General features: G+C 70.0%; 101 protein-coding genes and 1 tRNA gene (1 of these 102 running past the window's edge). 46 read left to right on the top strand and 56 right to left on the bottom strand.

Going from position 1 to position 112,373, the window contains the following annotated elements; translation table 11 throughout:
- From clpA to AC07NG_RS13770, 5 genes are all read right to left on the bottom strand, one after another.
- Positions 1–1,766, bottom strand: the 5' portion of a protein-coding gene (gene clpA, locus AC07NG_RS13790; protein WP_494594580.1) for an ATP-dependent Clp protease ATP-binding subunit ClpA. The gene continues 568 nt to the left of window position 1, outside the view; 1,766 of the gene's 2,334 nt are visible here — the first part of the coding sequence; the start codon lies at positions 1,764–1,766; its stop codon lies off the left edge, out of view.
- A gap of 11 nt (positions 1,767–1,777) precedes the next feature.
- Complete coding sequence (gene clpS, locus AC07NG_RS13785) at positions 1,778–2,107, bottom strand: ATP-dependent Clp protease adapter ClpS (protein ID WP_101715544.1); 330 nt, start codon at positions 2,105–2,107, stop codon at positions 1,778–1,780.
- Between the two features lie 384 nt (positions 2,108–2,491).
- Positions 2,492–3,286, bottom strand: a complete 795-nt coding sequence (locus tag AC07NG_RS13780) for a TrmH family RNA methyltransferase (RefSeq protein ID WP_494594578.1) — start codon at positions 3,284–3,286, stop codon at positions 2,492–2,494.
- A 5-nt stretch (positions 3,287–3,291) separates the two neighbouring features.
- Complete coding sequence (locus AC07NG_RS13775) at positions 3,292–4,203, bottom strand: RsmD family RNA methyltransferase (protein ID WP_110119028.1); 912 nt, start codon at positions 4,201–4,203, stop codon at positions 3,292–3,294.
- 17 nt (positions 4,204–4,220) lie between these two features.
- Positions 4,221–5,633 carry a glycosyltransferase gene (locus AC07NG_RS13770; RefSeq protein WP_494594577.1) on the bottom strand — a complete coding sequence of 471 codons (1,413 nt, stop codon included), beginning with the start codon at positions 5,631–5,633 and terminating at the stop codon, positions 4,221–4,223.
- 168 nt (positions 5,634–5,801) lie between these two features.
- On the opposite strand from AC07NG_RS13770, the gene AC07NG_RS13765 reads away from it, so the two are divergent.
- From AC07NG_RS13765 to AC07NG_RS13745, 5 genes are all read left to right on the top strand, one after another.
- On the top strand, positions 5,802–6,437 hold the full coding sequence (locus tag AC07NG_RS13765; RefSeq protein WP_487290777.1) for a TetR/AcrR family transcriptional regulator: 636 nt from the start codon (positions 5,802–5,804) through the stop codon (positions 6,435–6,437).
- 603 nt (positions 6,438–7,040) lie between these two features.
- Positions 7,041–8,429 carry an alginate export family protein gene (locus AC07NG_RS13760; RefSeq protein ID WP_494594576.1) on the top strand — a complete coding sequence of 463 codons (1,389 nt, stop codon included), beginning with the start codon at positions 7,041–7,043 and terminating at the stop codon, positions 8,427–8,429.
- 15 nt (positions 8,430–8,444) lie between these two features.
- Complete coding sequence (locus AC07NG_RS13755) at positions 8,445–9,746, top strand: CmpA/NrtA family ABC transporter substrate-binding protein (RefSeq protein ID WP_494594575.1); 1,302 nt, start codon at positions 8,445–8,447, stop codon at positions 9,744–9,746.
- A gap of 25 nt (positions 9,747–9,771) precedes the next feature.
- Positions 9,772–10,704, top strand: coding sequence for a nitrate ABC transporter permease (gene ntrB / locus AC07NG_RS13750; protein ID WP_487290780.1), 933 nt, complete (start codon positions 9,772–9,774; stop codon positions 10,702–10,704).
- Positions 10,705–10,718: 14 nt separating this feature from the next.
- A complete protein-coding gene (locus AC07NG_RS13745; protein WP_494594574.1) occupies positions 10,719–11,504 on the top strand; it encodes an ABC transporter ATP-binding protein in 786 nt (261 codons plus the stop codon).
- 14 nt (positions 11,505–11,518) lie between these two features.
- Here AC07NG_RS13745 and AC07NG_RS13740 read toward each other — a convergent pair whose 3' ends face one another.
- From AC07NG_RS13740 to AC07NG_RS13730, 3 genes are all read right to left on the bottom strand, one after another.
- The gene (locus AC07NG_RS13740; protein ID WP_110119035.1) at positions 11,519–12,160 is read right to left on the bottom strand and encodes a GntR family transcriptional regulator; all 642 of its coding nucleotides are present in this window, start codon (positions 12,158–12,160) and stop codon (positions 11,519–11,521) included.
- Between the two features lie 96 nt (positions 12,161–12,256).
- The gene (locus tag AC07NG_RS13735) at positions 12,257–13,255 is read right to left on the bottom strand and encodes a 4-hydroxyproline epimerase (protein ID WP_494594572.1); all 999 of its coding nucleotides are present in this window, start codon (positions 13,253–13,255) and stop codon (positions 12,257–12,259) included.
- A gap of 144 nt (positions 13,256–13,399) precedes the next feature.
- Positions 13,400–14,317: a dihydrodipicolinate synthase family protein gene (locus AC07NG_RS13730; RefSeq protein ID WP_487290783.1), complete on the bottom strand. Its 918-nt coding sequence runs from the start codon at positions 14,315–14,317 to the stop codon at positions 13,400–13,402.
- A 66-nt stretch (positions 14,318–14,383) separates the two neighbouring features.
- On the opposite strand from AC07NG_RS13730, the gene AC07NG_RS13725 reads away from it, so the two are divergent.
- From AC07NG_RS13725 to AC07NG_RS13715, 3 genes are all read left to right on the top strand, one after another.
- Positions 14,384–15,649: an NAD(P)/FAD-dependent oxidoreductase gene (locus tag AC07NG_RS13725; RefSeq protein ID WP_494594570.1), complete on the top strand. Its 1,266-nt coding sequence runs from the start codon at positions 14,384–14,386 to the stop codon at positions 15,647–15,649.
- Positions 15,646–16,854 carry a M24 family metallopeptidase gene (locus AC07NG_RS13720; protein ID WP_494594569.1) on the top strand — a complete coding sequence of 403 codons (1,209 nt, stop codon included), beginning with the start codon at positions 15,646–15,648 and terminating at the stop codon, positions 16,852–16,854. The genes AC07NG_RS13725 and AC07NG_RS13720 overlap by 4 nt, the downstream gene beginning before the upstream one ends.
- 86 nt (positions 16,855–16,940) lie before the next feature.
- Positions 16,941–18,383 carry an amino acid permease gene (locus tag AC07NG_RS13715; protein WP_487290786.1) on the top strand — a complete coding sequence of 481 codons (1,443 nt, stop codon included), beginning with the start codon at positions 16,941–16,943 and terminating at the stop codon, positions 18,381–18,383.
- Between the two features lie 3 nt (positions 18,384–18,386).
- On the opposite strand, the gene AC07NG_RS13710 is transcribed toward AC07NG_RS13715, so the two are convergent.
- Genes AC07NG_RS13710 through AC07NG_RS13660 form a run of 11 tightly spaced genes read right to left on the bottom strand, consistent with a single transcriptional unit; the run spans position 18,387 to position 27,949 of the window.
- Positions 18,387–18,977, bottom strand: a complete 591-nt coding sequence (locus tag AC07NG_RS13710; RefSeq protein WP_492857270.1) for a hypothetical protein — start codon at positions 18,975–18,977, stop codon at positions 18,387–18,389.
- 56 nt (positions 18,978–19,033) lie between these two features.
- Positions 19,034–19,675, bottom strand: a complete 642-nt coding sequence (locus tag AC07NG_RS13705) for a hypothetical protein (protein WP_487290788.1) — start codon at positions 19,673–19,675, stop codon at positions 19,034–19,036.
- 1 nt (position 19,676) lies between these two features.
- Positions 19,677–20,933 carry a hypothetical protein gene (locus AC07NG_RS13700; RefSeq protein WP_494594566.1) on the bottom strand — a complete coding sequence of 419 codons (1,257 nt, stop codon included), beginning with the start codon at positions 20,931–20,933 and terminating at the stop codon, positions 19,677–19,679.
- Positions 20,930–21,586, bottom strand: coding sequence for a hypothetical protein (locus AC07NG_RS13695; RefSeq protein WP_487290790.1), 657 nt, complete (start codon positions 21,584–21,586; stop codon positions 20,930–20,932). The genes AC07NG_RS13700 and AC07NG_RS13695 overlap by 4 nt, the downstream gene beginning before the upstream one ends.
- Positions 21,586–22,686, bottom strand: coding sequence for a hypothetical protein (locus AC07NG_RS13690; protein WP_494594564.1), 1,101 nt, complete (start codon positions 22,684–22,686; stop codon positions 21,586–21,588). The genes AC07NG_RS13695 and AC07NG_RS13690 overlap by 1 nt, the downstream gene beginning before the upstream one ends.
- The gene (locus AC07NG_RS13685; protein ID WP_487290792.1) at positions 22,683–23,240 is read right to left on the bottom strand and encodes a hypothetical protein; all 558 of its coding nucleotides are present in this window, start codon (positions 23,238–23,240) and stop codon (positions 22,683–22,685) included. Before AC07NG_RS13685 ends, AC07NG_RS13690 begins: the two co-directional genes overlap by 4 nt.
- A gap of 21 nt (positions 23,241–23,261) precedes the next feature.
- A complete protein-coding gene (locus AC07NG_RS13680; RefSeq protein ID WP_487290793.1) occupies positions 23,262–23,996 on the bottom strand; it encodes a hypothetical protein in 735 nt (244 codons plus the stop codon).
- 36 nt (positions 23,997–24,032) lie between these two features.
- A complete protein-coding gene (locus AC07NG_RS13675; RefSeq protein WP_110119696.1) occupies positions 24,033–24,497 on the bottom strand; it encodes a hypothetical protein in 465 nt (154 codons plus the stop codon).
- Entirely contained in the window at positions 24,494–26,269 is a 1,776-nt protein-coding gene (locus tag AC07NG_RS13670; RefSeq protein WP_492856782.1) for an OmpA family protein, read from the bottom strand. Before AC07NG_RS13670 ends, AC07NG_RS13675 begins: the two co-directional genes overlap by 4 nt.
- Positions 26,262–26,861, bottom strand: a complete 600-nt coding sequence (locus tag AC07NG_RS13665) for a hypothetical protein (protein WP_492856783.1) — start codon at positions 26,859–26,861, stop codon at positions 26,262–26,264. The genes AC07NG_RS13670 and AC07NG_RS13665 overlap by 8 nt, the downstream gene beginning before the upstream one ends.
- Positions 26,858–27,949 (bottom strand): hypothetical protein, encoded by a 1,092-nt coding sequence (locus AC07NG_RS13660; RefSeq protein WP_494594562.1) that lies wholly within the window; start codon positions 27,947–27,949, stop codon positions 26,858–26,860. The genes AC07NG_RS13665 and AC07NG_RS13660 overlap by 4 nt, the downstream gene beginning before the upstream one ends.
- A gap of 276 nt (positions 27,950–28,225) precedes the next feature.
- On the opposite strand from AC07NG_RS13660, the gene AC07NG_RS13655 reads away from it, so the two are divergent.
- The 4 genes from AC07NG_RS13655 to AC07NG_RS13640 all read left to right on the top strand — a co-directional run bounded on the left by AC07NG_RS13655 (position 28,226) and on the right by AC07NG_RS13640 (position 34,112).
- Entirely contained in the window at positions 28,226–28,729 is a 504-nt protein-coding gene (locus tag AC07NG_RS13655) for an RNA polymerase sigma factor (protein ID WP_110119698.1), read from the top strand.
- Positions 28,726–29,667, top strand: coding sequence for a FecR family protein (locus AC07NG_RS13650; RefSeq protein ID WP_494594561.1), 942 nt, complete (start codon positions 28,726–28,728; stop codon positions 29,665–29,667). Before AC07NG_RS13655 ends, AC07NG_RS13650 begins: the two co-directional genes overlap by 4 nt.
- A gap of 115 nt (positions 29,668–29,782) precedes the next feature.
- Complete coding sequence (locus AC07NG_RS13645) at positions 29,783–32,680, top strand: TonB-dependent receptor (protein ID WP_494594559.1); 2,898 nt, start codon at positions 29,783–29,785, stop codon at positions 32,678–32,680.
- Positions 32,681–32,852: 172 nt separating this feature from the next.
- Entirely contained in the window at positions 32,853–34,112 is a 1,260-nt protein-coding gene (locus tag AC07NG_RS13640; RefSeq protein WP_494594557.1) for a histidine-type phosphatase, read from the top strand.
- Positions 34,113–34,300: 188 nt separating this feature from the next.
- Here the strand turns inward: AC07NG_RS13640 and AC07NG_RS13635 are convergent, their stop codons facing one another.
- From AC07NG_RS13635 to AC07NG_RS13625, 3 genes are all read right to left on the bottom strand, one after another.
- On the bottom strand, positions 34,301–35,854 hold the full coding sequence (locus AC07NG_RS13635) for a DHA2 family efflux MFS transporter permease subunit (RefSeq protein ID WP_494594555.1): 1,554 nt from the start codon (positions 35,852–35,854) through the stop codon (positions 34,301–34,303).
- 83 nt (positions 35,855–35,937) lie between these two features.
- On the bottom strand, positions 35,938–37,098 hold the full coding sequence (locus tag AC07NG_RS13630) for an HlyD family secretion protein (protein WP_494594554.1): 1,161 nt from the start codon (positions 37,096–37,098) through the stop codon (positions 35,938–35,940).
- A 23-nt stretch (positions 37,099–37,121) separates the two neighbouring features.
- Entirely contained in the window at positions 37,122–38,552 is a 1,431-nt protein-coding gene (locus tag AC07NG_RS13625; RefSeq protein ID WP_494594553.1) for an efflux transporter outer membrane subunit, read from the bottom strand.
- Between the two features lie 137 nt (positions 38,553–38,689).
- Here AC07NG_RS13625 and AC07NG_RS13620 point away from each other — a divergent pair, with 137 nt between their 5' ends.
- The 3 genes from AC07NG_RS13620 (at position 38,690) to AC07NG_RS13610 (ending at position 40,380) form a co-directional block, all read left to right on the top strand.
- On the top strand, positions 38,690–39,304 hold the full coding sequence (locus AC07NG_RS13620; RefSeq protein ID WP_494594551.1) for a TetR/AcrR family transcriptional regulator: 615 nt from the start codon (positions 38,690–38,692) through the stop codon (positions 39,302–39,304).
- Between the two features lie 72 nt (positions 39,305–39,376).
- On the top strand, positions 39,377–39,865 hold the full coding sequence (locus tag AC07NG_RS13615) for a hypothetical protein (RefSeq protein ID WP_494594549.1): 489 nt from the start codon (positions 39,377–39,379) through the stop codon (positions 39,863–39,865).
- 50 nt (positions 39,866–39,915) lie between these two features.
- Positions 39,916–40,380 carry an SEL1-like repeat protein gene (locus tag AC07NG_RS13610; protein ID WP_494594547.1) on the top strand — a complete coding sequence of 155 codons (465 nt, stop codon included), beginning with the start codon at positions 39,916–39,918 and terminating at the stop codon, positions 40,378–40,380.
- Between the two features lie 157 nt (positions 40,381–40,537).
- On the opposite strand, the gene AC07NG_RS13605 is transcribed toward AC07NG_RS13610, so the two are convergent.
- From AC07NG_RS13605 to AC07NG_RS13585, 5 genes are all read right to left on the bottom strand, one after another.
- Entirely contained in the window at positions 40,538–41,176 is a 639-nt protein-coding gene (locus tag AC07NG_RS13605) for an isochorismatase family protein (RefSeq protein WP_494594546.1), read from the bottom strand.
- Positions 41,177–41,354: 178 nt separating this feature from the next.
- A complete protein-coding gene (locus AC07NG_RS13600) occupies positions 41,355–42,548 on the bottom strand; it encodes a CaiB/BaiF CoA transferase family protein (RefSeq protein ID WP_494594544.1) in 1,194 nt (397 codons plus the stop codon).
- Positions 42,549–42,560: 12 nt separating this feature from the next.
- Positions 42,561–44,444 carry a hydantoinase B/oxoprolinase family protein gene (locus tag AC07NG_RS13595; RefSeq protein ID WP_494594542.1) on the bottom strand — a complete coding sequence of 628 codons (1,884 nt, stop codon included), beginning with the start codon at positions 44,442–44,444 and terminating at the stop codon, positions 42,561–42,563.
- A gap of 3 nt (positions 44,445–44,447) precedes the next feature.
- Positions 44,448–46,505, bottom strand: coding sequence for a hydantoinase/oxoprolinase family protein (locus tag AC07NG_RS13590; RefSeq protein ID WP_494594540.1), 2,058 nt, complete (start codon positions 46,503–46,505; stop codon positions 44,448–44,450).
- A gap of 140 nt (positions 46,506–46,645) precedes the next feature.
- A complete protein-coding gene (locus AC07NG_RS13585) occupies positions 46,646–49,126 on the bottom strand; it encodes a TonB-dependent receptor (protein ID WP_494594538.1) in 2,481 nt (826 codons plus the stop codon).
- Between the two features lie 176 nt (positions 49,127–49,302).
- Between AC07NG_RS13585 and AC07NG_RS13580 the strand changes: the two genes are divergently transcribed.
- Positions 49,303–50,217, top strand: coding sequence for a hydroxymethylglutaryl-CoA lyase (locus tag AC07NG_RS13580; protein WP_494594536.1), 915 nt, complete (start codon positions 49,303–49,305; stop codon positions 50,215–50,217).
- Positions 50,218–50,383: 166 nt separating this feature from the next.
- On the opposite strand, the gene AC07NG_RS13575 is transcribed toward AC07NG_RS13580, so the two are convergent.
- The 5 genes from AC07NG_RS13575 to AC07NG_RS13555 all read right to left on the bottom strand — a co-directional run bounded on the left by AC07NG_RS13575 (position 50,384) and on the right by AC07NG_RS13555 (position 54,717).
- Positions 50,384–50,794 (bottom strand): DUF2141 domain-containing protein, encoded by a 411-nt coding sequence (locus AC07NG_RS13575; RefSeq protein ID WP_494594534.1) that lies wholly within the window; start codon positions 50,792–50,794, stop codon positions 50,384–50,386.
- A gap of 14 nt (positions 50,795–50,808) precedes the next feature.
- The gene (locus AC07NG_RS13570) at positions 50,809–51,984 is read right to left on the bottom strand and encodes an aromatic ring-hydroxylating dioxygenase subunit alpha (RefSeq protein ID WP_492856800.1); all 1,176 of its coding nucleotides are present in this window, start codon (positions 51,982–51,984) and stop codon (positions 50,809–50,811) included.
- On the bottom strand, positions 51,981–53,189 hold the full coding sequence (locus AC07NG_RS13565) for a serine hydrolase domain-containing protein (protein ID WP_494594532.1): 1,209 nt from the start codon (positions 53,187–53,189) through the stop codon (positions 51,981–51,983). Before AC07NG_RS13565 ends, AC07NG_RS13570 begins: the two co-directional genes overlap by 4 nt.
- A complete protein-coding gene (locus tag AC07NG_RS13560; protein WP_494594530.1) occupies positions 53,189–54,082 on the bottom strand; it encodes an SMP-30/gluconolactonase/LRE family protein in 894 nt (297 codons plus the stop codon). The genes AC07NG_RS13565 and AC07NG_RS13560 overlap by 1 nt, the downstream gene beginning before the upstream one ends.
- Positions 54,083–54,162: 80 nt before the next feature.
- Positions 54,163–54,717, bottom strand: coding sequence for a TetR/AcrR family transcriptional regulator (locus tag AC07NG_RS13555; RefSeq protein ID WP_158285832.1), 555 nt, complete (start codon positions 54,715–54,717; stop codon positions 54,163–54,165).
- A 264-nt stretch (positions 54,718–54,981) separates the two neighbouring features.
- Here AC07NG_RS13555 and AC07NG_RS13550 point away from each other — a divergent pair, with 264 nt between their 5' ends.
- Together AC07NG_RS13550 and AC07NG_RS13545 are read left to right on the top strand one after the other, a co-directional pair.
- Positions 54,982–57,630, top strand: a complete 2,649-nt coding sequence (locus AC07NG_RS13550) for a TonB-dependent receptor (protein ID WP_494594528.1) — start codon at positions 54,982–54,984, stop codon at positions 57,628–57,630.
- 88 nt (positions 57,631–57,718) lie between these two features.
- On the top strand, positions 57,719–59,032 hold the full coding sequence (locus AC07NG_RS13545; protein ID WP_494594526.1) for an MFS transporter: 1,314 nt from the start codon (positions 57,719–57,721) through the stop codon (positions 59,030–59,032).
- 129 nt (positions 59,033–59,161) lie between these two features.
- Here AC07NG_RS13545 and ku read toward each other — a convergent pair whose 3' ends face one another.
- From ku to AC07NG_RS13515, 6 genes are all read right to left on the bottom strand, one after another.
- The gene (gene ku / locus AC07NG_RS13540; protein ID WP_494594524.1) at positions 59,162–60,004 is read right to left on the bottom strand and encodes a non-homologous end joining protein Ku; all 843 of its coding nucleotides are present in this window, start codon (positions 60,002–60,004) and stop codon (positions 59,162–59,164) included.
- 1 nt (position 60,005) lies between these two features.
- Positions 60,006–61,472: an alpha,alpha-trehalose-phosphate synthase (UDP-forming) gene (locus AC07NG_RS13535; RefSeq protein WP_492856805.1), complete on the bottom strand. Its 1,467-nt coding sequence runs from the start codon at positions 61,470–61,472 to the stop codon at positions 60,006–60,008.
- Positions 61,469–62,263 carry a trehalose-phosphatase gene (gene otsB, locus AC07NG_RS13530; protein WP_494594521.1) on the bottom strand — a complete coding sequence of 265 codons (795 nt, stop codon included), beginning with the start codon at positions 62,261–62,263 and terminating at the stop codon, positions 61,469–61,471. The genes AC07NG_RS13535 and otsB overlap by 4 nt, the downstream gene beginning before the upstream one ends.
- Before the next feature lie 132 nt (positions 62,264–62,395).
- Positions 62,396–64,192 carry a glycoside hydrolase family 15 protein gene (locus tag AC07NG_RS13525; RefSeq protein ID WP_487290822.1) on the bottom strand — a complete coding sequence of 599 codons (1,797 nt, stop codon included), beginning with the start codon at positions 64,190–64,192 and terminating at the stop codon, positions 62,396–62,398.
- A gap of 49 nt (positions 64,193–64,241) precedes the next feature.
- Positions 64,242–66,395, bottom strand: coding sequence for an amylo-alpha-1,6-glucosidase (locus AC07NG_RS13520; protein WP_494594520.1), 2,154 nt, complete (start codon positions 66,393–66,395; stop codon positions 64,242–64,244).
- 137 nt (positions 66,396–66,532) lie between these two features.
- Positions 66,533–67,597 (bottom strand): glycosyltransferase family 4 protein, encoded by a 1,065-nt coding sequence (locus tag AC07NG_RS13515; RefSeq protein ID WP_492856808.1) that lies wholly within the window; start codon positions 67,595–67,597, stop codon positions 66,533–66,535.
- A 346-nt stretch (positions 67,598–67,943) separates the two neighbouring features.
- Here AC07NG_RS13515 and AC07NG_RS13510 point away from each other — a divergent pair, with 346 nt between their 5' ends.
- The 3 genes from AC07NG_RS13510 (at position 67,944) to AC07NG_RS13500 (ending at position 70,593) form a co-directional block, all read left to right on the top strand.
- The gene (locus AC07NG_RS13510) at positions 67,944–69,305 is read left to right on the top strand and encodes a L,D-transpeptidase family protein (protein WP_494594518.1); all 1,362 of its coding nucleotides are present in this window, start codon (positions 67,944–67,946) and stop codon (positions 69,303–69,305) included.
- Between the two features lie 232 nt (positions 69,306–69,537).
- Positions 69,538–70,218 carry a peptidoglycan L,D-endopeptidase MepK gene (mepK, locus tag AC07NG_RS13505; RefSeq protein WP_492856809.1) on the top strand — a complete coding sequence of 227 codons (681 nt, stop codon included), beginning with the start codon at positions 69,538–69,540 and terminating at the stop codon, positions 70,216–70,218.
- A 30-nt stretch (positions 70,219–70,248) separates the two neighbouring features.
- The gene (locus AC07NG_RS13500; protein ID WP_494594516.1) at positions 70,249–70,593 is read left to right on the top strand and encodes a hypothetical protein; all 345 of its coding nucleotides are present in this window, start codon (positions 70,249–70,251) and stop codon (positions 70,591–70,593) included.
- 170 nt (positions 70,594–70,763) lie between these two features.
- Here AC07NG_RS13500 and hfsH read toward each other — a convergent pair whose 3' ends face one another.
- From hfsH to hfsE, 4 genes are read right to left on the bottom strand one after another with little or no spacing between them, the layout of a single operon-like run.
- A complete protein-coding gene (gene hfsH / locus AC07NG_RS13495; RefSeq protein WP_494594515.1) occupies positions 70,764–71,546 on the bottom strand; it encodes an oligosaccharide deacetylase HfsH in 783 nt (260 codons plus the stop codon).
- The gene (hfsG, locus tag AC07NG_RS13490; protein WP_494594514.1) at positions 71,546–72,478 is read right to left on the bottom strand and encodes a polysaccharide biosynthesis protein HfsG; all 933 of its coding nucleotides are present in this window, start codon (positions 72,476–72,478) and stop codon (positions 71,546–71,548) included. The genes hfsH and hfsG overlap by 1 nt, the downstream gene beginning before the upstream one ends.
- Positions 72,475–73,914, bottom strand: a complete 1,440-nt coding sequence (gene hfsF, locus AC07NG_RS13485; RefSeq protein ID WP_494594513.1) for a polysaccharide biosynthesis protein HfsF — start codon at positions 73,912–73,914, stop codon at positions 72,475–72,477. Before hfsF ends, hfsG begins: the two co-directional genes overlap by 4 nt.
- Before the next feature lie 2 nt (positions 73,915–73,916).
- Entirely contained in the window at positions 73,917–75,377 is a 1,461-nt protein-coding gene (hfsE, locus tag AC07NG_RS13480) for a polysaccharide biosynthesis protein HfsE (RefSeq protein WP_494594512.1), read from the bottom strand.
- A gap of 140 nt (positions 75,378–75,517) precedes the next feature.
- Here hfsE and AC07NG_RS13475 point away from each other — a divergent pair.
- Positions 75,518–75,608: transfer RNA gene (locus AC07NG_RS13475), tRNA-Ser, on the top strand.
- Between the two features lie 48 nt (positions 75,609–75,656).
- Here the strand turns inward: AC07NG_RS13475 and AC07NG_RS13470 are convergent.
- The 3 genes from AC07NG_RS13470 to AC07NG_RS13460 form a co-directional block, all read right to left on the bottom strand.
- Positions 75,657–76,553 carry an ankyrin repeat domain-containing protein gene (locus AC07NG_RS13470; protein ID WP_494594510.1) on the bottom strand — a complete coding sequence of 299 codons (897 nt, stop codon included), beginning with the start codon at positions 76,551–76,553 and terminating at the stop codon, positions 75,657–75,659.
- A gap of 5 nt (positions 76,554–76,558) precedes the next feature.
- A complete protein-coding gene (locus AC07NG_RS13465) occupies positions 76,559–77,497 on the bottom strand; it encodes a Tle-like phospholipase domain-containing protein (protein ID WP_494594509.1) in 939 nt (312 codons plus the stop codon).
- A gap of 88 nt (positions 77,498–77,585) precedes the next feature.
- Positions 77,586–78,290, bottom strand: coding sequence for an ArsR/SmtB family transcription factor (locus AC07NG_RS13460; protein ID WP_494594507.1), 705 nt, complete (start codon positions 78,288–78,290; stop codon positions 77,586–77,588).
- Positions 78,291–78,362: 72 nt separating this feature from the next.
- Between AC07NG_RS13460 and AC07NG_RS13455 the strand changes: the two genes are divergently transcribed.
- Entirely contained in the window at positions 78,363–79,721 is a 1,359-nt protein-coding gene (locus AC07NG_RS13455) for an MFS transporter (RefSeq protein ID WP_494594506.1), read from the top strand.
- Positions 79,722–80,005: 284 nt separating this feature from the next.
- Here AC07NG_RS13455 and AC07NG_RS13450 read toward each other — a convergent pair whose 3' ends face one another.
- From AC07NG_RS13450 to AC07NG_RS13440, 3 genes are all read right to left on the bottom strand, one after another.
- Positions 80,006–80,935, bottom strand: a complete 930-nt coding sequence (locus AC07NG_RS13450; protein WP_494594504.1) for a hypothetical protein — start codon at positions 80,933–80,935, stop codon at positions 80,006–80,008.
- A 257-nt stretch (positions 80,936–81,192) separates the two neighbouring features.
- On the bottom strand, positions 81,193–81,513 hold the full coding sequence (locus AC07NG_RS13445; RefSeq protein WP_110119735.1) for an immunity protein YezG family protein: 321 nt from the start codon (positions 81,511–81,513) through the stop codon (positions 81,193–81,195).
- A 30-nt stretch (positions 81,514–81,543) separates the two neighbouring features.
- Positions 81,544–82,683: a DNA/RNA non-specific endonuclease gene (locus AC07NG_RS13440; protein ID WP_494594502.1), complete on the bottom strand. Its 1,140-nt coding sequence runs from the start codon at positions 82,681–82,683 to the stop codon at positions 81,544–81,546.
- 157 nt (positions 82,684–82,840) lie between these two features.
- Between AC07NG_RS13440 and AC07NG_RS13435 the strand changes: the two genes are divergently transcribed.
- The 3 genes from AC07NG_RS13435 (at position 82,841) to AC07NG_RS13425 (ending at position 85,914) form a co-directional block, all read left to right on the top strand.
- Positions 82,841–84,574, top strand: coding sequence for a LysM peptidoglycan-binding domain-containing protein (locus AC07NG_RS13435; protein ID WP_494594500.1), 1,734 nt, complete (start codon positions 82,841–82,843; stop codon positions 84,572–84,574).
- 225 nt (positions 84,575–84,799) lie between these two features.
- On the top strand, positions 84,800–85,402 hold the full coding sequence (locus AC07NG_RS13430; RefSeq protein ID WP_494594498.1) for a hypothetical protein: 603 nt from the start codon (positions 84,800–84,802) through the stop codon (positions 85,400–85,402).
- On the top strand, positions 85,399–85,914 hold the full coding sequence (locus AC07NG_RS13425) for a hypothetical protein (RefSeq protein ID WP_494594497.1): 516 nt from the start codon (positions 85,399–85,401) through the stop codon (positions 85,912–85,914). Before AC07NG_RS13430 ends, AC07NG_RS13425 begins: the two co-directional genes overlap by 4 nt.
- Before the next feature lie 185 nt (positions 85,915–86,099).
- Here the strand turns inward: AC07NG_RS13425 and AC07NG_RS13420 are convergent, their stop codons facing one another.
- The 5 genes from AC07NG_RS13420 to sctU all read right to left on the bottom strand — a co-directional run bounded on the left by AC07NG_RS13420 (position 86,100) and on the right by sctU (position 89,807).
- Complete coding sequence (locus tag AC07NG_RS13420) at positions 86,100–86,621, bottom strand: hypothetical protein (protein ID WP_494594495.1); 522 nt, start codon at positions 86,619–86,621, stop codon at positions 86,100–86,102.
- A 13-nt stretch (positions 86,622–86,634) separates the two neighbouring features.
- Positions 86,635–87,414 (bottom strand): DUF6683 family protein, encoded by a 780-nt coding sequence (locus AC07NG_RS13415; RefSeq protein WP_494594493.1) that lies wholly within the window; start codon positions 87,412–87,414, stop codon positions 86,635–86,637.
- A 95-nt stretch (positions 87,415–87,509) separates the two neighbouring features.
- Positions 87,510–88,205 carry a hypothetical protein gene (locus AC07NG_RS13410; RefSeq protein WP_492856824.1) on the bottom strand — a complete coding sequence of 232 codons (696 nt, stop codon included), beginning with the start codon at positions 88,203–88,205 and terminating at the stop codon, positions 87,510–87,512.
- Positions 88,206–88,296: 91 nt separating this feature from the next.
- Positions 88,297–88,668, bottom strand: a complete 372-nt coding sequence (locus AC07NG_RS13405) for a FliO/MopB family protein (RefSeq protein ID WP_110119740.1) — start codon at positions 88,666–88,668, stop codon at positions 88,297–88,299.
- Positions 88,669–88,682: 14 nt separating this feature from the next.
- Positions 88,683–89,807 carry a type III secretion system export apparatus subunit SctU gene (gene sctU, locus AC07NG_RS13400; protein WP_494594491.1) on the bottom strand — a complete coding sequence of 375 codons (1,125 nt, stop codon included), beginning with the start codon at positions 89,805–89,807 and terminating at the stop codon, positions 88,683–88,685.
- 438 nt (positions 89,808–90,245) lie between these two features.
- Between sctU and AC07NG_RS13395 the strand changes: the two genes are divergently transcribed.
- From AC07NG_RS13395 to AC07NG_RS13340, 12 genes are read left to right on the top strand one after another with little or no spacing between them, the layout of a single operon-like run.
- Complete coding sequence (locus AC07NG_RS13395; RefSeq protein WP_492856826.1) at positions 90,246–90,770, top strand: lytic transglycosylase domain-containing protein; 525 nt, start codon at positions 90,246–90,248, stop codon at positions 90,768–90,770.
- A gap of 10 nt (positions 90,771–90,780) precedes the next feature.
- Positions 90,781–92,793 (top strand): FHIPEP family type III secretion protein, encoded by a 2,013-nt coding sequence (locus AC07NG_RS13390; RefSeq protein WP_494594489.1) that lies wholly within the window; start codon positions 90,781–90,783, stop codon positions 92,791–92,793.
- Between the two features lie 13 nt (positions 92,794–92,806).
- Positions 92,807–94,711 (top strand): type III secretion system outer membrane ring subunit SctC, encoded by a 1,905-nt coding sequence (gene sctC, locus AC07NG_RS13385; protein ID WP_492856828.1) that lies wholly within the window; start codon positions 92,807–92,809, stop codon positions 94,709–94,711.
- Positions 94,712–94,715: 4 nt separating this feature from the next.
- Positions 94,716–95,894, top strand: a complete 1,179-nt coding sequence (locus AC07NG_RS13380) for a SctD/MshK family protein (RefSeq protein ID WP_494594488.1) — start codon at positions 94,716–94,718, stop codon at positions 95,892–95,894.
- Positions 95,895–95,936: 42 nt separating this feature from the next.
- Positions 95,937–96,242 carry a hypothetical protein gene (locus AC07NG_RS13375; protein WP_492856830.1) on the top strand — a complete coding sequence of 102 codons (306 nt, stop codon included), beginning with the start codon at positions 95,937–95,939 and terminating at the stop codon, positions 96,240–96,242.
- 27 nt (positions 96,243–96,269) lie between these two features.
- Positions 96,270–96,671: a hypothetical protein gene (locus AC07NG_RS13370; RefSeq protein WP_110119745.1), complete on the top strand. Its 402-nt coding sequence runs from the start codon at positions 96,270–96,272 to the stop codon at positions 96,669–96,671.
- An 11-nt stretch (positions 96,672–96,682) separates the two neighbouring features.
- A complete protein-coding gene (sctJ, locus tag AC07NG_RS13365; RefSeq protein ID WP_110119746.1) occupies positions 96,683–97,426 on the top strand; it encodes a type III secretion system inner membrane ring lipoprotein SctJ in 744 nt (247 codons plus the stop codon).
- Positions 97,423–97,992 (top strand): hypothetical protein, encoded by a 570-nt coding sequence (locus tag AC07NG_RS13360; protein WP_494594486.1) that lies wholly within the window; start codon positions 97,423–97,425, stop codon positions 97,990–97,992. Before sctJ ends, AC07NG_RS13360 begins: the two co-directional genes overlap by 4 nt.
- Positions 97,989–98,588, top strand: coding sequence for a FliH/SctL family protein (locus tag AC07NG_RS13355; RefSeq protein WP_494594484.1), 600 nt, complete (start codon positions 97,989–97,991; stop codon positions 98,586–98,588). The genes AC07NG_RS13360 and AC07NG_RS13355 overlap by 4 nt, the downstream gene beginning before the upstream one ends.
- Positions 98,585–99,907 carry a FliI/YscN family ATPase gene (locus tag AC07NG_RS13350; protein ID WP_494594483.1) on the top strand — a complete coding sequence of 441 codons (1,323 nt, stop codon included), beginning with the start codon at positions 98,585–98,587 and terminating at the stop codon, positions 99,905–99,907. The genes AC07NG_RS13355 and AC07NG_RS13350 overlap by 4 nt, the downstream gene beginning before the upstream one ends.
- Complete coding sequence (locus AC07NG_RS13345) at positions 99,904–100,383, top strand: hypothetical protein (RefSeq protein ID WP_494594482.1); 480 nt, start codon at positions 99,904–99,906, stop codon at positions 100,381–100,383. The genes AC07NG_RS13350 and AC07NG_RS13345 overlap by 4 nt, the downstream gene beginning before the upstream one ends.
- A complete protein-coding gene (locus AC07NG_RS13340) occupies positions 100,380–101,051 on the top strand; it encodes a hypothetical protein (protein ID WP_494594481.1) in 672 nt (223 codons plus the stop codon). Before AC07NG_RS13345 ends, AC07NG_RS13340 begins: the two co-directional genes overlap by 4 nt.
- A 182-nt stretch (positions 101,052–101,233) precedes the next feature.
- Here the strand turns inward: AC07NG_RS13340 and AC07NG_RS13335 are convergent, their stop codons facing one another.
- Both AC07NG_RS13335 and AC07NG_RS13330 read right to left on the bottom strand, forming a co-directional pair.
- Entirely contained in the window at positions 101,234–101,890 is a 657-nt protein-coding gene (locus AC07NG_RS13335; protein ID WP_494594479.1) for a hypothetical protein, read from the bottom strand.
- A 15-nt stretch (positions 101,891–101,905) separates the two neighbouring features.
- Positions 101,906–102,136, bottom strand: coding sequence for a hypothetical protein (locus tag AC07NG_RS13330; protein ID WP_494594478.1), 231 nt, complete (start codon positions 102,134–102,136; stop codon positions 101,906–101,908).
- 80 nt (positions 102,137–102,216) lie between these two features.
- On the opposite strand from AC07NG_RS13330, the gene AC07NG_RS13325 reads away from it, so the two are divergent.
- From AC07NG_RS13325 to AC07NG_RS13290, 8 genes are all read left to right on the top strand, one after another.
- Positions 102,217–103,278, top strand: a complete 1,062-nt coding sequence (locus AC07NG_RS13325; protein ID WP_494594476.1) for a sensor histidine kinase — start codon at positions 102,217–102,219, stop codon at positions 103,276–103,278.
- Positions 103,275–103,937: a response regulator transcription factor gene (locus AC07NG_RS13320; RefSeq protein ID WP_494594474.1), complete on the top strand. Its 663-nt coding sequence runs from the start codon at positions 103,275–103,277 to the stop codon at positions 103,935–103,937. The genes AC07NG_RS13325 and AC07NG_RS13320 overlap by 4 nt, the downstream gene beginning before the upstream one ends.
- On the top strand, positions 103,934–104,917 hold the full coding sequence (locus tag AC07NG_RS13315; protein ID WP_494594472.1) for a FliM/FliN family flagellar motor switch protein: 984 nt from the start codon (positions 103,934–103,936) through the stop codon (positions 104,915–104,917). Before AC07NG_RS13320 ends, AC07NG_RS13315 begins: the two co-directional genes overlap by 4 nt.
- 6 nt (positions 104,918–104,923) lie before the next feature.
- The gene (sctR, locus tag AC07NG_RS13310; RefSeq protein ID WP_110119752.1) at positions 104,924–105,586 is read left to right on the top strand and encodes a type III secretion system export apparatus subunit SctR; all 663 of its coding nucleotides are present in this window, start codon (positions 104,924–104,926) and stop codon (positions 105,584–105,586) included.
- 13 nt (positions 105,587–105,599) lie between these two features.
- Positions 105,600–105,872 (top strand): type III secretion system export apparatus subunit SctS, encoded by a 273-nt coding sequence (gene sctS / locus AC07NG_RS13305; RefSeq protein ID WP_110119753.1) that lies wholly within the window; start codon positions 105,600–105,602, stop codon positions 105,870–105,872.
- Positions 105,869–106,669 carry a type III secretion system export apparatus subunit SctT gene (gene sctT, locus AC07NG_RS13300; RefSeq protein ID WP_492856842.1) on the top strand — a complete coding sequence of 267 codons (801 nt, stop codon included), beginning with the start codon at positions 105,869–105,871 and terminating at the stop codon, positions 106,667–106,669. The genes sctS and sctT overlap by 4 nt, the downstream gene beginning before the upstream one ends.
- Before the next feature lie 283 nt (positions 106,670–106,952).
- A complete protein-coding gene (locus tag AC07NG_RS13295; protein ID WP_492856843.1) occupies positions 106,953–107,759 on the top strand; it encodes a DUF1521 domain-containing protein in 807 nt (268 codons plus the stop codon).
- Between the two features lie 145 nt (positions 107,760–107,904).
- Positions 107,905–109,374: an adenosine deaminase family protein gene (locus AC07NG_RS13290; RefSeq protein ID WP_494594469.1), complete on the top strand. Its 1,470-nt coding sequence runs from the start codon at positions 107,905–107,907 to the stop codon at positions 109,372–109,374.
- A 165-nt stretch (positions 109,375–109,539) separates the two neighbouring features.
- On the opposite strand, the gene AC07NG_RS13285 is transcribed toward AC07NG_RS13290, so the two are convergent.
- On the bottom strand, positions 109,540–112,026 hold the full coding sequence (locus AC07NG_RS13285; protein ID WP_494594467.1) for a glycosyl hydrolase 115 family protein: 2,487 nt from the start codon (positions 112,024–112,026) through the stop codon (positions 109,540–109,542).
- Positions 112,027–112,373: the final 347 nt, after the last annotated feature.

Raw genomic sequence — 112,373 nt, 5'->3', positions numbered from 1 at the left:
ATGACCTGCAGCAGGATGTTGTAGATGTCGCTGTGGGCCTTCTCGATCTCGTCGAGCAGGACGACCGCGTGCGGGTGCTGATCGACGGCGTCGGTCAGCTGGCCGCCCTGGTCGTAGCCGACATAGCCGGGAGGGGCGCCGATCAGGCGGCTCACGGTATGGCGCTCCATGTACTCCGACATGTCGAAGCGGATCATCTCGATGCCGAGCGTCGAGGCCAGCTGCTTGGCGGCTTCGGTCTTGCCGACGCCGGTGGGGCCGCTGAACAGATAGGAGCCGATCGGCTTGTTCGGATCGCGCAGGCCCGCTCGCGCCAGCTTCATGGCCGAGGACAGCTGCAGGATAGCCTCGTCCTGGCCGAACACGGCGCGCTTCAGGTCGGCCTCGAGTTCCTTGAGGGCCTCGGTGTCCGACTTGCTGACCGACTTCGGCGGGATGCGGGCGATCTTGGCCACGACGGCCTCGATCTCCTTGACGCCGATCATCTTCTTGCGACGGCTTTCCGGCAGCAGCATCTGGCCCGCGCCCGCCTCGTCGATCACGTCGATCGCCTTGTCGGGCAGCTTGCGGTCGGTGATGTACTTGGCCGACAGCTCCACCGCGACCTTCAGGGCCTCGGCGGTGTACTTCAGCTTGTGGAAGTCCTCGTAGTAGGTCTTCAGGCCCTTGAGGATCTTGATGGTGTCTTCCACCGTCGGCTCGTTGACGTCGATCTTCTGGAAGCGACGGACCAGGGCCCGATCCTTCTCGAAGTGCTGACGGAACTCCTTGTAGGTGGTCGAGCCCATGCAGCGCAGGGTGCCCGAGGCCAGGGCCGGCTTCAGCAGGTTGGAGGCGTCCATGGCCCCGCCGCTGGTGGCGCCGGCGCCGATGACGGTGTGGATCTCGTCGATGAACAGCACCGCGTTGGGGTGGTTCTCGAGTTCCTTGACCACCTGCTTGACGCGTTCCTCGAAGTCGCCGCGATAGCGGGTGCCGGCCAGCAGCGCGCCCATGTCGAGCGAGTAGATGGTCGCTTCCGCCAGGACTTCGGGGACCTGGTGGGTGATGATCTTGCGCGCCAGGCCTTCGGCGATGGCGGTCTTGCCGACGCCGGGGTCGCCGACGAGCAGCGGGTTGTTCTTGGTGCGGCGGCACAGGATCTGGATCGCGCGTTCCACTTCGTTCGCGCGGCCGATCAGCGGGTCGACCTTGCCCTGGCGGGCCTTTTCGTTGAGGTCGACGCAATAGGCCTCGAGGGCCTCGCCGCCGGTCTTGGTGTTGGGCTTTTCCTGGTCTTCCTCGACCGCGGTCGCGCCCTTGGCGGCCTTGGGCTCGGAAGCGCCGGCCTTCTTGGCGATGCCGTGGGCGATGAAGTTCACCGCGTCGTACCGCGTCATGTCCTGCTCCTGCAGGAAGTAGGCGGCGTGGCTCTCGCGTTCGGAGAAGATGGCGACCAGGACGTTGGCCCCGGTGACTTCCTCGCGGCCGGACGACTGGACGTGGATGACGGCGCGCTGGATGACGCGCTGGAAGCCCGCCGTGGGCTTGGCGTCTTCTTCGTCGTCGACCACCAGGGACGAGAGCTCGACGTCGAGATAATTGACCAGACTCTTCTTGAGAGCGGTCAGGTCCACGTCGCAGGCTCGCATGACCCCAGCCGCGTCGTCATCGTCGGTGAGCGACAGCAGCAGGTGTTCGAGCGTGGCGTATTCGTGCTTTCGCTGGTTGGCGTAAGCCACCGCGCGGTGGAGGGATTCTTCGAGAGGACGCGAAAAAGAGGGCAAGGGGAGGCTCCTCAATCCTTTTCCATGGTGCACTGCAGCGGGTGCTGATGTCTGCGGGCTGAGTCGATCACTTGGGCGACCTTGGTCTCGGCGACTTCGTAAGTGAAAACGCCGCAGACCCCGACACCGTTCTGGTGAACGTGCAACATAATCCTAGTCGCGTCTTCGCGCGACTTGTTGAAGAACCGTTCGAGCACGTAAACGACGAACTCCATAGGGGTGTAGTCGTCGTTAAGGATCAGTACGCGATACAACGAGGGCTTCTGCGTCTTCGGCTTCACTTCCGTGACGACCGAAGAGCCCGCGCCGTTATTTTGTCCGCCTTGCTTTCGCTCGGCCATCGACCGCTTTCTCCCGGCGGGCAAATCACCCGCCTTCATGAATTAGATATGGAAAAGCGGCGGCTTTGGAAGAGGCCGCCGCCCAACTGCGCCGCTTTAACACAGGGGCGCCGTCGAAATCGGCTTCACGTTTGGGAGAGCGGCGAAGGTGGCCCGAGCGTTCCCGCGGCGAGGCGGGGAAATGGTGTGCGGCGTGGTGTCGCGCAAGGGGGCGGAGTTCTCCGCAGGCGTATGATGCGGGCGGCGTGGCCGCACCACAGGGAACCTCCCCCCGTGGGGGAGGAGATCGCGCAGCGATCGGTGGGGGGAAGACGACCGACGCTTCGAAAGCTGAAAACGTCCCCCCACCGGCCTTCGGCCGCCTCCCCCAGAGGGGGAGGTTCGTCAGCCCGTCACCGTATAGATCATGATCCCGGTGGCCACCGACAGGTTCAGGCTGTCGGCGCGGCCGCGCATGGGGATCTTGACGTTGACGTCGCAGGCGGCGGCCAGTTCGGGCGGCAGGCCCTGCTGCTCGTTGCCCATCAGGATCAGCGACGGCTTCACGTAGTCGGCGCTCTTGTGGTCGACGGTGGCGGTCAGCAGGGTGCCGACCACGCTGCCGGGCCAGTCCTCGCGCCAGGCCAGGAACTCCTGCACGCTGGCCTTGGCGATCTTGACGGCGAAAACCGAGCCCATGGTCGCGCGCACGCCTTCGACGGAATAGGGGTCGACGCAGTCGCCGACCAGGATGACGCCGCCGGCGCCGGCCGCGTCGGCGGTGCGGATGATGGTGCCCAGATTGCCCGGATCGCGGACGGCCTGCAGGGCCACCCAGCAGTCGGCGCTTTGCGGCACGATCGCCGACAGCGGCGTGTAGACTTGGCGGAACACGCCGACCACGGCCTGCGGGTTGTCGCGGCGCGAGACCTTTTCGAGGATCTCGCGGTTGACCTCGATGACCTCGCCGCCGGCGGCGGCGCAGGCCTTGGCGGCCTTCTGCAGCATCGGGTGGTCGGCGGCGTCGGGGCCGTACATCAGGATCTTGGGCGCGTGGCCGCAGTCGATGGCCTCGATGACGATCTTCAGGCCCTCGGCCAGGAACAGGCCGCTGTCCTCGCGCTCCTTGCGCATGTGCAGGGCGCGGACGGCCTTGACCGTGGCGTTGGTCAGGGAGGTGACGGTCTTGACGTTGCTCATGTCGCTCAGGCCTCCGACGACCAGCGGGCGAAGAAGGACAGGCCGATCTGGCGGTCGCCCTTGTCTTCCACGAGGGACAGCTCGCCCCAGTCGATGACGCCGGCCCGGCCTTCGAGCGCCTGGGCCAGCAGGCCCGACATGGCAGCCCCCGACACGCGGGCGGCATAGGCGTTCATCAGCAGGAAGTCGGCGTCTTCCGCCAGCAGCTGGGCGCAGTCGGCGGTCAGGGCCGGCAGGTCCTCGAACAGGCGCCAGACCTCGCCGTCGGGGCCGCGGCCGAACTTCGGCGGATCCAGGATGATGCCGTCATAGACGTTGCCGCGGCGGACCTCGCGGGCGACGAAGCGGCGGGCGTCCTCGACGATCCAGCGGATCGGCTTTTCGGCGAGGCCGGCGAAGGCGGCGTTCTCGCGCGCGAAGCCGACCGACTTCTTGGAGGCGTCGACGTGGGTGACGTGGGCGCCGGCGGCGGCGCAGACCAGGCTGGCCACGCCGGTGTAGCCGAACAGGTTGAGGATCCGGGGCTGGCGGCCGCGGGCCTTGACGAAGGCGCGCACGCGCTCGTCCTGCCAGGCCCAGTTGGCGGCCTGCTCGGGGAAGAAGGCCAGGTGGCGGAACGGCGTGAACTGGCCGTGGAACTTCGCCTCGCCCCAGGCGAGGTCGAACTTCTCGATCGGCTTGCCGTGGAAGCGCCAGCGGCCGGCCTCGTCCTCGTCGGACGGATCGAACACTGCGTCGGCCTCGTCCCAGGCCTGGGCGGGCAGGCGCGGCTCCCAGAAGCACTGCGGCTCGGGGCGGACGACGGTGTAGCGGCCGTAGCGCTCCAGCTTCTTGCCGCGCCCGCTGTCGAGCAGGGCGTAGTCGGCCCAGCCGGCGGTGCGCATGACGATGGGAGAGGCGGCGATGGTCGGATGCATGGCCACGCCATACGCGCTCAGCCCAAGCGTCGTCCAGCCCGAGGCGCATGCGGGGTCTTGTCCCAGTGGTGCGGACGCAGGACGAACTGGACCAGTGCGTGGCAGCCGGCCCAGCCCTGCGCCAGCCAGATCAGGGGCAGGCCCAGCAGGTCCAGCCACTTGGCCCGGCCGCCCGCGCGCCGGCGGCCGACGACCGCGGCGATGGCCGAAGCGCCCCAGGCATAGAAGAAGAGCACCAGGCCGGCGCCGTCGATCGCGGCCTGGCCGTCGGGCAGCAGGTCGAGCGCGAGCATCAGCATCACGCCGGCGAAGATCGGCGCGTGCAGGTGCGTCGAGGCCAGCGACAGGACCAGCGTGAGGAACAGCGCCAGGGCCACGCGCGGCCGGCGAACGGCGGGGCCGCGCAGATGAACCGCCAGGGTCTGGAGGTGGCCCTTGATCCACCGGGCCCGCTGCGGCCGCCAGGCCTTCCAGCTGGTCGGGGCGGTCTCCAGCGTCGGCGGGGCGATGACGTCCAGCGCGTAGCCGGCGGCGGCAAGGCGGAAGCCGACATCGGCGTCTTCGGTGACGTTGAAGGCGTCCCAGCCGCCGACGGCGTGCAGGGCCTCGACGCGGAAGTGGTTGCTGGTGCCGCCCAGGGGAAAGGCCAGCCGCCAGCGCGCCAGGGCCGGCAGCAGCACCTCGAAATGGGCGGCGTATTCCTGCTGGAACTGGCGGGGCAGGAACCCGGAGATGGCCGGGATCTCGATGCGCAGCGGCGCTTGCAGGCAGGCTAGGTCGGGCGGACCGGCGGCGAAGCGGGCGGCGGCTTCGCGCAACTGGCCAGGATCGGGGGCGTCCTCGGCGTCGTAGATCACCAGCAGCTCGCCGCGGGCGCGGCCCAGGGCGTGATTGCAGGCGCGAGGCTTGGTCTTGGGCGCGCCGGGCGGAACGACCAGCACCTGGATGAAGGCCGGCAGGTCCAGGGCGTGGAAGGCGGCGATGGTCTCGACGTCGTCGGCCTCCAGCATGATCAGGGCCTGGAGGCGGTCGCGCGGATAGTCCAGGCGGTCGAGGCCCGCCGCCAGTTCGGCGGCGACCGAGGCTTCCTTGTAGAGCGGGGCGATCACCGTATAGGCGGGCAGGTCGGCGTCGGGCAGGGGCGGGACCGGGATCCGCCGTGGCGGCGTGCAGGCCGCCACGAGCCGCAGCGAGGCCAGCAGGGCGAAGAGCGCCAGGCCCGTCCAGCCGAGCGCGGCCAGCGTGATCCTCGGCGCCAGCGCCGCGCTCGCGGCCAGGACGATGGCGATCAGGATCAGCGCGACGCCCTGGCCGGTGCTCAGTCGGCGATGCGCCCCGTCGGCGAGCGGCAGGGGTGCGACGAGCGGCGGATCGGCCAGGACGTGATGGTCCTGCTCCTCGACGTGCAGCCGCCGGTCTTCGCGCGCCATGTCGTTCCCCCACAACTAGGCCTGATCGGTGGGAGCGACTCGATTAACTCAACTATAAAGTGTCAAACAGAAAAATACGCGTTCTACGCAAAAGCTGCGGCGCGCTTGTCGGCCCTGGGTGATTCCCGTTTACTGTCAGATCGGGGAAGAGGGAGGAAGTACCGTATCGTGACCGTTGCGTTGAAGAAGCCGACCAGGTCCGCCCGCAAGCCGAAGGGCGACGGGCACATGCGCCGGGGCGAGATCCTGGCCGCCGCCGAGAAGATCTTCATCGCCGAGGGCTACGCGGGGGCGACGATCCGCAAGATCGCCGACGCCGTGGGCGTGTCCTCGACCGCGCTCTACATGCACTTCCGCGACAAGGACCAGATCCTGCTGGAGATCGGCCGCGAGGCCATCGAGCAGCTGCTGGCCATCAATGTCGCCCTGTCGCACGAGCCGGTCGACGCGGTGGAGAAGGTGCGGCGCATGCTCGACGCCTACATGCGCTTCGCCCTGGACAATCCCAACACCTACCAGCTGGTGTTCTGCGGCTCGAGCGAGGCGATCTCGGTGGAGAAGCAGCAGGCCGTGTCCGACCTCGGCGACGCCTGTTTCGACGAGTTCAGCGGTCCGATCCGCGAGATCGCCGCCGCCGGCCGGCTGAAGACCGGCACCGCCGAGAGCGCCGCCCAGGTGCTGTGGGCGGCCTGCCACGGCATCGTCTCGCTGGTCATCACCAAGCCGAGCCGCAACTGGGCTCCGCACGAAGAGCTGATGCAGGTCACGCTCGACGGGGTGCTGCACGGGCTGATCACGGAGTAGGGCGTCCCCACTCCAATTTTTCGTCATCCCGGCCGTAGCGCGCAGCGCGGAGAGCCGGGACCCAGGGGCCGCCGCAATGCAGCGGCGACAGCCTTCATGGTCGACCTGACCTCCACGCCCAGTCCCCTGGGTCCCGGGTCTACGGTCCGCTGCGCGGCCCTCCGCCCGGGATGACGCGCGGGGGGATCGGGCGAATTGGGTCGGAAGCGCGCCAGCGTCGGCCCGACTCCACACCTCCCTTCCGGTAACCAGATGCCTTCAAAGCCTTGCGTCGCCAGGGGTTGGCGCGGGCGAGTCCTCGCCGGTCATCGTCCGTGAGGGGAGGGTGGCGCCTGCTTTCCGGGCGCCGCCCAAGCTTTGGGCGCCGTGCTGCTGCGCAGAAACGGGCGCCGCACCCGCGAAATGGTCGATAACGCCGGTTTTCAGATTGTCGGCGTCCCGACGTGGTGCGTCCCTGATGGCGACACGCGGGGCAACGACGTCCTGCGAGGGTCCTTGAAGGACCTACGCCGACGACGGGGTCGGCGACTGTTTTGGACAACGACGTCCGGAGGGGGCTCACGCCCTCGCCGGGCGTTTTTTTTTTGCCTGAGGGGAAGAGGTATGAACACGAAGAGGGCCGGGCTCACGCTCGGCGCTGGGCTCGCGGCGCTGCTGTGGGCGACGGGAACCTACGCCCAAACGGCGGCGACGCCGGAGCAACCGGCGGCCACGGAAGCCGCACCGGAAACGGTTGCGGAGCCCGCGCCGGAGCCGGCCGAGCCGCCGCCTACGCCCGCGCCGCCGCCGACGTTCAGCGACCAGGTCGCGGCCGGCAAGGTGATCCTGGAGGTCCGCGCCCGCTACGAGAGCGTCGACCAGGCCAACCTGGCCGACAAGGCCTCGGCCTTCACCGTCCGCACGCGTCTTGGCTGGGAGACCGCCGAGTTCCACGGCCTCAAGGGCCTGATCGAGTTCGAGGACGTCCGTCAGATCGGCGAGGAGCACTACGCCGTCAACGTGCCGGGCGCGACGACCGCCCCGCTGAACGGCGCCGACAAGGCCCGCTATCCGATCGTCAACGATCCCGACGTCACCGAACTGAACCGCGCCCAGGTGACCTGGACGCCCAGCGCGGCCCTGCAGGTCACCGCCGGCCGCCAGCGCATCCTGATCGACGACCAGCGCTTCGTCGGCGCCGTCGCCTGGCGCCAGGACGAGCAGACCTTCGACGGCGTGCGCGCCGACTTCGCGCTTGGCCGGGTGAAGGGGACCTACGCCTACATCAACCACGTCAACCGGGTGCTGGGCGAGCTGAAGGACTGGGACAGCGACAGCCACCTGCTGAACGTCACCTGGTCGCCGGCCGAGGCGCTACGCCTGCAAGGCTTCGTCTACGCGCTGGACTTCGGCAATTCGGCGATCAACTCGTCGATCACCAAGGGCGCCAAGGCCTCGGGCAAGACCTGGGTCGGGCTCTATCAGCTGGCCTACAACGCCACCTTCGCCCGCCAGAGCGACTATCACGGCAACACCGCCGCCTATGACCTCGACTATGTCGGCGGCGACGTGGCCGGCACGTTCGACATCTACACCCTCAAGCTCTCCTACGAGTCGCTGGAGGGGAACGGAACGCGGGGCTTCACCACGCCGCTGGCCACCGCCCACGCCTTCAACGGCTGGTCGGACGCCTTCGTCACGGGGGGCGGCAACAAGGGCTTCGCCGACGGGCTGGAGGACCTGAACCTGAGCCTCAACGTCAAGCCGCGCTTCAAGCGGACCTACTTCTTCAACAGCGACGTCGTGGTCCGCTACCACGACTTCAACGACCAGCGCACCGGCGCCGACCTCGGCAGCGAATGGAACGTGCAGGTCACCGCGGCGATCACGCCCAAGCTCTCGGTGCAGCTGAAGTACGCCGACTTCCAGCGCGAAACGACCGTGCCGGCCGGGACCCTGGCCCCGCCAGCCTCGCGGACCAAGGCCTGGTTCACCCTCGAATACAAGCTCTGAGACGGAACGCCGATCATGACCAAGACCGACAAGATCCTTTCGCAGGGCGCTTCCATGGGTGTTTCCCGGCGCACCGCCCTGATCGGGGCCGCCGCCACCATGGCCGCCGTCAAGGCCGCGTTCCCGGCCGGAGCCCACGCCGCCGGCGCGGGTCCGGAAACCGCCAAGGCGCGCCTGGGCTTCATCGCCCTGACCGACAGCTCGCCGGTGATCATCGCCAAGGAGCGCGGCTTCTTCGCCAAGCACGGCCTGCCCGACATCGAGGTGGTCAAGCAGGCCTCGTGGGCCGCCACCCGCGACAACCTGGTGCTGGGTTCGGGCGGCGGCGGCATCGACGGGGCGCACATCCTGTCGCCCATGCCGCTGCAGTTCAGCCTGGGCGTCCAGACCGGCGGCAAGCCGCTGCCGATGTACGTGCTGGCCAGGCTCAACACCAACGGCCAGGCGATCTCGGTCGGCAACGACCTGAAGGCCGTGAAGGTCGGGCTGCAGGCGGGCGGGGCCAAGGCCAAGTTCGCCCAGCTGAAAGCGGCCGGCAACATCGCCAAGATCGCCATGACCTTCCGGGGCGGCACCCACGACCTGTGGGTGCGCTACTGGCTGGCGGCGGCCGGCATCAATCCGGACATCGACGTCTCGACCATCGTCATCCCGCCGCCGCAGATGGTGGCCAACCTCAAGGCCGGCACCCAGGACGCCTTCTGCGTGGGCGAGCCGTGGAACGGCCAGACGGTCAACCAGAAGATCGGCTACACCGCCACGACCACCAGCGAGATCTGGATGAACCATCCGGAGAAGGCGCTGGGCATGCGGGCCGACTGGGTGGACAAGTATCCGCGCGCCGCCCAGGCCCTGACCGCCGCCGTGCTGGAAGCCCAGATGTGGTGCGACAAGCAGGCCAACAAGGCGGCCATGTGCTCGATCGTCTCGGGCCGGCAGTACATCAACGTGCCGATGGGCGACATCCTGCCCCGCCAGCAGGGCGTCATCGACTACGGCGACGGCCGCAAGGTCACCGGCTCGCCGCACGTCATGAAGTTCTGGGCCGACAACGCCAGCTTCCCCTTCAAGTCGCACGACCTTTGGTTCGTGACCGAGAACATCCGCTGGGGCGTGATCCCGCAGAACACCAACAAGCAGGCCCTGGTCAACAAGGTCAACCGCTCGGACATCTGGCGCGCGGCGGCCAAGAGCATCGGCCAGACCGGCCCCGCCGGCGACAGCCGCGGCCCCGAGAAGTTCTTCGACGGCAAGGTGTTCGATCCGGCCAATCCGGGCGCGTATCTCGCCAGCCAACCCATCAAGAAGCTCGCCTGAGAAAGGCCCGAGGGGAGGAAAGCTCATGACCTATCCCAAGCCCGACTTCGCCGAGGCCGCGCCCGTCGCGGCCCCGGTGACGGCCCAAGGAGCGTCCCCGCCGCCGGCAACGGCGTCGGCGGCGAAGGCCGGGTCGGCCGCCCCAAGAGTCCCAGGGGCGGCCGACTTGGCGCGGCGGGCGGGAGCGGTCGCGGCCGCCGTCCTGCCGCCGGCCCTGACCGTGCTGGTCATACTGGCCGTGTGGCAGGGCGTGTGCGGCGACTCCTATGACGGCCTGCCGTCGCCTTCGCGCATCTGGCTGGAGTCGAAGGAACTGATCGTCGATCCGTTCTACGACCGGGGCGGGGTGGACAAGGGCCTGTTCTGGCACGTGCTGACCAGCCTCAAGCGGGTGGCCTTCGGCTTCTCGATCTCGGCGGTGGTCGGCGTCGGCCTGGGCGTGCTGATCGGCGCCAACCGCTGGGCGCACCGGGGTCTCGACCCGATCTTCCAGGTGTTGCGGACGGTGCCGCCCCTGGCCTGGCTGCCGATCTCGCTGGCGGCCTTCCACGAGGCCAATCCGTCGGCCCTGTTCGTGATCTTCGTGACCTCGATCTGGCCGATCATCATCAACACCGCCGTGGGCGTGAGGAACATCCCCGAGGACTATCGCAACGTCGCCCGGGTGCTGCGGCTGTCGCCGATCGAATACTTCTTCAAGATCCTGCTGCCGGCGACCACGCCCTACATCTTCACGGGCCTGCGGATCGGGGTGGGCATGAGCTGGCTGGCCATCGTCGCCTCGGAAATGCTGCTGGGCGGCGTCGGCGTCGGCTTCTTCATCTGGGACCAGTACAACGCCTCGCGCATCTCCGACATCGTCGTGGCCCTGGCGTGGGTGGGCCTGACCGGCTTCGCCCTGGACCGCATCGTCGCCCTCGCGGGCCGCATCGTCTCCCGCGGCAACGCGGCGAGCTGAGAAGGGGAAAGATCATGGGCAAGGCCTATCTCTCCATCGAGAACCTCTGCATCACCTTCGGGCATGGCGCGGGCGCTTCCGAAGTGCTGCGCGGCGTCGAGTTGCAGGTCGAGAAGGGCGAGTTCGTCTCGATCATCGGCCACTCGGGCTGCGGCAAGTCCACCCTGCTGAACGTGGTGGCGGGCCTCGTGCCGGCCACCACCGGGGCGGTGATCCTCGACCGCGAGGCCGTCAGCGCGCCGGGGCCGGAGCGGGCGGTGGTGTTCCAGAACCACTCGCTGCTGCCGTGGCTGTCGGTGCGCGAGAACGTGCAGCTGGCGGTCGACAAGGTGTTCGGCGGCAAGAAGTCGGCGGCCGAGCGCCGCGACTGGACGCTGCACAATCTCGAGTTGGTCAAGATGACCCACGCCAAGGACAAGCGGCCCTCGGAAATCTCCGGCGGCATGAAGCAGCGGGTCGGCATCGCCCGGGCGCTGGCCATGCAGCCCAAGGTGCTGCTGCTGGACGAGCCGTTCGGGGCGCTGGACGCCCTGACCCGCGCGCACCTGCAGGACAGCGTCATGGAGATCCAGGCGACCCTGAACAACACCGTGCTGATGGTCACCCACGACGTCGACGAGGCGGTGCTGCTGTCGGACCGCATCGTGATGATGACCAACGGCCCGCGCGCGACGATCGGCGAGGTGCGCCCGGTGGATCTGGCCCGGCCGCGCGACCGCCTGGCCGTGGCGGAGGATGCTTCGTACGTCCACGCCCGGGCGGCGGTGATCGAGTTCCTCTACACGCGGCGGGCGGCGTAGGGGGGAGGGGAGCCTTAAGCCGCCAGCTGCTGGCGCAGGTCGTCGAGCGTGCCTTGGATGTGCTCGGCGACCACAGCCTCGACGGTGGCGGCGTCGCCGGCCTTCCAGGCTTCGAGGATCTGGCGGTGCTCGCGGCTGGCGCGCTCGTCGCGGCCGAAGGGCTCCAGGTGGATGCGCACGTAGCGCTCCGACAGGATCTGCAGCCGCTCGACCAGCTGGCTGGTGATGTGGCCGCCGGGGCGGACCAGCGACATGTGGAAGGCGTGGTTGAAGGCCACGTGGTCGCCGTCGGGCTTGCCCAGCTCGGTTTCCAGGGCGGCCAGCGCGGCCTCGGCGCGGACGTGGTCCTCGGGACCGGCCTTGCGGGAGGCTTCGGCGGTGGCGCCCGGCTCCAGCTTCAGGCGCAGGGCGAAGACCTCGCTGGCCTCCTCGGTGGAGGCCGGCCGCACCACGTAGCCGCGGTTGGGGTAGGAGTTGAGCAGGCCGTCCTGCTCCAGGCGGCTGAGCGCCTCGCGCAGCGGGATCTTGGAGACGCCGAGCTCGCCGGCGATGGTGTCCTGCCGCACGGCCGCGCCCGGCGGCATGGCGCCGGTGAGAATACGTCGACGTACGATCTCGTACGTCTGGTCGGACAGGGTGCGGACGACGATGCTCATGAGCTGCGAACTATAACCCCTGGGTCGGCGCCCCCCGCGCCGAGAGGGCCTCCCTATATCAGATTATCAGGCGGCTCGGATTAAACCTGGGTCATTTCAAATGACCTGGAATCCTGCCCAGAACGGGTCGGCGCGATCGATCCAGATGGTGTTGAACCCTGTTGCGATCGCCGAGCCCTGAACCGAGGGAATGATCGCCTGGCGGTCGCCCAGGGTGGTCTCGGCCTCCACCCGGCCGATGAAGCGGCTCTTGATGTAGCTTTCGTGCACGAAGGCGTCGCCGACCTTCAGGCGGCCCTTGGCGTGCAGGTGGGCCAGGCGGGCCGAGGTGCCGGTGCCGCAGGGGCTGCGGTCGATGGCGCGGTCGCCGTAGAACACCGCGTTGCGGCCGTCGGCGCCGTCGCTGGCCGGGGCGTCGGCCCACAGCACGTGGCTGACGCCGCGGATGGTGGGATCGAGCGGATGCACCGGCTCGACCTTCTCGCGCACCAGGGTGCGGATGATCGGGCTCAGGCGCAGGATCTCGGCCGCGCCCAGGGCGTCGACGCCTTTGTAGGCGCCTTGCGGTTCGACGATGGCGTAGAAGTTGCCGCCGTAGGAAACGTCGATGGTCAAGGGGCCAAAGCCGGGGACGTCGATCTCGACGCCGGTCTCGGCCAGGTAGCTGGCGACGTTGCGGATCTTCACCGACGTGACCTTCTGACCCTCGGTCTCATAGGCGATGTCGATGACGCCGGCCGGAACCTCCAGACGCAGCTTGCCCGGCTCGCGCGGGGTGACCAGGCCGTTCTCCAGCGCGAAGGTGACCATGCCGATCGTGCCGTGGCCGCACATGGGCAGGCAGCCGCTGGTCTCGATGAACAGGATGCCCGCGTCGCAGTCGGGCAGGGTGGGCGGATAGAGGAAGCCGCCCGACATCATGTCGTGGCCGCGCGGCTCGAACATCAGGCCGGTGCGGATCCAGTCGAAGCGGGCGAGGAAGTCCTGGCGGCGTTCGCTCATGCTGGCGCCGCTAAGCAGCGGCGCGCCCCCGGCGACCAGACGCACGGGATTACCGGCGGTGTGGCCGTCGATGCAGAAGAACGTGTGACGCATGGACTTGATCTCTAGAAGCTGACCCGCCGGAGGGGAGCGAAAACCTCGTCCTTCGACAAGCTCAGGATGAGGTTTTCTACTGCTCGGTCTGAAAAATGGTCCTCACCCTGAGCTCGTCGAAGGGCGAGGACCACGCAAGTTACGTCAGGCCGCTTCGGCCTTGGAAAGCACCGGCCGGGTGGCGGCGGCTTCCTCGACCATGGCGACGACCTGGGCGCGGCGGGCGCCGGCCAGGGGCAGGCGGGGCATGCGCACGCGCTCGGAACCGCGGCCCATGATCTCCTCGGCCAGCTTGATCGACTGGACGAGGTCGTGCTCGGCGTCGAGGTGCAGCAGCGGCATGAACCAGCGGTAGATGCTGCGGGCGGTGTCCAGGTCGCCGGCGTCGACGGCCGCGACCAGGGCCACCGATTCCTGCGGGAAGGCGCTGGTCAGGCCGGAGACCCAACCCTTGGCGCCCAGCAGCAGGCCTTCCAGCGCGACGTCGTCGAGGCCGGCCATCAGGATGAAGCGGTCGCCGAAGGCGCGGGCCAGGTCGGTGAAGCGGCGGGTGTCGGGCGCGCTTTCCTTGACCGCCACGACGGTCGGCTCGTCGGCCAGGCGCTCGAGCACGCCCAGGCTGATGGCGGCGCGATAGGCCGGCGGGTTGTTGTAGAGCATGATCGGCAGGCCGGAGGCCCGGGCGACCGTGCGGAAGTGGGCTTCCAGCTCGGCTTCGGTCGGCACGTAGACCATGGCCGGCAGCGCCATCAGGGCGTTGGCGCCGATGGTCTCGGCGTCCTTGGCGAAGGCGGCGGCGCGGGGCGTCGTCAGCTCCGAGCAGCCGACGATGATCGGCACGCGGCCGGCGACGACCTCGACGGCGGCCTTGAGCAGGCTGCGCTTTTCGTCGGCTTCCAGCGAGTTGTTCTCGCCGCAGGTGCCCAGCACGACAAGGCCGTGCACGCCGTCGCGGACGAGGTTATCCAGCACCTGTTGGCTGGCGTCGTAATCGATCGAGAGATCGGACTTGAATTGAGTGGTAGCGGCGGGAAACACGCCCGACCAACGCATGGAACTCATAGTGCTTGCGCCTCCTGCTGATTTGTCTACCGTATACGATATTGAGTGCGAGGGTAAAGCCCGACGATGAAGGCGGCAGGAACGGCGGTTATCGGAGGCGGGATCGTGGGCACGATCTGCGCGCTGGCTCTGCGGCGCGCGGGCGAGGATGTGCTGCTGATCGATCCGCGGCGCGATCCGCCTCCGGCTTCTTACGGAAACGCCGGTCACATCGCGGTGGAGCAGGTCGAGCCGCTGGCCTCGCCGGCGGCCCTGGCCTCGGCTCCTAAGCGCCTGTTCGCCCTGGGCGGGGCCCTGGATTTCCGACTCGCCGACGCCGCCGCCTGGATGCCTTGGGCGGCGCGCTATATCCGCGCGAGCACGCCGGACGGCGCGGCGCGCGGCCGGGTCGCGCTGAGCGGCCTGCTGGCCGACGCCCTGCCGGCCTGGAAGCGGCTGGCGGCCTCGGTCGAGCGGCCCGATCTCGTCATCGAGCAGGGCCACGTCGTGGTCTGGGAAAGCCAGGAGACCGCCCGCAAGGGCATGGCCGCCTGGAGCGCGGCCGACATCGGCCAGACAAAACTGTCTCCCCTCGACGAGCCGACCCTGAGGCGCGTGGGCCGGCAGGTCTCCACGCCCCTGGCGGGCGGGGCGCGATTCGAGGGCTCGGCCCAGGTCAGCGATCCCGGCCAGGTTCTGAAGCTGCTCGGCGAGGCGTTCGAGGCGGCGGGCGGGCGGCGGCTGACGGCCAGCGTTTTGCGTCTGGCGCCCAGCGGCCGGTTCGCGCAGATCGTGCTGGAGGGGGGCGAGCGCATCGCCGCCGGCCAGATCCTGGTGACCGGCGGCGTCGGTTCGGGCGCGCTGATGCGCAGCCTTGGCCACGCGGCCCCGATCATCGCCGAGCGCGGCTATCACCTGGAAGGCGGGGCGGGCGACTGGACCGGCCTGCCGCCGGTGGTGTTCGAGGACCGCTCGTTGATCCTGACCCGCTTCGGCGATCGCCTGCGGGCCGCCAGCTTCGTCGAGTTCTGCCGCGAGGGCTCGCCGCCCGATCCGATGAAGTGGGACCGCCTGCGCGGCCACCTGGACGCGCTGGGGATCAAGCTGCACGGGCAGGTCGCCCAGTGGTCCGGCGCGCGGCCGACACTGCCGGACTATCTGCCCGCCATCGGCGCCAGCACGCGGGCCGACAATCTCTATTATACCTTCGGGCACCAGCACCTGGGCCTGACCCTGGCGGCGACCACCGGCGAGATCGTGGCCAGGCTGATTGCCGGCCAGGCGCCGGATCTCTCCGCTTTCGACATAGATCGCTTCGCCTCAGGGCGCGGCAAGACGAGGACTACCGCATGACCCTGGGCATGGGCGTTTCGACCATGGCCGCCGAACTGGCCGACCTTTCGCCGCGCGCCGGCCGACCGCCGGCGATCACGGCGGCCGAGTACGAGGCCCGGCTGGAGAAGGCGAGGGGGCTGACCCGCGCGCTGGGCGCCGACGCCCTGCTGATCGGGGCCGGCGCGTCGCTGCGCTATTTCACCGGCGTGCCGTGGGGCGCGACCGAGCGGCTGGTGGCCCTGCTGCTGCCGGTCAGCGGCGCGCCGCTTATGATCTGCCCGGGTTTCGAACTGGGCTCGCTGCAGGCCGACCTGAAGATCGAGGTCGAGATCCGCCTGTGGCAGGAGCACGAAAGCCCCGCCGCCCTGGTCGCCCGTTCACTGGCCGACGTCGGCGTCGACACCCTGGCGCTCGATCCGGCCGCGCCGTTCCTGCTCTATTCGTCGCTGAAAACGGCCGCGCCGTCGTTGTCGGTCAAGGACGCCACGGCGGTGGTCGACGGCTGCCGGGGCGTGAAGTCGCCAGCCGAGCTGGCTTTGATGCGCTACGCCAAGGCCATCACCCTCGACGTTCAACGCCGCGCGGGCGCGGTGCTGGCGCCGGGCGTCAAGGCCAGCGAGGTCAAGCGCTTCATCGACGAGGCCCATCGCGCGGCCGGCACGACCGGCTCGACCTTCTGCGCGGTGCAGTTCGGCGAGGCCACGGCCTATCCGCACGGCCTGCCCGGCGACCAGGAACTGGCGCAGGGCGATCTGGTGCTGATCGACACCGGCTGCCAGGTCGAGGGCTACCAGGCCGACATCACCCGCACCTACGTGTTCGGCGAGCCGAGCGCGGAGCATCGGCGGATCTGGGAGATCGAGCACGAGGCCCAGGCCGCGGCCTTCGACGCCGTGAAGCCCGGCCTGCCGTGCGAGGTGATCGACACCGTCGCCCGCCAGGTGCTGGAGCGCCATGGCCTGGGTCCCGACTACGCCCTGCCGGGTCTGCCGCACCGCACCGGCCACGGCATCGGCCTGTCGATCCACGAGGGGCCCTATCTGGTGCGCGGCGATTCCACGCCGCTGGCGCCGGGCATGTGCTTCTCCAACGAGCCGATGATCGTCGTTCCGGGCCGCTTCGGCGTGCGCCTGGAAGATCATTTTCACGTCACAGAGGACGGCGCGGCCTGGTTCACGCCGCCTTCGCCGTCAATCGACGACCCGTTCGGCCTGAAGGCCTGATCGGGAGACGCTTCGAGTTCTGATTTGGCCAATGTCTCCGCGGCGCCGGGAGGAGTGCGGCGCGGAGTTCCTTCAAGGGGGATCGAATGAGCTTCTGGACGCGCCGCAAGGCGCTCGACGCGATCGTGGCGGTGGACGCGGGCCATAGGCTCAAGCCCACGCTCAGCTGGCCGCACCTTCTGGCGCTGGGCATCGGCGCCATCATCGGCACGGGGATCTACACCCTGACCGGCATCGGGGCCGAGCGCGCCGGGCCGGCGGTGATCCTGGCCTTCGCCGCCTGCGGCGTGCTCTGCGTGTTCGCCGCCCTGGCCTATGCCGAGGTCGCCACCCTGATCCCGGCGGCGGGCAGCGCCTACACCTACGCCTATTCGGTGCTGGGCGAGGGTCTGGCCTGGATCGTCGGCTGGAGCCTGGTGCTCGAATACGCCGTCACCTGCGCGGCCGTGGCCGTCGGCTGGTCGGGCTACATGGTCGGCCTGCTGAAAAGCGTCGGCATCATGCTGCCGCCCGAACTGCTGGCCGGACCGCACGCGGGCGGGATCATCAACCTGCCGGCGGTGCTGATCACCGTGGCGGTGACGGCCCTGCTGGCCAAGGGCGCGCGCGAGAGCGCCACGGTCAACATCGTGCTGGTGATCATCAAGATCATCGCCCTGGCCGTGTTCGTGGTCCTGACCATCGGCGCGATCAAGGCCGCCAACTTCCACCCCTTCATGCCCTACGGCTTCGTCTCCCACACCGAGGGCGGCCATCCGCGCGGGGTGATGGCGGCCGCCGCCATCGTGTTCTTCGCCTTCTTCGGCTTCGACGCGGTCTCGACCTCGGCCGAGGAGGTCAAGAACCCCAAGCGCGACCTGACCATCGGCATCATCGGCTCGATGCTGATCTGCACGGTGATCTACATGATCGTCGCCGCCTGCGCCGTCGGCGCCTGGCCCTATGCCGAGTTCGCCAAGTCGGGCGAGCCGCTGGCCTTCATCCTGCGCTCGCTGCAGCACCCGGTCGCCGCCGTGGCCATCGCCGTGGCCGCCATCCTGGCCCTGCCCAGCGTCATCCTGGTGATGATGTACGGCCAGACCCGGGTGTTCTTCGTCATGGCCCGCGACGGCCTGCTGCCGAAGGCGCTGGGCAAGCTCAGCGCCAACCACGCGCCGGTGCGCCTGACCCTGATCACCGGCGTGGTCGTGGCCCTGGTCGGCGGCTTCCTGCCGCTGGACCAGATCGCCGAGCTGTCGAACGCCGGCACCCTGCTGGCCTTCATCTGCGTCGCCGTCTGCGTGATGGTTCTGCGCAAGACCCGTCCGGACCTGCCGCGCCTGTTCCGCTGCCCGGCGGTGTGGATCGTCGCGCCGCTGGCGGTGGTCGGCTGCCTCTACTTCATGGTCAGCCTGCCGGTCGGCACCCTGCTGCGCTTCGCCGGCTGGAACGCCATCGGCCTGGTCGTCTACCTGCTCTACAGCCGGCGCACGAGCCTGCTGGCCAAGGGCGTCGAGGCGCCGCCGCTGACGGAAGCCGAGGTTCCCTGAGGCCTATCGGTCGTCGAGCGGCGGCGAGACGTCGAACTGCTCGATGAAATAGTCGGCGAAGCCCGCCGCGCCCGGCGCGTGGCGGGCCAGCCAATCCTGAAGCCGGCGGACGAAACCGGTGAAGGCCGCGTCGGCGGCGATCCGGGCCGCCGACAGTTCGGCGTAGTCGACGGCGATGGCCTCGGCGTCCGGCGCGGCGTCGGCGTGGATGATCGCCCGCTCCGTCGCGCACTCGACATAGGCGTCGGGGTCGTGGCCCAGCCAGGGCGAGTCTCCGTCCGGCTTGACGCCGAACCACTCCCGCCAGCTTTCCAGACCGCAGCAGCAGCCGGGTTCGATGACCACCCCGTCGCGCTCGGCGCGCAGGCCGCCGGCCACGACCCTGTTTTCCTTGGCCATCATCGACCGCAGGACGTGTTCCAGGGTCTCGCCCTCGGGCTCGTCGCCGTAGCAGGCGAGAGCGGCCACGGCGTTGGCCACGTCGGCGTCCGTGACCTGTCCCGTCAGATCCACCCATTGGTATGGGGCGTAGTCCGGCGCCCAGGCATAGGCGCGGCCGGGGTTCATCTGCAGGACGGGCGTCAGCTTGAGCATGGCGCGAAGGTGGCCGCCGCGCCGGCTTCAATCAAGGCTGGCTTCAATCAAGGGTGTCAGCCCAGGCCCAGGATCACCGCATTGGTGGTGCGCACCAGGGCGCGGGGCGGGGCGTCCTGGGTCTTGACCGTCAGCTTGGCGGCGTCGGCGGTGGCGACCGCCTGGCCCTTGGCGTCGACGAACTCGGCGGCCAGTCCCCGGGTCGCCATCAAGGCGACGGCGTCGGCGCCGGTCAGGCCCCGCACCTCGGGCATCGGCGCGGCGTCGTCGAGGGCGGCCGGGGCCGGCACCGGCACGATCTTGAAGGTCAGCTTGGCCGCGCCGCTGGCCTGGAAGCCGTAGCGCTGCTGGAAGGCCGCATCGACCGGGGTGACATAGGTGCGGGCCTGGCCGATGGCGCCGCCGCGGCCGGTCGTTCCGGCGCTGCCGTCGGCGCCGCCCGTGCCGCCGATCCGCATCGAGACCTGCACCTCGCAGGTGGTCTCGGGCAGGACGTAGAAGGTGGGCTGGTAGCCGATCGAGCGCAGCATCTCCAGGCCCTCGTCGCCGTCGGCCTCGTAGATGGCCAGGCTGGCGTTGAGCGATCCCTGGTCGAGCGCCGCCTGGGCCTCGGCCACCCCGCGCCCGACGGCGGCGATCACTTCGCCGAGCGGCGTCGCCAGGCTTTCGCTGAGCAGTTCGGAGGCGTCCTGGGCCATGTCAGGCTCCCTGTTCGTCGGCGGCGGCGAAGATCACCATCACCCGCGCCCCGCGGGCGATGACCGAGCCGGCCGTGGGCGACTGCACCATGGCCTGGCCGGGGGCGACGGCCGGATTGAGCGCGTGGGGGCCGACGCTGGCTTCCAGCACCAGGCCGACCGAGGTCAGCACCCGCCGGGCGGCGCTTTCGGTCAGTTGCAGCACGTCGGGCGCGCGCGGGCCGTCGCTCGCGTCGGCCGGTTTTTCGGGGATGAACTGGAATTTGACGTCGCTGAGCACGTCCTGCTTGAGGTCCCGGGCGGTGTCGGCGTCGATCAGCTGCACCGCGCCGGCGTCCTGCAGCAGGACCTTGGCGTTGACCTGGATGGCGCCCAGCGAGAAGCCGCGCGGCTTCAGGGTGATCTGGGCGTCGTCCAGCTGGGTGGCCATGGTGGTGGCCAGATCGGTGACGGCGACGCTGCGCAGCCTCAGCGGCGTCGTGGCGGCCGCCCCCGTGGCGTCGGCGCCCAGGCGTCCTGGCGTCGCGGGGCGCGCGGCGGCCGCGGCCTGGGCTGCAGCGGCGGCGGCGGCCGCCTGGGTCGCCGCCGTCTCCTGGGTGGCGACCACGCCGCGCAGGCGGGTGATCTCGCTCTGTTGCTCGGTGACGATGCGCGAGCGGTCGGCCAGCTGGCGGTCGCGATCGGCCAGATCCTGGTCGCGCTGGACGAGCCGGGCGGTGAAGGTCTTGGTGGTCTCCTCGGCCGCCTGGGCGCGGACGGCGGCGACGTCGACCTTGGCCGAGCGCAGGGTGGCGATCTCGGCGTCCTTGTCGGCCAGTTGCTTGTCGCGGTCGGCGACATCCCGGGCGGCGGGACTGTCGGTGGCGATGACGCCGCCGACGGGCGTGATCACCGTCCCGGCGCGCAGCACCCGGGCCGCGACCGTGGTGCGGGCCACTACCTTTTCCTCGACCGCCAGGCGGCGCACCTGGCCAAAGTCGATGGTCAGGCCGCCGCCGCGCGCGGCGCGCCCGAACTCGGGGCTGACCGACATCGCCGCCGTCCCCTCGACCAGCCGGAAGGCCGGGGCGAAGGGCAGGGTGTCGTCGGCGATCGCGCCGGTTCCCCGGGCCAGGCCGTCGGCGTCGGTCTTGGCGCTGGAGACGGCGGCCCAGGCGTTGGTCTTCAGGTCGAACAGCTGGACGTCCAGGCTCGCTCCGACGGCCGGCTTGCCGTCGGCGTCGGTCAGCCTGGCGCTCCAGGTGAAGGCCGTGCTCATCCCACTTCCTCCAGACCGACGACGGCCCGCGCATTGAACGCGCCGATCGAGGCGACGACCACGACGACGGCGCGGGCCGGCTCCTTGGCGGCGATCGACAGGGTGGTCGCGGCCTTGCCCGAGGCGTCGGTGCGCAGCAGGGCCTGATCGAGGCGCGTGCCGGCCTGACGCTTGTAGTTGGCCGCGCCGCGCGCGGCCGACAGGGTGGCGCCGGCCTCGTCGTCGATGTTGAGCTCGACGGGCTGGTCGGCCAGCACCTCGCCGGCGCTGTTGGCGACGGTGATCGACAGGGTCGCCTTGCCGCCGATGTTCTGGCCGACGACGAAGGCGATGCGCGGCGTCGGCAGGCCCTCGCCGGGCGGGGTAGCCACCAGCCGGCCGCTGATCGTGCTGCTGACCTGCTGGTTGCTGGAGCTCTGGTCGCGGGCGGTGAACAGCAGGGCCACCGGCCGGCCGCCGGCGTCGGCCTTGGTCTGCATGTCGACCTTGATCGAGAAGTCGAGGAACGGCAGCTGGTAGCCGCCGAGCGGGGCGCCGGAGGCGTCGACGCGCGGGCCGGCGTTCAGGGCCAGCTGGGCCTCGCGCACGCCCTCGGCCAGGGCGACCAGCAGTTCCTCGATCGAATTGCCGACGAAGCGGCTTTCGGTCGTCATCAGTCGCCTCCCTCGGAACTGTCGCGGGATCCTTCGGCGCGCTTGGCCTTCAGCTTTTCCAGGGCGCGGTCGCGGCGGGCGTCGTCGCGGGCCTCGTCGGCCTCCTTCAACTCGCGCACGTCGCTGGCCATCTCGCGCATGCGGTCGGCCTTCTCGGCATAGTCGACATATTCGCTCACCGTGCCGGCGCCGACGGCCAGCTTGCGCGCGGTCTCGCGGACATAGGGGTCGGCGCGACCGAGGCCCGGGATCTTCTCGCGCGCCTTTTCGACCCAGTCCTTGGGGATGGCGTCGCGGGCGCCGTCGAGGGCGCGTTCGGCGGCGGCGTAGGCCTTGCGGCCCCGGCTGACCATGTCGCGGGCCTTGGCCAGGCGGCGGTCGAGCGGGTCGCTGGCGGCGGCCGTGGGACGTGGGCGCTCGTCGGGACCGGTCAGGGCCCTGCCGGCGTCGCGCAGGCCGCGTCCTGCCTGGCCCAGCGATGCCAACCGCCGCGAGGGCTCGGCCAGCGGATCGGCCTCGCGGCGTGAGGCCAGGCGTTCCCAGGGGGCTTCGCGGGCGGCCCCAGGCGGACGTTCCCACGGCGCCTCGCGCGGCGGGGCGGGGGCGCGTTCGAACACGTCCGAAGGCGTGAACCGGCGCAGGTCGGGCGGCAGGCCGCCGGGCGTTGGCCGCACCTGTTCGCCCGGGGTCCCGCGGACGCCTTCGCCCGGCGTCGCGCGCAGGGCGTCTGCGGCCGTGCCGCGCAGGGCCGGGGGCAGGGCGGGCGGATGCGAGGGCGGGCGCGGGCCGGCGGCGCCGCGGGCGGCGTCGCGCCCCGCGCCCCAGCGGTCGAGCTCGGCGCGACGGCGGTCCAGCGGCGTGACGGCGTAGCGCGGATCGCCCAGGCCGCCCTGGCCGGTCAGCTGGGACATCCGCGACTCCAGCGCCTGCCGTTCGGCCATCAGCCGCGCCAGGTTCGGCGACAGGGTCGAGGGATCGGCGCCGCGAGAGCCTGTCGATGCAGACCTCGACGCAGACCGGGGCGCGGCCGCGCGGGTCGGCGCGGCCGGGGACGGCGCCTTGGCGCGGCGCAGGGCGTCCTTCCAGGGCGGATCGCTCATCCGGAGCCTTCTTGTTCGGCCGCGCGCCGCTGCTCGATCAGGCCGCGCACGCGCTCCTCGAACAGGGCCGGAGGCGGGATCGGCACCAGCTTGGTGCGCATCAGGCTCGAGCCCTCGGCGCTGTACTGGTACTTGGCCGCATAGCTGGCGCTGACGCTGCTGGCGCTGACCGCCCCGCCGCCGCCGAACGGCGTCCACAGCCCCCCGGCCTTGACCGAGGTGTTGCTGCTGCTGCGCTTGATCTCGGTCTCGGACTTGAACGAGATCGACATCTTCAGCTCGATCACCGTATCGACGAACTGGTAGAAGGTCGGCGTGAAGCCGAGCTCCAGCAGGCTGTATTCCTGGCCGTCGCCGAACTTGACCAGATAGGTCTTCGACTTGGCGCCGTCGCCTTCCTTCTCCTCGTCCGCGTCCTCGTCGTAGCCGGCCATCAGCCGGGCGATGCGCAGCGACACGAGGTCGAGTTGCAGTTGGGCGGTGGCTATGCCCACGCCCAGGCGCTGGACCATCTCCGGGAAGGGGACGGCGAGCAGTTCTTGACCCACGCTCATGGGACGTTCTCCGTCCGGGGTTTAGTTCTTGTTTTCGGCCAGCGACTTGTCGAGCAGGCGTTTGCGGCGCTCGATCTCCTCGTCCAGCTGACGACGGATCCGCTCTTCCAGGATGGCCGGGGGCGGGATCGGCACCAGCTTGGTGCGCAGCAGGCTCGAGCCCTCGGCGGTGTAGCTGTACTTGGCCGAGTAGGAGGCGTCGACCTGGCTGGTCGAGACCTGGGTGGTGTTGCTGGAGCCGAACTTGCCGCGGAACAGCTTGAACGAGAAGCTGTTGCTCTTGGTGTTGGTCTGGTTGGTGTCGCGCGACGAGCGGGTGGTCTCGCGGGTGTAGGTGAACTTGATGGCGATCTTCACCTCAATGATCGTGTCGACGAACTGGTAGAAGGTGGGCGAGAAGCCCAGCTCCAGCATCGACAGCCGGGTCGGCACCCGGATCAGGGTGGTGTCGAGGCTCTCGCCGTTGTCCTGGGCGTTCTTCTTCTGGTTGGCGATGACCTTGGACAGGGCGTCGATATTGCCGCCGGAGATCGCGTCATCGGTGGCGATGAAGGCCTCGGCCTGCTGGACGGTCATCAGGTCGTAGCCGAAGAAGATCCGGCTGTCGTCGAAGGTCTGGTTGCCTTCGTCGTCGGTGACGACCTGCAGGCCGCCCATCATCTCGGCCACCTCGATGCTGTTGGCGTCGAGCTTCATCTGGCCTTCGGCGATGGCGAAGGCCATCTGGCGGATCATGTCCCCCATGGGGACGTTCAACAGCTCTCTTCCGATCGACGGCATGACGTCTCCTTCCTAGGGTGTGGGTTCGCTGATCCTGCGCAGCAGGTTTTCGAGGATTTCTGGGGGCGGCAGGCTGACCAGCCGGGCCGCGATCGAGCTCATGCCCTCGGCGCTGACCGAGAACTTGCGCGCGTAGCTGACGTTTACCGAGGCGGCGACCATGACGAAGCCGGTGTTGACCCCCACGCTCGCCCCGGCCGAGACGCCGAATTCGGTGCTCTCGGTCATGCTGAACGAGAGCTTGGCCTCCACCGTCGCCTCGGTGAAGCTGTAGAAGGTGGGCGTGAAGCCCAGCGAGATCAGGTTGTGGGTCTCGCCGCCGATCTCGATGTCGGTCGTCGCCATGGCCTGGGCCGTGGCGATGCTGTTGCGGTCGAGCGCGGCCTGGGCTTCGGCGATGGCGACGCCCAGGCGCTCGATGATCTGCGGCAGCGGCGCAGAGAGCAGCTGCCGGGTGACGGCGGCGGTTTCGCTCATGGCGTCGGGGTCGGGGCTGGCGTCAGGTAGGTCTTGATCTCGTCGAGGAACTCGACGGGCGCGGGCACGGCGACGATGCGGGCCGAGATGCTGCTGTTGCCGTTCACCGACTGCTCGAACTGCCGGCTGGTGCGGTAGTCGACGGCCAGGCCGACGGCGACCGAGATCTTCGGTTTGTCGCCGCTGGCCGTGGGACCCGCCGCGATGGGGGCCAGGGCCTTGGTGATGCTGGCGCCGTCGGCGGCCGACAGGGCGATGTCGTTGGCCGAAAGGGTGACCAGGTTGATCAGCACCACGTCCTTGGCGTCGGCGAAGGTGACGACCCCGCCCTGGCGGGTGGCCCGCACGCCGTGGGTGGCGCTGCCGGCGTTGACGTCGCGCGTCAGGTTGAAGGCGTAGGCCTCGGGGGTGTCGCCGGCGAAGTTGGAGCCGCCGGAATTGACCGCCGCCCCGCTGATCGCCACCGAGGTGTCGGACGCCCCGACCTTGACCGCCGTGGCGTCGACGGCCTGGGCCGTGAAGTGGCGCACGATGATGAAGCCGTTGCCGCTGGCGCTGCCGCCGGTCTTGTCCGGGGTGGGCGTCGCCTGCAGCTGGGTTCCGGCGGAGTCGACGATGATCAGCAGGTCGTTGGAGTCGGCCAGCAGCACCTCGGCGCGGCGGAACTGCTGGTTGGAGACCTCGTCGGTGGCGCCGACCCAGCGGTCCTCGCCCTTGGTCTCGACCTTGCGGATCTGGGCGGCGGGGACGCCGTTGCTCTTCAGGTAGTTGGCGACCGCATTGGCGCGGTCCTCGCCCAGCTTGATGTTGTAGTCCTGCGAGGCGACGCGGTCGGTGAAGCCGATGACGTCGACCACCGAGCCGCTGTCGCGCAGGGTGCGGGCCAGGAGGCCCAGCTCCTCGGTGGCGGCGGGCTTGAGCACCGAGCTGCCGCTGTCGAACAGGGCGATGCCCAGCGTGCCGCCGCCGACCGGCAGGGTGGAGCCGACCGGATCGCGCTGCAGCTTGGCCTTGAAGCCGCCCAGGGCGTTGATCGCCGAGACGACGGCGCGGGCGTAGAGCAGTTCGTTGGCCTGGCTCTTGACGTTGGCGGTCTTGCCCGCGGCCAGGACGAAGTCCTCGCTGGCGCCGGCGGTGGGGGTCTCGACGATGCGGATCACCCCGACGCTGGACTCGCCGGCCCCGTAGAAGGCCACGCCGCTGTCGGTCTTGATCGGGTTCTTGGCGGTGTCGGGATCGAGCTTGAACTGCACCTTGGTGTGCTGGGCCTCGACATAGGCCCGCTCGAACTTGCCGGCCGGGGTGCGCAGCTTCTGGGCCACGGCCTCGGCGGCGGCCTCCAGGTCGGCGCCGGCCGCGTCGGTCTTGGCGCCGTCCACCGTGACGCTGGCGGGCAGGCTTTTCAGCGTGATCTGAGCCTCGCGGGCGTTGGCCGGCGATTGCGGACCGCCCTGGCCGAAGCCGAAGTCCAGCTTGCCGCCGATGCCGAAGGCGCTGGCCTCGCCGACCTTCATGGTCAGCTGCATCGAGACCGTCAGGTCGGCGTGCTGGTAGTGGTAGAAGGGCGGCGACAGGCCCAGCTGCAGCAGGCTCTTGCCGCCCAGCCCCGGGCGGGGCTCCACGTACTCGCCGACCTGGGCCAGGCTGTTGAGGTCGAGCGCCTTCTGGGCGTCGGCGATCGACAGGCCCATGGCCTTGATGAACTCGGCGACGCTGGCGTCGGCCAGGATCTGGCCGGGCGTCATCTTCTCGATGGGGTTCTCGTCAGCCATGCATCGGTTCCTTGCTCATCGGCTCCCGGGGCGACACGGGGGATTCACAGACGCGGGTTCGATCGACGGTGTCGGCGCGCACGGTCCAGTAGCCGTGGGCGCGCTGGGCCTCGGCCAGCCGGGCGGCGGTGACGCCGAGGCCCCGGGCGGTCCAGGAGAGCAGGTCGCGGGCCAGGCCCAGGCCTTCGTCCAGGGCCAGGGCGGCGGCCAGGCCGTCGCGGGCGCCGGCCACGTCTCCGGCCTTCAGCCGATTGACGCCCAGGCGCTCCAGCAGGAAGGCGCGGTCGCGGCGCTGGAAGTCGCTGGGCGTTCCGTCGCCCAGCTCGGCGGCGGCGCTGCTGGCGGCCTCGCCGGCCAGGGTCGCGGCCTGGTCGTGGGCGCCCGTGCGCTCCAGGCTCTCCAGCACGCAGTGCAGGTAGTGGCGGGCGAAGATCTGCGGCGCGCGCACGCCATGGGCCAGGCGCAGGGCCTCGCGATACTTGGCCAGGGCCTCGTCGTGGCGGCCCTTCAGCGCCAGCAGCTTGCCGGCCTCGGCGACCCCCGCGTGCAGGCGATGGACGTCGGGACGGGCGGTCATGGTCTGGCCGCTCATCGGACGGTCTCGGCGAACAGCACCTCGGCGCCGGCCGCTTCCAGCCGATGACGCAGCAGGCGGGCGTGGGGGCGGGGCATCGGCGGAGTGGCCAGCGGCGCGGGGCCGGCCAGGCCGAATTCGGCGAGCAGGGCGGCCGGGGCCGACAGGATGTCCAGCGCCTGGTGGGCGAAGGTCTCCAGCTCGGCGCGGACATGCAGGTTGGCGGCCTCGTAGGCGGCCATCCGGTCTTCGAGATCGGCGAAGGCGACGCCCGCCTCGATCGGAACCGGCAGGGCCTGGCGCAGCAGGTCGTAGTCCTCGACCGGAACGCCGGCCAAGGCCTCCAGCGCCTCGGCGGCGTCGTCCGGCGCGGCGACCAGTTCGATGGAAAAGCGCAGGAAGGCTTGGTCGATGATCCGCACCTGCTCGGGAGCCTTCAGCCGCCGCCACAGGCCGTCGGCCTCGCCGCGGGTCAGGTCGAACACGGTGGCCGAACCGCCGGCGGCGATCTCTGCCCCGGCCGGCAGGCGCGGGCGCAGTATGCCGACCTGCAGGGGCGACAGGCCGCTGGCGAAGAGGGCGAAGCCAGCGGTGTCGGGACGACTGGCGGTCAGGCGCACGGCGTCGGCGGGCAGGGCGGCTTCCAGCGCCCGGACCGTGGCCTCGGTGACATTGCCCAGGATCACGCCGGGCGGGGTCAGCAGCAGGTCGAGGGCCACGCTCGGCTCCATGCCGAGGAACCGCCCCAGGGCCTGGCCGACGGCGTCGGCGGCGTCCAGATCGATGAGCTCGCCCGCCAGATCCACGGCCGGCGCGCGGGCCGGAGCGGGGCCGGCCGGGGTCACGGCCACCTCGACGCCCAGGGTACGGATGACGCCGGCCAGATGCGTGGCGTCGGCCGCCGGCAGTCCGGCCAGCAGCCGGGCGGGGGCGCGATAGAGGGCGTCGACCACCGTCTCGACAGGCATGTCGAGGGCCTGGCTGAGCACGGATGCGGCCTTGGGCGTGGCTCCGCCGATGCCCGTGACCAGCAGGTCCGCGGGCTCCGTGCTCGGAAGATCTACGCTCTGGGACGCTACGCTGGGGTACACCGACGACTCGAGCACCAATCCCTCCCTGAGGCTGGTTTCGACCGGGCGATCCACGCTCTGGTTGGCGTGGCGCTGGACTCGTGTCAGAGTTGCAATTGTTTGTAAAGCTTTGAAACATCGCACGTGGTGAATTCACACCGGGTGCTTTCGCCCGTGTGCTGACGATCGCGGCGGACCTCATTCCCGAGGGCGCGGCGGAAGAACTGTCACGAAGCCGTGCTAGCGCCGGCCCATGTTTCCGGAGCCCGCATCCCTTCGCGCCAGGCGCCTCGTGTTCTGGCGTGTCGCGTCATGACCGACCTGGCCAGCCTGCGCGCCCAGCGTGACGAGCTCTATCACTTCATCGTCCGGCGCACGCGCGACCCGGCGGCGGCCGACGACCTGGTGCAGGAGACCTTCGCGCGGCTGCTGACCTACGAGAAGGCGCGCACCGTCGCCGACCGCGCGGCGCTGGGCTACCGCATCGCCCTCAATCTGGTCCGCGACCACTTCCGCAGCCGCAAGCGGCGGCCGGTCGAGGCGCTGGACGACGACATTCCCTGCCAAGCCCCCGCGCCGGAGCAGATCCTCATGCATCGCCAGAAGGTCGAGGTGTTCGGCAAGGTGCTGGACGCCATGCCGCCGCTGCGCCGCGACGTGTTCATCCGCCGCCGCCTGCACGGCCAGACGACGCGGGAGATCGCCGCGGCCCTGGCCATGAACGAGGCGGCCGTCGAAAAGCACGTGGTGCGGGCGCTGGAGCAGCTGCATCGCGAAGTGGCCAAGGCCGAGCGCCGCGCGGGAGGCCGCCGATGAGCCGCGCCCGCCGCACCGCCGCCCTGTGGGCCGCCCGCCGGATGGACCCGGCCTTCCGCGACGAGGCCGGTTTCGCCGCCTGGCGGACCGCCGACGCCGCCAACGCCCAGGCCTTCGACCAGTTGTGGACCACCAGCCAGGACGCGGCCCTGTCCGAGGCCATGGCGCTGAGCGAACAGCGCCGCGCGGTGCGCGCCCGTCGGGCCGGGCCGATCGCCGGCCTGGCCGGCGGCCTCGTCGCCGCCTGCGCCCTGGCCGCCGTGATCGCCTGGCCGCAGCTGCAACTGATGACCGTGACGCCCACGATCTTCGAGACGGGCAGGGGAGAGCATCGCACCGTCGCCCTGGCCGACGGCACCCGGGTGACGCTGGACGGCGGCACGCGTTTGTCGGTCCGGATGGGGTCGCAACGTCGCGAGGTCGCTCTGGCGCAAGGAGAGGCCTTCTTCGACGTCGCCCACGACGCGGCGCGGCCGTTCACGGTGAAGACCGCCGAAGGCTCGGCCCGGGTGCTGGGCACGGCCTTCGACCTGGAGCTCAGCCACGAGCGCGGCCCGGGGCGGGTGGAGCTGTCGGTGCATCGCGGCCGCGTGCGGCTGGCGCCCAAGGGCCTGATCCATCGCACGGCCGAACTGACCGTCGGCCAGCGGGCCTTCGCCACCGAGGGGCGGCTGTCCAAGGTTCGGGCCTTCGACCCGGCCGGCGACGACTGGCGATCGGGCTGGCTGGAGACCGACGGGGTCACCCTGGCGCGGCTGGTCGAGCGGCTGAACCGCGCCTCGCCGACGCCGATCGTGGTCGAGGGCGAGGATCTGGGCCGTCAGCGCGTGGCCGGCCGCTTCCGCATGGACGATCCGGACGCCCTGGTGCGCAATCTGGCGCTCGTCCACGGCTTCAAGGTCAGGGAAGGCGAGGGCGGCCTCGTCCTCACCCGTTGAGGCGTCGGCTGACCCCGTCGCGGAAACTTCACAAAATTCCCTGTCCTGACAGGCGGGGCGCCAGCGTCTTTCCCGCCGAAGCCGGCCTCACGCCGCGCGAACTCGGGGATAGACGATGACCTTCAAGACCTGGCTCGGTACGGCCTCGGCCGTGGCTCTGCTTTCGGGCGGTTCGGCGCTGGCCGCGCCGGCGCCCAAGCCGGCCCTGGCCATCCCGGCCGGCGACCTGTCGACGGCCCTGCCGGCCTTCTCGCGCGCCACCGGCCTGCAGGTGCTGGCCGACCCGGCCCTGCTGGCGGGCAAGCGCACCGCCGGCGTGCGCGGCGAGGTCGACGCCGAGAGCGGCCTGGCCCAACTGCTGCGCGGCACCGGCCTGACTTACGTGCGCAACGGCGGCGCGGCGGTGCTGCGCCCGGCGGCCCAGAAGATCTCGACCGCTCCGGCCCCGGTCGCCCGCGCCGAGGCCGCGTCGGCTCCGGCCGCCGCCGAGCCGGTCGCCGAGGAGCCCGCCACCGTCGAGGAGGTCGTCGTCACGGGCGGTTTCGCCAGCTCGCTGGCCCGGGCGCTCGCCGACAAGCGCAAGGCCGCCAACGTCGTCGACGCCATCTCGGCCGAGGACATCGGCAAGTTCCCGTCCAACAACATCGCCGAAGCCCTGCAACGGGTGCCGGGCGTGGCCATCACCCGCGACCGCGGCGAGGGCCTGTTCGTCCGTGTCCGGGGCCTGGGTCCCAACTTCCAGATCGTCACCCTCAATGGCCGCAGCGCCGCGGTGAACGAGAACATGCGCGACAGCGGCCAGAGCGGCCGCCAGTTCCGCTTCGACACCCTGCCGTCCGAACTGGTGGCCGGGGTCGAGGTGGGCAAGACGCCGCTGGCCTCGCTGGACGAGGGCGCGATCGGCGGCGTGGTCGACATCAAGACCTTTCGCCCGCTGACCCTGGGCAAGAACACCATGGCCGCCTCGGTGACGGCGAGCCATCCGGAACTGGCCGGCAAGACCGACCCGCGCGCCTCGGGCCTGATCAGCTGGGTCAATGACGACAAGAGCTTCGGCACCCTGCTGGCCCTGGTCTACGACCAGCGCACCCTGCGCCAGGACCGCGTCACCGGCGTGGGCTGGAGCTATGTCGACACCTCCACGACCCTGGGCAAGAGCCTGGCGGCGCAGGGGATCAGCCTCTATCCGACCGCCATCCGCCCGACCCTCGAGCGCGAGGATCGCGAGCGCAAGGGCCTGGTGTTCTCGGCCCAGTACCGGCCGACCGACGCCACCGAGATCACCTTCGACGCCAGCTACACCCACCTCGACGACCACTATGACGAGCTGACCTATTCGGTCGACCAGACGGTCTCGACCCTGGTTCCCGGCACGGCCGTGGTGCGCGACGGAACCCTCGTGGGCGGCACGGTCACCTCGACCAGCCAGATCGGCCGCGAAGTCAGCGACCTGGCGCACGACAACCTGATGCTGGCGATCAACGGCAAGCAGCGGATCGGCGAATGGACCTTCTCGGGCGACGCGGCCTACGCCCGCGCCTATTCGGAGACCTCCAAGCCGATCACCCGCACGCGCCTCTTGGGCTCGATCGGCCAGACGACCTTCAACATGACCAAGGCCGACGACGAGGAGCTGCCGAGCGTCACCCTGGCGACGACCAACCTTTCGAACCCCTCGCTGCTGCCGTTCCGCCGCATCGAGTACCGCGTCAACGACTCGCTGGATCTGGAAAAGGCCCTGCAGGCCGACGCCGAGCGTCCGGTCGAATGGGGGCCGTTCAACCGCATCGCCTTCGGCGTGAAGTTCCGCGAACGCGAGCGCACCTATAATCGCGCCGACATCAACTACACGACCAACCTGGCGGGCAAGTACTTCGACGCCAGCTACTTCGAGGCCTTCCCGGTCAGCGACTTCCTCGGCGGCGTGGGCGGCAACCTGCCGCGCACCTGGGTGATGCCCAACCCCGAGAAGTTCTGGGCCCTGGCCGACAAGAGCCAGCTGGGCACGGCGCGCGCCGACAAGCGCAACTCCTACTTCGTGTCGGAAGAGATCCTGGCCGGCTACGCCCTGACCGACCTCGACACCAAGATCGCCGACCTCCCGCTGCGCGGCGAAGTGGGCGTGCGCGTGGCCAACACCAAGCAGGTCTCGGCCGGCCACGCCGACAACGGCACGACCGCCGTGCCGGTGCGCTACGAGAAGAGCTACACCGACGTGCTGCCGACGGCCAACTTCGCCCTCGACATCACCGACACCCTGCAGGCCCGCGTCGCCGTGGCCAAGGTGATCACCCGTCCGTCGCTGGCCGATCTGGCCCCGCGCCTGACGCTGAACTCCTCGGGCACGGTGCTGACGGCCGTGGGCGGCAATCCGGAACTGAAGCCGTTCGAGGCCTGGCAGTACGACGCCACGCTGGAATGGTACTTCGCCCCCGGCAGCGCCCTGATCGCCGGCGCCTTCTACAAGGACATCACCACCTTCGTTTACAGCCAGAAGACCAACATCGTTGTCGACGGCCAGACCTACCAGCTGACCTCGCCGACCAACGGCGGCCAGGCCACGATCAAGGGCGTCGAGCTGGCCTACCAGCACCTGTTCAAGAGCCTGCCCGCGCCGTTCGACGGCCTCGGCTTCCTGGCCAACTACACCTACACCGACACCGAGGCGACCTACTCGGCGACGCTGAAGGACCAGATGGTCAACGTCGCCAAGAACAGCTTCAACCTGACCGGCTTCTACGAGAAGGACCGCATCGCGGCCCGGGCCAGCTACAGCTGGGTGGACGACGTGCTGCAGGACGTCGGCGGGGCGGGCCTGTCGGCCCTCAACGACGCCGCCTTCGGCTCGCTGGACGCCAGCATCAGCTACAAGATCACCCCGCAGATCACCGCGGCGGTGGAAGGCCAGAACCTGACCGACGCTGCCCAATGGCAGTTCGTGAAGGGCGGCTGGTTCGGCGGCTACACCAAGTACGGCCGCACCGTCAGCTTCGGCCTGCGCGCCAAGTTCTAAGGCTGGTTGCTCCGTTCACGGAGTTCTGTCGCGCCCCGGCTGCTTTTCCTGGCGGCCGGGGCGGCGATCCCGACTTTCCGGAGGGGACGCCCCTTGCGCTCCTCCGTTCCGATCCCCTTGACTGGCCCGCGCGATTCCGTTGTGCGGGCCGTTTTTCGTTCTGGGAGTTCCGATGCGTCTGCTTGCCCGCCTCTTCGCCGCCGCGCTGACCGTTTCGGTCGCCGCGCCCGCCGCCGCCCAGCAGGCCGGCGACACCCTGGAGAAGGTGGTGATCCTCAGCCGCCACGGCGTGCGCGCGGCGATGTCGAGCCCCGAGCGCCTGGAGACGGCCACCGCCAGGCCCTGGCCGCGCTTCGGCGTACCGCCGGGCCACCTGACGGCCAACGGCGGCGCGCTCTCGACCCTGTTCGGGACCTACTATCATTCGCTCTACGCCAAGCAGGGCCTGCTGGCCGGCGCCGACTGCGGCGCGGTCTACTACTGGGCCAATGTCACCCAGCGCACGATCGCCACGGCCAAGGCGCTGGGCGAGGGGCTGTCGCCGGGCTGCGCCATCGACGTCCACACGGTGGGCGAGGGCAAGATCGATCCGATGTTCGAGCCGGTGAAGGCCGGCGTCGCCAAGCCCGACCTCGCCCTGGCGCGCGCTTCGGTCGCTGGCCGGGTGGGGGGCAGCCTCGCCGCCTGGAGCGCCAGCCACGGCGACGCCATCGCCAGCCTCGACGAACTGCTGATGCAGTGCGACGCCGCGCCGTGCCCGAAGGCCGCCGGCAAGCGCCGCGTCTATGACGAGGCCCCGGCCTTCCTCGACGACGCCGACGAGACGGTGGGCATCGCCGGTCCCGAGGCCTTCGCCTCTGGCGTCACCGAGAGCCTGCTGATGGCCTGGGCCGACGGCCAGGACTTCGCGAGCCTGGGCTGGAAGGGCCTGGACGAGGCCTCGCTGCTGCGGGTCTTCCCGCTGCACCAGGCCGAGTTCGACCTGCGCCTGCGTTCGCACGAAGTGGCGCGGACGGGCGCCGGCCACCTCGCCTCGCGGATCCTGGCGACGCTGGAGACCAAGCCCGGCAAGGACGCGATCGGAGACGCGAATTCCAAGATGGTGGTGATCGTCGGCCACGACGGCACCCTGGCCATGCTGGGCGGCCTCCTGGGCCTGGAATGGGCCGCGCCGGGCTATCAGCCCAACCAGATCGCGCCGGGCGGCAATCTGGTGTTCGAGCGCTGGAAACGGGCCGACGGCGTGCGGGTGATCCGCGTGCGCTACGCGGTGCAGAGCCTGTCGCAGCTGCGCGGGAAGAAGGCCCTGACGCTGGCGGCCCCGCCGGAAGCCTCGCCGATCTTCGTGCCGGGCTGCAGCCAGGCGGGGGCGGGTTACGACTGCCCGGCGGAGACGTTCGCGGCGGTGGTGAAGGGGGCCGTGGCCCGCTAACCCCAATCTCCCGTCATTCCCGCCCTTGTGGCGGGAAACCCTGGTTCCGCTTTAACGTGAGGCGCAAGCGGCGTGCTCAGCACGCCGCCCCACCTGCACCTGCGGCTGACAGAGGGGTTCCCGCCACAAGGGCGGGAATGACGGGAGTATAGGAGAGGGGAGCGACCTTCGCCGCTCCCCCACTTGCCTCAGTGCACGGCCGACGTATCGGCGACCCGCGTCGGTTTCGGGGCCAGCCAGACGATCAGGGCGGCGACCACGAACAGCACGGCCATGGCCATGAATACCTGGTTGGTGGCCAGCATGACGCCCTGGCTCTGGACCATGTTGTCCAGCGTGCCGCGCGCCTGTTCGGGCGTCAGGCCCACGCCCTGCAGCTGGTCCATCGTCGATTGCGCGCCGTTGAGCACGCCCGACAGTTCATTGTGGTTGCGGCTGGCGCCGTCGGCCCAGACCGTGGTCACCACCGAGGTGGCGAAGGCCCCCGACAGCGTACGGCAGAAGTTCATCAGGCCGGCGGCGCTGGCGGTCTCCTCGACCCGGACGCTGGCCAGGGCCAGGGCGGTCACGGGGACGAAGAAGAACGGCATGCCGAAGCCCTGGAACAGCAGCCAGTGGGCGATGTCGAAATAGCCCATCTGCTGGTTGGCCTGCGCCCGGAAGAAGGTCATGAAGGCCATCCACATCAGGCCCAGGAACACCAGCTTGCGGGCGTCGAGCTTGGCCGACATGCCGGCCGCCAGCGGCGCGACCATGACGGCGGTGACGCCGAGCAGGGCCGAGACGTAGCCGGCCCAGGTGGCCGTGTAGCCCATGTTCTGCTGCAGCCAGAGCGGGTTCAGCACGTTGATGCCGAAGAAGGCCCCGAAGGCGACGCTGAGGGTTATGACCGCAGCGGTGTAGCCGCGGTGGCGGAAGACCCGCAGGTCGACGATCGGGTTCTGCTCGGTCAGCTCCCAGATCAGGAAGGCGACGAAGCCGACGGCCGCGACCAGGGCCAGGCCGATGATCAGCGGCGAGGAGAACCAGTCGTGCTCCTTGCCCAGGTCCAGCATGATCTGCAGCGAGCCGACCCAGACGACCAGCAGGCCCAGGCCCACCAGGTCGACCTTCGCCTTGGCAAGAGGCGTCTCGTGGGCCTTCAGCAGGTTCCAGGCGAACCAGGAACAGGCGATGGCGATCGGCACGTTGATCCAGAAGATGAAGGCCCAGCCTACGCTGTCGCACAGCGCGCCGCCCAGGATCGGCCCGAGGATCGGGGCGACCAGGGTGGTCATGGCCCACAGGCCGGTGGCCGCGGCCGCGTGCTTCTTGGGGAAGACGCGCAGCAGCAGGGTCTGGGACAGCGGCATCAGCGGGCCGCCGCAGGCGCCCTGCAGGATGCGGAACAGGACGAGGAAGCCCAGCGACGGCGCAAGACCGCACAGGAACGAGAAGATCCCGAACCCGATCATGCCGAAGACGAACACCCTGACCGCGCCGAAACGGGCCGAAAGCCAGCCGGTCAGCGGCACGACCACGGCCTCGGCCACGGCGTAGGAGGTGATGACCCAGGTGCCCTGGCTCGGCGAGACGCCCAGGGCGCCGGCGATGTTCGACACCGAGACGTTGGCGATGGTGGTGTCGAGCACCACCAGGAAGTTGGCGGCGGCCAGGATCAGGCCGGCGAAGATCATCGCCGGCCCGCTGAGCGGCGCGGGTTCGGAGGCCGCCCTTGCGGGGACGGCTTGAGCGGTCGCCATGACGGCTATCCTTGCTCTGAAGGGTTCTACGCTTGGCGCGCGTCTGGCGGGCGAAACCGCTTACACTTTCGCCCGACGCGCTCTTAGCCGCGGGTGTCGATCGTGGCTTTCATCGACAGGCCCACGCGCAGCGGGTGAGCCTTGAGGTCGGCCGGGTCGATGGCGACGCGGACGGGCAGGCGCTGCACGACCTTGATCCAGTTGCCGGTGGCGTTCTGGGCCGGGATCAGGGCGAAGGCCGCGCCGGTGCCGCCCGACAGGCCGGCGACCTTGCCGTGGTACTTCACCGAGCCGCCGTAGAGGTCGGCTTCCAGCTCGACCGGCTGGCCGATCTTGACCTTGCGCAGCTGACCTTCCTTGAAGTTGGCGTCGACATAGGCCGCGCCGATCGGAACCACCTGCATCACCGGCGAGCCGGCGGCGACGCGCTGGCCGATCTGGACGTTGCGCTTGGCCACGACGCCGTCGATCGGCGCGCGGATGACGGTGCGCGACAGGTCCAGTTGGGCCTGCTCGACCTTGGCGCGGGCGGCGGCGACTTCCGGGTTGGCGTCGACGCTGGCGCCGGCGGTCAGCACGGCGTTGGCGGCCAGCGAACCGGCGGCGGCGGCGCGGTTGGCCTGGGCCTGGACCTGCGAGGCCTTGGCCGAGGCGAAGGCCGCCTGGGCGTTGGCGAAGGCGTTCTGGGCGCGGGTCAGTTCGTCGCCCGAGACGGCGCCGGTGGCGGCCAGGGCCTTGCGGCGATCCAGGTCGACGCGGGCGCGCTCAAGGTCGGCCTGGGCCGAGGTCAGGTTGGCGGCGGCGCGGGTCTGGTCTGCGTCGCGGGCGGCGATCTGGGCGGCCAGGCTCTGGTCGGTGGCCAGATAGCCGCGCACCCGGCGCTCGGCGCGGGAAAGATCGGCTTGCGCCGAGGCGAGAGCGATGCGGGCGTCGCTGTCGTCGAGGGTCACCAGCACGTCGCCTTGGCGGACGACCTGGGTCTCGTGGACGGCGACGCTGCGCACCGGACCGCCGACCAGCGGGGTCACCTGGGCGGTGTCGGCGCCGACATAGGCGTTGTCGGTCTCGACGTGGTGCGAGCCGACCAGGGCGTAGTAGGCGCCATAGCCGGCGCCGGCGACGACGATGACGGCGGCGAGGCCGGCGAACAGCTTCTTGCGCTTGGCGCCGGCGGCCTTCTGCGAGGCGGCCTGGGCTTGGGCGCCGACTTTGGGGGCGTCGGCGGAGGCTTCGGAATCGAACATTGGGGGATGCTCCGGGAAACGGGTCAGGCGGCGCGGTAGCCGCCGCCGAGGGCGCGCACGAGCGCCACGTCGAGGGTGAAGGCGCGGGTCTCGAGGTCGGCGAGGGTCCGCTGGTTGGCGATCAGGGCGTCCTCGGCGGTGAGGACGTCGAGGTAGGTGGCCAGGCCGCCGCGATAGCGCTGCAGGGCGATGTCGTGGGCGGCCGACGAGGCGTCGACGGCCTTGCGGCTTTCACCCAGGCGGGCGTCGAGGGCGCGGGCGCTGACGGCGGCGTCGGCGACGTCCTTCAGGGCCTGCGACAGGGTCCCGTTGTAGCTGGCGACGGCGGCGTCGTAGTCGGCCGCGGCCCCGCGATAGCCGGCCCGCAGGGCGCCGCCCTGGAAGATCGGCAGGCGGATAGCCGGACCGAACGAGCCGATGCGCGAGCCGCTGTTGGTCAACATGTCCAGGCCCAGCGACTGCTGGCCGAAATAGGCCGAGAGGTCGACATTGGGGTAGAACTCGGCCTTGGCCTTCTTGACGCTCTGGGCGGCGGCTTCGGCCCGCAGGCGGGCGGCGACGACGTCCGGGCGGCGGCCGATCAGGTCGGCCGACAGGTTCTGCGGGAGACCAAAGGCTTTCAGCGCGCCGACCTTCGGACGCTCCAGCGACAGGCCCCGGTCGGGACCGGCGCCGAGCAGGACGGCCAGGCGGTTGCGGGTCAGGCCGACGGCTTCGTCCGAGGCGGCCAGCTGGGCGCGGGCCGAGGCCAGCGCCGCTTTCGACTGCTCGGCCGAGCCCTGGTTCTCCAGGCCGTTGGCGGCGCGGTCGGCGGTCAGTTGGGCTGTCTGCTCGCGGGTCTTCACCGCGTCGGCCGCCGCGTCGCGGTCGGCGAACAGCTGGGCGAGGTCGGCATAGGCGGCGGCGACATTGGTCGACAAGACGAGGCGCGTCTCGGCGGCTTCCGCCTGCGCGGCCTTGGCCTGCGAGGTGGCGGCGGCGAGAGCCGCGCGGTTCTTGCCGAAGAAGTCGAGCTCCCAGGCGAAATCCAGCGTCGCGCGGCCGCTGTCGTTGTAGCCCTTGGGCACGTACGCGGCCGGGAAGCCGTTGTGGTAGCTCTGCTTGACCGACGCGTAGTTGGCGTTGGCCGACAGGCTGGGCAGCGTGGCCGAACGGGCCTGGCCGGCCAGAGCTTCGGCCTTGGCGACGCGGGCCTGGGCGGCGGCCAGGTCGGGCGAACCGGCCAGGGCTTCTTCGATCAGGGCGTCGAGCTGGGCGTCGCCATAGGCGGCCCACCAGCGGTCGGCCGGCCAGTCGGCGGCAGGAGCGGTCAGGCTCGCTTGCGACGCGTAAGCGTCGGGCGCCTTGATCGCCTGGGCCGGCGGCAGGGTCGGCACGGCCGCGCAACCCGCCAGGGCCGAGGTCGCGAGCAGGGCCGCGAGGGTAGTTTTCAGGGGGAGGGACAAGTGGGCCATCGAATTGCTCGATATCAAACCGTACAGGACGGTCTAAATATAACTTGACGTGACGGCGTCAAGCGAAAAGTGTACAGTCTGGTCCAGAAAACGCCTGGGCCGCGTAGTCTGGGTCGATCGGGGGGAGAGGAGAGCGCGTGCGCGTCAAGACCGAGGAGAAGCGGAAGTGCATCCTGGAAGCCGCCAAGGCGGTGTTCCTGGAGCGTGGATTCCTGGGCGCCAGCATGGCCGAGGTGTCGGCCCGGGCCGGCGGCTCCAAGCAGACGCTCTACAGCTACTTCGCTTCGAAGGACGACCTCTTCGTCGCCACCATGCTGGAGAAGGGGACCAAGATCATCGATCCGGTGTTCGCCACCTTCGAGACCGAGGACGAGCTGCGTCCGGCCCTGAACCGTTTCGGCCGCGCCTTCCTGACGTTCATCGCCAGCGAGGAGGTCATGGCTTTCCGGCGGATGATCATCGCCGAGGGCGCGCGCTCCAACCTCGGCAAGCTGTTCTTCGAGAACGGCCCCAAGCGCGGCTGGACCAGGATGACCGCGCGCTTCGAGTGGTTCATGGACCAGGGCAAGATGCGGCGGGTCGACCCCTGGCGGGCGGCCATGCATTTCCAGGCCCTGTGCGAGGCGGGACCGTTCTATCGCCTGCTGGAAGGCGTCCTGAAGGAGCTTCCCCCGTCGCTGGTCGACGAGACGGTGGACGCCGCCGTCGATGTCTTCATGCGCGCCTATGGCGTGGAGCCAGCCAAGACCTGACGCGCGGTTGCGCCTCGCGCGTTCTGGGGTAGTGTTGCACTCAGGAGTTGTTCTGGCGTGCGGAGGCTGACCTTGTCGAACGGGATCGCGCGGACGGCCGTCCTTGTCCTCGCCATGGCCGCGCTGGGCGCCTGCGCCAGTTCGCAGCAGGCGCGACTGGCCAGCCTTGGTCCCTTGCAGACGGCGCTGACGACCTCGCCGGAGGAACTGCGCGCGCGGGCCGACCGCAACGACGCCTCGGCCCAGCTGAGCCTGTCGCTGCTCTACGAATACGGCCAGGGCGGCGTCGAGCGCGACCCCATCGAGGCCTATCGCCTGCGCAAGGCGGCCACGGCGTCGCGCGGGTCGACGCCGATCACCACCTATATCGCGGGCCTGAACGGCAAGCCCGGACGGGTCTCGATGATCTTCGTGCCGCGCTACGACGTCGCGCCGTTCCAGGCGACGATCAACCTCGCCTGCTCCCAGGCCCTGGCCCAGGAGGATCGCTCGCCCGAAGCGATCGGGGCGTGCGGGGGCGAGGAGAACTACGCCGAGCTGGCGGCCCGCTGGCGGCGCTGAGCCGCGTCAATTTAGAAAAAAAGGGGAGGAAAGCCTTGTCGAAGACGGTCATGTCCATCGCGTCCCTGGTCGCAACGACGCTGCTGATGACGGCCTGCGCGACGGCCCCCGAGGATCGGCGCGCCGAACTGGAGCCGCTGAAGCTGGCGCTGACCACCTCGCCGCAGGAGTTGCGCGACCGTGCCGCCGGTCCCAGCGCCAAGGTCCAGCTGGCCCTGGCCCTGCTGTACGAGAACGGCCGGGGCGTCGAGCAAAATCCGGTCGAGGCCGAGCGTCTGCGCAAGGCGGCGACGGCCTCGCGCGGGACCTTGCCCCGGACCGAACGCGAGACGCTGGATCAGCCCGGCGAGAAGATCTTCCGGGAGAACGCGCCGCGCTACGACATCGTCGAGCCCCAGGTCGCCGCTAACCGCGCCTGCGCCAAGGTCCTGGCCGCAGGCGACCGCTCGGCCAAGGCCGTCGAGGCTTGCGGAGGCCAAGCCAGCTACGCCGAGCTGGCGGCGCTCTGGCGTTAGACTCGATCGATATTTCCACCGAGCATCCCCGCGAAAGCGGGGACCCAGGCTTTTTCTGAAGCCCGCGGCGCTCGATGATAAAACGCCTGGGCCCCCGCCTTCGCGGGGGTTTTACGGATTTTGGGGAGGCTGCGGGCCGAAGACTGCCGACCCGAGCCTAACCTGTCGCGCCGGCGATCAGCTCCAGCGCGTCGGCTTCCGACACCACCTCGGCGTACTTGGCCTGCAGGTCGAAGAGGTTGGCTTCCTGCACCCGCTCGTCGCGGTCGCCGGAGGCTTCACGCACCACGAACGGGATGAAGCCGTGCTGCAGCGCGTCGAGCGCGCTGGCCCGCACGCAGCCGCTGGTCGAGAACCCGCCCATGATCACCGTGTCGACGCCCATGGCCCGCAGGGTCGAAGCCAGGGGCGTGCCGAAGAAGGCCGAGGCGTACTGCTTGGACAGCACGATCTCGCCCTCGATGGGCGTGATCTCCTTGGGAAAGGCGCCCAGCGGCGAGCCTTCCTGGAAGGCCTTCAGGGCGGGCACCTTGCGATAGAACACCCCGCCGTCGCGGCCGCCGACGCCGGCCTGGTAGACGACGTTGGTCAGGATCACCGGGATCCCGGCCTTGCGCGCCGCCCGCAGCAGGCGGGCGTTGCTGGCCAGGGCCGCCTCGACGCCGGCATAGAGCGGCGAGTCCGGCAGCAGATAGGCGTCGACCACGTCGATGATCAGCAGGGCCGGGCTCTTGCCGAAGGCCAGGCGCCCGCCGAAGCCGGCGCGCTCGTAATCGGAGTTCAGATCTTCGGCCATTTCAAACTCCGGTCGTCCTCACCAGAGGACATCAAATCCAACAAACGATGTCATCCCGGCCGGAGGCGCAAAGCGCCGTAGAGCCGGGACCTCGCACGCTTCCGATATGGCCGCCGCGGGAGATCCCGGCGCTCCGCTGCGCTGCGGCCGGGATGACAATCAAGGGGCAGGGGAGGTCCTAGACCACCCCCTGCTCGGCGAAGGTCTTCAGTTCGCTTTCCGAGATTCCCAGCTCGCCCCACACCGCGCCGTTGTCCTGGCCCACCGCCTGCGAGGCGATGGCGCGGACGACGCCGGGGGTCTTGGAGAGCTTGGGCATGACGTTCTGCATCGGCAGTTCGCCCCAGCGCGGGTGGTCGAGCGTGACGATCGACTCGCGCGCGGCGAAGTGCGGGTCGGCCAGCATCTCGGGCGCGCGATAGATCTTCCCGGCCGGCACGCCGGCCTCGATCATCTTGGCCTCGACCTCGTCGACCGTGAGGGTCTTGGTCCACTCTTCGATGAGGGCGTCCAGCGCCTTCATGTTGCGGCCGCGGTTGACGTGGTTGACGTAGTCCGGGTGCTGGGCGAGCTCGGGCTGGCCCATGGCCTTGCACAGGCGGCCGAACACCGTGTCCTGGTTGGCGGCGATCAGGTAGTCGCCGTCCTTGCAGTGATAGACGTTCGACGGCGCGATGCCGGGCAGCACCGAGCCCGAGCGCTCGCGGATGTAGCCCATGACCTTGTAGTCGGGGACCAGGCTTTCCATCACCTGCAGCACCGCCTCGTAGAGCGAGCTGTCGACCACCTGGCCCTGGCCGGTGGCGTCGCGGTGGCGCAGGGCCGCCAGGGCGCCGAGGCAGCCGTAGGTCGCCGCCAGGGCGTCGCCGATCGAGATGCCCATGCGCGAGGGCGCGCGGTCTGGATCGCCGACGATGTGGCGCCAGCCGCCCATGGCCTCGCCGATGCCGCCAAAGCCGGCGCGGTCGGCATAGGGGCCGGTCTGGCCGTAGCCCGACACCCGCACGATGATCAGGCCTGGGTTCTCGGCGTGCAGGACTTCGGGCGACAAGCCCCAGCCCTCCAGCGTACCGGGCCGGAAGTTCTCGATGAGAATGTCAGCCGTGGCGATCAGCTTGCGGGCCAGGGCCTGGCCCTCGGGCACGCGGAGGTTGGCCGAGACCGTGCGCTTGTTGCGGGCCACGACCTCCCACCACAGCGGATAGTCGCCGCGGCCCCAGTCGCGCATCGGGTCGCCCTTGCCGGGCGGCTCGATCTTGATGACGTCCGCGCCCATGTCGCCCAGCAGCTGGCCGCAGAATGGACCAGCGATCAGCTGGCCCATCTCGACGACGCGCAGGCCCTTGAGGGGACCGGTGTTTTCAACCGTCATGACGCTTACGACCTACTCCGCCGCCAGGGCCAGCGGCGCGTTGCGCCACACGGGCGGACGCGGCGCGGGCAGGCCGGTGTCGGCCAGGCAGTTGGCGCGCAGCTCGTCGAGCGACGGACCACGGTCGAACACTTCCAGCGGGCCGCGTTCGGCGCGGATCTTGGCGCGCAGGGCGTCGGTAGCCGCCGCATCGACCTTGCCAGCGGCGTCCAGCACCACGCCGAAGCGCTTGGCGCCCTCGGCGCTGACCAGGCCGCGCGCGACCTCCAGCTCGACCAGCTCGACCTCGCGCTCCAGCGGGTCGCCCCAGCCGCCGCCGCCCCAGGTGACGAAGTGCAGCAGGTCGCCCTTGTCGACCTGGACGCCGTCGCACTTGGAGGGCAGGGCGATGCTCTCGCCATTGGCCTTGTCGAGGCGTTTCCAGGAACGCGCTCCAGGCGCGCCGCCGTTGACGCCCCACGGCGGCACGAACCAGCGGTCGTCGTGGATGGCGATCGTGCCGGCTTCCGTGAACTTGTAGGTCATGTGGATGCCGTTGCCGCCCCGGAAGCGCCCGGCGCCGCCGCTGTCGGCCACGCTCTCGTAGCGCTCGATGATCATCGGGAAGTAGCGTTCCAGGAACTCGTTCGGAACGTTGGTGAAGCCCGGCCACAGCGAGTGACCGTCGGCGCCGTCGCCGAACGGACGGCCCGGAATGCCGCCGAAGCCGATCTGGAACAGCTGGAACCACTCGCCCTTGCCGTCGAAGCCCGAGAACATCAGGTGCGGCGAGCTCGAGAAGCCGGCGGCGCACAGGAATTCCGGGGTCTTCTGGCCCAGCAGCGCGCCCAGCACGTCGAAGATGCGGCCCAGAGCGTGGGTGCGGCAGGACAAGGCGGCCGGGAACTTCGGCTTCAGCAGGCTGCCTTCCGGGATCCGCACGTCGACGAGGTCGTAGAAGCCGTCGTTGAAAAGGATCTGCGGGTCGAAGACCATGATCATGTAGATGCCGAAGAACATCTTGAACATGTTCTCGTTCAGCAGGAAGTTGATCGAGCTGTCCGACTGCGGATCGGTGCCGTCGAAGTCGAGCACCACCTTGCCGCCTTCGCGCCACATGGTGCACTTGATCTTGAACGGGCCGGCGCCCTTGCCGTCGTCGCAGATGTAGTCCTCGAACGACACCGGCGCTTCGCCGATGGCGGTCGAGATCAGGTGCGCCATGGCGCGATGGTTGCGGGCCAGCAGTTCGTCCAGGGCGCTGGCGAAGACGTCGTCGCCGAAGCGCTCGCAGATCTCGACCACCCGGCGGCCGGCCACGCGGCACGAGGCGACGATGGCGTGCAGGTCGGCCTTGAACCATTCGGGCATGCGCGACTGGTGGGCGGCGATGCGGATGATGTCGGCCTGCAGCTCGCCCTTGCGGTAGAGCTTCACCGGCGGCAGGCGGAAGCCTTCCTCGAAGATCGAGGCCGCGTCGGTGGGCAGGGAGCCGGGCACCTTGCCGCCGACGTCGGTCATGTGGCCGAACATCGCCGACCAGGCCACCAGGCGCCCGTCGCGGAAGATGGGGGCGATGCACAGCTGGTCGGACGCGTGGCTGATCGCGCCCTCGACCGAATAGGGGTCGTTGACGAGGATGATGTCGCCTTCCTCGATCTCGCCGTCATAGCCCTTGAGGAAACCGTCGATGAACGAGCCGAACTGGCCCACCACCATGCGGCCGTCGCGGTCGGCGATCAGCGGGAAGGCGTCGCCCTGCTCGCGGATGCCCGGCGACAGCGCGGTGCGGAACAGGGTGGCGTCCATCTCGACGCGGGCGTTGCGCAGGGCGTTCTCGATGATGTCGAGCGTCACCGGATCGACGGCGACCTTGCCGAAGGGCGTGGAATTGGTTTCCAGGATGCGCGCGGGCATGGCTCAGGATTCCTTGGCAGGGTTGATCAGGATGACGCCGTAGACGTCGACGACGGCTTCGCAGTCGGGCAGCACCAGGGTGGTCGAATCCATCTCGGTGATGATCGCCGGACCCGGAATGCGGTCGCCGGCGCGGAGCTTGGAGCGGTCATAGATGGCGGCCGGCTTCATGCCGCCGTCGGCCCAGACCTCGTGGTCGCGGATCTTGGCGCGCGAGGGATCGCCGTCGCCCTTCTCGATCTCGAGGCTGGGGATCTCCTGCACCTTGCCCATGGCGACGGCGCGCAGGTTCACCAGCTCGTGCTCGGCGTCCATGTTGAAGGTGAAGAGGCGGCGGTGCTCCTCGTCGAAGGCGGCGGCCAGGCGTTGCAGCCCGCCTTTCTTCAGGCTGTCGAGCGTCACGTGCATCGGCACTTCGAAGGCCTGGCCGTGATAGCGGACGTCGATCTCGAAGCGCGTCTCGATCTCGGCGTCGGCGACGCCGTCGGCCTTCAGGGTGTCGCGGATCTGGCCGTCCATCTCGCCGAACAGGGAGAGCACCTCGGCCTCGGTCGCGGCCGACAGGCGCTTGGAGTAGGAGCGGGCGGTCTCGGTGCGCATCCGGGTCGTCGCATCGCCCAGGGCACAGAGCACGCCGGGCGAAACGGGCGACACGGCCGGCCACGAGCCCATCAGCTTGGCCACGGCGTTGACGTGCAGGGGACCGGCGCCGCCGAAGCCCATCAGGGCGAAGTCGCGCGGGTCGTAGCCCTGCTGCACCGAGATCATGCGCAGCGCGCCGAACATGTTCTCGTTGACGATGTCGATGATGCCGCGGGCGGCTTCGTAGAGGTCGATGCCCAGGGCGTCGGCGATGGTCTGCACCGCCGTGCGGGCCGCCTCGCGATCCAGCTTGAAGGCGCCGCCCAGCAGGTCTTCGGGCAGGTAGCCGAGCACGACGTTGGCGTCGGTGACCGTGGGGGCGGTTCCGCCCTTGCCGTAGGCGGCCGGGCCCGGCGCGGCGCCGGCCGACTCGGGGCCGACGCGCAGGGCGCGGGTCAGTTCCGGCACCTTGGCGATCGAGCCGCCGCCGGCGCCGACCGTCTTCACGTCCAGCGACGAGGCGCGGACCGTGAGGTGGCCGACGTCGGTGGTGCGCACGCGGCGCGGCTCGCCGTTTTCGATCAGGGCCACGTCGGTCGAAGTGCCGCCGACGTCGAGCGTGAGAATGTTCTTCAGGCCCGAGTTGCGGGCCACCCACAGGGCGCCGGTGACGCCGCCGGCCGGACCCGACATCAGCAAGGACACCGGGTGCTCTTCGGACTTCTCCGACGACATCAGGCCGCCGTCCGAGCGCAGCAGGGCGATGCGGCCCTGCATGTCGAGGCCGCGCAGCTTGTCGCGCAGGTTCTTGACGTACTTGGAGACGACCGGACGGACCGAGGCGTTGGCGACGGTGGTCAGCGTGCGCTCGTATTCCTGCATCTCCGGCAGGACCTCGTGCGACAGCGAGACCAGCACGCCCGGCAGGATCTCGGCGGCCAGTTCGGCCACGCGGCGCTCGTGCGAGCCGTTGAGGTAGGCGTTCATCAGGGCGATGGTCACCGCCTCGACGCCCTGTTCCTTCAGCTTGGTCAGCTGGGCGCGGGCGTCGGCCTCGTCGAGCGGGCGGATCTCCTTGCCGGCCGCGTCGATGCGGCCCTTGATCTCGACCGTGTCTTCCAGCTTGGCCAGCGGCTCGGGCTTGGGCCAGATGATCCAGGCGGCCAGACCGCCCGGCACAAGCGAGCGGGCGATCTGCATCACCTGGTGGTAGCCTTCGGTGGTCACCAGGCCGACCCGGGCGCCCTTGCCCTCGAGCACGGCGTTGGTGGCCACGGTGGTGCCGTGCAGGAAGACGTCGACGTCCGACGGCTTGACCCCGGCCTTCTCGCAGACCGCGTTGACGCCGGTCATCACGCCGACCGAGCTGTCATGCGGGGTAGACGGCGTCTTGTGCCGCCAGAAGTCGCCCGTCGCCTCGTTCAGCAACAGCAGGTCGGTGAAGGTCCCGCCTACGTCCACGCCCAATCGGTAAGCCATCGTCAGCCTCTTTGCTGGCGCGCCAACTCCCCCCAGGGCGGCGGCGCGACGCCTATTCGGGCGACATTCCCCCGATCGGGCGGCGCGCGCCGGATCGGGGGAGGGGTTTCACCGCTGTGCGGGCGCCGCCCGTCGAACCGTCAGAACTTCACGGCGAGCTCCACGCCCCAGGTCGCGCCGGCGGCGGGCGAGACGAAGCTGCCGCCGAACTCCGGCGCCGGGATCACCTCGGCGGCGTAGTCCTCGTCCAGCACGTTCTTGCCGAAGGCCGTCAGGCTCCAGGCGTCGGCCTCGACCCCGGCCCGCAGGTCCAGCGTGGTGTAGGCGTCGCGGCGGGACTTGGCGTAGTTGGCCCGGCCCAGCGCCCCGTAGCTCAGCTCGAAGACGGTGGGATTGTCCTGGTCCTGCACGACGTGGAACCAGGTCGGCCCCGTGCCGCGCACGTCGGCCCGCAGGTGCAGCGACAGGTTCTGCGGCAGCGGATGGGTGTAGTCGGCCGCCAGGTTCCAGGTGTAGCGCGGCGTGTAGGGCGACTCGTTGCCGATCGTGTCGGGCCGCACCGAGTTCTTGCGGATCTCGCTGTCGGTATAGGCGCCCGAGGCCTCCAGGATCAGGTTCGGGCTGGCCTTGTAGCGCAGGCCGAGCTCCGCGCCCTTGATCCGCACCTCGTCGATGTTCGACACCACGCGCAGCAGGCCGAACGGGCCGACGAAGAACTCGAAGAACTGCATGTCGTCGACGTCGGTCTGGTAGGCGGCGGCGTCCACGGTCAGGCGGCCGTCGAACATCCGGCCCTTGGCCCCGATCTCGAAGCTCTTGGAGACTTCCTTGTCGAAGTCGTCGCGGATGGTCACCGGCTTGTAGCCGGCCGCCGTACGCACCGGGTTGATGAACAGGTTCACGGTCGCGGCGCTGCCCTGGCTGTTGAAGCCGCCCGACTTGAAGCCGACGCCCCAGTCGCCATAGAGCGTCCAGTCGTCGCTGGCCTTCCAGCGCAGGGCGATCTTGGGCTGGAGCTGGTCGTAGGTCTTCTTCTGGTCCTTGATGCCGCCGGGATTGATCGTCGTGTCGAGGCCGGGGTTGAGGGCCGCGCCGCCGGTATAGGCCGGGCCGTCGAAGTCGATGTACTTGGTGCGCGCGGCGGTCGGGACGAGGTTGTGCACCTTGCGCTCCTCGCGGTCGTAGCGCAGGGCCAGCGAGCCTTCGAGGCCGGGCGCGAAGTCGTAGGCCAGTTGGCCGAACATGGCCGCCACGTCGCTCTTGAAGTCGTCCCAATAGAGCTGCTCGGTCGAATAGGCCGAGGACGAGGGCACGTAGAGCGACCGCGGAACCTCGCCGCCGCCGTCCAGGCCCGTGGCGACGCCGACCTCGCGGTCGATGTGCAGAGCATAGGCGCCGACCATCCAGCGCAGGGCCTGGTCCGAACGCGAGGTCAGGCGCAGCTCGCCCGACAGGTCGCTCTGGTCGCGCTTCTGGTACTGGTAGCCGTCGCAGGTCGTCGGCGTGTAGGGGCCGAAGAACGAGCCGGCGGCGGTGGTTCCCAGGTACTGCGGCGAGGGCAGGGTGACCCCCTTGGCGTTCAGCGCCGCGATCGAGGCCGCGCAACTGGCGCTGGCGTTGAAGAAGCCGAACGAGGCCGAGGTGCCGTCGGCGACCAGGTCGTTGTCGATGTCGGAATAGAGCGTCCAGGCCGTCAGGGTGGCGAAGCCCAGATCGCGCTCCAGCTTGGCCGAGACCTCGAAGGCTTCCTGCCGGTTGGTGTGCTGCACATTGTTCTGGAAGACGAAGTCGTGGTCGTTGACGTCCTCGTAGTAGGACGGCGTGCTCAGCACCGAGGCGAACGACGGCAGGGCGAAGACGGCGTTGTAGGCGATCGAGCCGGCCGTCAGTCGGCCGTAGCGGGCCTTGAGGTCGAGCTTGGTCTTCTCGTCCAGCCGCGCCACGAGGCGGCCGTTGAGATTGTAGCCCCGGAAGCGGTCGACGGCGCCGTCGCTGAACTGGCTGTCGTAGAAGCCGTCGGTGCGCCGCCAGTCGGCCGACAGGCTGCCGGCCAGCTTGTCGGTGAGGGGGCCGGCCACCCGCAGGTCGCCGGCGTAGCTCTTGCGGTTGCCGGCGCTGAGCTTGGCCGAGCCTTCGAACTCGTCGCCCGGCTCGACCGTCGAGACGATGATCGCCCCGGCGGCGGCGTTGCGGCCGTAGACCGCGCCCTGCGGACCCTTCACCACCTCGATCTGGCGAAGGTCGGAGAATTCGCGGTTGAAGGCGGCCGGATTGGCCATCTGCACGCCGTCGACGACGAAGGCGAACGAGGCCTGGGCGTCGCGGGCGCCGTTGACGCCGCGGATGTTGACCTGGGCGTCGCCCTGTTCGGCGGCCTGCACCAGGCTGACGCCAGGGGTCAGGGCCACGAAGTCGGCGGCGCGGGCCACCCCGGCGGCTTCCAGCGTCGACTGGCCCAGGGCGGTGACGGCGGCGGGCACGTCACGCAGGTTCTCGGCCCGCTGACGGGCGGTGACCACGACTTCCTCGACGGCGGTGTCCTGGGCGGACGCGGCGCCGGCCCAGGCCAGGGCCAGCAGCGATACGCCGGCGCAGGCGGCGAGTGTTCCAGTAGTTTTCATTGATCAGCTCCCCTCGTTGATCGGGGGAGCTTGCGCCGCGTACCGACGTTCGCTGCGGGGCCGCGCGGGCTCCCCGCCTGTCGGGCGCCGGGGGCGGGGCGCTGGTTTCGAAGGCGCCGCCGCGCATGCTCGCGCGCCATGCCTGCCCGTGTCGCGGGCGTCGAGGAACACGCGCCATGACCACCCGCATCGAGATCGTCGAAGTGTCGCCCCGCGACGGGCTGCAGAACGAGAAGACGATGGTCTCGGCGACCGACAAGGCCGCCCTGGTGCTCAAGGCCGTCGAGGCCGGTGCCCGTCGCGTGGAGGCGGTCAGCTTCGTCAATCCGCGCGCCGTGCCGCAGATGGCCGACGCCGACGAAGTGATGGCCCGACTGCGCGGCCAGCAGGACCTGCGCTCGCGCGGCGTGTCGCTGATCGGCCTCGTTTTGAACCGCCGGGGCCTGGACCGCGCCATCGCCGCCGATGTCGACGAGGTCAATTTCGTGGTGGTGGCCAGCGAGACCTTCAACGCCCGCAATCAGGGCGTCCCGGTCTTCGAGACCCTGAGGCAGATTTCCGAGGCGCCCGAGGTCGCGCGTCAGGCGGGGCTGAAGCTGGGCGTCACCATCGCGGCGGCCTTCGGCTGTCCGTTCGAGGGCGAGGTGGCCGTCGAGCAGGTGGCGCGGATCGCCGCCGAACTGGCGAGCTTCGGCGTCACCGAGATCACCCTGGCCGACACCATCGGCGTGGGCGACCCGCTGGCGGTCGAGACCCGCTTCGGCGCCGTCCGCGCCGTCGCGCCCGGCGCGGTGCTGCGCGCCCACTTCCACAACACCCGCAACACCGGCCTGGCCAACGCCTTCGCCGCCTGGCGCGCGGGCGTGGCCAGCCTCGACGCCTCGATCGGCGGCATCGGCGGCTGCCCCTTCGCTCCGGCCGCGACCGGCAACGTGCCGACCGAGGACCTGGCCTACATGTTCGCGCGGATGGGCGTGGCGACGGGGCTCGACCTGCCGTCGCTGATCGACACGGCGGGCTGGCTCAAGGACGTGCTGGGCGCGCCGAGCCTGCCGGGGATGGTGTCGAAGGCGGGTGGGTTTCCCGCCTGATCCTTCTCCCCTTGCGGGAGAAGGTGGCGGCGAAGCCGACGGATGAGGGGTCTCTCAAAAAGCAAACGCCGCGAAAGCTGATCGGCTCTCGCGGCGTTCGAGGTCTGTGCGACCCCTCACCCGACCTCCTTCGGAGGCCACCCTCTCCCGCAAGGGGAGAGGGGTCTCAGTACTTCAGGCTCACCGCCACGCTGGCTCCACCAGCGCCGACGTCCACCGCCGAGTCCTCGAACTTTGGCGGGCCGAAGCGGGCCTTGGGGTCGCGCGACAGGCCGACGCCGTCGGCGGGCAGGCCCAGGGCGGTCTTCTTCATCACCCCGTCGCCGTCCTCGTCGTGGAAGGCCAGGAACGACCACTGGCCGGGCGGCAGGTTGGCGATCTTGGCGGTCACCGCGCCGGAGGCGGCCGGGACCTTCACGTTGTAGGGGCAGGTCTTCAGGAAGGTCGCCTTGTCGCAGGCCGAGACCACGATCTGGCCCTTGGCGGCGCTGACGCCGGAGACGCGAACCTCCACGGGGGCCGCTTGCGCGGCCCCCGCGGCGGCGGCGAGAGCGATGGCGAGGATGCTCGATTTCACGCTTTTCGCTCCCACTATTCGGCCGCGGCCGGCGCTTGGCCGCCGTGGCGCTGTTTCAAGGCTTCCTGGCGCACCCGCTCGCCGTCGACCAGCGGCACGGTCTTCAGCAGGAAGTCCTTGGCCAGCTTGGGATCGGCGCGGTCGGGCGAGGGGATGACCATCGCCCGCTTGCCCTGGATGTCGCGCTCCATGGCGTCGACGTCCAGCGCCCAGCCCTTCTCGATCAGCTCGCGGCGCTTGTTGCGCCAGGCCACCATGATGCCGTCCGACTTCACGCTGACTTCCTCGTGCAGATAGACGGGCAGCAGCTCGGGGCAGACCTTCTCCATGATCACGCGGTCCTGCTCGAAGATGCGCAGGGTGCGGCGGCGGCTGTCGCCGTCCCAGATCTTCTGGGTAAGGAAGTTGCGGGCCATGATCCAGCGGGTGATCGTGGTGGTCTCGTCGATCGGCGTGTTGACGTCGAAGATCACCGTCGACCAGGTCGGCGTCGGGCGGATCTGGATCCGCACGTGGGCGCCCGAGACGTGGAAGCCGTTGCGCACGGTCACCATGCTGCGCTTGGCCTTGCGGAAGAACTTCCACATACCCTTGTACTCGGGGGGCACGAACTTCAGCTCGGCATAGGCCGAGTACTCGTCCTGCTCGAGGGTGAACTCGTGGACCTGCGGGGCCTCCTTGTCGCCGAAGCTCGGGTGGACGAAGGCCGCGTGCGAGGGGTCGATGCCGTTCTCGGTGATGCGGGCGTAGTTGGCCTTCCACTCGTAGGTGCCGCGGATGCAGCGCCAGGACGGATCGTCGAACTCGGGGAAGGGCGGCAGGGGCGGGCGCTCGGCCTCGGGCAGGTCGCCCATGAACACCCAGATCATCCCGTACTTCTCCTGCACGGGATAGGAGTCGATCTTGGCGCGCGGCGGGATCTTGGCGTCCGGCTCCTGCGACGGGATCTTCACGCACTTGCCGCCGCCGTTGAAGCGCCAGCCGTGATAGGGGCACTCGATGGCGTCATCCACGACCATGCCGCTGCCCAGCGACGCGCCGCGGTGGATGCAGACGTCCGACAGGCAGCTGACCTTGCCCTTGGAGTCGCGGAACACCACGAACTCCAGGCCCAGCATCTTCACCCGCTTGTGGCCGCCCTTGGCGATCTCGTCGCTGTAGTCGGCCACGTACCACTGGTTCTTGATCATGGCGTCTTCTCCGGCTGCGGGGCGGGGGTGAGTCCGCGGAGGATGAGATTGGGTATCTTGGTGTCGTCCCAGTCGTCGAGGTCCACTCCGTCGCGCAGGATGACCAGTTTCTGCGACGGCACGATCCAGAGGCGGCGCTTGCCCCAGCCGTCGAGGAAGATGGCGTCTTCCGCGGCGATCGGTTCGGCCGACTTGCTGCTCTTGTCGGGACGCTCGGGCGTATAGATGCGGTCGGCCGCGTAGGGGCGGCCGCGCCATATCTGGAAGCCGTAGCCCGGATTGGCCTTGCTCGGCGCGCTCATGGCTTCGACGTAAGAGGCCGGCAGGACCTCGCGGCCCTCGAACGAACCGCCATTGGCCAGCATGACGCCGATACGCATCCAGTCTTGCACCTGCGAGACCAGGCAGCAGTCGCCGTGGGCCAGGCCGCCTTCCTTGGCCAGCCACAGCTGGCCGTCGTGCATGGCCAGCGGACGGAACAGCTTTTCCGACATGTAGTCGGCGAAGGTCTTGCCGGTGGCCCGCTCGACGATGACGCTCAGCGCCACCGGGTCGGGGTTATGGTGGCCGAACACCGTGCCCGGCGGGTGGGTCGCCTTCAGGGCCAGATTGTCCTTGGCCAGATCCGGCGACAGGAAGGTGCGGATGGTGCTGGACCACGGCGCGTAGGAATAGTCCGGCGCCGCCAGGCCCGACGACATCTGCAAGAGGTCGCGGATGGTGATCTTCGCGCGCTCGTCGCCGCGCCACTCGGTGATGAAGTCGGCGGCCGGCTGGTCGACCGACTTGATCTTGCCGTCGGCGATCGCGGCGCCGATCAGCATGCCGTTCAGGGTCTTGGTGAAGGAGTGGGCCTTCATCCGGCTGGTGGGGCCCACGCCGTTCCAGTAGCGCTCGTAGACGATCGCCCCGTCCTTGACGACGATCAGGGCGTCCGACTTGCGGGCCCCGGCGTAGTCGGCGGCGGCGTCCAGGGCGGCGGGATCGATCCCGGCCGCCTGCGGCGTGGTCTTCGGCAGGGCCTTGCCCGGCGCGCCCTTCACCACGGCGACCGGCTTATACCAGTCGATCGGCGGCTCCAGCGGGTTGACGGTCAGGGCGCGGAAATAGCGGCTCCAGTAGAGCGGCGCCGACGCATAGGTCGCCGCGCCCGCCAGGACGACGACGCCGAGGCCCGCCAGCAGGATCTTGCGCTTCTTGCCCATCAGGCCGCCTTTGCTTCCACGATCGAGGTGACGCCGAACGGGATGTCGAGCTTCACGCTGGCGACGACCTCGCCGCTGTCCAGCGCGATCTTGGCCAGCTGGCCCGAGAAGAAGTCGCCGGCCCAGAAGTGCGCGCCGTCTTCGGTGGCGCGCAGGAACGACCAGCCGCGGCCTTCCGGCACGGCGTAGGCGCGGACCACCGAACCGTCCTGGGCGATGCGGCGCACTTCATTGCCGCAGCTGACCAGCACGTCGTCGTTCGGGGCGGTCGCTAGGCCGAACACCATGCCCGGGGGATCGGTGCGGACATAGAGCGGCGACAGCTGGGCGTCGGCCTCGATGTCGTAGCGGAAGACGGTGTGGCCGGTCTCGGAGACGTAGGCCACGGTCTTGCCGTCCGACAGCAGGGCCAGGTGCGTGACGCCCAGGAAGCCCATCACGCCGCCATGATACTCGGGGCGATAGAAGCGCATGACGCGGCCGTCGGCGTCGAAGCGCACCAGGCGGCCTTCGCCGGTGAAGGGCGGGGCGAGGCCCGAGAGGTGCTCGCCGGCCAGCGCGCCGCCGTCGGGCAGGAACACCATCGAGCCCAGGCCTCGACCGGGGAGAAGCGAGGCCTGGCCGGGAACGCGGCGTCCGTCGGCGTCGATGCGGGTGACGTTGCGGGCGAAGGGGTCGAGGGCGTTGAGCTCGCCGGTGCGGGGATTCACCGCCAAGCCCGAAACCATGCCGAAGTCGCCGGTGTGCAGCGCCGCCTTCACCTGCAGATCAGGGCCCAGCAGCAGGATGCGCGACAGGCCCAGTTTCAGCTGGTGGTCGGTGACCGTGGTCGCGGCCACCCAGAGGTCTCCCGCCTGGGGTTTGACGGGAAGAGAAAGGGGGTCGCCGAACATGAAGGTCTCCGCGTGCCATTCAGTCCCGCGGTTGGCGGGATGCTCGGAGATTTTCAAAAAGGGACCGACCGGTCAATTTTCTATTCGGCGATATCCGCCTGACGAGAAATCGCGACCTCGACGCCCGTCTGATAGCGGCCCATCACGTGGTCGAGCATGCCCGCGACCTTATCCCAGGCGTCGTCGTCGTGAAGATCGAAACCGAAGAAGTTCGGTTCGAACTTGGCGCGCATGCCGATGTAGGAGACGGCCGACAGCATGGTCATGGCCACGGCCAGCAGTTCCTTGTCCTCGCTGCGCTGGCCGATGAACAGCCGCTCGTACTCTTCCCAGATGCGGATGCGCACGGCGGTGACGGCGTCGCGCAGCTCGGGCGGCCCTGCGAACTCGCCGGCCATGATGGTGGCGACGGCCGGGTGGGCGCGCAGGGTCGAGGCGTAGGCCCGCACCAGCATGCGCAGGCGTTCCATCGCCGGGCGCTGGTGGAAGGTCTCCAGCGACTCGTCGATCATGTCGGTCAGGCGGGGCCAGACGCCGGTGCGGCGCACCCACGCATCGGCCACGCCGCCCAGTCCGCCGAAATAGTCATAGATTTGTTTCTTGCCTACGCCCGCTTCCTTGATTAGGGCGTTCACACCCGCGTCGTGGACGCTTCCGCGCTCCATAAGACGCCCAAAAGCCTCCACGATCGCTGCTTCAGTGGCGATCCGACGTGATTGTCGAGGCTTGGGCGCGGCGGCGATCTCTGACAGCATGGCTTACTTTCCTGAACTCCTATCCGATGGACGGACAAACGCTTTATCGCAAGACCTGTATTGGTCCGGCTCCATCATCTTGACCGGCGGGGAACAGTCGCGGTGAACGCGGCGGGGTGTGGTCAAGATTTGAAGAGGGGAGTCATGACCAAGTCGGCGATGAATATCTACTGTGCGAGCGCGAGCGCTCTTACGCTTTTGGTCTGCGCGGGGCAAGCCTTCGCGCAAACGACAACTTCGGAAGAGTCCACGGTGATTGGAGAGATCACCGTCACGGCTCGCGGTAAGTCGGAAGCTCTGCAAGAGGTTCCAATCAGCATCAATGCGGTGTCGGCGGAGACGATCGAACGCCGTAATATTTCTGACATCGCTCGGGTGGCGCAATCGACCGCCGGCCTGACCTTTGATCAGGGTCTGACGCCTAGCGATACGCGTCCGGCCATCCGCGGCGTTCAAGCCGTTCGGGGCCGTCCGAACGTGGCCATTCTGGTGGATGGGGTCGACACGTCTTCGGAAGCCTTCGCCACCGCCGGTGGCGGCGCTCTGGCGAGCCTGCGCTTCGTCGACGCCGAGCGGATCGAAGTGGTGAAGGGCCCGCAAAGCGTGCTCTACGGCCGCTCGGCCTTCTCCGGCGCGATCAACTACATCTCCAAGCGTCCGAACCTCGATGAATTCGAGGCCAAGATCAGCCTGGAAGCCGGCAGCTTCGGCCTCAAGGAAGGCAAGGCCTCGATCACCGGTCCGCTGGTGCAGGACAAGCTGGCGCTCAGCCTGAACGTCGGCGCCTGGGAGAACGACGGCCAGTACCGCAACAGCGTCAGCGGCGCCAAGGTCGGCGGCGGCGAGTCCAAGGGCGCGGCCCTGGGCCTGCTGATCAAGCCGACCGAGAACCTGACGGTCTTCGCTCGCGTGCAGACTTCGCACGAAGAGTACGACCAGATGGCCCGGGCCTTCATCACGTCGGTGAACCCGCAGACCGGCGCGGCCAACACCGCCGATCTGGGCGTCTCGGCCACCGATCCGAGCACGGGTCGGGCCGGCTACACGGTGAAGGGCAACCTCGCCAACGCCGCGGTGGTCAAGAACCAGACCGTCTCCTATTCGCTGGATCCGCGCACGGGCAAGGACTTCACGGGCACCGTCACCGACGCGACCCGCGCCTCGTTCGAGATCAACTATGAAAGCGACTGGGGCACGTTCACCTCGCTGACCGGCATCACCCGCGGCGAGACCACCCAGATCCAGGACTTCGACAACAGCGACTACAGCCTGTCGGGCAACGTCCTGTCGTCCTATGCCGGCATCGCGCCGTTCTACGGCTCGCTGTATCCCTATCTGAGCTTCCTGCGCGCCTACGGTCTTAACTACTCGACCGTGGCTCCGACGGGCGGCCTGCCGGCCATCGGCTTCTCGGTGATGCTGGACGACGAGTTCGACACCAAGCAGCAGAGCCAGACGCTGCGCTGGAACAAGGACTTCGGCAAGCTGCGGACCTCGCTGGAAGGCCTGTACTTCCACGAGCAAGCCAGCCAGATCAACAAGGATCAGTTCTGGATGCGTACGGGGTCCGATCCCCGCATGACCATCCTGACGGCGCTCTATATGGGCGGCGGCGCCAGCGCGACCGGGACCTTCCAAGCCCCGACCACGACGGCCAAGGCCACGGCCGACTATCCGCTGAAGATCTCGCGTGAGACGGACTCGCTGTCGTGGGCCGGCAGCGTCGAATACGACGTCACCGACGCCCTGACCGTGCGCTTCGACGGTCGCTACATCGAGGAACGGATCGCCTATCGCGGCAGCCCGTACCAGCCGATGTATTACCGCCTGTTCGGCGTCCAACTTGTCTGCCTGACCCAGCTGGGTTGCGCCGCCGGTCCGGCCGGCACCGCTTCGGTGCGCGCCGCCCAGATCGCCAAGACCACCCAGATCGACAAGAAGACGGTCAAGGATCACGCCTTCACGCCGAACTTCGTGGCCAACTACAAGCTGACCTCGCGCAACTCGGTCTATGCGTCGTACGGCGAAGGCTTCAAGCCGGGCGGCGTCGACACCACGGGCACCAGCGGCAGCGTGGACTCGACCTTCAAGCCGGAGAAGCTGCAGAGCTTCGAAATCGGTTCGAAGAACGTCTTCCTCGGCGGCGACCTGGTCGTGAACGGCGCGATCTTCTTCAACCGCTACAAGAACCAGCAGATCGGCACCACCAAGGTTCTGGGCGGCACCTCGGTGCCGTCGGTGGAGAACGCCGGCGAAAGCGAAAGCAAGGGCTTCGACCTGACCAGCGACTGGCGGGCGACGAACTGGCTGACGCTCAGCGGCAACTACACCTACACCGACGCCGAGTTCACCAACTACAAGGTCTCGACCCCCGGCTACTTCGACCGGATCGAGTCCAGCGGCGGCAACTACACCGGCAACGCCGTGCCGCTGACGCCCAAGCACAGCCTGAACGTCGCGGCCCTCGTGACCGGCGACCTGCCGGTGGGCGCCGGCTGGACCTGGACGACCGAACTCAGCGGTCGCTACCAGTCCAAGCGCTACATGACCCAGAACAACCTGACCTGGCTGCCGAGCTACTTCGTCTCGGATCTGCGGGCCGGGATCACCGACGGGTCGTGGAGCGTGGATGTCTCGGTGACCAACCTGTTCAACGACGACACCCCGAAGAACGCCATCGCGGCGACCGACTTCGGCTACTTCGACCTGAACAACAACACCCCGGTGCGCGCCTACGTCGTCAGCCTGCCTGACAAGCGCGCCGGCTCGATCCGCATCAGCAAGACCTTCTGATCCGGCTAATCGTGTGAACTGCCAAGGCCCGGCGCGCCTGCGCGCCGGGCCTTTTCCTTGCCCCCAAGCTTTCCTGGAGTTCCCCCAAATGGCGAAGGCCAAAGATCCCGAGCGCTTCGGCATAGTGGCGATCGAGCCGGGCGTACGCGCCGGCCACATGTGGACCGCGCTCTACGCCTCCTTCGTCAATATCGGGCTGGCCACGACCGTGGCGATCATGACGCCCTACGTGCTCAGCGCCAATCTGGGCGTGCCGCTCGACCGCCAGGGCTCGGCCCTGGGGATCCTCAACCTCGTCAACGAGGTGGCGCTGTTGTTCGTGTTCGGCCTGGCCGGAGCGTTTGCCGACCGCGTGGGGCGGCGGGCGGTCTACGCCGTCGGCTTCCTGGCGACGGCGGCCGGCTATCTGCTCTATCCGCTGGCCACCAGCCTGTGGGACCTGTCGCTCTACAAGGTGATCTACGCCATCGGCATCGGCGCGACGACGGGCATGCTGTCGACCGTCCTGGCCGACTATGTGAAGGCTCGCGACCGCGGCAAGATCGTCGCCCTGTCGGGCGTGCTCAACGGCCTGGGCGTGGTGGTGCTGGCGCTGGCCATCGGGAAGCTTCCCTCCATCTTCGTGGCCGACGGCATGGGCGAGAAGGCCGCCGGCCAGGCCGCCCTGGCGGTCGCGGCGGTGATGTGCGTGATCTCTTCGGCGGTGATGTGGTTCGGTCTCAAGCCGGGCATGGCGACGCGCACGGTCGAGCGGCCCAAGCTCTCGACCCAGCTGGGCGTTGGCGTGGCCGCCGCCAAGGCCAATCCGCGCATCGTCCTGGCCTACGCCTCGGCCTTCGTGGCCCGGGGCGACCTGGCCATCGTCGGCGCCTACGCCATCGCCTGGGGCAAGAAGGCCGCGCTGGAGAACGGCGCCACCCTGGCCGACGCCCTCGACCAGGGCCGCATCCCGTTCATCGTCGCCCAGTCGGCGGCCCTGCTGTGGCCGGTGGTCGTGGCCCTGATGATCGACAAGGCCCACCGCCTGACCGCGCTTGCCGCCTGCATGCTGCTGGGCGGCGTCGGCTACCTGGCGACGATCTTCATCGACGACCCGCTGAGCAAGGCGGCCATGCCGCTGTTCGTGCTGCTGGGCGTGGGCCAGATCAGCGCCTTCATCGGCTCCCAGGCCCTGATCGGCAAGGAAGCGCCGGAGGAGGGCCGCGGCGCCGTCATCGGCTTCTTCAACCTGTGCGGCGCGTTCGGCATCCTGGTGCTGGGCACGGTCGGCGGCGTGCTGTTCGACGTCGTCGGCCCGGCCTCGCCGTTCGTGCTGGTGGGCATCCTCAATGCGATCGTCGGCTTCGGCTGCATCTACCTGCGTCTGAGGGAGGCGAAGTCGCCGGTGGCCGAGGCGGCCTAAGACGCCAACCCAACGCCGATCTCCCCCGCGAAGGCGGGGGTCCAAGCCGAGTCTGGCGAGGTGCGCCGAGCCTCGTCGATACCTCAGCTTGGATCCCCGCCTTCGCGGGGATGCTCGGACTTTGGGCCGCTAGGAGGCCTTCTTCGCCTTGGCCGCGGCCTTCGCCGCCGGCTTCCGCGCAGGCGGCTTCGCCGGCGCCTTGCCGCCCAGGCTCTTTCGCAGCGCCTCCATCAGGTCGACCACGTTGGTGTCCTCGGGCGGCGCGGCCGAGACCTTGGCCTTGCCGCCCTTTTCCTTGCGCTTGATCAGGGCGCGCAGGGCGTCCTCGTAGCGGTCCTTGAAGGCCTGCGGCTCGAACGGTCCATCCTGCTGCTCGATGATCTTGCGGGCGATGGCGATCATCGAGGCGTCGGCCTTCTTGGCCGGGATGTCGTCGAACAGGTCGGCCGGATCGCGCACCTCGTCGTAGGATCGCAGCGAGTAAGCGATCAGCCCCTTGCCGCGCGGCTCGATGGCCAGCAGGCGCTCGCGCGTGTGCATCACCACGCGGCCCAGGGCGATGCGCTTGGCGCCGGCCATGGCGTCGCGGATTACCGAATAGGCCTCGACCGCCAGCTTGCCGTCGGGGACCAGGAAGTAGGGATTGTCCCAATAGAGCCGATCGATGTCGGCCACGTCGACGAAGCGCTCGATGTCGATCGTGCGGGTGCTCTCCAGCCGCACGCTCTCGATCTCCTCGGGCGTGACGATGACATAGCGGTCCTTCTCGACCTCGTAGCCCTTGACCAGGTCCGACCGCTCGACGGGCCCGAGATCCGGGTCCGTCGCCACCATCTTGATGCGGTTGTGGGTCTTGGGGTGCAGCAGGTTGAACCGCACCTCGCCGCCGGGATTGGTGGCGGTGTAGAGCGCCACCGGGCAGGTCACGAGCGAGAGCCGCAGGTGGCCCTGCCAGGTGGGGCGGGCGGCCATGCTATTTCTTGGCCCCGACCAGGGCGGCTTTCTTGACCGTCACGACCGACGGTTCCTCTTCGGGAACTTCGGTATTGGCCGCTTCGGCCACCGGCGGACGCCCCTTCAGCGCGGCCACGAAGTCGTCGCGCCAGGCGGTGACGTCCTGGCGGGTGACGTTGTCCATCAGGGCCTCCCAGCGCCGCTTTCGCTCGGTCTCGTCCATGGCCAGCGCCCGGCTCAGCGCGTCGGAAATCTCCTCGGGGCTGTTGGGATTGATGATCAGCGCCTCCTTCATCTGCCGCGCGGCGCCGGCGAAGCGCGACAGGATCAGCACGCCCGGATCCTCGGGGTTCTGCGAGGCGACATATTCCTTGGCCACCAGGTTCATGCCGTCGCGCAGCGGCGTGACCAGCGCCGCCCTGGCCGCGCGATAGACCCCCGCCAGCTCGTCGCGCCGGTAGGAGCGGTTGAGATAGCGGATCGGCGTGAAGTCCATCTCGGCATAGGCGCCGTTGATGCGGCCGATCAGGCCGTCCAGCCGGTGGCGGATGTCCTGGTAGGCCTCGACCTCATCGCGCGAGATCGGCGCGATCTGCAGCAGCATGACCTCGTTCCGCGCTTCCTCGTTGTCGTGCAGGAAGCGCTCGAAGCCGATCAGGCGTTCTTCCAGCCCCTTGGAATAGTCGAGGCGATCGACGCCGACGACCATCTTGCGGAACACGCTGTGCGCGGCCATCCGGTCATAGACCCGCATGGCCCGCGAGCTCTTGGTGATGCGGGCGAAGTCCTCGGCGTCGATGCCGATCGGGAAGGCCCCGGCCTCGGTCACCTGGCCGAAGGCGCGCAGGCGCCCGTCCTCGGTCTTCTCGCCGCCGACCTCGTTGAGCACATAGCCCTCGAAGGCTTGCAGGCTCTCCTCGGTCTGGAAGCCGATCAGGTCGTAGTGGAACATCGCCTCCACCAGCGGTCGGTGGCGGGGCAGGGTGACCACCAACTGGTGGGCCGGCCAGGGGATGTGCAGGAAGAAGCCGATGCGGTTGGTCACGCCCAGCCGCCGCAGCTCCCGCGCCATCGGGATCAGGTGATAGTCGTGCACCCAGATGATGTCGTCCGGCTCGATCAGCGGCCGCAGGGTCTCGGCGAAGCGCTTGTTGACCCGGTCGTAGCCCTCGCCGAACGAGCGGTCGTAGGCCGTCAGGTCGACGCGGTAGTGGAACAGCGGCCACAGCGTCTTGTTGGCGTAGCCGTTGTAGTACTCCTGGTAGTCGCCTTCCTCGAGGTCGACCGTGGCCACGGTCACGCCCTCGATGCGCTGCATCGACAGCTGGCCGGTGAACTCCGGCGTGGTCTTGCCGCTCCAGCCGAACCAGATGCCGGAATATTCGCGCAGGGCCGCGGCCAGGGCCATGGCCAGGCCCCCGACGCTTTCCTCGCCCTTGCCGGACGGCGGATTGACGCGGTTCGATACGACGATCAGGCGGCTCATCGGGCTGCCTCGCTGGTCGTGACGGCCTGGGCGGCGGCGTCCAGCCAGGCGTGAACGGCCTCCGGGCCGTCCAGGCGATAGGTCGCGGCGGTGGGGCGCTCGGGACCCACCAGCACGCCGAAACCGCCGAGGCGGGCGGCGGCCGCGAAGCCGTCCTCGTCGGTCAGGTCGTCGCCGACGAAGATCGGCGTGGCGCCATGGAAGGCCGGTTCGCGCAGCAGGGCGGCGACCGACGAGCCCTTGTCCTGGCCGGGCGTGCGCAGCTCGGCGACCATGTCGCCCAGTTGCAGCACGAGGCCGGTCTGGCGCGCCAGGCGTTCGGCGGCCTCGACCACGGCGTCGGCGGCCGAGGGGGTGTTGCGGTAGTGCAAAGCCAGACTCAGATGCTTGTCCTCGAGCAGCAGGCCGCGATCGCAGCGGGCGAGGTCGCCCAGCACGTCGCGGGCCTCGGCCAGGCCTTCGTGCGGTTCCGAGCGCCAGGCGCCGGCCGGCGTGCGGCGCTCCAGGCCGTGCACGGCGGCCAGATAGGCCACGCCGTCCTGGCCGAGGATGCGCGAGAGGTCGTCGAGCGAGCGGCCGCTGACCACGGCCACGCGGTCGTTCAGGGCGGCCCGCAGGCGCGCCAGCAGGGCCGCGCGCGCGGGATCGGGGCCGACGTCGTCCGGACGCGGCATGATGGGGGCGAGTGTTCCGTCGAGGTCGAGGAACAGCGCGGCATTGGCGGGAATATTGATCGGCGGTGTCGGAAGATCCGACGCCGCAAGCCTAGCGGCAGACCCGTACGCGGTCATGCAGTTTGGCCCCTTTCACTATGGAACTAGGCGCCAACAACGCATCCATCGCCGGTTTCGATCCCCTGCACGGTCCAGCTGTGCGTCACGTTTCGCTCACCAAAACGTGCAGGGGGTGGGGTTGACGCTCCGTCAGCGGACGGAAGTCCACGGCCGGCTGAGCAGGGCGGCGCAGTTGATCAGCCCCACCAGCGAATAGGTCTGCGGGTAGTTGCCCCACAGCTCGCCGTCCTCGAAACCGATGTCCTCCGACAGCAGGCCGGCGGCCGTGCGGCGGCCCAGCATCTCCTCGAACAGATCCCGCGCTTCCTCGATGCGGCCTTCCAGATAGAGCGCCTCGATCAGCCAGAAGGTGCAGATGTTGAAGGCCGTCTGCGGCGTGCCGAAGTCGTCGGGCAGGGCGTAGCGCAGCAGGTAGCTGCCCTTGCGCAGGCCCGCCTCGATGGCCGCCACCGTGGCCTTGTTGCGCGGGTCGTCGGCGGCGATGTAGCGCAGGTCCACCAGTTGCAGCAGGCTGGCGTCCAGTTCCTCGCCCCCGAAAGTGGCGGCGAACCGGCCCAGGGTCTCGTTCCAGGCCTGGCTGTCGATGGCGCCTCGCACCTTGGCCGCGCGCTCGTTCCAGAAGACGGCGCGATCGGCCAGGCCCAGCTTCTCGGCGACATTGCCCAGGCGGTCGCAGGCGGCCCAGCACATCACCGACGAATAGGTGTGCACATTGGCCCGGCCGCGGAACTCCCACAGGCTGGCGTCGGGCTGGTCGTGCAGCTGGAAGGCCCGCTCGCCCACCGGCTCCAGGGCCTTGAAGTCGTCGATCGTGGCCGGCCGCAGCAGGCGCTCGTCGAAGAAGGCCTGGGTCGAGGACAGGATGATCTGGCCGTAGACGTCGTGCTGCTGGTGCTCGAAGGCCTGGTTGCCGATCCGCACCGGCCCCATGCCGCGATAGCCGGCCAGGTCCGGGGCGAAGCGCTCGATCAGCGCCGGCTCGTACCCCACCCCGAACAGCGGCTGGATATGGCCGCCGGCCGCCCGGTCGACGATGTTGCGCAGGTAAGAGAGATAGTTCTCCAGGATGTCGACCGCGCCCAGGCGGTTGAGGGCCTGGACCACGTAGTAGGCGTCGCGCAGCCAGCAGTAGCGGTAGTCCCAGTTGCGGCCGCTGTTGGCGTGTTCGGGCACCGAGGTGGTCATGGCCGCGACGATCGCGCCGGTCTCCTCGTGGGTGCAGAGCTTCAGGGTGATGGCCGCGCGGATCACCGCCGACTGCCAGTCGAGCGGCACGGCGAGACCCCGCACCCAGTTCAGCCAATAGTCCTCGGTCTGCTGCAGCATCCGGGCGCAGGTGGCGCCGACGTCGGCGTCGAAGCCTTCGTCGGCCCCCAGGAACATGGCGATCGGCCGCTCGATGCGGAACGTCCGCTCCTCCAGGATGTGCGAGACCGGGCAGTCGGTGGTCAGCCGGATCGTCATGTCCGAGCACAGGTAGCGGATGTGGTTGGAGCCGTTGGTGTGCTCGGCCAGGCGCGCGCCCCAGCTGGCCGTCGGCCGCAGGCGGATGGTGGCGCGGCACACCCCGCTCAGTGGCCGCACCAGGCGGATGAAAGCTGTGGGGCGATAGATGCGGCTGAACTGCTGGAAGCGCGGCGCGAAGTCGATGATCTCCAGGCTCGCCCCGTCCGCATCGGTGATCACCGTGCGCAGGATCGGGGTGTTGCGCAGATAGGCCTGCTCCACGCTCGTCGCGCCGTCCACGACCACGTCCCACAGCCCCTTGCCGCCCTCGAACGGCGGCTCCAGGCCGCTGAGCAGGGTCGAGAACACCGGATCGGAATCGACCCGGGGCATGCAGCCCCAGACGAACCGGCCGTCGCGGTCGATCAGGGCGTTCACGGCGCAGTTGCCGATCGGGAAGAGGTCGAGGTTCTGGGGCATGGGATCTTGCTCTTCTTGTTCTTGGGACGCTTGTAGAGGGCTTGGGGGACTAGCAGCGGGTCAGGATCGGCACGGTCGAGCGCCGGCCGGCCTGCACCGTGACATGGCGGCCGACGTGCTCGAAGGAAACATCGGTCAGCTTGTCGCCGACGCCGAGGTTCTCGATCGACAGGCTGTCGATGCCGATCGGCAGGCGCGGCTCCTGGATGCGGATCTCACCGGCCCAGCCGTCGACGGTGATTCCCAGACAGGCTTGGAGCATCATGAAGGCCGAGCCGGCCGCCCAGGCCTGGGGCAGGCAGGCCACGGGATAGGCCACCGGCGGCTCGCCGGGCTGGCGGGGGAAGCCGCAGAACAGCTCCGGCAGGCGCATCTCGTAGTGGGCGGCGGTCTCGAACAGGCCCGAGGTCATCCGCACCACGCCGTCGCGGTGGCCGTAGCGGGCCAGGCCCATGGCGCAGATGGCGGTGTCGTGCGGCCAGACCGAGCCGTTGTGATAGCTCATCGGATTGAAGCGCGGCTCGCCCTCGGCCAGGGTCCGCACGCCGAAGCCGTTGTGGAACACGTTGGACAGCAGGGTCTGCGCCACCTTGGCCGCCCGCTCGGGCGAGGGCAGGCCGCAGAACAGCAGGTGCCCGGGATTTGAGCCGCGCACCCGGCAGGGCTGGCCGTGGCCGTCGATGGCCATGGCGTAGAAGCCCTTGTCCTCCATCCAGAACCGATCCTCGACCATGGTCCGCAGGTGCTCGGCCTTGGCGGCCCAGCGCTCGGCGTTGTCGGCTTCGCCGCGCCGGCGGGCGAGATCGGCCATGCCCTTGAAGGCGGCGAAGGCGTAGCCCTGCACCTCGACCACGGCGATCGGCCCGTCGGGGAACTTGCCGTCGGCGTGAAAGACGCTGTCCTCGCTGTCCTTCCAGTTCTGGTTGGAAAGGCCGGTGTCGGCGCCGCGGGCGTAGTCGATCAGGCCGTCGCCGTCGCTGTCGCCGAAGTGCTCTATCCAGCCGATGGCCGCCTGCAGGCGCGGCCAAAGACTGTCGATGAAGGCCAGGTCCCCGGTCCGCTCGGCATAGGCGCAGGCCAGGGCCACGAACAGCGGCGTGGTGTCGACCCCGCCGTAATAGCGGCCGAAGGGCAGCTCGCCGAGGGCGGTCATCTCGCCCTTGCGGGTCTCGTGCATGATCTTGCCGGGCGCGCTGTCGCGGAAGGCGCTGACCTCCTCGGCCTGGTGGGCGGCCAGATAGGCCAGCACCCCGCGCGCCAGGCGCGGCTCGATCCACAGCACCTGCCAGGCCGTGATGATGGCGTCGCGGCCGAACGGGGTCGAGAACCACGGGATGCCGGCATAGGGATAGGGGCCGGTCTCGAACTCGGTGGTCAGCAGGGCCAGATCCGCCCGCGACTTCTCCAGCCAGTCGTTGAAAAGGCGGCCGGAACTGTTCAGCCGCGCGCCCCGCCGACGGCGGCCGCGCATGTCCAGCCTTGCGCGGGCGGCGGCGGCGCGCCAGCGCTCGCGGGTCGGCGGATGGTCCGGAACCGGCCCGACCTCGAGATAGAGGTCGAAATGGGTGTCCGGCGTCAGCATGAACATGAACTCGGCGCGTTGCGGCGTCAGGCGTCCGGGCGGTTCGGAGAAGGCGATGACGCTGTCGCGCCGCAGTTCGTCCAGGCCCTGGTAGGCGAAGTGCACCGAGCGGCCGTTCAGCTCGGCGGGCAGCACCCGGCCGCGCGCCTTGCGCTTGGAGCCGCGCACCTCGAACATGTCGTGGAAGTCGGCGTCGTACTCCAGGATCACCGGCAGGATGACCATGTCGCGGCTGTAGTTGACGAAGCGCAGCCGCTCATAGAGCCGCTCCGACCACAGGAAGCGCTTGCGCTCGATATGGATCGCTCCGTGCGGGGCCGAGGATCCGCCCAGCGACTGGACGGTCTGGTTGGTCGAGTGCGAGGTGAAGAAGACGTTGTCCTGCGAGACGCTGGCGCTCAGCAGGGCAGGCGGCTTGCCGCCGATCAGCAGGCGCAGGCGTGACAGCAGCCGGGTGTCGTCATGAAACAGGCCGTCGGCCGCCCCCAGCACGTCGCCGAAGGCGTCGGCCACCAGGAAGGTGTCGCGGTCCTTCAGGGCGAACAGCCGGTAGGGCACGCGCGGTTCGCCGGTTTCGCCCTGCTCGCCGGCGGTCAACGGGGTCGGTGCGAGGTCGTCCATTCGATGCCCCTTAATCCGGAACGCTGGGTCTTAAACGCGATCAGCGGCCGCGCCGGTGAGGGCGCGGTCGCTGAAACTTGAAAATACAATGCGGCCTCAGGCCGGCAGCTTGGCCGTTGGGCTGGACCGCCGACGGGTCAGGCGCTCTGGGCCAGGGTCAGGCGCGGCGGCTGGGCCGCCTCGTCCAGGCGCGCATAGATGTCGAGATAGCGACGGGCCATGGCGTGGGCCGAGAACCGGGTCTCGAACCGCGCGCGCACCGTCTGGCGCGACAGGTCGGGCAGGCGGCGCAGGGCGGCGACGGCCTCGTCCTCGTCGTCGACGATGAAGCCGGTGACGCCTTCCTCGATCACCTCGGGCACCGAGCCCCATTGGTAGGCGATCACCGGGGTGCCGCAGGCCATGGCCTCGATCATCACCAGGCCGAAGGGCTCGGGCCAGGCGATGGGGAAGAGCAGGGCGTCGGCGCCCCCTAGGAAGGCCGACTTCTCGGCGTCGCCGATCTCGCCGACGAACTCGATCAGCGGGTGGTCGAGCAGCGGTTCTACGACGGCGTGGAAGTACTCGCGGTCGGCGGCGTCCACCTTGGCGGCGATCTTCAGCCGGCGGCCGACCCTTTTGGCGATGGCGATCGCCCGTTCGGGTCCCTTCTCAGGCGAGATCCGTCCGAGGAAGGCGAGGTAACCCTCTGGTTTCGGGTGGTATTCGTAGATCTCGGCGCACATGCCGTGCAGCACCGTGCCGGCCCAGTTGGCGAAGGGCAGGGGCGCGCGCTGGCTGTCGGAGATCGAGACCAGCGGAAACTGCGGCCAGCGGCGATAGACACCCGGCAGGTCCTTCAGGTCGAGCCGCCCGTGCAGGGTGGTCAGGGTCTTTCCCGCCATGCCCTCGAACAGCGGGAAGTGGATCATGTCGGTGTGGAAGTGGATGACGTCGAAGTCGTCGGCGCGGCGGCGAACCTCGGCCAGCATGGCGATGTGGGCGGCCAGGTCGGACTTCAGCGGGGCGGGATCCAGGCGGATCGCCTGGTCGCGGACGACCACCAGGTCGGCCTTGGTGCGGGCTTCGGCGGAGGCGAACAGGGTGACCTCGTGGCCCAGGTCGACCAGGGCGTCGGTCAGGTGCGCGACCACCCGTTCCGTCCCGCCGTAGAACCGCGGTGGAACGGCTTCGTACAGGGGCGGAACCTGGGCGATTCTCATGTGTGGTGATCCTGCCAAGGACGATTGTGGCGCAAAGGCGCCGACGTCGGAATGCAAACCGCGAGTGTGGCGTTAAGGTTCCGCAACGTGAGAAAGAACCAAAAGGCGACCTTGGCCGTTGCAGTTTCACGATCCTCGCGTTGACGAAGCCGACGCGGAATTGCCATTTGGGAAGCGCGCGGAGGGGCCGCGCGCAATGTGCGTGCGAGACCCGTCGACGGTGAGACAGAGCCTGAAAGTTTCGACCGCCCTGCTTGGGGCGGCCCTGTGGATGTCGGCGGCTCCAGCCGTTCATGCTCAAGCTCAAGTCCGGCCTGTCCGGGCGCCGCAACAGGCGCCCGTGCCCGTGCCCGCGCCGCCGGCCCTGCGCGCCGACCAGATCGACCTGCTGGCCAAGGCGTTGATCAACGCGCCCTCGCACGGTTTCGAGCCCGGCGCCTTCGCGCCCGACCGCGCCCTGGCCCAGCTGGACTCGCGCAACGGCGCCGACCGCCAGGCGGGCTTGAACCAGCTGATCGCCCTGACCCTGCGCTACGCCAAGGCCGTGCACAGCGGCCGCCTGGCCCCCGCCGACTTCGACGCCAACTGGGGCTTGCGCCCCGCGGCCTACGATCCCGCGCCCGGCTTCGCCGCCGCCGTGCAGAACGACCAGCTGGCCGGCTGGCTGGAAGAACTGTCGCCGCCCTATACCGGCTACCAGACCCTGCAGAAGGGCCTCGTCACCTATCGCGACATCGCCGCCCGCGGCGGCTGGGCGGTCATCCCCGAGGGGACGCCGCTGAAGCTGGGCGACAAGGCCGATCCGCGCATCGTCCAGCTGGAGGCCCGCCTTGCGGTCGAGGACCCCAGCATCGCCGTCGATGGCGTGGCTGTGTTCGACGAGGCCCTGCAACAGGCCCTGATGCGCGCCCAGAAGCGCTTTGGCCTCAATCCCGACGGCGTGCTCGGCAAGGGCACCCTGACGGCGCTGAACGTGCCGGTGCAGCTGCGCATCGACCAGATCGTCGCCAACATGGAGCGCTGGCGCTGGCTGCCGCAGGAACTGCCGGCCGACCGCATCCAGGTCAACATCGCCGCCGCCGTCATGAGCGTCTTCCACCACGACGCCCCGACCCTGACCATGCGCGCGGTCACGGGCCGTCCGGGCGACGAGACGCCGATGCTGCAATCGGCGATCCACTCGATCGTGCTCAATCCGCCCTGGAACGTGCCGTCCTCGATCGCGACCAAGGAGCTGTGGCCCAAGGAGCGAGCCAATCCGGGCTATCTGGCGCGCAACGACTTTATCGTCATCCCGACCGGCGACGGCGGCTCGCGCCTGCAGCAGAAGGCCGGCGACAAGGCCGCGCTGGGCCTGGTGAAGTTCGACTTCAACAACCCCTACGGCGTCTATCTGCACGACACCCCGTCGCGGGCCAAGTTCGCCAGCTACAGCCGCCTGGCCAGCCATGGCTGCGTGCGCCTGGAAAAGCCGATCCCGCTGGCCAAGCAACTGCTCGGCGGCAGCGCCGAATGGACGCCTGAAAACGTCGACACGACCATCGCCTCGGGCAAGACCGTACGCGCCCAATTGGCACAGCCGATGGCCGTCTTCCTGCTCTACTGGACCGCCTATGTGACCCCGGACGGGCAGGTGAATTTCCGCGACGACCCCTATGGGTGGGATCGCGCACTCGTGCAGCGTATCGCCGCAGCGAAAGCCGTCTGAGCGCCTCGCCGGGGCGCCCAAGCGACTGTCTTTAAAGCACTTGAAGCGTGGCCGGCGTCAAAGCCGCTCACGCTTTCGGCTGTCATGCCCGTCCCGGCTCCGCTTGACCCGAGCGCCCTCGTCAGGCCTCTTTTGGTGCGTAAGCCTTTCCGATCCGGAAAGTTTATCGTGTTCCAAGTGAGCTTAGGCGGCCTTCGGGCGGCCTGACGCAGTCAGTCGGGAAAGCGTATCCATGATCGAACGACGCAAGCTTCTGGGGCTTGGCCTCGGTGTGCTGGGCGCCAGTGCGGTCGGGCCCATGGCGGCCTTCGCACAGTCCAAGTTCGGCCCAGGGGCCGATCCCATCGCCGACCTGCTGATGAAGCAGGACCTCGGCAATGCGGCCGAAGGCATGTCGGATAACGACCTGCCGCAAGCTTCGGTTCCCGCGCCCCGGCCGACGATCCAGCGCGTCTCTTCGGAGCCCCGCTGGGTGAAGCTGCACAACGTGCACACCCAGGAAAAGGTCGAGGCGGTCTATTTCGAGAAGGGCGAGTACGTGCCCGACGCCGTCCAGGCCCTCGACAAGGTGCTGCGCGACTATCGGACGGGCGACGTCGCCCCGATGAATCCCGAGCTTTTCGACATCATGGCCGGCCTCGCGGCGCGCACCGAGACCAAGGCCCACTTCCAGATCATTTCCGGCTATCGCTCGCCCAAGACCAACGCGATGTTGCACGCGCGCAGCGGTGAGGTCGCCAAACGCAGCCTGCACATGGACGGCAAGGCGATCGATCTCTATCTGGAGGACGTCTCTCTGGATCGTCTCCGGACCGCGGCCCTCGACTTGAAGCAGGGCGGCGTCGGCTACTATCCGGTCAGCAATTTCGTCCACGTCGACGTCGGCCCCGTCCGGCGTTGGGTCGGCTCCTGAGGTTGGAGCCGTCCCTTTAGGGAGCTCCAGATGGCCAAGGCCGAACGTCGCGGCAATCCGTTGGGATGGATCGTCCTGGGTTTCGTCGTCGGCGCCGTGGCGGCCCTCGGCGTGATCCTGGTGGTCAGCGCCGGTGTCGGTTTCGACAACGGCGGCTATCAGGAAGGTCCCGAGGTCCGCACCGCGGCCGATGACGCCGCCAGCGCCGCCGTCACCCGCACGCCCGCAGCGCAAGCCGCGCCGGCGGCGACGCCCGAACCCGAAAAGCCTCCGGTCGTCGAAGCGCCCGCGGCTCCCAAGCCCGCTCCCGAAGTCGATCCGCAGATGGCCGAAGACGCGGCGGCGGCCGGCATGACCTCGCGGACGCGCCAATAATTTCCCTCTCCCCTTGCGAGAGAGGGTGGCCTCCGGAGGAGGTCGGGTGAGGGGTCTCTCAAACGCAAGACGCCGCGGCAGCCGATCAGCTGTCGCGGCGTTTTTCGTGGGTGCGACCCCTTATCCGTCAGCTTCGCTGACACCTTCTCCCGCAAGGGGAGAAGGGGGTTCTACAGCCCGATCCGCTTCGCGCCCTCGGCCACCGTCACCACGTCGAAGCCGGCGTTGACCGCGCCGTCGACCAGCCGTTCCAGCGCCTCCACCGTGCAGCCCCAGGCCGACGGCTTTTCCGCTACGTCATGGGTGTAGAGGATCAGCCACGCCTTGCGGCGGTGGGCGGCGTCCAGCCAGCGCAGGGCGACAGCCTCGCCGTCCTCGCCCTCGATGCCGACGGCCGGGGCCTGGTTGAGGTCGGCGCCGTTGGCGATCAGGCCGTGGTGCAGGGCCCGCAGGGTCTTGAAGCGGCCAGCCAGGGCGGTCTTGGCCGGCGCGGCGACGTCGCCATAGGGATAGGCGAAGCTGACCGCGCTTCCCACGCCCCAGGCGGCCAGGGCGTCGGTGTTCTGGGCCACGTCGGCCAGGGCGACCTGCGTCGAGGCCTGGCCGCAGTCGAGGTGGCTGAAGGTGTGGCAGCCAATCTCGTGACCGGCGGCGTGCAGGCGGAAGGCGTCCTCGCCGGTGGCGTAGCGCCCCATCGGCCCGTCGCGACCGGTCAGCCCGGCGGCGAAATAGTAGGTGCCGCGAAAACCCCGGGCCTCCAGCACCCGCGCCCCGGCCTCGCAGGCGGTCGCGGGCGCGTCGTCGAAGCTGAACGACACCATCGGCCGGGTGAGCTTCACCCGCGCCGGGCGGCGGTGCTGCAGGCGGATCAGCCGGCGGCGGACCTTGCCCTTCAGCGAGCGGTCCGGCTCGTAGGCGTCGACTTTTTCATAGGTCGGTTCGACTGCGGTCATCACACGGCGTCCGAATAGAGGGCGGCCCGGTAGAGCCGCATGGAGAATGCACGAAGAGGCGTGGGCAGCGATTCCGAAAGCGCGATGGCCTTCAGCCACGGCCGCCAGGTCGCACGCAGGGGAACGCCCTTGAGGGCCCTGGCGACCTTGTAGCTGGGATAGGCGCTGACCACGTCGCGGTGGGCGGCCACCACGCGGGCGAAGTTGGCGGCCGACTGCTCGTACTTGGCGGCCATTACCGGGGCGGGATCGAGGCCCAGGTGCGTGGCGGTGTTGTCGATGTGCAGGATCGGATGGGCGCGGGCCACCCGCATCGCCCATTCGACGTCCTCCCAGCCCCAGCCGGCGAAGCCCTCGTCGAAGGCGACGGTCTCGAAGACGTCACGGCGCACCAGCAGGTTCGAGGTGAAGACGTGCTTCTCTGGTTCGCGGGCGCGTTCGGGCGCGGGCGTGCAGTCGCTCTTCAGCGCCATGGCCCGGTGCAGGGCGTGCTCGGGCCGGATCGGCGTCTGGGTAAGGGTGAAGCCGCCGAAGGCCACGGGCGCGTCATCGCTCGCCACCGCCAGCCAGCGCGAGAGGAAATCGCGCGGGTCGGGAAGCATGTCGCTGTCGAGGAACAGCAGGTGCCGGCCCCGGGCGTGGGCGGCCAGGCGATTGCGGCCCTGGGCGCGGCCGGCGTTGGCCGACAGGCGCACGAAGCGGGCGGGGCGCTTCAAGGCCGCGACGATCTTGCCGATGCGGGCGGCCAGGGCCTCGTCGCCGCCGCCGTCGTCCAGCACCACGATCTCGGCCGCGTCGTCCTTTCCATCCAGGGCGCGGAGCAGGGCGGTCGGGTCGTCGCGGAAGGTCGGGATCAGCACCGACAGCCGCGGGCCGGCGGAGGCCCACGCGGCGTTGTCGAAGATGGTTTCCGTGATCGGGGGGGCGGTCATGCGGGGCGGAACCTGCGGGTGATGACGGCCAGGCGGCCGCGCGCGCCCCCGGCGTCGAGCAGCAGGGCCGCGCCGGCGAAGGTCGCCGCGCCGAGGCCCGCCTTGAGGATCAGTTCGAAGAGGCCGCCGAAGTCGGGCAGGACCAGGACCAGGGCCGCCATCAGGGCGCTGGACAGGCCGACCTTCGCCAGCGCCTCCCACGGGATCGGCAGGGCGCAGGCCCGGCGGCCCAGCACCCCGGCCGCGATCGCGCCCAGGCCATAGCTGGCGGTGGTGGCCCACAGCGCGCCGTTGAGGCCGAAGCGCGGGATCAGGATCAGGTTCAGCGCCAGGTTGGCGCCCGCCGGGATGGCCATGCAGACGCTCAGCATCGTCGTGCGCCGGCCAAGCGTGAAGGCCTGCAGCAGATAGTAGGTGGTCACGCCCGACAGCCAGCCGCTGGCGGCGATCCACGGCGTCACGCCCGCAGCCCCGTCGCGCAGGGCCGGGCCGATCATCACCTCGGTCAGGGGGCGGGCGACCAGGGCCAGGCCGACGGCGGCGGGCAGGGTCAGCAGCACCATGAAGTCGGCCTGCTCGCGGGCGCTGTCTTCCAGCGCCGGCTGGCCGCCGCGCTCCAGGGCCGCGACCATGGCCGGGCCGCCGGCCATGCCCAGCCAGATGAAGACGACGTCCAGGGTGCGCGAGCCCAGCGAATAGCCGGCGTGGTAGACGCCGACCGCGCTCTCGTCGAGGAACGCGGCCAGCAGGAAGCGGTCGGTGGTCGACAGCACCAGGGCCAGGATCAGCGAGAAGGCCACCGGCAGGCCGTAGGCGGCGTAGGATTTGGCCAGCGCCTTGTCGAAATGGCCGCCCTTCAGCCGTCCCAGGTCGGCCGGCAGCACGAACACCAGGCACAGCAGCGAGATCGCGCCCATGCCCAGGATCGGCGCGGCGCCGCCCAGGCCGACCAGGGCCAGGATCAGGCCGAGCGCGAAGCCGCCCACCGTCTGGATCACGTCCAGCAGGGCCGCGCCCGACACCTCGCCGGCGGCGCGGCGTCGTTCCTGCGAAAGCTTGGCGAGACTCTTGACCGCCGCGGCGGCGAAGGCGGCCGCGACGGCGACTTTCAGCGCCGGGGCCATCGGCCAGAAGCGCAGGATCACGGCGGCGACGACCGGAATGGCCAGGGCCATCAGGATCCACAGGCGATAGAGGGTGGCGAAGTGGTCCGGCAGGCGGCCGTCCTCCTGCGCCCGGGCATGGAAGCGGGCCATGGCCGCCTCGGTCCAGGTCAGCAGGGCCGTCTGGGTCAGGCTCAGCGCCGAGAAGGCCAGGGCGTAGGTACCGTACTCGGCGGGGGTCAGCACCTGGGTGAACAGCACGATCGTCAGGAGGCCGACGACCCCCTGGGCGATGTTGACCGGCAGGTAGCCGAGGACGCCGCGCCAGAACATGGTCAGCGCACGGCGGTCTTGTCGCCCAGCAGGCAGGGCACGGTCATCAGGATCACGTAGAGATCGAGCCAGAACGACTGCCGCTCGATGTACTCGACGTCGTAAGCGACGCGCTGGCGGACCAGCTCGGGGGTGTCGACGGCGCCGCGCGAGCCCTTGATCGCCGCCCAGCCGGTGACGCCGGGCTTCATGCGGTGGCGGTGGGCGTAGGTGGCGACCAGCTTGGCGGACTCCACGTCGCCGGTCATCATGCCGATGGCGTGCGGGCGCGGTCCGACGATCGACATCTCGCCGGTCAGCACGTTGAACAGCTGCGGCAGCTCGTCGAGGCTGGTCTTGCGGATGAACTTGCCGACGCGGGTGACCCGGTCGTCGTTGGCGCTGATCTGGCGGGCGGCCTTGGCGTCGGCCATCTCGTGCCGCATCGAGCGGAACTTCCAGATCAGGATCGCCTCGTTGTTGAAGCCGTGGCGGCGCTGGCGGAAGAAGATCGGGCCGGGGCTGTCGAGCTTCACGGCGATCGCCACGATCAGCATCACCGGCGCGGCGACGATCAGGCCAAGGCCCGTGACGACCAGATCCTGGGCGCGCTTGACCATGGCCCGGCGGGCGTCGGTGGGCGCGCCCGACAGGTCGGCCAGGCGTCCCATGGCCGCGTCGCGGTCGGCGTCGCCGCCGATGTCGACGATCATGCTGACGGGATTGGGCAGTTCCGACAGGCGCTCGACCAGTTGACCCACGCGGGCCTGGGCGGTGGAATCGACGGCGATCACCACGCGGTCGACGAAGGGCATGATGCGGTGGTCGACCAGGGCCTTGGTGTCGCCCAGCACCGGCACGCCCATGACGGCCTCCGGGGCGCGGGCGGCGCGGTCGTCGAACACGCCCAGCACATTGACCTCGCCGGTGCGCAGGGCCGCGGCGATCAGGCGCTCGGCGTTGGTCGTGGCGCCGACCAGCACGATGTTGGGCGTCAGGGTGCCGACGCGGCGGCCGTGGCGCACCAGCGCCCACCAGCCGGCGTGCACCGCCAGGAACACGGGCAGGACCAGGGCCAGCCAGCCGCCCACCGGATGCGCGCCGCCCAGGGGTGTTTGGGCCAGCGGCGTCAGGGCCACGACCTGGACGGCGAGCGTTGCGGCGCCGACGGCGGCGGCCGTGCGCAGCAGGTGGCGGATCAGCGGCTCGCGATGGGCGAAGACATAGGCTTCCAGGCCGTGCAGGGCGGCCAGCAGCACCCCGGCCCCGACCAGGGGGGCGGCGAGGGCGCCGTCGCGCGCCAGCCAGAGAGCCAGACCAAGGGCGAGAATCGAATCGGCGGCGCGGAACCAGCGGGTCAGGTTCCGAATCTGCACCCGGGCGCGCGCCGGGGTGAGACGTTCGGGCCGAAAGGGGCCGCGCCGGCTACGAACATCGTCGGACGCATGACTTGCGTCCGCGGGGCGGGCGAAGGCGGAACTCATGATCGCTCTTGGGCTTCTGCACACGGGAGAACAGGGTTCAACCTAGCGTGGCCGTCTGAGCGTCGCGTTAACGCGATTTTCCTTCGACGCTCGATTGTCATTCTGCAGCGAACAGGCTATCGAACCGCTCCCTCTCAGGAGGAGACGTGGCCGAGAGGCTGAAGGCACCGCTTTGCTAAAGCGGCATACCTCAAAAGGGTATCGAGGGTTCGAATCCCTCCGTCTCCGCCATCCCCCGCAAAATCACTGAAAACACCGCCCCTGGCGGGAAATCCGCGCCTAATTGCGCCGTTTGTCGCCGGTTTCGGTCCAGAACCGGCGCATGCGGGCGACGACCGCTTCGGGCGGCGGGGATTTCCAGCCGGCGGCGCGGGCTTCGGGCGGGGGCCAGGCGCCGGTCAGGGTGAGTCGGCGAGTCTCGCGGGAGTCGGGCGCGCCGGGCAGGCGCCAGCCGCTTTTTTTCAGGGTCTCGATCACGCGCGGACGGGCGGCCTGTTCCTCCGACTCGCCGGGGCGCATGGGGCCGGCCAGCACTGTGGCCACCGTCTCGCCGTTGCTTCCGACCGCCCAGGGATCGGCCCCTTCGTCGAGCAGCAGTTGGGCGATGCGGAAGTTCTGCTGCTCGATGGCGATGCGCAGCGGCGTCGCGCCGGTTGGATCATGGTCGTTCACCCGCGCCCCGTGCTGGAGCAGCAGGCGCACGGCGCCCAGGGAATTGAGACCGATGGCGGCCTTCAGCGGCCAATAGGCCTCGCGCCGCTGCGGGCTGGCCCCGGCGGCCAGCAGCTGGGCGGCGAAGACCGGATCCCTGGCGCGCAGGGCGAGACTTAAGGGGATGGCGTCGTCGCCGCCGTCGGGCGGGACGCCCAGGTCCAGCAGCGCCGTGACCATCGGCTTGTCGCAGCGGGCGATCGCGAGGCCGAGGAGGTCGCCGTTGGGACCGCCGCGCGTCGTCTTCAAAGCCGGATCGGCGCGCAGGCGGCGGGCGGTCTCGTCGACATCACCCTTGATCACCGCCGCCATCAGGTCGCGACCGGCCTGGCCGTGGTCGGCCGCCGCCAGGGCCGCGTGGGGGTCGGGCAGGGCGGTGCCGCCGACGAAGCAGGCAGCAAGAGCAGCGTCCGTCATCATCACCATCGAGGCCGCCAGGGCGGCGATCCGGGCCGAACGGGTCACGGGCCTCAGTTGGCGGCCGCGCGATAGGCCGCGTCAAGGCTTGAGGTCAGCCAGGCCTGGCCGTGCAGGTCCAGCAGCGAGGCGTCGTCGCCCGACTGGCCCTCGGGTCCGACCGCCGTCAGGGCGTGGCGCTCGCCATAGGCCGGCGGGGCGTCGAGGAACAGGCCGCCCAGGATCGCGCCGGGGATCCCGCCCACCAGGCCGCCGAGGCCCGCGCCCAGCCAGCGGTCGCCGCCGTCCTGCACCCGGCTCAGCGGATCGCCGTCGATATAGTAGGCGTCGACCTGGGGCGCGGGCGCGCCGCCGGCCTGGGCGGCCTCCAGCGTGTCCTCGTGCAGGCCCGCGGCGTTGAAGGTGTCGGCCGGCAGGCCCGAGGCCACGGCCGCCGCCGAGGCCAGGCCTCCGCCCAGGGAGTGGCCGGTCAGGGTGACGTCCTCGCCCGCCGCCCGCAGCCGCTCGCCGATCAGCAGGGCCTTGTCGTAGTGGCCGGAGTCCAGCCCCAGGCCCTGTTGCAGGTTGGCCTTCCAGTCCGCGGCGCTCTGGGTGCCGCGGAAGGCCACCACATAGTCGCCCGCCGTATCGACATAGACCCGGGCGCGGAAGTCGGAGCCGGCTTCCTCCAGGTCGGTGGGATCCAGGCCCAGCCGCGCCAGGTCCTCGTCGCCGGCCACGCTCCAGCCGGCCGGCGGGTTGGGGGTGTCGTTATAGACGTCGGCGGCCAGGGCCATATGCACCCTGGCCTGCGCCAGTTCCGCCGCCTTGCCGCCGCCGGCCGCGACGGCCGAGACCTTCACGTCGGCCTGGGCCGTGACCGACACGGCCGGCCGCGAGGTCGGGGCGTTCCACTCGGCCGCGACCCGGGCGTCGATGGCGACCTCGGCCTTGGCTCCTACCGCGCTGCGGTCGCTGGTCGCCGTGATCCCCGATCCGCCGTCGATACGCATGACCCTGTCCCTCGATGCGAGCGTAGGGACGGATGCTGCGCGCGGGGCGGGGGCGGGACTAGCTGGGGAATTCCCTAGCGTGGGCGCCTCACGCCGCCACGCGGCCCTCGTCGTCGAGGCTGACGCCCAGCCGCGCCTTCAGCTCGCGCGCCCCCTCGGGCGTCAGGCGCACGGCGCGGCCCTTGGGCTCCAGGGCCAGCCAGCCTCGCGCGGTCATGACATCCAGCAGCCTGACGCCCAGCGGTCCGGCCAGGTGGTGGCGGCGCTCGGTCCAGTCCAGGCACTGGCGGGCGACGCCGCGCGGGGAGGAGAGGGCCTCGACCGCGATCCCCAGCTCGGCGAACCAGGCCCGGCCGGCGCCTGTGACCTCGTAGAGCTTGCCGTCCGCCGGCGTCAGCAGGTCGCCCTCGATCAGCGCCTGGGCCACCTTCACGCCCAGCCGTCCGGCCAGATGGCCGTAGCAGCAGCGGGCCTCGCGCAGGGCGCGGGCCTTGGGCGAGCGCGGGACCTCCAGCGAACGCACCGGCGCGGCGATCGCCGACAGCGCCTCGATGGCGTGGGCCACCTCGGCCGAGGCCAGGCGGTAATAGCGATGCCGGCCCTCGCGCTCGACCGCCAGCAGCCCGCCCTCGACCAGCTTGGACAGGTGGTTGCTGGCCGCCTGGGCGCTGACCCCGGCCGCCCAGGCCAGGGCGCCGGCCGGCTGGGCGCGGCCGTCCTGCAGGGCCTGCAGCATGGCGGCGCGGACCGGGTCGCCGATCAGGGCGGCGGGGGTGGCGATGTTGGCGTCCATGGGTCCACTCTAGACCCATCGCCGGCGCGATGGTTCATCGGCGCGTGTAGCATTCCATCGCCGGATCGGCGCATGACCGGGGCCATGAGCGCACAGACCTCCCGCCTGCCGTGGATCACCGCCGCCGCCAGCTTCGGCTTCCTGGTCACCCAGCTGGACGTCACCATCGTCAATGTCGCCCTCGACGCGATCAGCGACGCGTTCGACGCGCCGACGGCCCAGCTGCAATGGGTGGTCGACGCCTATGTGCTGGCCCTGGCGGCCATGCTGCTGTCGGCCGGCGCGATTGGCGACCGGATCGGACCTCGGCGCGCCTTCCTGGCCGGGCTGGCGCTGTTCGGCCTGGCCTCTGCCGCTTGCGGGTTCGCAGGCGGCCCGCTGGCCCTGATCCTGGCCCGGGTGGCGCAGGGCGCGGCCGGGGCGCTGCTGATCCCGCCGTCCCTGGCCCTGATCGCCCACGCCGCCCATGGCGACGACCGCCGGCGCGCGGCCGCGGTCGGCTGGTGGACGGCCGCCGGCGGTGTCTCGATCGCCGCCGGGCCGGTGCTGGGCGGCCTGTTGGTCGAGACCCTGGGTTGGCGCTGGGTGTTCTTCGTCAACCTGCCGCTCTGCGCGATCGGCGTGATCCTGACCCTGCTGGTCGCCCCGCCGAGCCTGCCCAAGCCCAAGGTCCCGTTCGACCTGGTCGGCCAGGCCCTGGCCGCCGCCGCCGTCACCCTGCTGGTCGGCGGACTGATCGAGGGCGGCCATCGCGGATGGAGCGGCGCGCCGCTGGCGGCCCTGATCGCCGGTCTCGTTCTCGCGCTGGCCTTCGTGCTGTTCGAGCGCCGGGCGGCCCATCCGGCCATGCCCCTCAGCGTCTTCCGCCGCCGGCCGGCCTGGAGCGCGGTGGTCGTCGGCTCGGCCCTGAACTTCACCTATTACGGCCTGATCTTCGTGCTGGGCCTCTACATGCTGCGGACGCTGCACTGGACGCCGGGCAAGGCGGGCCTGGCCTTCCTGCCGCTGACGGCGACCTTCATCGTCTCCAACCTGCTGAGCGGATCCCTGGTCGGACGCTTCGGGGCCAGGGCCGTCACCAGCGGCGGCGTGCTGGTCGCCGCCTGCGGCTACGCCCTGACCGCGCGGTTGGGGCAGGACAGCGGCCTGCTGGAGATGCTGCCGGGCTTCGCCCTCATCCCCGGCGGCATGGGCCTGGCGATCCCGGCCCTGACCAGCGGCCTGCTGGCCAGCGTCGACCGCCACGACGCCGGCGCGGCCTCGGGCGTGCTCAACGCCTGCCGCCAGGTCGGCGGCGCGGCCGGGGTGGCGATCTTCGGGGCGCTGGCGGGAGCGGGGATCGTCAGCGGCCTCAAGGCCTCGGCGATCGTGGCGGCGGCGATGCTGGTCGTCGCGGGGGGCGTGCTGCTGGTGCCGGAGCGGAAGACATAGCGACGCCTTCCTTTCTCCCGTCATTCCCGCCCTTGTGGCGGGAAGCCCTCTGTGAGCCGCAGGGGCAGTAGCGGCGGATCGCTGGCGATCCGCTTGCATCTCACCTGCGAACGGAACCAGGGGTTCCCGCCGCAAGGGCGGGTGTTGACCGAGACCGACAATTGCTTGCGGTGACGATCTAGCGGTACGCATCGTACTCATGCGCCTCTGCTTCGCGAGAGTTCCTAGACGTTCCCGGAGTATCCTACGGGCACCGGTTAGGGACGCTGACAGAGCGCTTCGCTTCAGCTGACAATTTGGTGTTTCGCCATGTTCACTAGCTTGCGATTCCGGCGCCTCATGTGAGCGATCCGCTCGGTGATTTCGATGTTGAGTGCGAAATCCTCTTCGACGCTCCCCCTTTCTCCATGCCTGACCACCGATAGCGAAACTGCGTCAGGATCGCCGCCCGCTGCCGCATAGACATTCCGCGCCTCGCTCAGCGTCTTCTCCCATTGAGCTTCCCTGTCCGCGAACAACTGTCGCAAGCAATCTTGGACATGTGAAAGGCCATCCATGTAAGCGCGGATGAGCGGTAACATGGCGACGCGGCCGCGCTTATCCGCGAGCGCAACTAGCGCCTGCGCGAGTTCAGGATCGGGATCTCTCCCGGTCAAAAACAGCTTGGGAGCTAGGCTAAAGCTAACGGTGTTCTGCATCCGCGCTTTGATCTCGTCGCCGTGAGATATCCAAGCATGATTGAACGTCAGGCTCTCGGTCGGAAGGGCATGGTGCTGCGTAAAGTTACGAAGGGCTTCCATAGTTCGGTAGCCGAGGTGCTTTCCGGCCTGTTCAGCCATCGCGGCCCGTAGCGTTTCCATCTCGCGTGATTTTCGACCAAACGAACGCGCGACTGCGTGAAGGGCGGAGTCGCGAACCAGGCGCCCGCTGCTCAGAAGATTGGAGATCACCCGATCAGCCTGACGACGCCAACTCTCCCACGCAATTCGATCTTGGTCTTGCCAGAGGATGTCTTCGATCAACTGGGTTAGTGCGGTCTTCTCTAACTCAGCAAGATTCAGGACCGTGATGTCCCAGATATCTTCCAGGCGGATGAGGTCGATAAGACCGCGATGAGCCTCACCGATCTGAATGAACTGGGCCTCGGAGATTGAGACACCGGCACCGCCGCCCATCACAACGTTACGCACTGCATACTTCGCGTAGCCGGTCACGGGCGCATTCCTTGAGGCAGAGTCGAGCGGCAGACATTGTCTCCGATCGCCATCTAGTCAAAGGCGGTTCGCCACACGAAAATAGCTGCGGCCACTTCCTTTTAACAAAAAGCGGACTGTAGCCGATACGGCCCCACCCCCGCACTCGATCGCTATCACGCAGTAGCTGACACCAAATTCGTCCGCCTCTGCGCGGGTTGTCGGTAACGGTGGAGGTTCCCGCCACAAGGGCGGGAATGACGGGAGTATTTTCAGATTTAAGCCGCCGCGTAGTCATACTTCAGGTCGAAGGCCCCGTCCGACTTCAGCGAGAACACCGCCTTCGACCAGGGCTCGTGGGCGCTGGAGGCGGTGAGGCGGTGCAGGTTGCGCAGCGCCTTCGAGACCGAATAGTCGAGCTTGCGCACGTCGAGGTCGGCCACCTCGCCGGCGGCCCGGGTGTAGTCGCCGGTCAGGCCCACCGAGCCGTCGATCACGTCGACATGCAGGCGGATCTCCGACCAGGGCTCGGCCACGCTGTCGGCCAGGGCCTGGCCCACATGGCGGTAGATGCCTTCGGGGGTGTCGATGTCGGCCATGGAATCCTCCGCCGGGGCGTCGCGCCAAATCTAGTCGTTGAAGAAGGTTCGGGTCGAGGGCTTGCCGTCGATGACGTACTCCACCCTGAACGCCTCGGGCCGCTTGGAGGCGCCGTCGAACACCGCCTTGATGTCGACGTCGACGCTCTTGCCGTCCTTGAGGGCGGCGGCCCATTCGTTCTCCATGGTCTTCCAGCCGCTCTTGTTCAGCGTGCCGTCCATGGCGTGGTAGTTGATCTGCTCGCCGGGGCCGTTGAAGATCGCCGCGATCAGGTGGCCGCCTTCGTCGCCCTCGACCCCGTCCTTGATCCCGCCTTCCTGGCCCGCCTTGGTCTGCTGGTAGCCGTTGCGGTCGGCGTGCTTGAGGTCGAGCGTGCCCGTCACCTGCTCGACCCGGCCCTTGGCGTCGGTGTGATAGGTGTAGCGACCGCTGACCACATAGTCGGTGTTGGCCGCCAGCTCGCCGTTCAGCTTGGCGTTCCAGCCGCCCTTGGCGCCTTGCTCCAGCTCGACGCGGGGGCGGGCGCTCAGCGCCTCGTCCAACTTGCGGCTGGCGGTTTCCAGCGTGTTGCGGGCGCTCTCGGGCAGCTTGTCCAGGGGCAGGGCGTCGATCGCGCCTTTCAGCTTCTCCAGCGCCGGCCTGGCCGCCGCGGCGAAGGCGCTGTCGACCTTGGCCAGGTCGGCGGCCTTGCTCACCGTCTCGGCCCATTTGCCGAGCTTGCCCAGCTTGGCCGCGTCGCCGATGTACGGGATCATGCTGACGGCCGACAGGCCCGCCCCGAGAAAGTCGCCCCGGAACAGCGAGATGACGCCGTTGGCGCCGTCCGAGATCGGGGTCGGGTCGAACAGGCCCGCGACGTCCAGCGCCATCTGGCCCAGGTCGAGCATCAGCTCCTGCTTCTGCGCGGCGCTGGCGGCGTCCAGGTCGTCGGCCAGCCGCTTCTGGTCGGTCGGCGACAGGTCGGCTTCGATTTCGGCGCGCAGGCTCCGGGCCTTGGCCGGATCGGATTTGGCGATCTCGGAAAGCTGGCCGGCCAGTTCGCTGGTGTTCAACTGGCCGCCGGTGCGGCTGGCGGCGACCAGGCTGGAGGCCTCGCTCGCGGCGCTGGCCGCGCTCGACGCGGCGCGGCTGGAGGCTCCGAGGGACTCGGCTGCGTTCAGGGCGGACATGCGGGGCCTCCGTTGCGCCTTGGCTGGCCAACGATGGCGACGGGGAGGGGCGTCCGGATAGCTGGGAGCGTCCCTAGCTAGGGATGTCCCTAGTTATGCGGCGGACGGGGGAGGGCTAGCGTCCCCGGCAGGAAAGCGTCCGTACCAGGAGTTGCCGATGACCGCCGTGTCCCTCAACACCCAGTCATCCGTGTCCGGCGCGGGCGGCGGGCGGTCCGACGACTATGTCGTCAAGTCCGGCGACACCCTGTCGGGGATCGCCGACAAGCACGGCGTCTCGCTGGACGCCCTGATCCGGGCCAATCCGCAGATCACCAATCCCAACGTCATCCGGCCGGGCCAGACGGTGACCCTGCCGGCTGGCGCAGCCGCCGAGCCCCGCAGCTACGAGGTCGCGGCCGGCGACAACCTCTCCAGCATCGGCGCCCAGTTCGGGGTCTCCTGGCCGGCGATCGCCCAGGCCAATCATCTGTCGAACCCCAACCTGATCCATGTCGGGCAAGCCTTGCAGATCCCCGGCGGCGGGACGGCCGCGCGGCCTACACCGCAGACGACGACCACCCAACAGACGACGCCGTCCACCACCACGACCGGCCAGGCGACCGGCGTCCTGCCCTCGACCGAGGGCTTGAGCCAGGCCCAGAAGTACGACCTCTACGCCGGCTACGTGAACGCCTATGGCGACGCCCAGGCCAAGGCCGACCTGGCCGCCGGCAAGCAGGTGATCCTGGGTCTGCGCACCGAGACCAGCCTGAACGCCAACGGCGGCAAGGGCGCCTATGACGACCGGGTCGTCGTTCTGCAGCAGGGCAAGGTCCAGGAATACGCCGCCAACACCGAGCCCTCGGCCCAGTACGACGGCCGCTACGGCGCCGACTTCAACGGCGACGGCCGCAAGGAGCTGGGCCGCATCGCCGAGGGCACGGTCACCTTCCAGAAGAGCACGAGCTCGACCCTGGGCAACGTGCTGCGCCCGACCGAAAGCCACGCCGTCCAGCGCGACACCAACCATGACGGCCTGATCGATGCGAAGGACACGAAGGGAACCGGCGTCAGCACCGACAACTCGTTCCTGTTCCACGCCGGCGGCGACACCAACACCGGCTCGGCCGGCTGCCAGACCCTCAAGCCCGGCGACTTCCAGTCGTTCTGGAACGGCCTGGGCGACCAGAAGACCTTCAACTACGTGCTCGTGAACGTCGACCGTCAGGGCCCGCCCGGCGGGACGACGACCACGACGCAGACGCAAGACCCCGGCGATGCCCGCATCGGCGCCCTGTCGGAGCAGTACGAGACCGGCGGGCGCGGTCCCGGCACGGTGTCGAGCGGGGCGGGCGATCCGGGCGGGGTGTCGTACGGCACCTACCAGCTGGCCGGCAATCGCGGCCGGCCGCAGGAGTTCCTCGCCGCCGAGGGCCGCCAGTGGGCCGCCGAGTTCGGCGGCGCCAGCCCCGGCTCGGCCAGCTTCACGGCCACGTGGAAGGCGATCGCCGCCCGCGAGCCCGAAAAGTTCGAGGCCGCCCAGCACGACTACATCCAGCGCACGCATTACCAGGTGCAGCTCGACAAGGTGAAGACCGACACGGGCGTGGATCTCTCGACCCGCTCGGCGGCGATCCGCGACGTGGTCTGGTCCACCTCGGTGCAGCACGGGCCGGAGACCGGCGCGGTGGTCAAGGCCATGGCGCGGGTGGAAGGGCAGGGGCTCACCCCGGCCGACGGCCAGACCTACGACCGGGCCCTGATCAACGCCATCTACGACGAGCGCGGCAAGCGCGACGCCAGCGGGGCGCTGGCCTACTTCACCAGCGCCTCGGCCGACGTCCAGGCCTCGGTCGCCAACCGCTTCGCCAGCGAGCGCCGGGACGCCCTGGCGATGCTGGGCCGATGAGAACCGCCGCGGCGGGCCGGCGTTGATCCGCCAGGCCCGTTCCGGATGACCCCGACGATGAAGCTTGCTCCCCCAACCCTCATCGCCCTCGCGCTGGCCTTCGCCGGTTGTGAGCGACCGGCGGCGGCCGTTCCCCCCCTACCCATGGCCGCCGCCGGCACCGCTGACGCTGAGAAGACGTCGGCGGCCGGAACGCCCGGGGGAAGCCCCGGGGGAAGCTACGTGATGAGCGGCCAGCGCCGCGGCCGGCTGGTTCTGACGCCCAAGGGCGAGGTCTGGCGGATCAGCCTCTCGGGCGGCGCGATCGCCGACGGCGCGGCCACGGCGGCCGATTGCCAGCTCGAGGCCGAGGGCGCGTTGAAGGATGGGCGGATCGACGCTCAGGTCGTGCCTTTCGATGGGACCAACACGACCCTCACCGCCGCCGACCTGGCGGCGCGGCCGGCCACGGCGCGCGTGGCGCTGAACGGGGAGGCCGCGACCGTGACCACCGACTTCCAGGGCTGCGGCGCCGGCGCGGATCTCTCCGGCCGCTATGTGCGCCCGGCGCCGGGGGCGATCGCGCAGGGCGCCATTTCTCAGGGGGCTAGCGTCTCCGACCTGGCCGCGGCGCTGCCCGACGCGCGGCTGACGATCCTCGAGGGCTATCCCTGGGCGCGGTTCGCGATCGCGCGCGGCGGTAAGCGGCTGGCGGTCGTGCAGTTCGACGGCGAGAACGAGGAGCTGGCCGACGGCCGCAACAGCCAGCAGGCGATCGGCTCGGAAGTGGGCTGGAGCGCATTGAAGCCCGACCTGCGGGTGGTCAAGGTCGAGGGAGGCGCGTCGTGATCCGGCCCGTAGAGCGTTCCTCGGGAGTCGATCTCTCCGCTTCGACCCCCTCCACCACGGCCGCCCGGGCCGGCGCGGCCCGGCTGGCGCTGGAGGCGATGGCCACCATCGCCGGCGCGGCGGTGGTCGATCCCCTGCGCGGCGGCGATCGCGGCCAGGCCGCGGCCTTCGTCTGGGCCGAGCACGGCCAGCCCGGCGCGGCCAGCGTCGGCGGCGACCTGCGCACCCTGGCGGCCCAGAGCGGCCAGTCGGTGGCCGGCAGGCTGTCAGCCACCTCGCCGGTCGACGCCGGACGCATCGAGCGGGTGCTGGCCGACTTCGCCCGCGAACTGCGCGCCCAGGCCGCCGACAAGCCGCACATGACGCCCTCGGGCCTGGTTGAGCCCCTGATCCGCTCGCTCGCCGCCGGCCTGCAGCGCGAGCCAGGACCCGGAACCGCCCGCAGCGACGCCGTCGAGCAGTTCGTGCGCATCGTCGAGGGGGCGACCGAAAGCCTGCGCGCGCCGGTTTAGGTCACTTCGGCGTTCGATCTGCTCGCAGCTCCCAAATCCGTCTTTCCCCGCGAAGGCGGGGACCCAAGCTGAGGTTCAGGAGGAAGCGCGGCCGCAGATTGCCCGCAGGCTCGGTTTGGATCCCCGCCTGCGCGGGGATGCTCGGTAGAAAAAACAGAGATCAGGTGTTTTGATGTCGATCCGCCCTAGCGCGGATCCGCCCGCACGGCCGGCTGGTCGACCGGGCTCGGGAAGGCCGCCGCCCAGTCTAGCGGAGCCGGCGGGGCGTTGAGACGGCGGGCGGGCGAGAGCACCGCGTCGAAATGCGACTGGGCCTGGATGCTGCTCATCCGCTGGTCCTGGCCGTTCTCGCGGGCGTCCTCGACCTGCCGTTCGGAGCGGGTCTCGACCGCGCCGTCGGCGGCGACGTCGACCACGCCCACGGCGGTGTCCACCGTTCCGCTCACCAGAGATCCGGCGGTGTCGCCGACCAGGCCCAGCAGGCCCTTGTCGGCCAGGGCGCCTTCCAGCGCGCCGCGACGGGCGGGCGGCAGGCGGTCCAGCCGCTGGGCGAAGGCCTCGCCGCCGGCGGCCTGGGCTTCCTCGACGAGGCCCTGCGAGACCTCGCCGGTCGCCTCGAAGCGGTCGATCTCGTGGTCCAGCCGGTCGGGGCCAGTGGCGCCCGAGCGGGACGAGGCGGAGCTGGTCGAGACGGGAGCGACGGTCATCGGAGCAACTCCTCTAGCGCCGCTGCACGAGGCCGCGGTCGGTCAGGGTCAGGGTGCGCAGGTCGACGCCCATCTCGTTCTTGAAGCGGGCCACCGCCGCGTCGCCCAACTGCTGCTGGGCCCGCTGGTCGCCGCGCTTCATGGCGTCGACATAGGCGGCCTGCTGGATCAGGAAGTTCAGCATCAGCACCTCGGAGAACTCCTGGCGCTGGCCCTCGTTGAGGTTGGAATAGGCCGGGTTGGCGGCGATCATCGGCCGGACCTGCTCGCGCACCGCCAGGGTCTGGGCGCGGTTGTTGTCGCCGCGATTGGCCATCACCCAGTTCAGCACCCAGTAGGCGGCCAGGGCGTCGGCGCTGTCGCCGGGACGCAGGCCGTCTGAGGCCACCAGCTGGCTCCAGTTGCGGACCGGGTCGGTGCGGCGCATGGCGTCGGCCACCTGGCGGCCGCCGTCGGCGCCGGCCTGCCTGGCCATGAATTCGGAGAACTGCTTCTGCACCCGGGCGCTGACGGCCGGCGAGGCGCGGTAGGTGGTCGGGGTGGCGCCGCGCACCGGCGGACGGGCGGATGCGGCCGCGCCCGCCTGCGGGAACAGCGGCCTGGCGCCGGCCGCGACGCCGTTGCGGCCCGGGCTTGCGCCGCCGCGCCCGAAGGCCCGGTCGTTGGACTGCAGGACGTTCTTGAACACCTGGGTGTTGAACTGCGGGGTGACCATGTCGAGCTGGGCGAAGGCGGGACCCTGAAGGCCCAGGCCGGCTGCGGCGACGATGGCGGCGAAAGTGCGAACTCGCATGCTGCGCTTCCTTTTTACCCCGGGGCAGACCCCTGAAACGTGAAGTCGCGGGCGCCGATGAACGGCGCCCGCGTGCTCCACAACGCTTGGTCGTATTATTGTTTCCGGGCGATACCCGCGATGGCTTCGCCGATGGTCTTCAGCGAGGTGTTGAGGGCGTTGCTCATGATGTTCGCCTCCTGACCGTAGGCGGTCATCTTGGCGCTCATCTCGGTGACCTTCGACTCGTCCTTGTTGGACTTGGCGTTGTCGATCTCCTTGGCGATGTCGAGCATGTCGTTCATCTTGTTGTCGACCGCCGTGCCCAGCGCGATGGCCAGCTTCACCAGGAAGCTCTCGCCGCCGCCGGCCGCCGCCAGGGCGCTGGCGCCCTTGCCGCGCTTGGAGCCTTCGGCGTCCGAACCGGCCTGCAGTTCTTCCTGGGCGTTCTTCACGATCCAGTCCACCGCGTCGAAGGTGTCGCGCTGGGCCTGGCCGGCCTGGAAGTTGTCGAAGCCCGCGGCGTCGCTGAAGCCCTGGACGGCTTCGCCCAGGTTCTGCACCGCGCCGCCCGGATCGCCGGCGGCGCTATGGAAGGCCGCCTGGGCCAGGTCGATGGCGCCTTGCGGCAGGCCCAGCTGTTGGCCCAGCTGCTGCAGGACCTGGTCGCCCACCGCCGTCAACACGCTCTTCAGAGCCGTGGTGACCAGCAGGGAGGCCCCGCCGGTGGCGACGCCCAGGGCGCCTTGCAGCGCGATGTTGGCGATGCTGCTGAACAGGTTGCCGCCGCCGCCGATACCCAGGAAAGACATGTGATGCTCCTTCGATTTCCGTCTGCTCGGAGGGCCTTGGGAGCGTCGCTCCGTCGCCCGGCAAATCGAGACAACCACCTCGCCGCGGCGGTCAGTAGTCGGGTCGTTCCCTAGCTAGGGTTTTCCCTATCAGCTGGCGCACCGCCGCCGCCGGACGCGCGGCGCGCATGCGGGCCTCCTCGCCGGCGCGGGCCTCGGCGGCGATCTCCTCGGGCGTGCGGGCGCGGCGGTCGAGCACGGTGATCTGGCCGGCCGTCACCCCCAGCAGGAACACCTCGTCGCGATAGGCCACCAGGGTCAGCCGCTCGCGCTGGCCCACGGGCAGGGCGCGCAGATAGCGGATCTGGTCGTCGGTCGCCGGCCCCGCCTGCACCTGCTTGAGCAGCTTCAGCGAGAAGAAGGCCAGGCCCAGCACGATGGCCAGGGCCAGGGCGACGGTCAGCAGGTCGAGTACGGCGCTCAAACTGTGGCTCCAGGCTAGGGGAGGGGCGGGAAGGTGGGACCCGAAGGCGTGTCGGGCGGCGGGTTATCGGCGGCCTGGGCCTGCTCGTCCTTGAGCCGGCGGGCCCAGAGGATCACCTCGGCGACGGCGGCGAACAGGTCCTGGGGGATGATGTCGTCGACGGCGGCCTTGTCGCGCAGGGCGCGGGCCAGCTCGACATTGCGGATGATCGGCACGCCCTGGTCTTCCGCCGCCTCGCGCATGGCCTGGGCGATCAGGCCTTCGCCCTTGCCCAGCAGCACCGGCACGGCGTGCTCGGCCGGGTCGTAGGCCAGGGCGCAGGCGATGTGGGTCGGGTTGACCACCAGCACCGAGGCGTCGCGGGCGGCCTGCACCGCGTTCTGCTGCGCCCACTCCTGGTGTAGCTGCCGACGGTGGGCCTTCACGTGCGGATCGCCCTCGGAATCCTTGGCCTCCTGGCGGATGTCGCGCCGGCTCATGCGCATCTTCTTGGTGAAGGAAAAGCGCTGGTAGGCCAGATCCAGCAGCGACACGAAGACGAACAGCACCGCCACGCCCGCCAGCAGCTGGAAGGTCAGGCCGCCATAGGCCGACAGCGCTCCGTCGGCCTCGCTGGCGGGCAGGGCTAGCAGCTTGTCGAACGTCAGGGCCACGACGATCCAGGTGAACACGCCCAGCAGCAGGGTCTTGGCCAGCGACTTGGCCACCTCGAACAGGTTGTCGACGCTGAACATCCGCTTGAGCCCCTCGCCGGGGTTCATGTGCGACATCTTCGGGCTCATCTTCTCGAAGGTGAAGACCGGGCCGACCTGGCCGAACTCGGCCAGCATGCCCAGGATCGCCACGGGGATGAAGGTGACGGCCGTCAGGGCCACGAACACCTTGCCGCTGGCGGCCGCCGCGATCGGCCAGGCCTCGGCGAACGGCCGGTCCATGACCGCGAACACCTCGTCGAACAGGCCGCTCAGGCGGTCGAAGGCCCAGCCCGCGGTCATCGCCCCCAGCAACACCCAGGCGCCGAGCACGATGGTCGAGGTCAGGTCCTTGCTCTTGGGAACGTCGCCCTTCTTGCGGGCGTCGGTCAGGCGCTTGTGCGTCGGTTTCTCTGTCTTGTCCCCGCCGTCGTTCTTTTCAGCCATAGCGTGTGTCTGCCGACGATCGTGACGAAACCAACCGGCGCCGAAGGACCGGCAAAGCCGACAAGCGCGCCAAAAATGGCCAAAACGAGGCGAGCTTAGCCATAGTAGTTCTTAAGCTAAGCCATAGAATATGATGCCTGTAAGGCAGTATACTGAGTATGAAAATTGTTTTAATTCCGTGGTTGACAGGATTGATACACGAAAGCTAGCTTTTGAACGGGTAGTATGCACAGGCGGGGCGCTGCATAGAGGGACAGATTTATGCGCAAGTTCCGCGTAGTGGCGTCGAGCGTGTGTTTAGTCTTATTTTGTTCAAGTCCAGTGTTCGCATATGAATGCGAGACCGCTGACGGCTTGAAATTCAGCAGCGCCCTTCCGATCAACGAAAAGTTTTCCCTGGCGCGCATAGATTGCGTCGCTGAAACACAACCGACAGGGGTGTCGGAACAGCTCCGGCTCTATGACGGACCCCAACTGGCCAGCACCGTGATCTCGGCTGGACGCATCGCGCCGGCGCCGGTCGTGCTGGTCCGGGGCGCCTCCGGGTCCACCCTCTACGCGCCGCTGGTGGCCGCCGCCGGCCGTGACTTCGACATCGATCCCGACCTGCTGCGCGCCGTGATGCACGTGGAGTCCCGCGCCAATCCGGGGGCGATCTCGCCCAAGGGCGCCCGGGGGCTGATGCAGATCATGCCGGCCACGGCCAGGCGCTTCGGGGTGCGCGACCCGGCCGTCGAGCTGGGCGACCCGATGGTCAACATCCGCACCGGCGCGGCCTATCTGAAGACCCTGCAGGGCCAGTTCGGCAACGACCTGGAGCTGGTGCTGGCGGCCTACAACGCCGGCGAGGGCGCGGTCATGAAGTACGGCCGCAAGATCCCGCCCTATCGCGAGACGCAGGGCTACGTCTCCAGCGTCCTCGACCGCTATCGCGGCCTGGTCTCGGCGCGCGGCGGCTTCTGAGGACAGCCCGATGAGCGTCGAAACCTATCTCAAGCGCCTTCAGGGGCGGCCGCGCCAGGGCGTCGTCGCACGGTTCAGCGACCTGTTCCTGGTGGCCGGCGTCGTGGCCATCGTCGCCCTGATGATCCTGCCGATGCCGGCCCTGGCGCTCGACGCCCTGGTGGCGGTGAACATCTGCTTCGGCGTCATGCTGCTGCTGGTGGCGATCTACATCTCGACCATCGTCGAATTCTCGGTGTTCCCGAGCCTGCTGCTGATCACCACGCTCTACCGACTGGCCCTGTCGATCGCCACGACCCGGATGATCCTGATCGAGGGCCACGCCGGGCACATCATCGACACCTTCGGCAACATGGTCGCCGGCGGCAATCTGGTGGTCGGGCTGGTGGTGTTCCTGATCATCACCGTCGTGCAGTTCATCGTCATCGCCAAGGGCGCCGAGCGGGTGGCCGAGGTCGCCGCGCGCTTCAGCCTCGACGCCATGCCGGGCAAGCAGCTGTCGATCGACAGCGACCTGCGCTCGGGCATGATCGACAAGGACGAGGCCAAGCGCCGCCGGCGCGTGCTGGAGATGGAGAGCAAGCTCCACGGCAGCCTCGACGGCGCGATGAAGTTCGTCAAAGGCGACGCCATCGCCAGCATCATCATCGTGGTCATCAACCTGCTGGGTGGCCTCGCCATCGGCATGCTGCAGCAGGGCCTCGACTTCGGCTCGGCGATCCACAAGTACTCGATCCTGACCATCGGCGACGGCATGGTCACCCAGATCCCGGCCCTGCTGGGGGCCATGGCCGCCGGCCTGATCGTCACCCGCACCACCGACGAGGACAGCGAGACCCACCTGGGCGACGCCATGCGCCGGCAGTTTTCGGCCAAGCCCCGGGTGTTCCTGGTGGCCGGCGGCATCTGCTGGCTGATGGCCCTGGTGCCCGGCTTCCCGGCGGTGATCTTCCTGCTGCTGGGCGGCGCGGCCATGGTCACCGGCGCCCTGGTCGACGTCGACATGCGCGCCCGCCTGACCCGCAAGCTCGCGCCGGCCCGCGCCGCCGCCGACGAGGCCAAGGCCTCGCCCGCCGCCGCCCGCACCAAGATCCAGGAAGCCCAGCCGGTCGTGCCGCTGCTGCTCGAGCTCGACGGCGACAACGCCCGCCGCCACGAGGGCGCGGTTCTGACCCGGGGCCTGGAGGAAGTGCTGGAGGAGTTCGAGCTGCGCCTGGGCGTGGCCCTGCCGCGCGCCTCGTTCCACTACGGCGAAGGGCAGGGGGCTCCCCGCTGGCGGCTGCTGGCCTTCGAGGCCCCGATCGGCGCCGGCGACCTGGCCCATCCCGCCGACCTCGCCGAGCTTCAGGACGCCGTGCGCCAGGCTTTGCGCCGCAACGCCGGCCTCTTCGTCGGCATCCAGGAGGCCAGCAACCTGCTGACCCGCGCCGGCGCCGACTATCCCGAGGTGGTCAAGGAAGCCGCCCGCGCCCTGCCTCTGGCCCGCATCGCCGAGGTCATGCGCCGCCTCGCCGAGGAGGAGGTGCCGCTGCGCAACCAGCGCGACATCCTCGAGGCCCTGGCCGACGCCGGCCAGCGCGAGAAGGATCCGTTCGCCCTCACCGAGTTCGCCCGCGTCGCCCTGCGCCGCCAGATCAGCCACCGCTACGCCCCCGACGGCGCCCTCAGCGCCGTGGTGCTGGAGCCGCCGCTGGAGCAGCACCTGCGCGAGGCCATCCGCACCGGCGCCGGCGCCCAGCAGCTCGCCCTCGATCCCGACATGGCCCGCCGCGTCACCGACGCGATCCTGGCCAAGGTCGACGAGAGCGGCGCGGCCGTCGTCCTGGCCGCCATCGACCTGCGCCGGCACGTGCGCAAGCTGGTCGAGGCCCGCCGCTTCGACCTCGGCGTCCTGTCGTTCCATGAACTCCTGCCCACCCTGAAGCTCGACGTGGCCGGCCGCGTGGCCTTCCCGCGCGAGCCCCTGACCGTCGTGCCCAACGATCCCGAACCGCCGCCGCCGCCCGCTTCGGCGGCCGCCTGAACCCGGAGACAGAATGTCCCTTCAGAAGGATAGACCCAGCGTTCGCCGCGCCGCCCGGATGGGCGTCGCCGCGGCGGTCGCCGCCGCCCTGGCCGCCACCGCGCCGCAGGTCAGCGCCGGCGAGGTTCCGCTGGGCGGCCGCACCATCGACCTGACAGCCCGCGAACAGCCGATCGCCCAGTTCCTGCAGAACTTCTACAATCAGGTCGGTGTGCCGGTGATCGTCTCCTCGCAGGTGGCCGGCACGATCAACGGCGTCTTCCGCGGCCCGGCCGCCAAGATCGACGCCGACATCTCCAAGGCCTTCGACCTCGTCACCTATTACGACGGCGGCGCGGCCTATGTGTACACCGCCGCCCAGCTCTCCAGCCGCAGCTTCCCGATCTCCGGCTCGGCCTCGCGCCGGGTCGATCGCGCCGCGCGGCAGCTTGGCCTGCTCGACGGCCGCAACACCCTGCGCGCCACCGGCGACATGCTGGTGGCCACCGGCTCGCCGCGCTTCCTGCAGCAGGTGGACGAACTGGCGCGCGGCGGCGTGCAGGCCGAGGCGGCGTCGCCGACCCTGCAGTACCGGGTCTTCTACCTGCGCTACGGCTGGGCCGACGACGTGAACCTGACGGTGGGCGCCAAGCAGGTGACCATCCCGGGCGTGGCCTCGATCATCCGCTCGCTGGTCAGTTCCGAGACCAACGAGCGCTCCGGCGCGGCCGCCCGCAGCGAGACGGCGCTGCCCGCCGCCGTCCAGGGCCTGCGCGGCCAGGGCCTGGCCACGCTCGGCACGCCCAATGCGGGCGGTTCGTTCTACGGCGCCGAAGGGCAGGGGACCCTGGGCCAGCCGCTCGCCAACGAGCAGACCGGCGTCTACGCCCCGCCCAACCCCGTGCGGGTGCAGGCCGACAGCCGCCTCAACGCCATTATCGTCCGCGACGTCGCCGAGCGCATGTCGGCCTACGAGGAGCTGGTCCGCGCCCTCGACGTCGAGCCGCAACTGCTCGAGGTCGAGGCGGCGATCATCGACATCGACACCACCAAGGCCCGCGACCTGGGGATCAACTGGCGGTTCGACGACGGCAGCGGCGGCATTCAGTTCGGCCGTGGCCCCAATGCGCCGGCGGGCCTGGAAGACACCAACCTCACCCGCGGAAACACCTCGCCAAAGCCCTACCAGGGCCTGATCGCCTCGACGATCATCGGCAACGGCGACTATTTCGCCGCCCGCCTCAACGCCCTGGAGACCGAGGGCGTCGCCCGCGTCGTCTCGCGGCCGCAGATCGTCACCCTGTCGAACGTCGAGGCGGTGTTCGAGAACAGCCGCGACTTCTACGTCCGCCTAGCGGGCGAGCGCGACGTCGACCTCTTCAACGTCACCGCCGGCACCACCCTGCGCGTCACCCCGCACGTCACCCGCGACGCCGGCCAGACCCGCATCCGCATGCTGGTGACCATCGAGGACGGCTCGCTGACCAACGCCAGCGTCGACAACATCCCCGTCGTCCGCCGCGCGGCGCTCAACACCCAGGCCCTGATCGTCGAGGGCCAGAGCCTGCTGCTGGGCGGCATGACCGTGCAGTCCGACACCACCGGCTCTTCGAAGATCCCGGTGCTGGGCTCGATCCCGGTGCTGGGCAACCTCTTCAAGGTGCAGCAGCGCAGCAGCGGCCGCATCGAGCGGATGTTCCTGATCACCCCGCGCCTGGCCTCGATCGGCTCGCGGTCTCCGTCGCCGGCGGGGGTGCGCTACGACGCGCCGGCTTCGGGCTTCGAGAACGCCCCGCTGCCCGCCGCGCCGGCCCTGCCGACCGACCGCAAGCCCGCCAAGGGTCCGCGCCGCGGCCCCGCCCAGCCGCTGCCGCCGGCGCCGCCTCCCGTGGCGGCGCAGCCCGACGGCACGATGAAACCCATCCCCAATCCGAGCTAGGCCCATGACCCATCAAGCCCTGCCGCCCGAAGACACAACGGAAGACCTGGCGAAGGTCCACGCCGCGACCCTCGTCCTCAAGGTGCTGTCCGGCCGCGTCGCCGGCGCCCTGCTGCCGATGCCGCCGGGCGAGGCCGCCGAACTCGGCCACGGCTTCGACGCCGACATCGTCCTGCGCGACGCCAGCGCCAAGGGCATCCGCGTGCGGCTGATCGCCGGCGAGGAGGCCGCCGACATCGAGGTGCTGTCGGGCCAGGTCGAGATGCTCGGCCACCGGCTGGAGGCGCCGGCCCGCGCGGTGCTGCCCTGCTACGTGCCGCTGATCGTCGGCGACAACGCCCTGGCCCTGGGCGCCGAGGAAAGCCCCCGCTGGCGCGAGGCCGAGCGCCTGCTGAACGCCGCCGCGCCCGTCGAGGCCCCGCCGGTCGAGGAGGAAGAGGGCGGCCTGTTCGAGGACGGCCGCAGCCTGCTGCGGCGCACGCTGGATCGCGGCGTGCGGGTCGTCGGCGCCACGCCGCATCTGGTGCCGGTGCTGGTGTTCGGCGCGGCCCTGGCCTGCGTCACCTACGCCGTCGCCAACGTGCCCCACTTCGGCGGCCAGGAGGCCAGCCCCTCCAAGCTCCATGCCCTGCTGCGCCAGGAGGGCTACGGCGCCCTGGCCGTGCGGCCCGAGGAGAACGGCAAGCTGGTCATCGCCGGCGTGCTCAACCGCGACGCCGAGAAGGCCCGGCTGACCCGCCTGGTCAGCAACCGCGATCTGCCGGCCAGGGTCGAGGTCGTGACCAGCGAAAGCCTGGCGCAGAACGTCGAGGACGTCTTCCAGGCCAACGGCCTGGCCGCCACCGCCCGTCCCAACGGCCTGGCTCGCGTGCGGGTGCAGGTCGCCGGCCCGGCCCAGGACGTGGCCAAGGTCGAGAAGATCGCCCTGCACGACGTCAAGGGCCTGCGCGCCCTCGACGTGGAGCGGGCCGCCGGCGGCGACCGCCTGGGCCAGGTGTTCGACCAGGGGCCGGGCAAGCGCGTGGTGGCGGTTGTCGGCGGCGAGGCCGGCTACGTCGCCACCGCCGACGGCGCCCGCTACTTCGCCGGCTCGATGCTGCCCACGGGCGACCGCATCATCGGCGTCGAGAGCCAGGCCGTGCTGGTCGAGAAGGGCGGCGAGACCACCCGCCTGATGTTCTGAGAGCGAGCGAAGCAACCCCAACAAAACCAAGGAGAAGCGACGATGACCGACACGATTTCGAACTACGCGACCATGTCCGTGGCCTCCAGCCTCCAGGGCTCCAACACCAAGAACCGCCCAGGCAGCTGGTTCGAGGCCATGGCCCACGCCTGGGGCCAGGTGCTCGACTCCCAGGCCGTGCGCATCACCGAGCTGTCCGACCAGGTCGGCACCGGCGGCGACGACAAGCCCTCGGTCATGGCCATGCTGACGGCCGAGAGCCTGCGCATGAACTTCATGGCCAATTCGGAAAGCACCTCGGTCGACAGCGTCGGCCGCGCCCTCGAAACCATGGCCCGCAAGAACTAAGCGGCCTCTTCAGCGGAGAGGACGCCCATGTCCTTCGACCCCGTATCGGCGGCCGCCCTGGCCGTCCCCCAGGAAGCATCGCCCCAGGTCGCCCAGGTCGGCTACGGCGCCAGCCTGACCGACGCCGTCCAGTTCCAGAACGCCCTGCACACGGCCGGCGCGTCGGGTGTGTCCGGCCTGTCCGGCCCCGAAGCCCTGGCCCCGGCCATGAAGGGGATCTTCAACCAGCTGGAGTTCGTCAACGGCCAGGCCTCGAACCTGGCCGCCCACGCCAAGGCGGCCGAGGCCAAGGGCGCGGCGATCACGCCCGGCGAGATGATCGGCCTGACCGTCCAGTGCCACGAGTTCATGTTCAACTGCCAACTGACCTCGAACATCGCCAACCGCACGTCCGACGGCCTGCAGCAGCTCTTCCGGCAGCAGTCCTGAGGGAGGCGACGATGCGCAAGATCCTGCCGGCTTTGCTGGTCGCCACGGCCCTGGGCCTCACCGCCTGCGCGGAGAAGGAGCTCTACGGCGGGCTTTCCGAGCGCGAGGCCAACGAGATGGTCGCCGTGCTCCAGAACGCCAACGTCTCGGCTTCGAAGAGCAGCAAGGACGGCAAGGTCTGGGCGCTGAAGACCCGGGCCGAGCAGTTCTCCTCGGCCGTGGCCGTGCTGCACGACCAGGGCTATCCGCGCGACAAGTTCGAGAGCCTGGGCGAGGTGTTCAAGAAGGAGGGCTTCGTCTCCTCGCCGATGGAGCAGCGGGCCCGGCTGATGTACGGCCTGAGCCAGGAGCTCAGCCAGACCATCTCGTCGATCGACGGCGTGGTGCAGGCCAGGGTGCACATCGCCGTGCCCGAGGCCGACCCGCTGGCCGAGCAGCAGAAGCCGTCCTCGGCTTCGGTGTTCATCCGCCACAACCCCGACGTCGATCTGTCGGGCCAGGTGGGGTCGATCAAGGCCCTGGTCACCAACTCCATCGAGGGCCTGCCCTACGACAAGGTGACGGTGGTGATGTTCCCGGCCAAGCCGGTAATGGCCGCCGCGCCGGTCTCGCCGATCAAGAGCTTCACCATGCCGGCCATCGCCATACTGGCGGCGATCGGCGGGGTGGGGGCCTATGTCGTCAGCCGCACCAGCCGCTTCAGGCCGCGCCGCAAGCTGCGGACCCTGGCCGAACCGACGGGGCCCGCCGCATGAACGCCCGGACCGATCGCGAACGGCTGGGCGCCCAGGCTCGTCTCCTGAGCGGCCTCGGAGCGTCGGGGAGCGTGGGTCCGCGCGCGGCGCGCCTGGCCCGTCGTCTGGCCGGCCGACCCGAGACCGTCCTGGCCTTCGCCGACGTCGCCGCCGCGCCCGACTGGGCCGCCTGGCCGGTCGAGCGTCGCGCCCGCCTCACTGACTTCGCGGCGGCGGCGGCCTGTACGGCGGCGCTGCAACGCTCGATCGACGGCCGGCGCCTGGCGCGGGTCGCGCGGCGGATCGGCGAGGCGGCCCTGGACGCCGTCCTGGCCTCGCCGCCGGGGCTCGCGCCCGCCATCCCGCAGGCTGACGCCGCCCTGGCCGACGACGCGGCCTTCGTCGCTCTCGGCGCGGCCGTCCTGCTGGCCGAGGTCGCAGGCCGGCCCGCAGCAGTCGGCCGTCTGCGCGATCTCTTCGACGTCGCTCCCCTGGCGCTCGATCCCGAGCGCGGACGCAGCGCGGCCCATGTCGCGCGGGGACTCTTCATGGCCTTCGAGGCCGGCGCGCTGGAGGCCGCCGCATGACCTATCTGCTGCTTTCCTCGGGTCCCTCGGGCGCGCTGCTGACCGACCAGCCGGTGATCCGCCGCGAGGACGTTGGCGCGGTGCGCGACGCGGCCGAGCTGACCGCCGCCCTCGACGCCCTGCGCCAGGCCACCCGCGAGGTCGCCCTGCGCGACGGCTTCGCCCAGGGCCACGCCGAGGGAACCGCCGTCGCCGCACGCGAGACCGCCCAGGTGCTGGCCGGCGTCCACGCCGCGCTCCAGGTCGAGCGCGACCGCCTGCGGGCCAGCGCCGGGACCCTGGCGCTGGACATCGTCCGCCGCATCGCCGCCGGCCTGGCCTCCGACGAGGTGCTGGCCGCCCTGGCCGAGCAGGCCGCCCGCGACCTGCTGCCCGAAGAGCCGATCCGCGTCCGCGTCGCCCCCGAGGCCGCCGGCGCGGTGACCCGCCGCCTGTGGTCGATCGACGCCCGCATCGAGGTGGTCGGTGACTCTGACCTGCCAGCCGGCGACTGCGTGCTCGACACCCCCTCGGGCCGCACCCACGCCGGGCTCGAAACCCAGCTGCGGGCTCTCGAAGCCGTGTTCGCCGCCCCCGCCGGAGAGGCCGCCGCATGAGCCTCGACGCCGATACCGACGCCCGCCTGCGCGAGGTCCTGCGCGGCGCCCGCACCGTCGAGCGGCGCGGCCGCGTGGCCCAGGCCTTCGGCACCACGGTCCGCGCCACGGGCCTGGACGTCCGCATCGGCCAGGAGTGCGAGATCGTCGATCGCGCCGGCGGCCACACGGTCAAGGCCCAGGTGGTCGGTCTCGACGGCGGCGCGGCGATCCTGACGCCCCTGGCGCGCCTGGAAGGCGTGGCGGTCGACGCCGAGGTCGTGGCCGGCCCGCGCCGCAGCGAGATCGGGGTGGGCGAGGGTCTGCTGGGCCGGGTGCTCGACGCCCATGGCGAGCCGCTGGACGGCCTGGGCCCTATCACCGGCCTGCTGCGGCCGTTCCCAGTCTATGGCGAGGCTCCCAATCCGCTGGCCCGTCCGCCGATCGCCACGCCGTTCGCCACCGGGGTGCGCAGCGTCGACGCCTTGCTGACCACGGGCGAGGGCCAGCGCGTGGGCCTCTTCGCCATGGCCGGCGGCGGCAAGTCGACCCTGCTGGGCATGTTCGCCCGCCACGCCCGCAGCGACGTCAACGTCATCGCCCTGATCGGCGAGCGGGGGCGGGAGGTGCGCGAGTTCCTCGACGACTGCCTGGGTCCGGAGGGCCTGGCCCGTTCGGTGGTCATCGTCTCCACCTCCGACCGCCCGGCCATGGAGCGCGTCCGCGCCGCCCACGTCGCCACCGCCATTGCGGAAGGGTTCCGGGCGGAGGGCCGCCGCGTGATGCTGCAGATGGACAGCGTCACCCGCTTCGCCCGCGCCCTGCGCGAGATCGGCCTGTCGGTGGGTGAGCCGGCCGTGCGCCGGGGCTTCCCGCCGTCGGTCTTCGCCGAGCTGCCGCGGCTCTTCGAGCGGGCGGGCGCGATCGAGGGAGGGACGATCACCGCCTTCTACACCGTGCTGATCGAGGACGAGGAGGGCGGCGACCCGGTCGGCGAGGAAGTTCGCTCGATCCTCGACGGCCACATCTATCTGTCACGCAAGCTGGGTCAGGCCGGCCACTATCCGGCCATCGACGTCGCCGCCAGCCTCAGCCGGGTCTTCCCGCGCGTCACGGGTCCGGAGCAGCAGGCGGCCGCCTCGAAGGTGCGCGGCTGGATGGCCAAGTACGCCGAGATCGAGTTCCTGCTCCAGATCGGCGAGTACAAGCCCGGCGGCGACCCGCTGGCCGACCAGGCCATCGCCCGCCGCGCCGCCATTACCAGCCTGCTGCGTCAGGGCGCGCACGACGCCGTCGCCTTCGACCAGGCCCTGGCCGCCCTGATGGAGACGGCCGCATGAGCGCCCGCGTCCAGGTCCAGGCTCTGACTCCGGTGGTCAAGCTGCGCGAGCGCCGCGTCGAGAAGGCCATGCGTGAGGCCGCGCAGGCCCGCGGCAAGGTCGCCGAGGCGGTCATGGCGCTGGAGGCCCGCGACCGGGCGATCGCCGCCCACGACCTCGCCAAGGCCCGGCTCGACGACTGGTTCGCCGGCGGCCTGTCGGGCGCGGCCCACCTGATCGAGGCCGCCCTGGCCCGCCGCGAAGCGATCGCCACGGCCCGCGACGCCGACCAGCGCCAGCGCGACCAGGAAGCCGTGGCCCTGGATCTGGCCCGTGAGGATCTCGCCGTCGCCCTGCGGGACCTCGCCCGCGCCCAGGGCCGCTTCGACGCCATGAGCGGCCGCCTCGACATGGCCCGCGCCCTGGTCGCCGCCGACCGCGAGGCCCGCGAGCAGCTGGAGATCGAGGACGCCGGCGCCCTGAGGAGAATCCGATGACCGCCATCCGAGACAGCGCCCCGTCCGAACGTTCCAGCCCGTCCAGCCAGCGGTCGTCCTCGTCCGATCAGGCTGCGCCCTGGCGCGGCGCCGAGTTCCAGGCCGCCTTGCAGCAGGCCGCCGACCGTCGCGAGCCCGCCGCCCGCCAGCCGGCCCGCGGCGAGCGCCAGAAGGAGGCCGAGCGCGAGGAGAAGGAGGAGGGGACCTCAGTCGATCTTTCCGCCCTGCTGGGTCCGGCCCGCGAGTTCAAGGACTTGGCTTCCGCCTCCGAACCCACGGGCGTCGACGCCCTGGCGGCCCTGACCCGCCAAGGCGGCGAGTCGGTCGACATCCCCGTGACGGGGCCGGCCACGGCCAGCGCCGCCGAGATCGAGGCCTTCGCCACGGCCATGGACCAGGCCTGGATCGCCGCCGGCGGCGACCGCAAGGCTTTGGCCCTGGGTCTGGCCGACAAGAACTCGCTGCTGACGGGCCTGGGCCTGGCGCGCGGTCCCGACGGCGCGGTCTCGCTGACCCTGGCCGCCCGTCCCGACGCCACGCCCGAGGTGACCAAGGCCCTGGAGGCCCTGCGCAAGCGGCTGGAGGTGCGGGGCCTGGCCCTGGCCGACCTCTTCGTCGAGGCCGACGACGGCCTGGATCCGGAAGCGTTGATCCGGAGGGTGCGGTGATGCAACGGGCTCCTCCTCAACTCCCGTCATTCCCGCCCTTGTGGCGGGAACCCCTCTGTCAGCCGCAAGGGCAGTCGGGGCGGCGTGCTCAACACGCCGCTGGCGCATCACTTGCGAGCGGAGCCAGGGGTTCCCGCCACAAGGGCGGGAATGACGGGATCATTTGGGAGGACCGGCTCTCCCTACCGCAAAGGCAAACCGAACCGCCCCCGATCAGCTTCCGCCGCCCGAGCCACGGCGCGGGCGATCTCGGCCGGCGGATCCCCCGCTGCCCAGCGCTCGGCCAGGATCTCGATCAGCCGGCGGCTCTGGGCGTTGTGCAGGCCCTCGGTCGGGTCGGCGGCGTCGGCCCGCAGCTTGCCGATGTAGAGGCTGGCCGCCTTGGGCGAGGCCGAGACGAGGTCCAGCAGATAGGTCGCCGCCGTCTCGAAGGCCTCGGCGTCCAGCGGCGCGTCGGCGATGTCGCGCACCAGCCAGACGCAAAGGAACTCCAGTGGACCGACCTTGCGGCTGTTGCTCAGCAGCGGCCCGCCCACACCCAGACTGGAGAAGCCCCCCGCGCCCCAGGCCGGCACCCGCGCGGCGGGCAGGCGGGCGGTCAGCAGGGCCTGGGCCAGCGCATCGGCGACGAGCACCTTGACGTCGGGCTCGCCGAAATGGGCCACCGCCGCCAGCAGCTTGGCGAAGCCGGGATAGAGCGCATCGCCCAGGTCCGTGCAGACGCGTTCCAGCACATCGACGCGCCGGTCAAGGCTCGGCTGGCCCTGCAGGCCCTCGACCAGGGCCTGGGCGGCGCCGAACCAGTCGGGCTCGGATTTGAGGATGCGGTCGGCGGTCACGCCGTGAGGCTAGCTTCAGACGAAGCCGTTGTCGCGGGCGTCGGTGAGGCGGTCGGCCACGGCGCGGGCCGCGTCGTCCAGGTCGCGCGAGGCTCCCGACAGGCCGATGCGGCCGTCCTGGCGCGAGAAGCCGGAGAAGTCGCCGAAGGCCTGAGCGCGCGAGGGCTCGCCGGCCGGGGAAACCCCCGAAAGGCCGTGGCTCCAGACGCCGGAAACGGACGGGGCGTCGATGCGGCTGGCGGACATGGCGTGCTCCTTCAGTCTCTCGATACGAAGATCAACGCGCCGCCGCCAGTCGGGTTTTCCCTAGCCGGGGACAAGGCCGCATGACCGGCCTCGCCACCCTGCTGGCCCACTCGGCCGAGGCTGAGGCCCTGGAGGCGCTCGACCTCGCCGTCGCCGCCTTCGAGGACGCCGCCACACCGCGTTTGGCCTGGCGCACGGCGGCCTTCGCGCGGCTGACGGCGGGGCTCGCGCCCGGCCAGACCCCGTCCGGCGGCCTGCTGGCGGCGGTCGAGGCGGCCCAGCGCGGGGAGGGCGGGCTGCACCCGCTCGACCTGGACGGCCAGGCCTTCGAGGCGCGCACCGTCGCCGGCGACGGCCGCATCCACCTGATCCTCTCCAGCGCCGCCGAACGCCGACAGGCCGAGGCCCGGCGCCTGGCCGACCGCGAACGCCTGCTGCTGACCTCGCGCGTCATGTCGGTGGGCGAGATGGCGACCATGATCGCCCACGAACTGAACCAGCCGATCGGCTCGATCGCCAACATCGCTCGGGGGCTGAAGGCCCGGCTGTCGCGCGGCGCGCTGTCGAAGGAGGAGGGCGTCGAGGCCCTCGACCGCGCCGCCGAGCAGGCGCTCTACGCCTCGGGCGTCATCCAGCGGATGCGCTCCTTCGTCGAGCAGCGCCAGCCCCAGGTCGAGCCGCTGGACCTGCCCAAACTGGTCCGCGCCACGCTGGACCTGCTCGACTGGGAGATCGCCCGCGACAAGGTCGTCGCTCGCGCGCGTTTCGACGCCCTGCCGCCGGTGCTGGGCGATGCGGTGATGATCCAGCAGGTGCTGGTCAATCTGGCCCGCAACGGCCTGGACGCCATGCGCGGCCGGCCCGGCCCGCGCCGCCTGACCATCGCCGCCCGGCCCATGGAAGGCTCGGACCGCATGGTCGAGCTGATCGTCGCCGACAGCGGTCCCGGCGTCGACGCGGCCGCCGCCGACAGGATGTTCTCGCCGTTCTTCTCGACCAAGCCCGGCGGCATGGGCGTGGGTCTCGGCATCTGCCGCTCGATCGTCGAACTGCATCGCGGGCGGCTCTGGCACGCCCCGGATCCCGAGGGGGGAACCGTATTCCACATCGCGCTGCCCGCGGCGCGTCAGGAGGAGCCATGACCACCCCCTCTGCATCGACATCTACGCCCGCGCCGGACGTCCCGCCGCCGTCGCTCGGCGCGGTCTGCCTGGTCGACGACCACGGCGAGTTCCGCCAGTCCGCCGCCTGGTGGCTGGAGAGCCTGGGTTACGCCGTCTCCACCTTCGACGGCGCCCGGGCCTTTCTCGACGCCGGCGAGCCGCCGGCCGACGCCTGCCTGCTGCTGGACGTGCGCATGCCCGACATGTCGGGGCTGGAGCTGCTCGACGCCCTGAAGGCCAGAGGTTGCCAGCGGCCGGTGATCTTCATGACCGGCCACGGCGACGTGCCCCTGGCCGTCGAGGCCATGCAGAAGGGCGCTGTCACCTTCCTGGAGAAGCCGTTCCAGGAAGCGGCCCTGGAGGCCGCGCTCGAACGGGCCTTCGCCCAGGTCCGGCCCGTCGTCTCGGCCGGCCAGGAGGCCTACGCCCGCCGCGTCGCCGGCCTGACCGACCGCGAACGCGAGGTCATGGCCCTGGTGGTGGCCGGCAAGGTCAACAAGGTCATCGCCTACGAGCTGGGCATCAGCCCCAAGACCGTCGAGCTGCACCGCTCGCGGATCATGACCAAGATGGAGGCCGCCAGCCTGACCCGGCTGGTGCGCATGGCCGTCACCGGCAGCGTGGACGACGACGCATGAGCGCCTTTCTCGACCTCGAAGCGGGGGAGGGCCCCGCCGCCGACCTCTCCGACCTCGTCGCCCGCAACCGCGCCCTGGCCGTGCTGGCCGCCCTGCGCGCGCCGGGGCTCGTCACCCGCGTTTCACTGGACCCCGAGCCGGGTCCCGGCCCCTGGATCCTGTTCGAAGCCGGCCAGCGCCTGTCGATCCGCGCGCTCGCCGGCGCCGCCTTCGCCCCGGCCGACGACGCCGAACTGCTGATCGGCCTCGATCGCGTCGAGCCGGTCGTGGCCGCCATCGAGGCGGCGACCACCGAGAGCCTCGCCCCCCTGGGCGTCGAGGCCCAGGCGCCCGACGGCCTGCTGGCCCTGTCGGTCGAGGCCCTGGCCCAGGACGGCGCGCCCTTCGCCCGGCTGGTCCTGGCCGTCGAGCCCGACGCCGCCCGCGCCTGGCCCGAGCCGATCTTCGATCCCTGGGCGCCCGGCGCGCACCTGGCCGTGCCCGCCGCCGGCCCGCTGGTGCTGGACGGCCCGGAGCTGCCGGCGGCCACCGCCGCCTCGCTGCGCCCCGGCGACATCGTGCTGACCCCGCTGTCGGCCTCGCGCCCGGGCCTGGCCAGCCTGACCCTGTTCGACCGCCGCCTCGTCGGCCGCTTCGACCTTTCCCACCATCGCTTCACGCTCAACGCCATCGAGGAGAGCGCCATGGCTCCGCCGCCGCTCGACATCGCCGTCGTCCCCACGGACGAGGTTCCCACCGACGCCGCGCCGGTCGCGCCCGCCGACCTGCCCGTGCCGCTAAAGGTGCTGCTGGGCGAGGCCAGCCTGCCGCTGTCGGAGCTGTCCGGCCTGCGGCCCGGCGCGACCGTCGTGCTGGCCGGCCCGCGCGAGGACGCCCCCGCCGTGCTGCTGGCCGGCGGCCGCCCCATCGCCCGCGGCCGCCTCGTGCCGGTCGGCGAGGCCTGGGGCGTGCTGGTCGAAACCATAGGCGGCGAGGGCTGAGCACAGATGGACCTCTCGCAGTTCTCGCCCGGCTCGGCCCTCATCACCGTCATCCTGCTGGCGCTGGCGCCGTTCGTGGCGGTGATGGTCACCTCTTTCACCAAGATCGTCGTCACGCTCAGCCTGCTGCGCAATGCGCTGGGTCTGCAGCAGGTGCCGCCCAACATCGTGCTCAACGGCCTGGCTTTGATCCTGACGCTCTACGTCATGTATCCGGTCGGCCAGCAGATGGCCGCCGCCAACCAGGGCGTCAAACCGATCGCCGCCGTCAGCAGCGACACCCAGGCCCTGTTCACCTACGCCGACAAGGCCAAGGAGCCGCTGCGCGAGTTCCTGATCAAGCACTCCACCCCCCGCGAGCGCGCCTTCTTCCTGAAGACCGCCCAGCGCATCAACGGCCCGGAAACGGCCCGCGCCCTGACCCAGCGCGACTTCATCGTCGTCGTCCCGGCCTTCACCGTCTCGGAGCTGGCGGCCGCCTTCCAGATCGGCTTCCTGATCTTCCTGCCGTTCCTGATCATCGACCTCGTGGTGTCCAACATCCTGCTGGCCATGGGCATGATGATGCTGTCGCCGACCACGGTGTCGCTACCGTTCAAGCTTCTGCTGTTCGTGCTGATCGACGGCTGGGTGAAGCTCGCCCACGGCCTCGTGCTGTCCTACACGTAAGGAGGGCCGCGCCATGCTGAACGCCCAGGCCATCGAGCTCGTCAACCAGGCCCTCTGGCTGGTGCTGATCCTGTCGGCCCCGCCGATCGTCGCCGCCTCGCTGGTCGGCCTGCTGGTGGCGGTCATCCAGTCGGCCACCCAGCTGCAGGAGCAGACCCTGCAGTACGCGGCCAAGTTCTTCGCCATCGTGCTGACCATCTTCGTCACCGCCAGCCTGCTGGGCGGCACGCTCTATCGCTTCGGCGACCGGGTGTTCACCGAGTTCCCGGCCATGGTCCGCCGATGAACACGCCCGACTGGCTGGGCGCGATCTTCTCCAACACCATGGTGCTCGCGGTCGGCGCGACCCGTGTGGCGGCCGCCTTCATGCTGCTGCCGCTCTTGTCGCCCGAGACCGTGCCGGCCCTGGTGCGCAACTCGATCTTCCTGGCCTTCGGGATCATCGTCATCACCCTTCAGCCGCAGGTCGCCCAGATGGAGCTGCCGACGGTCCAGTGGATCCTGATCTTCGGCAAGGAGGCGGTGATCGGCCTGGTCATCGGCTTCTTCTTCGGGACCATGCTGTGGGCGCTGGAGGCGGCCGGCCAGATCATCGACGCCAAGGTCGGGGCGACCATGGCCCAGGTCGTCGATCCGCTCAGCGGCCACCAGACCTCGCTGACCGGCGAGTTTCTCGGCCGCCTGGCCAACTTCGTCTTCATGTTCTCCGGCGGCCTGCTGCTGATGGTCGGGGTGATCCTCGACAGCTACGCCATCTGGCCGATCGGCAGCCTGACGCCGATGCTGTCCTTGCGCAGCCTTTCCCTGTTCGAGGGCGAGTTCTCGCGGCTGATGGTGATGGCGGTGATGCTGTCGACCCCGGCCCTGATCGTGCTCTACCTGGTCGACGGCGGCCTTGGCCTGATCAACCGCTACGCCCCGCAGCTCAACGTCTTCTCCCTGGGCCTGGCCATCAAGTCGTGGATCGCCACGGCGGTGGTCCTGGCCATGCTGACGGGGCTGGTCCAGCTGCTCCTCAACGAGATCGGCGCGCGGCCCTCGACGATCCTGCAGGTGCTTCGCGGACTGGATGGGAAACCCTGATCCCTCTCCCCTTGCGGGAGAGGGTGGCCTCGCGGAGCGAGGTCGGGTGAGGGGTCTCTCAGAACTCAAAACCGCGTGCAGCGCTCAGGCCGGGCGGGGCGTCGCTCATCTGAGAGACCCCTCATCCGTCATCCTTCGGATGACACCTTCTCCCGCAAGGGGAGAAGGAAAAACCTGAGCTAGGGTTTTCCCTGATGGGGTACGCCCCAGCTATCTCGACGGCCCCGCTCGGCGCCACCTTTCGTCGCAGGCCGCACGGCGGCGATGAGAGAGGGTAGGAGCGATGACCACCATCAACGGGTCGCTGAGCACGGCGATCAACAGCGCGATCCTGACCGGGATCGGGGCCGAGCTCGGCAAGTCGCTGGGAAGCTTCGGCGCCATGCAGTTCACCCTGGGCGCCATCGTCGCCGGCCTGTTCCAGCCCGCGCCCGCCCAGCAGCCCTTCACGGCCACCATGCCCGGCGAGGGCAAGGCCGAGATCGACATCGGCGACGGCTACACCCTGTCGATCAACGAAGCCAATTCCGAGGTCGTCGTGCGCGACGCCGACGGCAACGCCACCCGCGTCTGGGGCGACCCCCATGTCAGCTACAACGGCGAGCACATCGGCGACTTCTGGGGCACGACCACCTTTCAGCTCGAGAACGGCACGAAGATCACCATCAACACCGAGACCTCGAAGTGGAACAACATGACCTACGCCGAGCAGGTGGTGGTCACCCGCGGCGACCAGGCGATCGTCATCGACGGGGTCAGCGAGCAGACCAAGGGCGACTTCTCCGTCACCCTGGGCGGCAACGGCTACGCCCTGGACGCGGCCCATGACGACGGCCTGGTGATCCACGAGGACGACGCCTCGGCCACCGGTTGGACCAGCAGCATCGACGGCGGCGCGGTCGGCCAGGCCGACTTCGACCTCACCAAGCCCGGCGCCGAGGGCCTGCGCGAGACCCTGCAGACCTTCCATGCGGGTCTAGGCCTGCTGCTGACCGGCTGGCTGCTGGGCGCCGGCGCGGGTCTTGGCCTGTCGGCCGACGCCTCGGTCTCCGCCCGCGCGGCCGAGCGGTTCCCGCTGCTGAACCTCTAGCCGCGACCACCGTCCGGTCCTTTCCGCCGCGCTTGATTTGCCAAACGCCGCAAATCATCGTCGGTAGGCGGAAAGGATCAGGGGGCGGTCGATGCGCGCGCGAATGAAGTTGCTGGCGAGTGGACTCGCCATGGCGGCCGGGCTGTTGACGCTCTCGTCCGCCCTGGCGCCCGCTCTGGCGGCTCCACCCGCGCCCTCCGCCGAGGCGCGCGCATCGGCCGCCTTCGACGCGGCGCTGAAGAACCGCGCCGCCCTGCGCCTGTTCCTCCAGGCCATGCCCAAGGGCGGCGACCTGCACAACCACCTGTCGGGGACGCCCTACGCCGAGGACTTCCTGGCCTGGGCCGACGCCGACGGCCTTTGCGTCACCACAGACGTCCAGCCGGCGCTGGCGAGCGGGCCGTGCGACGCCCCCGGCCGCAAGCCGGCCCGGGGCCTGGCCAAGGCCGATCCGGCCCTCTACGCCCGGGCGCTCAACTCGCTGTCGATGCTGAACTACAACCCCGGCGCCGACGGCGCCCAGGCCTCCGGCCACGACCAGTTCTTCTCGACCTTCGGCCGCTTCGGGGCGGTCACCGAGAACAACCTGCCGGCCATGCTGGCGGTGGTCCGTGAATACGCCGCCGGCGACCATGTCGGCTATGTCGAAACCTCGGTGAACCCCGGCGCCATCTACGACCTGGTGAACAAGGTTCGCGGTTCGGCCTGGGACGGCGACTTCGACAAGGCCTTCGCCGCCCTGGAGCCGGGCGTCCCCGACCTCGTGGCCAAGGTCCGCGCCGAGATGGACGCCGCCGAGGTCGAGTCCGACCGCCGCCTGGGCTGCCAGACCCAGAAGCCGCGCCAGGGCGCCTGCGCCGTGGCGCTGGGCTACCAGGCCTTCGCCGTGCGGATCCTGCCGCCGCAGGTGGTGTTCGCCCAGCTGACGGCCGCCTTCGCCCTGGCCGACGGCGACCCGCGCTTCGTCGGGGTCAACATCGTCGCCCCGGAAGACAACCCGACCTCCCTGGCCGACTACCGCCTGCACATGCGGATGCTGGGCTACCTGCACGCCCGCTATCCGAAGGTGAAGCTGTCGCTGCACGCCGGCGAGCTGACCCTGGGCCTGGTCCCGCCGCGCGATCTGTCGTTCCACATCCGCGAGGCGGTCGAGGTGGCGGGCGCGGCGCGCATTGGCCACGGCGTCGACATCGCCCACGAGGCCGACGCGCGCGAACTGCTCAAGCGCATGGCCCGCGACAAGGTCGCCGTCGAGATCAACCTGACCAGCAACGACGTCATCCTCGGCGTGAAGGGCGCCGACCATCCGCTGCACCTCTACCGCAAGGCCGGCGTGCCGGTGGTGCTGTCGACCGACGACGAGGGCGTCTCGCGCATCGACCTGACCAACGAATATCTGCGCGCCGCGACCGAGCAGGGCCTGACCTATCGCGACCTCAAGGTCATCGCCCGCGACAGCCTGGAATACGCCTTCGTGCCGGGCAAAAGCCTGCGCGGCGCGGCCGAATGCGCCAAGCCGGGCAAGGCCTGCGAGGCGTTCCTGGGCGCGAACCCGAAGGCGCAGCTGCAATGGAAGCTGGAGCGGGACTTCGAGGCCTTCGAAGCCGCCCACTGATCCCTCTCCCCTTGCGGGAGAGGGTGGCCTCGCGGAGCGAGGTCGGGTGAGGGGTCTCTCAGAAATTCAACGCCGCGACAGCCGATCCGCCGTCGCGGCGTTTTCGTCTGCGCGACCCCTCATCCGTCGGCTTCGCCGCCACCTTCTCCCGCAAGGGGAGAAGGATCACCGTGGACAGCCCGCCGCCGGCCGCAGCACCAGCGCGTCCAGCGCCACCCCCGGATCCAGTTGCGCCACCCGCACCGTCCGCTTCCCGCCGCACAGCGTCACGCCCGACGACACCCGCACCCGCCCGTCCAGCACCCCCTCGGCCCAGGCCTTGTCGCCGACCTTGCGCGATGCCGCGACCTCCACGGGCGCGCCGCCGTCGGTCGAGACCGCCAGCCGCAGCGCCGTCTGGCCGTTAAGCGGGAAGGTCGGCAGCAAATCGAGGTCCAGCGACCAGGCGCCGGCCGGCAGGGTGATCGCATAGTCCAGCGCCGGCCCGGCCTGCGCGAGCGTCCGCGACGGCTCGGTCACGACCCCCGCCACCATCACCGCTCCGCCGCGTCCCACGCCTTCCAGCCGACGCCAGCCTGGGCCGCGCGTCGTCTCGGCCTCGACCACGATCACGTCGGTGTCGGTCGGCGGGAAGGGCGCCAGGCGCGGCGTGGTGGCGTCCGCCGCCGGGGCGACGAACGGCTTCTGCCGGAACGAGGTCCACTGGCCGTCGGCCGGCTCGACCGACAGGATGCCGCGCCACTTGCCGCCGGCGACCTCATTGTTGAACCGGCGGGTCAGGGCGGCGATCTCCGCGTCCGCCGCCCGGGCCTTGTCGGCGCGGCGGCGGGCTTCCTCGGGCCGGCTGCCGATCAGCCGGTCGAAGGCCTCGGCGTCGAAGACGCGGTGGTTGGCCGCCGCGGCCGCCCGCACCGGATAGTCCACCAGTTCGAACCAGGCGTCGCGCTGCGCGGCGGGGATCTTCGCGCCCTCGCGGTCCAGCCACGCGACCAGGGCGTCGAACCGCGCCAGCCGCGCATCCGCCTGCGCCACCGACAGCGGGCTCGAGCGCGGGCTCGCGCCCCGGCCCCAGAACCATTGCAGGTGCTCGGGCTTGCGCTCGAAGTTCAGCTGATGGTGCTCGGCCAGGATCCCGGCGATCGCCTCGGCGCGCTCGGCTCCGAACACCTCGCGAGCGAACCGCGCCTCGTAGCCGCGCGCGCCCAGCTTGCGCACCCCGTCAACGTCCCAGGCCATGTCGAGGAACAGCTGCGTCCCCAGTTCGGCTGGCTTGATGTCGCCGACATTGGCGATCCACAGCCTGCGCGCGTCCAGGTCCCAGGCCCGGCCCATCTCCTCGATCACCAGGGCCGGCGGCGTGGTCGACAGCCACAGGTGCGACAGCGGCGCGCCCAGATAGGAGAGGTGATAGTAGACGCCCGATCCGCCCGAGCGCTTTCGCTCTTCGGCATTGGGCAGCTGGCGGATGTAGCCGAAATTGTCGTCCGGCCAGACCATGGTCACGTCCTCCGGAACCTTCAGCCCCGAGCGATAGACGTCCAGCACCTCCTTGTAGGCGGTGAAGGCCTGCGGAACGGTCTCGACCTTGGGATCGACATGGTCGCGGATCAGGCCGCGCTGGTCGGCGATGATCTTCTCCAGCAGCGTCCGCTGGCCGTCGATGTCGCCGCCGCCGACCATGCCGGAGTCGTGGATGCCGCGCATGCCCAGGGTGTAGATGTTCTCGTAGCCGCCGTTGGCCTTCACCCGCTGGCGCCAGTAGTCGAGCACCCCGTCCGGATTGGCCGCGTAGTTGTAGGCCTCCGCGCCGGCCTTCCACTCGCCGACATTGTTGCGCAGCATCGGCTCGGCGTGGGACGAGCCCATGACGATCCCCCAGCGGTCGGCCAGGGCGGCGTTGGCCGGGTCGGCGTTGAACGGCTTGCTGACCTCGTGCATGGCCGGCCACAGGGTGTTGGCCTTCAGCCGCAGCAGCAGCTGGAACACCTTCTCGTAGGTCTTGGGGCCGATGTCGCCATAGGCCGGGTCGAAGGTCTTGGCCGCCCACGGCTGCAGGCCCCAGTCCTCGTCGTTGATGAAGATCCCGCGATACTTCACCGACGGCGCCTCGACGCGGCGGGTGTCGGCGGCGACGTAGAGCGCCTTGCGCCTGCTCGGCCGAACATCGGCCCACCAGGTCCAGGGCGAGACGCCGATGGCCCGGCTCAGGTCGTAGACGCCGTAGGCCGTACCCCTTCGGTCGCCGCCCGCGATCACCAGGGCGCGGTCGAGGCCGGGCGCGGGGTTCTCGACCACGGTGATCAGGAAGCCCTCCCAACGGCCGCGCAGGTCGTCGACCTTCAGTTTTCTGTCGCGCACGAGCCCGTCGATCAGCGGGCTCTTGCCCAGCGTCCCGACCAGGATCGCCGTCCGGCCCTTGGGCGCATCCGTCGAGAGGCGAGGGGTCTTGCCGGTGATGGCCGCCAAGTCGTCGCGCAGGTCCTGGACCGCCAGGCCCACGAGCGGATCGTCGCCTTGCGAATAGAGGATCTCGGCGTCGGCGATCTGAAAGGCGCCGCGCGAGGCCTTGTCGGTGACCCAGGCCTCCTGCGCCCAGGCGGGCAGGGCGAACACGGCGACGGCCAGACCGATGAGCAGCGACGCCAGCCGCATGAGTTCCTCCAGATCGCTTCGCTGTCAGGCAGCTTGGTCGAATTGGTCAGACCATAGGGCGATCCACGGGGTTGGCTACTCATTTTGTGAGCATAAATCCCATAATACGAGAGTATTTGGGTGGGGCGTTTCCACCTCCCTCCCGTAAAATCCCCGCGAAAGCGGGGACCCAGGTGTTTTCCGGCAGTGCCGAATCCCTCTCCCCTTGCGGGAGAGGGTGGCCCTGCGGAGCAGGGTCGGGTGAGGGGTCTCTCAGACCTCGAAGCTGCGTGCGGCGGTCAGGCCGGGTGATGCGTCTCAAGTTTGAGAGACCCCTCATCCGACGGCCTTCGGCCGCCACCTTCTCC

The organism is Caulobacter sp. GW821-FHT10C03 (assembly GCF_059415485.1).
This window is presented reverse-complemented; position numbering and strand designations above follow the sequence as displayed.

Excerpts from the sequence above, each read along its gene's own strand:
- clpS (WP_101715544.1), bottom strand. The coding sequence starts at position 2,107 with ATGGCCGAGCGAAAGCAAGGCGGACAAAATAACGGCGCGGGCTCTTCG.
- AC07NG_RS13780 (WP_494594578.1), bottom strand. The coding sequence starts at position 3,286 with ATGAGCAACGTCAAGACCGTCACCTCCCTGACCAACGCCACGGTCAAG.
- AC07NG_RS13775 (WP_110119028.1), bottom strand. The coding sequence starts at position 4,203 with ATGCATCCGACCATCGCCGCCTCTCCCATCGTCATGCGCACCGCCGGC.
- AC07NG_RS13770 (WP_494594577.1), bottom strand. The coding sequence starts at position 5,633 with ATGGCGCGCGAAGACCGGCGGCTGCACGTCGAGGAGCAGGACCATCAC.
- AC07NG_RS13760 (WP_494594576.1), top strand. The coding sequence starts at position 7,041 with ATGAACACGAAGAGGGCCGGGCTCACGCTCGGCGCTGGGCTCGCGGCG.
- AC07NG_RS13755 (WP_494594575.1), top strand. The coding sequence starts at position 8,445 with ATGACCAAGACCGACAAGATCCTTTCGCAGGGCGCTTCCATGGGTGTT.
- ntrB (WP_487290780.1), top strand. The coding sequence starts at position 9,772 with ATGACCTATCCCAAGCCCGACTTCGCCGAGGCCGCGCCCGTCGCGGCC.
- AC07NG_RS13745 (WP_494594574.1), top strand. The coding sequence starts at position 10,719 with ATGGGCAAGGCCTATCTCTCCATCGAGAACCTCTGCATCACCTTCGGG.
- AC07NG_RS13740 (WP_110119035.1), bottom strand. The coding sequence starts at position 12,160 with ATGAGCATCGTCGTCCGCACCCTGTCCGACCAGACGTACGAGATCGTA.
- AC07NG_RS13735 (WP_494594572.1), bottom strand. The coding sequence starts at position 13,255 with ATGCGTCACACGTTCTTCTGCATCGACGGCCACACCGCCGGTAATCCC.
- AC07NG_RS13730 (WP_487290783.1), bottom strand. The coding sequence starts at position 14,317 with ATGAGTTCCATGCGTTGGTCGGGCGTGTTTCCCGCCGCTACCACTCAA.
- AC07NG_RS13725 (WP_494594570.1), top strand. The coding sequence starts at position 14,384 with ATGAAGGCGGCAGGAACGGCGGTTATCGGAGGCGGGATCGTGGGCACG.
- AC07NG_RS13720 (WP_494594569.1), top strand. The coding sequence starts at position 15,646 with ATGACCCTGGGCATGGGCGTTTCGACCATGGCCGCCGAACTGGCCGAC.
- AC07NG_RS13715 (WP_487290786.1), top strand. The coding sequence starts at position 16,941 with ATGAGCTTCTGGACGCGCCGCAAGGCGCTCGACGCGATCGTGGCGGTG.
- AC07NG_RS13710 (WP_492857270.1), bottom strand. The coding sequence starts at position 18,977 with ATGCTCAAGCTGACGCCCGTCCTGCAGATGAACCCCGGCCGCGCCTAT.
- AC07NG_RS13705 (WP_487290788.1), bottom strand. The coding sequence starts at position 19,675 with ATGGCCCAGGACGCCTCCGAACTGCTCAGCGAAAGCCTGGCGACGCCG.
- AC07NG_RS13700 (WP_494594566.1), bottom strand. The coding sequence starts at position 20,933 with ATGAGCACGGCCTTCACCTGGAGCGCCAGGCTGACCGACGCCGACGGC.
- AC07NG_RS13695 (WP_487290790.1), bottom strand. The coding sequence starts at position 21,586 with ATGACGACCGAAAGCCGCTTCGTCGGCAATTCGATCGAGGAACTGCTG.
- AC07NG_RS13690 (WP_494594564.1), bottom strand. The coding sequence starts at position 22,686 with ATGAGCGATCCGCCCTGGAAGGACGCCCTGCGCCGCGCCAAGGCGCCG.
- AC07NG_RS13685 (WP_487290792.1), bottom strand. The coding sequence starts at position 23,240 with ATGAGCGTGGGTCAAGAACTGCTCGCCGTCCCCTTCCCGGAGATGGTC.
- AC07NG_RS13675 (WP_110119696.1), bottom strand. The coding sequence starts at position 24,497 with ATGAGCGAAACCGCCGCCGTCACCCGGCAGCTGCTCTCTGCGCCGCTG.
- AC07NG_RS13670 (WP_492856782.1), bottom strand. The coding sequence starts at position 26,269 with ATGGCTGACGAGAACCCCATCGAGAAGATGACGCCCGGCCAGATCCTG.
- AC07NG_RS13665 (WP_492856783.1), bottom strand. The coding sequence starts at position 26,861 with ATGAGCGGCCAGACCATGACCGCCCGTCCCGACGTCCATCGCCTGCAC.
- AC07NG_RS13655 (WP_110119698.1), top strand. The coding sequence starts at position 28,226 with ATGACCGACCTGGCCAGCCTGCGCGCCCAGCGTGACGAGCTCTATCAC.
- AC07NG_RS13650 (WP_494594561.1), top strand. The coding sequence starts at position 28,726 with ATGAGCCGCGCCCGCCGCACCGCCGCCCTGTGGGCCGCCCGCCGGATG.
- AC07NG_RS13645 (WP_494594559.1), top strand. The coding sequence starts at position 29,783 with ATGACCTTCAAGACCTGGCTCGGTACGGCCTCGGCCGTGGCTCTGCTT.
- AC07NG_RS13640 (WP_494594557.1), top strand. The coding sequence starts at position 32,853 with ATGCGTCTGCTTGCCCGCCTCTTCGCCGCCGCGCTGACCGTTTCGGTC.
- AC07NG_RS13635 (WP_494594555.1), bottom strand. The coding sequence starts at position 35,854 with ATGGCGACCGCTCAAGCCGTCCCCGCAAGGGCGGCCTCCGAACCCGCG.
- AC07NG_RS13630 (WP_494594554.1), bottom strand. The coding sequence starts at position 37,098 with ATGTTCGATTCCGAAGCCTCCGCCGACGCCCCCAAAGTCGGCGCCCAA.
- AC07NG_RS13625 (WP_494594553.1), bottom strand. The coding sequence starts at position 38,552 with ATGGCCCACTTGTCCCTCCCCCTGAAAACTACCCTCGCGGCCCTGCTC.
- AC07NG_RS13610 (WP_494594547.1), top strand. The coding sequence starts at position 39,916 with ATGTCCATCGCGTCCCTGGTCGCAACGACGCTGCTGATGACGGCCTGC.
- AC07NG_RS13605 (WP_494594546.1), bottom strand. The coding sequence starts at position 41,176 with ATGGCCGAAGATCTGAACTCCGATTACGAGCGCGCCGGCTTCGGCGGG.
- AC07NG_RS13600 (WP_494594544.1), bottom strand. The coding sequence starts at position 42,548 with ATGACGGTTGAAAACACCGGTCCCCTCAAGGGCCTGCGCGTCGTCGAG.
- AC07NG_RS13595 (WP_494594542.1), bottom strand. The coding sequence starts at position 44,444 with ATGCCCGCGCGCATCCTGGAAACCAATTCCACGCCCTTCGGCAAGGTC.
- AC07NG_RS13590 (WP_494594540.1), bottom strand. The coding sequence starts at position 46,505 with ATGGCTTACCGATTGGGCGTGGACGTAGGCGGGACCTTCACCGACCTG.
- AC07NG_RS13585 (WP_494594538.1), bottom strand. The coding sequence starts at position 49,126 with ATGAAAACTACTGGAACACTCGCCGCCTGCGCCGGCGTATCGCTGCTG.
- AC07NG_RS13580 (WP_494594536.1), top strand. The coding sequence starts at position 49,303 with ATGACCACCCGCATCGAGATCGTCGAAGTGTCGCCCCGCGACGGGCTG.
- AC07NG_RS13570 (WP_492856800.1), bottom strand. The coding sequence starts at position 51,984 with ATGATCAAGAACCAGTGGTACGTGGCCGACTACAGCGACGAGATCGCC.
- AC07NG_RS13565 (WP_494594532.1), bottom strand. The coding sequence starts at position 53,189 with ATGGGCAAGAAGCGCAAGATCCTGCTGGCGGGCCTCGGCGTCGTCGTC.
- AC07NG_RS13560 (WP_494594530.1), bottom strand. The coding sequence starts at position 54,082 with ATGTTCGGCGACCCCCTTTCTCTTCCCGTCAAACCCCAGGCGGGAGAC.
- AC07NG_RS13550 (WP_494594528.1), top strand. The coding sequence starts at position 54,982 with ATGACCAAGTCGGCGATGAATATCTACTGTGCGAGCGCGAGCGCTCTT.
- AC07NG_RS13545 (WP_494594526.1), top strand. The coding sequence starts at position 57,719 with ATGGCGAAGGCCAAAGATCCCGAGCGCTTCGGCATAGTGGCGATCGAG.
- ku (WP_494594524.1), bottom strand. The coding sequence starts at position 60,004 with ATGGCCGCCCGCCCCACCTGGCAGGGCCACCTGCGGCTCTCGCTCGTG.
- AC07NG_RS13535 (WP_492856805.1), bottom strand. The coding sequence starts at position 61,472 with ATGAGCCGCCTGATCGTCGTATCGAACCGCGTCAATCCGCCGTCCGGC.
- otsB (WP_494594521.1), bottom strand. The coding sequence starts at position 62,263 with ATGACCGCGTACGGGTCTGCCGCTAGGCTTGCGGCGTCGGATCTTCCG.
- AC07NG_RS13525 (WP_487290822.1), bottom strand. The coding sequence starts at position 64,192 with ATGCCCCAGAACCTCGACCTCTTCCCGATCGGCAACTGCGCCGTGAAC.
- AC07NG_RS13520 (WP_494594520.1), bottom strand. The coding sequence starts at position 66,395 with ATGGACGACCTCGCACCGACCCCGTTGACCGCCGGCGAGCAGGGCGAA.
- AC07NG_RS13515 (WP_492856808.1), bottom strand. The coding sequence starts at position 67,597 with ATGAGAATCGCCCAGGTTCCGCCCCTGTACGAAGCCGTTCCACCGCGG.
- mepK (WP_492856809.1), top strand. The coding sequence starts at position 69,538 with ATGATCGAACGACGCAAGCTTCTGGGGCTTGGCCTCGGTGTGCTGGGC.
- AC07NG_RS13500 (WP_494594516.1), top strand. The coding sequence starts at position 70,249 with ATGGCCAAGGCCGAACGTCGCGGCAATCCGTTGGGATGGATCGTCCTG.
- hfsH (WP_494594515.1), bottom strand. The coding sequence starts at position 71,546 with ATGACCGCAGTCGAACCGACCTATGAAAAAGTCGACGCCTACGAGCCG.
- hfsG (WP_494594514.1), bottom strand. The coding sequence starts at position 72,478 with ATGACCGCCCCCCCGATCACGGAAACCATCTTCGACAACGCCGCGTGG.
- hfsF (WP_494594513.1), bottom strand. The coding sequence starts at position 73,914 with ATGTTCTGGCGCGGCGTCCTCGGCTACCTGCCGGTCAACATCGCCCAG.
- hfsE (WP_494594512.1), bottom strand. The coding sequence starts at position 75,377 with ATGAGTTCCGCCTTCGCCCGCCCCGCGGACGCAAGTCATGCGTCCGAC.
- AC07NG_RS13465 (WP_494594509.1), bottom strand. The coding sequence starts at position 77,497 with ATGCGTATCGACGGCGGATCGGGGATCACGGCGACCAGCGACCGCAGC.
- AC07NG_RS13460 (WP_494594507.1), bottom strand. The coding sequence starts at position 78,290 with ATGGACGCCAACATCGCCACCCCCGCCGCCCTGATCGGCGACCCGGTC.
- AC07NG_RS13455 (WP_494594506.1), top strand. The coding sequence starts at position 78,363 with ATGACCGGGGCCATGAGCGCACAGACCTCCCGCCTGCCGTGGATCACC.
- AC07NG_RS13445 (WP_110119735.1), bottom strand. The coding sequence starts at position 81,513 with ATGGCCGACATCGACACCCCCGAAGGCATCTACCGCCATGTGGGCCAG.
- AC07NG_RS13440 (WP_494594502.1), bottom strand. The coding sequence starts at position 82,683 with ATGTCCGCCCTGAACGCAGCCGAGTCCCTCGGAGCCTCCAGCCGCGCC.
- AC07NG_RS13435 (WP_494594500.1), top strand. The coding sequence starts at position 82,841 with ATGACCGCCGTGTCCCTCAACACCCAGTCATCCGTGTCCGGCGCGGGC.
- AC07NG_RS13430 (WP_494594498.1), top strand. The coding sequence starts at position 84,800 with ATGAGCGGCCAGCGCCGCGGCCGGCTGGTTCTGACGCCCAAGGGCGAG.
- AC07NG_RS13420 (WP_494594495.1), bottom strand. The coding sequence starts at position 86,621 with ATGACCGTCGCTCCCGTCTCGACCAGCTCCGCCTCGTCCCGCTCGGGC.
- AC07NG_RS13415 (WP_494594493.1), bottom strand. The coding sequence starts at position 87,414 with ATGCGAGTTCGCACTTTCGCCGCCATCGTCGCCGCAGCCGGCCTGGGC.
- AC07NG_RS13410 (WP_492856824.1), bottom strand. The coding sequence starts at position 88,205 with ATGTCTTTCCTGGGTATCGGCGGCGGCGGCAACCTGTTCAGCAGCATC.
- sctU (WP_494594491.1), bottom strand. The coding sequence starts at position 89,807 with ATGGCTGAAAAGAACGACGGCGGGGACAAGACAGAGAAACCGACGCAC.
- AC07NG_RS13390 (WP_494594489.1), top strand. The coding sequence starts at position 90,781 with ATGAGCGTCGAAACCTATCTCAAGCGCCTTCAGGGGCGGCCGCGCCAG.
- sctC (WP_492856828.1), top strand. The coding sequence starts at position 92,807 with ATGTCCCTTCAGAAGGATAGACCCAGCGTTCGCCGCGCCGCCCGGATG.
- AC07NG_RS13380 (WP_494594488.1), top strand. The coding sequence starts at position 94,716 with ATGACCCATCAAGCCCTGCCGCCCGAAGACACAACGGAAGACCTGGCG.
- AC07NG_RS13375 (WP_492856830.1), top strand. The coding sequence starts at position 95,937 with ATGACCGACACGATTTCGAACTACGCGACCATGTCCGTGGCCTCCAGC.
- AC07NG_RS13370 (WP_110119745.1), top strand. The coding sequence starts at position 96,270 with ATGTCCTTCGACCCCGTATCGGCGGCCGCCCTGGCCGTCCCCCAGGAA.
- sctJ (WP_110119746.1), top strand. The coding sequence starts at position 96,683 with ATGCGCAAGATCCTGCCGGCTTTGCTGGTCGCCACGGCCCTGGGCCTC.
- AC07NG_RS13360 (WP_494594486.1), top strand. The coding sequence starts at position 97,423 with ATGAACGCCCGGACCGATCGCGAACGGCTGGGCGCCCAGGCTCGTCTC.
- AC07NG_RS13355 (WP_494594484.1), top strand. The coding sequence starts at position 97,989 with ATGACCTATCTGCTGCTTTCCTCGGGTCCCTCGGGCGCGCTGCTGACC.
- AC07NG_RS13350 (WP_494594483.1), top strand. The coding sequence starts at position 98,585 with ATGAGCCTCGACGCCGATACCGACGCCCGCCTGCGCGAGGTCCTGCGC.
- AC07NG_RS13345 (WP_494594482.1), top strand. The coding sequence starts at position 99,904 with ATGAGCGCCCGCGTCCAGGTCCAGGCTCTGACTCCGGTGGTCAAGCTG.
- AC07NG_RS13340 (WP_494594481.1), top strand. The coding sequence starts at position 100,380 with ATGACCGCCATCCGAGACAGCGCCCCGTCCGAACGTTCCAGCCCGTCC.
- AC07NG_RS13330 (WP_494594478.1), bottom strand. The coding sequence starts at position 102,136 with ATGTCCGCCAGCCGCATCGACGCCCCGTCCGTTTCCGGCGTCTGGAGC.
- AC07NG_RS13325 (WP_494594476.1), top strand. The coding sequence starts at position 102,217 with ATGACCGGCCTCGCCACCCTGCTGGCCCACTCGGCCGAGGCTGAGGCC.
- AC07NG_RS13320 (WP_494594474.1), top strand. The coding sequence starts at position 103,275 with ATGACCACCCCCTCTGCATCGACATCTACGCCCGCGCCGGACGTCCCG.
- AC07NG_RS13315 (WP_494594472.1), top strand. The coding sequence starts at position 103,934 with ATGAGCGCCTTTCTCGACCTCGAAGCGGGGGAGGGCCCCGCCGCCGAC.
- sctR (WP_110119752.1), top strand. The coding sequence starts at position 104,924 with ATGGACCTCTCGCAGTTCTCGCCCGGCTCGGCCCTCATCACCGTCATC.
- sctS (WP_110119753.1), top strand. The coding sequence starts at position 105,600 with ATGCTGAACGCCCAGGCCATCGAGCTCGTCAACCAGGCCCTCTGGCTG.
- sctT (WP_492856842.1), top strand. The coding sequence starts at position 105,869 with ATGAACACGCCCGACTGGCTGGGCGCGATCTTCTCCAACACCATGGTG.
- AC07NG_RS13295 (WP_492856843.1), top strand. The coding sequence starts at position 106,953 with ATGACCACCATCAACGGGTCGCTGAGCACGGCGATCAACAGCGCGATC.
- AC07NG_RS13285 (WP_494594467.1), bottom strand. The coding sequence starts at position 112,026 with ATGCGGCTGGCGTCGCTGCTCATCGGTCTGGCCGTCGCCGTGTTCGCC.